Here is a 114,833-nt window from a genome sequence, read left to right as displayed (position 1 = left end):
GGTGCCCCACATGGCCGTGCCCATGTTGTGCATTTCTGGAATCCCGACTGCGCATGCAACCGTTTCAATCGGGCGCATACCTTGAGCATCATGGAAGACTATCGGCCTTTGGGGGTTACCTTCAGTGTCGCCGTGACTCATTCACGCCATCAAGAATCTGCATTACAGCGCTTCCCTCAGGCTAAAGAAGTCATTGTCGCTGCCGATATAGACAACACCAGCAGCCCTGCATCCGCAGTATTTGATGCTCTAGGGCAACTCGTCTATTTCGGACCCTACAGCGAAGGTGCTTTCTGCGCCGATGACGACGGCACTCCCGTAGAGCTGATGCTGGATGAACTGCTCAACACAGGCCACGCAACCCCTGGCTGAACCTTGCAGCTATAGGCTGTTATTGCCCTTGGCCTACAAACACCTGAACGCCTTGCACGGGAATCCTCTTATTTATGCAGTGGTACCAACTCACTCCTTCGCTGTTCGCAGATTATTGGCGCGGCGCCAACCGTTTTATGCTGATTGTGCTGATCGCCCAAGGCATTATGGGGCTGGCACTTTCCATCTGGTATTCCACCTGGCTGGTTGCTCTGCTGGTGGTGGTACCCACCGTCGCCCTGGGCGCCTTTCTGGCGCTTACCCAGGGCGAACAGCTGCTGACTCGACTGTTTATGGGGGCCGCCTTTATGGTGATGGCAGGGCTGCATATTCATCAGGGGCACGGCCTGATTGAAATGCACTTTGGCATCTTTGTATTTCTGGCCATCCTGCTTTACTACCGCGACTGGCGGGTGATTGTGCTGGCGGCAACAGTGATTCTAGTCCACCACCTGGCCTTCAATATTCTCCAGGCACAGGGCTATGGCGTCTGGTTGTTCCCGGAAGCGAGTTTTTCCATGGTCGTTGTTCACGGCGCCTATGTGGTGTTTGAAACCCTGGTGCTGGTGATTCTGGCTAATTTTATGGCCGGTGAGTTCATCCGCTCAAACGATGCGCTGCGCACCAGCGAAGAACTCGGCGAAGAACTGACCCACCAGCGTTCAGCGCTGCTTGGCGAGGTGGAAGGCGCAGTCAACGATATTGTCGACCTCAACGGCAAGATTGCTGATGTCTCTGAGCGACTGACTTCAGCGACTAACCAGCAGGCCGCCAATATCGAGGAAACCACCGCTTCACTTAACCAGATCAGCGCCTCGGTCGCGCAAAGTGCCGACAACGCCAGGGAAACCGAAAAGATAGCGGAACAGGCTGCCCAGGAAGCACAGACCAGCGAAGCCACAGTGAATAAAACCCTGGAGGCCATGCGGGCGATTGCTGACAAGGTCAAGATTATTGACGACATCGCCTTTCAGACCAACCTGCTGGCCCTGAACGCATCCGTTGAAGCCGCGCGAGCTGGTGAACAGGGCAGAGGCTTTGCAGTCGTGGCCAGTGAAGTGCGCAAACTGGCCGAAAGCAGCCAGAAGGCAGCGCATGAAATTGGCGAGATGTCGACATCTTCAGTGTCGACCGCCGAGCAGGCCGGTGAACTGCTCAAGCGTTTGTCACCATCGATTGGCCGCACGGCCACTCTGGTCAAGGATATTGCAACCGCCAGCCACGAGCAGTCTCAGGGGGTCGATCAGATCAATGATGCCACCCATGAAATGAATCAGAGCGCGCATAACAACGCCCGCCTGTCAGAAGAACTGAAAACAGCCGCCACTGAAATGCAGAAAGTCGCCGACATGCTGCATCGTCAAATGGACGCTTAACCCTCCCGCCTAGACCAGCGACCTAGACCGGTTGCTGAGACCAGCAGAAAAATACCCCCTGACGCACCTGCGTCAGGGGGTATTTATATGGGCAGATCGCCCACACAAAGTGGATATTAGAGGTCTACGAACCCCTTGTTGGTGAAGATGCCATCTTCCACCACCATCTCAACGACTACACCCGGCACGTCACCGTTTTCATCAAACTCGTGAGTACCTGACGCCCCTTCATAGTTGATCTCGGTGCCAGCGGCAATCAGTTCAACAGCCTTTTCCCATTCACCGGGTAGAATCACCTCGCCTGGCGCGCTGGAAACGCTGCGCAGGGCATCCGAAAGCCCTTCACGTTCAGCGCTGCCGTTTTGCTCAATGGCCAATGCGACAAGGAAGGCAGCGTCATAGGCTTGGGCGGCAAAGACGGAGCTTGGATCATAGCCAGCCTCTTCAGCGGCGCTGTTGAAAATCTCGGTGCCTGGCAAATCCGGGCTACCGGGGCGAGTGGCAATCATGCCATCCAGCACGTCCGCACCAATCGCTTCAATCAGGCTGTCGCCGACCATGCCGTCAGCGCCAACATACTGGGTAAACATGCCGCCTTCATAGGCCTGGCGCAGCACTGTCTGCCCGGAAGTATCCGCATAGGCAAGCACGACCAGGGTCTCAGCACCGCTGACCGATAGTGAGCCTAGCTCAGAACGGTAATCGGCGCGGTTATCCTCATGCCCCAGGCTTTCAGCAATGGTGCCACCGCCGCCTTCAAACGCCGTGGTAAAGGCCTCGGAAAGACCGCTGCCGTAGTCATTGTTGACATAGGTGACTGCCACATAGTCAATGCCTTTATCCAGCAGCAGCTTGGCCAGCATTTCACCCTGGAAAGCATCTGAGGGCACGGTACGGAACACCAGGTCATTGTCGTCAATCGCGGTGACTGCCGGGGCTGTCGAGGCTGGCGAGACCATCAGCACACCACCGGGCACGGCGGCGTTATTGGCTGCAGCGATGGTAGCACCGGTACACAGGGCACCTACAATGGCGGTCACTTGCTCGGTATTGACCATACGGTCTGCCGCGTTGGAGGCCGCTGAGGCATCCGAACAGGTGGTGTCACCTGTCGGCATTACCAACTCCTGGCCACCTAGCAGGCCGCCCTGGGCATTCACCTGTTCAACGGCCAGGCGGGCACCATCGAGAATCGGCGGCGTCAGGCTCTCGATTCCGCCAGTGAAACCGCCCAGAAAGCCGACCTTGACTTCTGCATTGGCTACGCCTGTCAGCGCCAGCGCGGAGGCGGCGACAGCACTTGCAAGTAAGCGTTTGTTGATCATCTTGTTTGGCGCTCCTGTTTGTTAAGCCCAGTTTGTTAAGCCCAGTTTGTTAAGCCCAGTTTGTTAAGCTCAAGTAGGGTTAAGCTTGAGCAGTCAGCTCAAGTAGCAAGCCCACCTACCCAGCATAAATCATGGTTGATGGTTCAATAAGTTACTCTCTAAATTTGAAACTAAATCCAACAAAACACAACTGCCTTTTTTAACGTTAGCCTGAATACCTCAAACGCAGGCGCTTCTCCAGTGGCTCTCTCCAATCGCTAGGCAGCCCAGCCAAAGCCCAGGATCGGCATGGCTAACGCAAACATGGCCAGGCAAATAGTCACCACGGCAATCACGCTCATCACCGCGCCGGCGCGCAACATATCCAGCACGCGCACTTTGCCGCTGGCAAACACCACCGCATTTGGCGGGGTGGCCACCGGCAGCATAAAGGCGCAAGACGCGGCCATCGCCACCGGCACCGCCAACAATAGCGGGCTGGCATCCAGGCTGACTGTCAGCGCCGCCGTCAACGGCAGAATGGCCGCAGCGGTTGCGCTATTGCTGGTCACGTGGCTCATCGACATAACGATCACCACCACCATCAGGATCATCGCCCAGGTCGGCCAGCTGCCAAATACCGCCAACCCATTGGCGACGATACCAGCAAGCCCGGAGCTTTCAATCGCCGTCCCCAGGCTCAAGCCGCCGCCTACTAGCAGCAGGACGCCCCAGGGCAGATTCTTGGCGCTGTCCCAGTCGAGCAGGAACTGGCGCTGACCCCAGCGTGCGGGCACTACAAACAGCAAGAGAGCACCGATCACTGCAATGCCGCCATCACTCAGCGTCAGCCCGCTCCACTGTTCCAGCAAGGGCCGAGTAATCCAGGCCAGGGCGACCAACGCAAACACCAGTGCCACGCGCATTTCCGGGCCGCTCATGCGCCCCAGGTCTTGCGCCTGCTGGGTGAGCATGGCGCTGATGCCATTGAGCCGTGAATGAGGCACCGGGTAAAGCCGATAGGTCAGCAGCCACCAGGCAGCCGTCAGCATCAGTAGTGCCGGGGGAATGGCCACCAGCATCCACTGGGCAAAGCCGATGTTGATACCATAGTTATCACCAATAAAACCGGCCAGCAGCGCATTGGGCGGCGTACCGATCAAGGTGCCCATACCACCAATATTGGCGGCCAGAGCAATGCCCAACATCAGGCACAGCCCAACCGCCCGCTGCTGTGGCATATCCAGTTCGTCATTACGTTCCAGCAGCGACAGCACGGAAATCCCTATCGGCACCATCAAGGCGGCAGTCGCCGTATTACTCACCCACATGCTGAGAAAGGCTGTGGCCGCCATGAAACCGGCCACCAGCGTATCCGGCCGCTTGCCCGCCAATGACAGCACGCCCAGAGCAATACGCCGATGCAGATTCCAGCGCTGAATGGCTTCGGCGAGCATAAAGCCGCCGAGAAACAGGAAGATCAGCGGATTGGCATACGGCTCTGCCGCCGCCCTGATATCCCCGACGCCCAACAGCGGTAGCAAAGCCACCGGCAACAGCGCCGTCACCGCCATGGGCACGGGCTCCAGAATCCACCATACCGCCATCCACACGGTAAGCGCCACGACGCTCCAGGCCGGCGGCGGAATGTCGCCTGGCGCCCCGACGCTCAACAGCAGCAGTGCCATAAGCGGCCCAAGCAGCAAGCCGATAGTGATTTTTGCGCGCTCAACCCTGTTCACTCGTCCTCCTGTTGACGTGCCAACTGACGTTTACGCCGTTTATTGCGCCGATAAAGACGTAACAGAGCGATCCACAAGGCGGCAGCAATCATCAGGGCCAGCGTGATCCCTTGCCACAGACGCGCATTATCGCCAAGCGCGGTTTCAAAGGTGATAATCAGCATCAAACCAATTGCCTGGGACGCAATTGCCAGTGCTCTCAAGGTATCGAAGGGTTTCTGGGCCATATTTTCTCCGCATCTAAAGAAATGGCATGGTAGGGTTTCGCTGCTTTCGGTCACCCATAGTGTAACGATTATTTGGAAAAAATTATGAACGCCATTGCCCTGGGGCCTTTTTTACTTTCTTTACCACGCCTTTACGCCTTTGCCTGCGCGCTTGTCCTGCTGATAGCGGTACGCATTCTGTTCAAATTGCCCAGCAATGTGCAACAGCGCTGGTTTACCGGTCTGATTCTGGTATGGCTAATCAGCGCCCGTATGGGGCATGTGATGTTCAACCTGGACAGCTATGCGGATACGCCGCTGGACGCCCTGATGCTCTGGAAACCAGGCTATGACGGTTTATGGGGCATGCTGGGCGGCCTCATCTGGACAGGCTGGGCGCTGCGTCATCGCTTGCACGCCATGATCTATACTATGGTGCTGGTGATGGTAACCTCTGCCCTGTGGGCGCTGCTGGTGCTTTTCTCTCCGCTCGGCGGCAGTTTTGCCTCCAATCCTATTCCTGATCTTACCCTGCAGGATATTGAGGGCAACGATATTCACCTGCCCTCACTGGCCGACGGCGAGCATAAGGTGATTTTCAACCTGTGGGCCACCTGGTGCCCGCCTTGCCTGCGGGAAATGCCGTTACTGGCGGAGGTCGCCACCCGAGATGATGTCCACGTAGTCATCGTCAATCAGGGGAAGATCTGTTGCCGGTCGTGCGCTACCTTGATGAGCAGTCGCTCAGCTTCCGCTATGCACTACTCGACCCCCAACAGCGCCTGATGACGGCTTTTGAAACCCCAGGGCTACCCACGACCCTGATGTTCGACCGTCACGGGCGGGTGATTGAGCAGCACGTTGGAGAACTGACCCGCGCCCAGTTGGATCAATGGCTGGATAACTGATTCAGCGGCATTTCAGCCAACATCGAAGGCCCGCAGCACGTTCGCGGCATTGCAACGCTTATTATCATTGTTGGGCCTCCACCGCCTTTGCGTTAGAATCCCCCGCCCTGACCCCTCCGTCGGTTACCCCGCCGACGGCTTTGACCCGTATTCACATCCGTTGAGGCAACATGAGCGATTTTTCTCCAGGCCAGCGCTGGATTAGCGACGGCGAGGCTGAACTTGGCCTTGGCACCGTGCTTAACTGTGACACCCGTAGCGTCACGATTCTGTTCAGTGCCTGCCAGGAAACCCGCACCTACAATACGCGGCAGGCCCCGCTGACTCGGGTCCAGTTTGGCAGCGGCGACCGCGTCACCGCCGCTGAAGGCTGGCAGATGCTGGTAGACGAAAGCCAGCAGCATGACGGCCTGATCGTTTATATCGGGAGGATGACAACGGCGAGCGGCGCGAGCTTTCCGAAGCCAAACTGGCCGACACCATGCGCTTTGACCAGGCGCGCGATCGCCTGTTGACCGGCCAGGTTGACCGCAATGACTGGTTCGATCTGCGCTTTCGCACCCTGCATCACTACCAACGCATCGAGCAGCACAGCGCCCTGGGGTTTTCCGGCCCGCGTATTGACCTTATTCCTCACCAGCTTTACATCGCTGATGAAGTGGCCAACCGTCACGCGCCGCGTGTCCTGCTGGCCGACGAAGTCGGGCTGGGTAAAACCATAGAAGCCGGCCTGATACTCCATCGCCTGCTGCTTGCCGGTCGCGCCGAACGAGCGCTGATCCTGGTGCCCGACAGCCTGACCCACCAATGGCTGGTAGAACTGCTGAGGCGCTTTGCGCTGCAGGTCACTCTGCTGGATGAACAGCAAAGCCAGGCCAATGGCAGCGAGAACCCCTTTGATAGCGGCCAGCTGATTCTAGCCAGCCAGAGCTGGCTGTTTGCCAACCCTGCCCGCCAGCAGCAGGCCCATCAGAGCCACTTCGATATGCTGATTGTCGATGAAGCTCACCACCTGGACTGGAGTGCGGAAGGCAGCGGCCCCGGCTATCAGTGTGTGGAACAGCTGGCGGGCGATATTGAAGGCCTGCTGCTATTGACCGCCACTCCAGAGCAGATGGGGCTGGAGAGTCACTTTGCCCGCCTGCGGCTGCTCGACCCCGAGCGCTACCACGATCTGGCGCGCTTTCGCGAAGAAGAACGCCACTATATTGAAGTCGCCGCCGCCATTGATGCTCTGGATGCCCTGCCCGGCGATGCCAGCGCAAGGGCTAGCGTCGATGCGGTGGCCGATGACCGCGACAGCCAGGCGCTGCTCGCCACGCTGACACACCCGGAGTCCGACGCTGCCCAACAGGACGCAGCCCGCTCCCAGCTGCGCGATGCCCTGCTTGACCGCCACGGCACCGGGCGGGTGATGTTCCGCAACGCCGCCGCCACGTCGGTGGCTTCCCCGAACGCCGTCTGCATCTGGTGCCGCTGGCGCTGCCATCCGCCTATCGCCGAGTCATGCGCCGTCTGGAGCGCGACGAGGACTACCTCGACGAGCTGCTGATTGAAACCGGTATGGATCATCCGGATGTGCTGATCTACCCGGATGCCATGTACCGCGAGCTCTCCGGCGACCCGCTCAATGCTGAAGACTGGTGGCATATCGACCCAAGGGTCAACTGGCTGCTGGAAAAGCTAAGCGATGACAGCGAACAAGGCTTTGCCAACGACAAGGTGTTGGTGATTGCCCACCAACGTGAAACTGCGGAAGGCATTGCCGAAGGGCTGCGCGTGCTGGGCGGCTACCACGCGCCTGTGTTCCATGAGGACCTGACGTTGATTGAACGCGACCGCGCCGCAGCCGCCTTTGCCGACGACGAAGACGGCTGCCAAGTGCTGGTATGCTCGGAAATCGGCTCGGAAGGACGTAATTTCCAGTTCTGCCGCCATCTGGTGATGTTCGACCTGCCCCAACACCCTGATCAACTTGAACAGCGCATCGGGCGACTGGATCGCATTGGCCAGCAGCACGCCATTGAAATCCATGTACCGACCTTTGAAGGCAGCCCGGGTGAGCGCCTGCTGCGCTGGTACAATGAAGGTATGGACGCCTTCAGCGCGCCTACCGGTATCGGCAGCGACCTGTTTGAAGCCTTTGGTGATGCCCTGGCGGATGCCCTGCTGGACGATGAGATGCTGGATGAAATCGTCGCCGAAACCCGCACCATGTTCACCGCCCAACTGGCCGAACGGGATGCTGGACGCAACCGTTTGCTGGAGCTCAACGCCTGCCGCCCAGCTCGGGCCAACAGCGTGATCGAAGCCGTGCGTGAGTTGGACGAAGACACCGCCTTATCCCGCTATGTCGAGCGTGCCCTGGATATCTTCGGCGTTGACAGCCAAGAGCTTGGCAAGGATCTGCTAGTGCTCGAACCCGGCCAGCATATGCTCGATGGCCTGCCCGGGCTGGTCAAAGGCGAAGAGGGTTTTACTGCCACTTACCGCCGCGATGTTGCCCTGGCCCGCGACGACGTGCAGCGCCTTTCCTGGGAGCATCCGCTGCTGCGTGAAATGATGGGCCGGATTATCGACGGCGCCATGGGCAATACCGCCCTGGCACTGCTGCCCCATCCCGCGCTACCAAGCGGTCGCTTGCTGGTTGAGCTGATCTTCCGCACCCACTGCCCGGCCCCCAAACGGCTGCACCTGAACCGCTTCCTGCCACCGACGGCCATTCGCGTGCTGCTGGATGAATCCGGCGCTAACCTGACCAGCAAGATCTCCTTTACCGGGCTGAGCAAAAACGTTCAGAAGGTCAATAAATCCATGGCCCGCGAGCTGATCAAAAGTCGCCATGACCAACTGCGTGAACTGCTTTTACAGGGAGAAGGGGAAGCTGACCGGGAACTGCCAAGTATCGTTGAAGCCGCCGAAACCCGCATGCGCAGCCAGCTCGACAGTGAACTGGCTCGCCTGACCGCGCTGGCTGAACACAACCCGACGGTACGCGAGACTGAAATTGACGCCATCCGCCAGGAAAGAAAAGCGCTCAGCGATGCCATCGAAGCCACCCGCCTACGCCTGGATGCCGTCCGCGTAGTGATTACCACCGACCCGAAAAAATAACCCACCTGCCACGCCCCACGGACGGGGCAGTTCAGTATGTTTTTGCCACGGACACTCACGGAAAACACGGACGAAAACCTTAAAACCTTTTGTTTTAGGTTTGACCTTATCCCTGTCCGTGTCGTCCGTGAGTGTCCGTGGTGATTTTCTCAACTCAGCTCACACCTCACTTACCAAGAATCGCCTCCAGAGCCTTGTCCAGGGTCGGGTACTGGAAGGTAAACCCCGCAGCTTCCAGGCGTGCCGGGCGCATATCCGCGCCGGTCAGTAACAACTGTGACATCTCGCCAAAGCCAAGCTTTAATACCGGTGCGGGTACCGGAAAGATCGCCGGGCGTTTCAGCGTTTTGGCCAGGGTGCGCGTGAATTCCGCATTGGTCACGGGATTTGGCGCACTGGCGTTGAAAGGCCCGGTCAGCGTCTGATCCTCCAACAGGAACAGCATGGCCTCGACCAGATCATCGCGGTGAATCCACGGCATGAAGTGCTTGCCATCCCCAAAGCGTCCACCCAGCCCCAACTTGAACGGCGGCAGCATTTTCTGCAGGGTGCCGCCACCGGCATCCAGCACCAGGCCGATCCGCAGGATGGCCAGGCGCACACCCAAAGTTTCAACCTGACGAGCTGCCTCTTCCCATTTAACACACAAGCGATGGGCAAACTCATCGTTAGGCGACGTTTCTTCCGTCACCTTGTTGGCCCCCTGATCACCGTAATACCCCACGGCTGACGCGGACAGCAGGGTATGCGGCAGCGGCTGGCCATTTTCCTTGAGCTGTTCGCACAGCGTCACCAACTGCCCGGTCGCCTTGAGGCGTGATTGAACCAGCTCTTCTTTCTGGGCTTCGCTCCAGCGCTTGGCGGCAATCGACTCTCCCGCCAGATTAATCAGCGCTTCCGGCGGCGAATCAGCAAATGCCTGGGCGCTTTCACGAATATCGCAGCCTTCAGGCAGGCGCGAGCGGACTTTTTCAGGTGTTCGTGAGACCACCTGCAAGGCATGCCCCTGCGCTGCCAGACGCTTGCAAAGGCGCTGGCCGACAAAGCCACTTCCGCCTGTTATCAATACACGCATTATGTGTTCTCCTTTCGCTGCCACCAGTGCTGATGCAATGGGGATGTGACGCTATTTTATTGTACGATACCTATACCAGTCTGCTACAATCTGGATAGATAACCAACCGACTCGACATTGTCACCATCAACGGCGTTGATACCGCTGTGATCAAGGATACGTTACATGGCCGCTTCTAACATGTCCGGTGCTGCTAATGCCTCACCCGAAGGTGCGTCATCTCATACCGCCATCATTGGCGCCGGTCTTGCTGGGCTTGCCTGCGCCAAGGTGGTGGCTGACGCTGGTCAGCAGGTCACCCTGTTTGATAAAGGGCGTGGCCCAGGCGGGCGGATGTCAAGCAAACACCGTCCGGAAGCGGTTCTGGATCTTGGCGCCCAAGCCTTTAGCGTACGTGATGACGCCTTCAATGAGGAAGTTGCCCGCTGGCAGGCGGCAGGTTGTGTTGGCCAGTGGCCTGAACGTATTTATCGCGCCAGCCCGACAGGTTGGCAGCCACATCATGATGGCCAGGTGCGCTATGCCGGCTTACCCAGAATGAGCGCCATCACCCGCCACCTGGCTGCAACGCTTGAGGCCAGCGACGTCACGCTACATACGGCGACGCCCATCACGGCCTTGATAAGGAAGAACGCGGAATGGTGGCTTGAAAGCAATAACACAGAGCTGCATGGCCCTTATACACGCGTAGTGATTACCGCCCCGCCCCCTCAAGCGGCCATTCTGGTACAACCCTGGGATACACAACTTTTCGAACTCTGCCAGCGCCTGGTTCAACGCGGTTGCTGGGCCGGTTGGGCAGTATTTGCCAAGCCACTGCCAACGCCTATAGGCATTGAAAAAGACTGGCAGATGGCCCGTGTAGACCACCCTGCCCTGCGGCTGGTTTGCCGTAACCAGACCAAACCGGGGCGCGAAAACCAGCCAGAGAGCCTGAGCCTGCTGGCCAACCTTGAATGGAGTGAAACCCACCTGGAAGCGACGCCGGAAGCGATTACCCAGTCTCTGCTTGACGCTTTAAAAGCCTTTACCCCGCGCCACTCAAACTGCCCGAACTACTGGATAGCGGCGCCCACCGCTGGCGTTATTCCCAGCCGGATCAAGACAACCCGTTTCCCGAGCAAGGGTTTGCCCACGGAGCCAACGGCCTTGCGCTGTGCGGCGATAGCCTGCGCGGCGGGCGGGTGGAAGATGCCTGGCTGTCCGGCCACCGGCTAGGGCTGTCACTGCTTGAATCTGAGAACATAAAGAGCGAGTCAGCCGGATAAATAACCGCGTATGGAATGAGAGGTTGTACCTTGAGGCGACAAGTTGTACAAATAAAGCGTGTATAATACGCGTCAATTTTTTGCTTTATGAATCAATTGCGTTGAGAATTGAACGCAAGTTAAACCAAACACACTGTGCATTTTGCAAAAGATAACCAAGAGGCAATGGCGCCCATGAGCAACAAGGCGACCCACCCACCCGACACACCGCTTTACCCTATCCGGGAAGTTTCCCGCCTGACAGGTGTGAACTCGGTCACTCTGCGCGCTTGGGAGCGCCGCTATGGGCTGATTCGCCCGCAGCGCACGCCAAAAGGCCATCGCCTCTACGCGCAGGATGACATCACTCGCATAGAGCGTATTCTGCAATGGCTCAACCGTGGTGTGCCGGTCAGCCAAGTTGGTGACCTTCTTGACCAACCCGAAACCGTTGAACCGCCAGCACCGGCCAGCGGTGACTGGGAGAGCCAGCGCCAGCAGTTACAAGGCACCATTGAATCACTCGATATGGCGCGACTCGATCCGCTCTATCATCAGAGCTTGGCCCTCTATCCGCTCAGCGTAGCGATCAACGAGCTGTGGCAGCCGGTGATCATGAACCTGGAAGCCCAATGGGAAAATAAACCCGATGCGCTGGTACGCCGGACGCTGGAAGCCTTCCTGCGCAATCAGGTAGGCATCCGCCTGCACCATGCCAATCAGGCGACCCGTGGGCCACTGATCCTGCTCAACAGCATGCCTGACGACCCGGGGCCACTATGGATTCTGATGGTGGCACTGGTCGCCAGTGAACATGGTTATCGGGTGCAGATGCTGGATCGCAACCTGCCCCTGGAAGACCTGCCACAGGCGGTTTCACGCTTGCATGCGTCTATTGTGCTGCTGACCAGCGGCCAGTCAGAAAGTGATCACTATATTCATGACCTGCTGCCTCAGGCGGCCAAGGGGCTGAATGTGCCGGTGGGCGTATGTGGTAACGTGGCCCGCCTGCGCGAAAACGACTTCTCCAGCGGCGATGTACACCTGCTGGGTAATGATCTACCTCAAGCCATTTCGCGTCTGCGCCCGCTGTTACGTGAATCCGGCATTCTCTGACAAACGTTTCTGATATTCCTCGACAGGAGACACCATGGCGCTGCAGTTGGTTTGGTTTCGTACCGATTTACGTATCCACGACAACAGCGCGCTAGCCGCAGCGGCTGAAAAAGGCCCGGTGGTAGCCGTCTTCCTGCATAGCACCGAACAATGGCAGGCCCATGGTCATGGTGCCAACAAACTGGACTTCTTAGCGCGCGGCGTTGATGCCTTGAAAGACGCTTTGGCCGGGTTGAATATTCCGTTGCTTCAGCGCGAGACGGGCACCTTCGAACAGGCTCCCCGACAGTTGGCAGAGATTGCTCATCAGCTGGGCGCTGAAGGCCTGCATTTCAATCATGAATACCCGCTGAACGAGCAGCGCCGCGATCAAGCAGTTATCGAACACTGCCAATCAGCCAGGCTGAGCGTTCACGGCTATCACGATGCCATCGCCTTTGCCCCCGGCACCCTGTTGACCGGCAAGGGCGACTATTACGGCGTCTTTACGCCGTTTTCAAAAGCCTGGCATAAAAACGTCCAGCCTGAACAGCTGGCACTGCGTAACACGCCTGAACCTCAGGCGCCGCTGGATATCCCAAGCGATACCATGCCTGACCTGCCCGCCATGGATACCCAAGCAGTGGATGGTCGCCAGTGGCCCGCCGGTGAGCAGGCCGCTGCCGATAAGCTTGAGCGGTTTCTGCGTTTTCGAGGCCGCTACTATCAGTCTAAGCGTGACTTCCCTGACGTGCACGGCACCAGCGAGCTTTCCGCCTATTTGGCGCTGGGAATGATTTCCTGGCGCCAGTGCATGCAGGCCGTGCTGAGTGAAAACGGCAGTTTGGCCGACGGTGATGCTGGCCTTGTTGCCTGGGTGAGCGAGCTGATCTGGCGGGAGTTTTATCAGCATGTCGCCGTGGGCTTTCCTCAGGTCTGCCAGCATCAGCCGTTTCAGGCCCATACCCGCCACCTGGCCTGGCGTGACGATGACGACGCCTTTGCGGCCTGGTGCGAAGGGCGCACCGGCTACCCAATTGTTGATGCCGCCATGCGCCAGCTGGTCGCCACCGGCTGGATGCATAATCGCCTGCGCATGATTACCGCCATGTTCCTGAGCAAGCACCTGCTGATCGACTGGCGCCGTGGCGAGGCATTTTTTCTGCAGCATCTGGTGGACGGTGAGTTCTGTGCTAATAATGGCGGCTGGCAGTGGGCAGCTTCTACCGGTACGGATGCCGCGCCTTATTTTCGCATTTTCAACCCAACCACCCAGTCCAGCCGTTTCGACCCGGAAGGCAACTTTATTGCCCGCTGGCTGCCAGAACTGGAACAGCTACCCGCCAAAGCGCGCCACTCTCCGCCTCGGGATCTTTTAACCCAGCTTGATTATCCGGCGCCAATTGTAGACCACAAGATGGCGCGCCAGCGGGCGCTGGATGCGTTCAAGGCCCTGAAAGACTAGCCTGTCGCGGCCTTGTTATATGCCACCGTTATCCTTACCGGAGTTCGTCATGTCACAGGACACGGCGCTTGATGCGTTCTGCGCCTTCTTCAACAAACTAGACAACACCTGTACAGAAAAGCTATACGAGGTATATACTGAGGATATTGTGTTCAGCGACCCTTTACATACTATTGAGGGACGAGCGGCACTGGAAGAATATTTTGCGAGTATGTACGCCAATGTCAGTGAATGCCAGTTTCGTTATCACCAGCGTCAGCGTCATGGGGAAACCGCTTTTGTTACCTGGACAATGAACTTTGCGCACCCCAGGTTAGCTGGGGGTAAAGTGATCAGCGTCGATGGTTGTTCGCACCTGACTTTTGCAGATGATGGCCGGGTTTCTCGTCATCGTGATTATTTCGATGCCGGCGCCATGCTGTATGAACATGTCCCTGTCATGGGTGGGCTGATACGTTTATTGAAACGTCGCGCGGGCTGAAAGCCGCGCAACCAAGGAGAGAGTCATGAGCCGATGGTCAACCCCTCAGCGTATCTGGCTGACCGGTGCGACATCCGGGATTGGTGAAGCCGTTGCCAACAAGCTGCTTGATGAAGGTCATCAGGTGGTACTTAGTGCACGCAACGCTGACAAGCTCGCTGCCCTGTGCGGTGAGCGCCCGAATGCCATTGCTCTTCCGCTGGATATCAGTGACCAACAGGCCGTGCTAGACGCCGCTCAGCAGATTGAGGCCCGCCTGGGCGCTCTGGATATCGCGTTACTCAATGCGGGCACCTGCGAATATCTGGATGCCCAGAATTTTGATATGGCCCTGATCAAGCGGGTCTTTGATGCCAACCTCTACGGCACCCTGTATTGCGTGGAAGCTGCCTTGCCGCTGCTGCGCGCTGCACGCAAGGAAGGCGGCCATCCGCTGCTGGCGGCTACCTCCAGCGCCTCGGCCTATGTGCCCTTACCCCGCGCCGAGGCCTACGGCGGTTCCAAGGCGGCCATCAGCTACTTTCTGGAATCCTTGCGCCTGGGGCTGGATCAGGAAGGTATCCGGGTCAGCCTGATCCATCCTGGCTTTGTCAAAACCCCCTTGACCGACCTTAATGATTTCCCCATGCCGATGCGTATTTCCGCCGAGCAGGCGGCCGATGCGCTGCTCAACGGCCTGGCCAAAGGCCGGCTCGATATTCATTTTCCACGCCGTTTTACCTATATCGTCAAACTCTTGGGCATTCTGCCCCCGCGTTTACGCCACGCCATTGGTTTGCGCATGACCCGCTCGCAAGGAGAGCCGCAATGAATCAGCCTTCCACTTCACAGGCTAGCCCGCTTCAGGCCTCCCAGCGTATAGCCGTGGTGGGCAGCGGTATCAGCGGCATGGCCGCGGCGTGGTACCTTTCGGCCCAACATGAGGTCACTCTGTTCGAATCTGCGGAACGCCTCGGCGGCCATACCGCCACAATCGATGTGGAGGTGCCCGGCAAAAACGGCCCGGAACACTACGCCATCGATACCGGCTTTATCGTCTTTAACGACTGGACTTACCCGCATTTCCAGCGTTTGCTGGAGACGCTGGGTGTTGCGGCTCAGCCCACTGAGATGAGTTTTTCGGTGCATGAAACCGACCAGGATTTTGAATACAACGGCCACACCCTGACCTCGTTATTTGCTCAGCGGCGCAACCTGCTACGCCCGTCCTTTTACCGTCTGCTTGGCGATATCATGCGCTTCAACCGCGAAGCCACCAAGGATCTTGAAAGCGAATGCCTACCTGATGGCATGACGCTGGGTGAATACCTTGACCACAAGGGCTACGGCGAAGCCTTCCAGCGCCGCTACCTGCTCCCCATGGGGGCAGCCATCTGGTCGGCCAGCATCAGTGACCTGCGCGCCTTCCCGCTGACCTTTTTTGTGCGCTTCTTTCGTAATCACGGCCTGCTGTCAGTCAATCACCGGCCCCAGTGGTACACCCTGATCGGCGGCTCACGGCAATATATTCCTGCCCTGACCGCGCCCTACGCTTCGAACATTCGGCTGAACACACCGGTCAAGGCGATTACCCGCGATAGCGCTGGCGTCACGCTGACCACGGCTGACGGCAATGAGCGTTTTGATCAGGTAGTGCTGGCCTGCCATAGCGATCAGGCGCTGGCCATGCTCAGCGACCCGACCGAAGCCGAACGTGAAGTTCTTGGCGCCATGCCTTACCAGGATAACGAGGTGGTACTGCACACCGACACCCGCCTGCTGCCGCGCCGCCGCCGCGCCTGGGCCAGTTGGAACTACCGCCTTGATCAGCGCGATGCCGGGGAGCGCGTATCGGTGACGTATGATATGAACATCCTCCAGCGCCTGGAAGCCGACACCACCTTCTGCGTCACCCTGAATGACAGCGACAGCATTGCCCCAGACAAGGTGTTGGGCCGCTTCACCTACGCCCACCCCCAATTCACTCTGGACGGCTACGCCGCCCAGCAGCGCCATGCCGAGATCTCCGGCGTGGGCCGCACCCATTTCTGCGGCGCCTACTGGCGTAACGGTTTTCATGAAGACGGCGTCTGGAGCGCTCTGCGAGTGGCCAGGGCACTGGGCTGTGATGAGGCCGCCCAGCCCCCGAAGACGCCGGATGCCCTGCCCGCTCATGAGCTGATGCCTCAGCAAGGTATAGGCGAGGGGGTAGGATGACAGCAGACAGCGCGCTCCGCTCGCGTATCTATCGCGGCACCCTGCGTCATCGCCGCTTTACCCCGCGTGAGCACCACTTCAGCTATCAGGTATGGATGGCTTGGCTGGATCTGGATGAGCTGCCGACCCTGTTCGACGGTGTGCCCGGCTTCAGCGCCCGCCGCAAGGCACTGGCGCGTTTCCGGCGTGAAGATTACCTCGCCCCGGTCGAACTGCCCCTCAAGGAGGCCGTTCGCCAGGAACTGACCCGCCAGCTGGGCGACGCGCCCCAAGGGCGCATTTGCATACTCACCCAGCTGCGCACCCTGGGTACTGTCTTTAACCCGATTTCAATGTACTACGCCTTTGATGAACAGGATCGTCTGGCCGCCGTGTTGGGTGAAGTCACCAATATGCCGTGGCGGGAACGCACCTGCTACGCCTGCCGGGTTGACCCTAAACGCCACAGCCATGGCGCCATGTTCGCCAAGGATATGCACGTTTCGCCGTTCAACCCCATGGATATGACCTACCGCTGGCGGTTCAATACGCCTGGCGACAAGCTGTTGATGCACATGGAAAACTGGCACAACCAACCGACCAGTCACGCACCTGCCCGCCAGTTTGATGCCACCCTGATGCTGGAAGCGTCACCGGCTACCCGCCGGGTGCTGCTCTCGACCCTGGCCCGCCAGCCGTGGATAAGCCTGAAAACCGTGGCCGGCATTCATTTTGAAGCGTTGCGCCTCTGGCTGAAACGCGTACCCATTTTTGACCATCCGCAACGCAAGGAGACGCCGTAATGACCCGTTTGCGCTCGTCACGCTCTGCAACCTCCAATATTGTTTCGTCTGCGTCTCTGGCGGCGGCCCCCGCACCTACCGGCGCATCCGCTCAGAGCGACCTTTCCCAGACGCCCCGCGAAGGCAGGCTGACCCGCTGGCTCAAGCCGCGGCTGATCAAGCAGTTGGATGCCATGCAGGGCGGCCAGATCACCCTGATTGATGGCAGCCAGTCCTACCATCTGGGTCAAGGCGGCCCCCTGCAGGTGACGGTGGTGGTGCGCCACCCTCGCGCCTGGAAGCGCCTGGCCTTTGGTGGCACCGTAGGCGCTGCAGAATCCTATATGGATCATGACTGGGATGCCGATGATCTGGTGGCCTTGATTCGCCTGTTCGCCATCAACCTGGATCAGGTCAACGGAGAAATGGAAAACGGCAGCGCGCGCTTTACCCGCTGGCTTTTAAACCTGGCCTACCGCTTCCAGCGTAACAGCGTTACCGGCTCCAAGCGCAATATTGCGGCGCACTATGATATCGGCAATGATCTGTTTGCGACTTTTCTTGACCAGGCCCACTGGATGTATTCCAGCGCCGTCTTCCCCTACCCGGAAGCCAGCCTGGAGGAAGCCTCCACCTACAAGCTGGATATCATGCTCGAAAAGCTTGATGTTCAGCCGCACCATCACCTTTTGGAGATTGGCACCGGCTGGGGCGGGCTGGCCATTCATGCGGCCAAGAGCCGGGGCTGCAAGGTCACCACCACGACCATTTCCGAAGAGCAGTACAACCACACCGCCGAACGTATCCAACAGGAAGGTCTTGAAGACCAGATCACCCTGCTCAAACAGGATTACCGCGAACTGACTGGCACTTTTGATCGAGTGATTTCCGTTGAGATGATTGAAGCCGTGGGCCATCAGTACCTGGATACCTACCTGGCCAAGATCGACAGCCTGCTCAACGCCGAAGGCCAGGCCATGCTGCAGGCAATTACCATCCGCGACCAGCGCTTTGAATCCGCCAAGCGGGATATGGACTTTATCAAGCGCTATATCTTCCCCGGCGGCTTTCTACCCTCGCACCACGCCATGCTGTCTAGCGTGATGCGCAAGACGTCGCTCAATATGGTGGCCCTGGATGAAATTGGCCAGCACTACGCCCGCACGCTGCGCGAATGGCGCCACCGTTTCGAGGCCAGCCTGGAGGCCGTACGCGCCCAAGGCTACGACGAGCGCTTTATCCGTATGTGGCGCTATTACCTGTGCTACTGCGAAGGCGGCTTTATTGAGCGCTCGATTGGTACCTGCCACTTGGTGCTGGCCAAGCCTCAGGCCAAACCGGCACCGCTGACAGGCGCGCCATGAGCCAGGTATCTGCGCCCCGCTGGCCCAAGCTGGTCTTCAACCTGGTAGGGTTTGAGGCCGGCTGGCTGCTGTGTGTGCTGGGAGGCTCCTGGGTGGCGCTGGCCACCGGCCTTGTGCTGATTGGCGGGCATCTGCGGTTTATTGCCCGCCCCGGGGAGTGGCGCCTGCTGGCAGGTTTTGCAGGGCTGGGAATGCTACTGGATGGCAGCCTGACACTGCTGGGCGGTTTTGATTTCAGCGGCCATACTCAACTGTTCGGGTTACTGCCGCTATGGCTGTGGATGCTATGGCCACTGTTTGCCACCCTGCTGGCGCATTCACTGACCTGGCTATGGCGCCTGCCCTGGCTGGCTGCCGTGGCCGGCGCCGTGAGCGGGCCACTTTCCTACTACGGCGGCGGTGTGCTGGCTGGGGTTAGTCTCGCACCCTGGTTGCTCCCCGCGCAGGCGCTGATCTGGGGCTTGCTATGTTACCTGCTGGCACGTAATGCTCAACGCTTGGGACTGGTGAGTGAAAGGTGAATGGTGAATGGTGAAGGCTAGGATGCTTGACTAACCGGGGTTAGGCCTGGCGCTTCGCTATTTGCCTTGGTAGAGGAATTACTTATCCAGCGCTGCTCCAGGTCAGGCACCGGCAGTGGGCGAGCAAAATAGAAGCCCTGCACGGCATAGCAGCCTGCATCTACCAAAAAACGGTTCTGCGCATCGGTTTCTACCCCTTCTGCGATCACTGCAAGGCCCATTCCTTTGGCCATGGCCAGCACCGCTTCAACGATGGCCGCGTCGGCTCTACTATCGGGCAGTTCACGAATAAAAGCACGATCCAGCTTTACCTTATCCACAGGCAGGTGCTTAAGGTAAGCCAGCGACGAATAGCCGGTGCCAAAGTCATCAATGGCGATGGCAAACCCCTGTTCGCGTAGTAATTGCAGACGTGGCCCCATATCCCCCGCGCGCTCATCGAGCAACACGGATTCTGTCAGCTCCAGCCCCAGCTGGGAGGCTTTGATTCCATAACGCTTGAGGCTGCCAGCCAACTGGCTTTCCAGATCACCATGAAATAACTGCAAGGCCGAAATATTGATCCAAACAGTGACTTTCGGCATGGCACTGTTCTGCCAGTGCGTCTGCTGGGCACAGGCCTTTTCGATCACCCAGTTGCCCAACTCCGTCATCAGGCCGTGGCGTTCGGCCAAGGGGATAAAGTCCGCCGGGGAAATCATCCCATCACGCGGATGACGCCAGCGCAGTAAGGCTTCCATTCCCAGCAGTTCACCGCTCGCCGGATGATGCTGGGTCTGGTAATGCAATTCCAGCTGATCACCAGAGACGAGAGCGTTACGCAGATCACTGACCAATGCCAGTTGCGGGTTATCCTGTTTATCCAGCGCCGGGCGAAAGCGCAGGTCACTGTTACGCCCCAGGCGCTTGGCGTTGTATAGCGCCGATTCCAACCGCTGGAACAGCACACCGGAATCCTTGCCATCTTCCGGTGCCCGGCAACTGCCAATGGTCAGGCCCAGGCGCAGCGACTGATCCTTGATCTCAAACGGACGGCTCATATGGTCACGCAGACCAGCAATCCATTTCTCATGATCATCAAAGGTGGTGGTGCGGATCACCATAAATTCATCGCCGCCCAGGCGCCCAACGGCTCCTCCTGCTACATGGCTTGCCAAGCGCTGGCCAAACATCGCCAACAGGCGATCCCCCTGTTCCACCCCAGACCATCGTTGAAGGTTTTCAGGCCATCAATGTCCAGCAGGGCGATATCCAGGCTTTCACCGGCGCGCAGGTGACGCAGCCGCGAGGCCAGTAAATCGTGCAGGCGACGACGATTAGGCAGCCCTGTTAGCGGGTCTTCATAGCCAATCCGACGCAAATCCTGCTCTCGGGCTTTCTGGGCGGAAATATCCGTAAACAGACTGATATAGTGGGTAATCTCACCGCGCTTATTGGTCACCGCGCGTACTTTAAGCCATTCAGGATATTCGTCGCCATGCTTGCGCCGGTTCCACATCTCCCCTTCCCAACGCCCTGTCGTCTGCAGGGTATTCCAGAAGCCCTGGTAAAAGGCTTTATCGTGGCGTGGGGCAGCCAGCGTTTCGAGCTTATGGCCGAGGATTTCATGCCCTTCAAAGCCGGTGATCTCAGTAAATGCCGGATTGACCGCCAACACGCGATTACTGGCGTCACTGATCACCACCGCATCACTGGCCAGGCCAATGGCATCCTGGGAAATCAGTAATTTCTGGTTCTGCTTACGCACCTGACACCAGGCATCAAAGATCCCCAAGCCAACGAAGCTGGCAGCCACCATGCGCAACATAGCATCCGGCACCCAGATACAGGCCGGCAAGGCCACCAGCGCCAACCACACCAAAGGACGACTAAAGGAAAAATTTGGCCACATGAATAAAAGGTAATCTCCGATAAGCAATGACCGACATATGCGCTAACGCCTGGAGAATTTAAGACGCCACAGAACCAATACACCAACTGAACCGATTAAGCTAGATGCATATATAACAGATTATCGGCCTATCATGAGAAAACTTGAGTGCCTGTTGACGTATATGGCTGAGGAAGTCAAAAGGCTCCGCGCTGAAACGCGACATTGAAACTTTTTACGTCACTACGAAAGGTCATTAGCCACGGACGCTCACGGACGGCACGGACAAACTCCTTTCATTTTTTATGAGCAGTTTGATTTTGACCTTGTCCGTGTTTTCCGTGAGGGTCTGTGGCCATTTTTTACTCACCACGCCGTCGCACGGCCACCACACCTGCCAATTCGGTTATCCCCGAAACTCGGGCACCAAGCCGTTTTGCCAGCGCCATGAGCTGCAGCCAGGCAATTCACCATACAGGTTAACGGCGAATGCCAATGGTTCTGCCTGCCATGGCCGGGCGTTCTGCTGGGCGCGGCAATGCATCAATGGCGGTCTGAATAGCTGAAGGAAAGGGCGCTGGGCGTACTGTCGTACTATCCATACCCATCAGCATCTGCTCGCTGGTAGCTAATCTTTCCCCTTGGCTGTCATGCAGCTCAAAAATACATGCAGGCGTTTGGTATCGCTATCCAGCAGTGCCAGCGAGACCACCAACGGCTCGCCCTGATGGGTTTCACGCTGATAACACAGGTGGGTTTCCAGGGTATAAATGGTATAGCCATAGTCGGCCCGCCCGCTTTCATCCAGGCCGATATGATCCATCAGCGCTTCCACCGCCAATGAAAATACCCGAGCATACTCGGCATCGTTCATATGGCCGTTATAGTCGACCCACTCTGCGGCGACCTGGGTGTTAAAGATAATCATTGTGTGGCTCCCTGGTTGTTATTGCTCGGCTGCGCGCAGAATAGCATCTAGCGCAGCCTGATAGCCCTGGGTGCCCAACCCGGCAATCACGCCGTTGGCGCGCAGCGACACATAGGAATGCTGGCGAAAAGCCTCGCGCTGGTGAACATTGGAAATATGCACCTCAATCACCTTGCCTTCAAAGGCGTTGAGGGCATCCAGAATGGCAACCGACGTATGGGTATAGGCCGCCGGGTTGATGATGATGGCATGAGTGCCATCAGTGCGCGCGGCCTGGATCGCATCAATCAGCACGCCTTCATGGTTGCTTGCAGGCAGTCCAGCTCCCAACCGGCCAGTACGGCTTTTTCACGCAGGGCATTGTTGACGTCATCCAGAGTTTCATAGCCATAGATGTCGGGTTCCCGGCTGCCCAACAGGTTAAGGTTGGGGCCGTGAAGAACCAGGATTTTACGCTGAGTATTTGAAAAAGTGGGCATGGCGGCTCCTGAGCGGAAAATAGATCAACCATCATTCTAACCACACAGAGGCTGACGCGGCATGGGCGTCGGGTAAAAAGCGCGCTAAAAAAACGCCCCTGACAGACATTCGTCAGGGGCGTCAGCGCCAGTCACTCATCAGGCGGTTAGCCAAACAGTGCGAAGCTGCCAGAGTTCAAGAACATATGAACGATAATACCGGCGATGTAACCCAGCAGAATCACCGGTGTCCAGCGCAGGTGGCCCATAAAGGTATAGGCGCCACGGGCCTGACCCATGACCGCCACACCCGCCGCTGAACCAATCGACAGCAGGCTACCGCCGGTACCCGCGGTCAGTGTGATCAACAGCCACTGCCCATGGGACATATCCGGCTCCATGGTCAGTACCGCAAACATCACCGGGATGTTATCGATCAACGCCGAGATCACACCCAGGGTGATGTTGGCACCGGTAGCGTTCCACCCCAGGTAAAGGCTTTCGGAAAGCATCGCCAGATAGCCCATAAACCCAAGGCCACCCACGCACATGACGACCCCATAGAAGAACAGCAGAGTATCCCACTCGGCCCGCGCCACGCGGTTGAAGACATCAAAGGGCACTACGCTACCCAGGTTTTGCAGCTTCTTGTGATCACCCCGGCGGCTATAGCGTTCACGCTTGCGCTCCAGCGAGCGCGGCAGGCTGCGGCGCAGGTAGTAGCCGAAGAACTGCAGGTAACCAAGGCCCGTCATCATGCCCAGCACCGGCGGCAGGTGTAGCAGGGTGTGGCAGAGTACGGCGGTGGTAATGGTCAGCAGGAACAGGAAGATGATGCGCCGAGCACCGCGCTTCAGGTAGACGTCTTCATAAACGCTTTCCGGCTTGGCGTCCTTGATAAAGAAGCTCATCACGATGGCGGGCACCAGGAAGTTGACCAGCGACGGGAAGAACAGGATGAAGAACTCCTGGAACTCGACCATGCCTGCCTGCCAGACCATCAGGGTGGTGATATCGCCGAAGGGGCTAAAGGCGCCGCCCGCGTTGGCCGCCACCACGATATTCACACAGGCCAGGTTAATAAAACGCTTGTCACCTTCGGCGACTTTGGTAACCACGGCGCACATCAAAAGAGCTGTTGTCAGGTTATCGGCAATCGGCGAGAGCACAAAGGCCAGGCTACCGGTCAGCCAGAACAGCTTGCGATAGTTAAAGCCTTTACGCAGCATCCAGGAGCGCAGCGCATCAAACACCTTGCGCTCGTCCATGGCGTTGATATAGGTCATCGCCACCAGCAGGAACAGCATCAGCTCGGTGAATTCCAGGAGCGTCACGCGAAACGCATGTTCGGAATCTGCCGACATGCCGTTCTGGACATACACCCAGCCGATGAGGCCCCAGATAATACCGGCAGCTACCAACACAGGCTTGGACTTGCGCATGTGGATCTTTTCTTCGGCGATAACCAGCATGTACGCCAACACAAAGACCGCAATGGCAAAAAGCCCACGCCTGTACTGGTCAGGTCAAGCTCGCCGGTCGCCGCCAGCAGCGCGGGGCTGAACAGCATAAGCGCCGAAAAAGCGCATATAGCCAACAAAAAAGCCAGCGGCGATGGCATCGCGGCTGGCTGGGAGGTTCGTTCAAGGGAGTCATAGTGAGTTTATCCTTACCGTCTTTCATCCAAAGCTGGGAAAGAGAGTGGTTGATATAAGGGGTGGCAAAAAGCCGCATTATTTTAGCAGCCCGTATTGCGATGCAATAAGGAATAAAAACGAATGAAGCTCATGGATAGCCCGATAACCGTGTCTTTTTTTTTTGTAAGGTAGCCTTTTGGGGAATGGTATCTTCGTAAGAAGTGGTTTTCACAGGATAATGAACTGATGTTGACATTCTACTTTATGATTAGGTTTTTACAATGCGTCACATAACACTGCCTTAAATTCCTCAAGTTAGAAATTTTCCCGCCGAAGGACTAGACTATTATTATTAAAAAAGTGAACGGGTAGGCTTGTTTTCGTCATGCGCGGCAGGTCTATCGGCTCACTTAAACCCATAAGCCTTGTCAGTAGTACCGCCTGAAGTGACAGCCAAACGTGCTGCTCAGACCATAAAAGCGGCAAAATCTGCGGGCAAGGCAAAGGATTAGGTTCTGGTATGTCTATTTCATCACTGGGTATCGGGTCAGGGCTGGATCTGAATGGCTTGCTTGATCAGCTACGCGATGCCGAGCGTCAAAAGCTTGAGCCAATCGAGCAGCAGCTGGAATCCGAGCAGGCGCGCATTTCAGCCTATGGCCAGCTTGAAGGCGCGCTTTCGGAGTTTCAGTCGGCGGCGGATGCCCTTGGTGATACCTCTTTATATGAGAGCCTGTCGACTAATACCAGCGGCGAAGCCGTAAGTGCAGCAGCGGATGAGACGGCCATGCCGGGCAGTTATAACGTTAATGTAACTACTCTGGCCACCCGGGGTACCCTGGCATCCGAGGGTGTTAATGAGGTCAGTGCCTCTGATGAAGCCATTCCCGGCCTGGCCGAGCAGGCCATGACCTTCACCTTCGGTAATGGCGATACCGCCGATGTCAACATTGCTGCCGATAGCTCCCTTGAGGATATCCGTGATGCCATTAATGCAGATGCCGAGGCAGGCGTTAATGCCTCGGTGATCAACGACGGTGACAACTATCGCCTGGCGCTCAGCTCTCGGGAGACGGGTGCTGACGCTTCCATCAGTAGTTTTTCGTTCAGCGAAGCAGATGCAGCGCCGTTTACCGCCGATACGAGCAATGCTGCCCAGCCGGGCACGGATGCTTTACTCAACGTCAATGGCGTAGAGATCAACAGCGCGACGAACCAGGTAGAGGGCGCCATTCAGGGCGTTACGCTCAACCTGCAAAGTGAAGGCACCGCCAGCGTAGCCGTTGAGCAGGATACCCGCGCCGTGCGCGAAGCCGTGACGGGCTTTGTGGATGCCTATAACGGGCTCAGAAGCACGACCGGTGAGCTCACCACTTTTGATGCTGAAAGTGGCCAGGCCGGCGAGCTGAACGGCGACAGCACGGTGCGCATAGTGGAATCCCGCCTGCGCAGCGAGCTAAGCAGTGGTGTGGCCAACAGCGGCGACGGTTTTTCAATGCTCAGCGATATTGGTATCTCCTTGGAGCTGGATGGCACGCTCTCCATTGATGAAGGCCAGCTGGACAGCGCCATTGCCAACGATCAACAGGCGCTTTCTGATTTTTTTGCTGGCAATGACACAAGCACCGGCCTGGCTGAGCAGCTGAGTGACAGTGTCGGCCAGATGCTCAGCAGCACCGGCACCGTGCAGGGGTCTATTAACGGTGCGGAAAGCCGGATTGAATCCTTGGGCAGCCGTTACACCAATATGGAGCAGCAGGTAGAGCGCACCATCGACCGCTACCGTACCCAGTTTGGTCAGCTTGACGGCATGATTGCCGAGATGAACCAGACCAGTAATTACCTCACCAACCAGTTTGCCGCTCTGGATGCTCAGATGAACGCCGGTAACTGATAACGACGACCGAGCAACCTGAAAGGCAAAACCACCGCTTTATGACCCGCCATAGGCTGTTGCCTGGGCGGGTTTTTTTGCATTCTGCGTTGAAAAATACGCCGCCATGCAATGCTTAAATTGTGAATAAAGGTTAAAGTTAGCCGCTAATTCGTCGATAATAACTCTGTGGTGAGAGTTTGTTGACGTTTCACCATTATCACAATGGCGGCATGCTTTGACACTGCCAGCCCACAGCGCAGCTTCTTTTCTATCAGCCAGGGTGTTGGCAACTGCGCAATACGTGTTGGGTTTAGCCAGAAACACTGAGGACTCCCAGTATGGCAACAATAACCTCTCTCGGTATTGGCTCAGGCCTTGATCTCAGCGGGCTGCTTGATCAGCTCAACGATGCAGAACGAGGCAAGCTGGCACCGATTACCCGTCAGCAGGAGCAGCAGGAAGCCAAGATTTCGGCCTATGGCAAGCTTGAGTCTGCTCTGAATAGCTTGAATGATGCGGTAGATGCGCTAAGCAAGCCGTCGCTGTATGAAAGCCTTTCCGCCAGTGTGCGCGGCGATGAGATCACCGCAACCACCGACGCCACGGCGCTGCCCGGCAGTTATTCTATTACCGTGGATACACTAGCGACCCGAGGCACTTTGGCATCAGTAGGAGTAGACGATGCCGAAGCAAAGATATCCGGTGCCAGCGAGCAGACGCTGACCTTTGTATTTGGTGAGGAAACCAACACGGATGCCAAAGCCGATACCACTGTTACGATTGCCGCTAATAGCTCCCTTGAAGATATCCGCGATGCGATCAATGCCGATGCGGATTCAGGTGTAGATGCGTCCGTCATCTTTGACGGCAGCCAGTATCGCCTGGCGCTTAGCTCCCGTGATACCGGTGCTGATGCATCCATCTCTGGGTTCAGCTTTAGCGGTACCGACCCCGCACCATTAGTAGCAGATACTGGCAGCGCGGCAAAACTGGGTACCGATGCCTCGCTAACGGTAAATGGCGTGGCCATCACCAGCGCTAATAATCAGATTGAAGGCGCCATTCAGGGCGTAACCCTGGATCTCAACGCGCTCAATATCGGCGCGGGCGAGACGGCCAGCAGCACGGTCAACGTGGAACGTAATACCCTGAAGATCCGCGAATCCGTGGGTGACTTTGTCGAGGCCTTTAACGGCCTGAAAGAGACCATTGGCACTTTGACTAGCTTTAACGGCGACCGTGAAACCGCCGGTGAGCTGGTGGGCGACAGCACGGTGCGCACCATTGAAGGGCGTTTGCGCAGCGTGCTGGGTAGCGGTGTCGCCGGGGGCGAATTTTCCACCCTGAGCCAACTGGGGATTACCCTGCAGCGCGATGGTACCCTGGAAATGGACGACGATACCATCAGCAACCTGGCCAAGAACCAGCCGGATGCGCTAGGCAACTTCTTCGCCGGTGCCGAAGGCAATAATGGCCTGGGCGACCTGCTGGGCACCGCGATTGACCAGCTCACCGGCAAAAACGGCACCCTGGGCATTGCCATCAGCGGCGCAGAAAATCGTATTGAAAGCCTCAACACCCGCTATGAACGCGCCGAGCTAAGCATCGAACGCACCATTGAACGCTACCGGGTACAGTTCGGCCAGCTGGATTCGATGATTGCCCAGATGAACCAGACCAGCACCTACCTCAACCAGCAGTTTGACGCCCTAGACGCCGCTCTTGGCCGCAAGGATTAACCACGCTGCAAACGCCCGGCGGGTGGCTCCACCCGCCGGGTTATTGTTTCAGATAGATATAAGGATTAAGTAAATAATAGGATAGTAGACGGCTCTTACCACGGCACGCTGCGCCGCCCGGTCTGAAACTCCACTACCTTCTGGTAAATCTCGCGCGCCCGCGCCATGGCATCCTTTTCCATCTCATCCAGGCTGACCTCGCGGTTGCCCTTGGCGCCCTGGCTTTGCAGCAATACTTGCACATCGGCGCGATAGCGTTCCAGTAGGTGGGTAAGGTTGGCATGGATCATCTGGATTTCCAGCATCAGCTTGCGTTGCATTTCACGGTAGCGCAGTAGGTCCTGCGGCTGTTTGGCGTTATCAATCAGGCTTTGCAGGGTGGTATTCACCAAGCTGCGAGCCTGTTCCAGCCGGGGGTAATCACAAACACCACATCGTAAAGCTGAACAGGGTCTTTGTAGTGCTGGAAACTGTGTTGAAAGCTCATGCTATTGATCACCTGGAGTTAGTCATTTTCTCGGCGCATTTCAGCCAGTTTTTCTGGTGTGATCGGCTGCTGCCTGGCATCCAGCATCTGGCCACCCAGTGCCGCAACATCGTGGGTAAAGGCAATCAGGTCGTCCGGGTTACGTGAGACTTTATGAGCGTTTAAAAAACGGATCAGGATAGACACGCCTTTAACCGGTGGGTGTTCGCCTTCTTTATGTAAAGGTGGCGCTGGCCACCATCAGCGGGTAGCCATGCGGCCCCGGCGTCCTCGTAAAAGGCGTTTCTGTCTTTAAGCATCTTGCCCAACGCCTGATTAATTGCCTGGCTTGGCTGTTCAAAAACCACAAACAGGCATTGCTCTGCGCGAGCCTTGGGCTTGGCCGCTGTTTTTTGTCTGGAAGGCGCTCCCGGCGTGGTAGGCGGTGGGGACACTGCTTCTTCAGGTTGTTTTACAGCCTGACGAGGTTTGATAACCACACGATAGAACAGCACCAGGCTGATCAGCCCAAAGAAAATGGCGGCACCGGCCAGCAATACAGGGATCTGTGAGGGCGACATCAGTCTTTCCTTCCATACCAAATGTTAAATCATAGGATACGCTTTTATAGGCAAAATGCAGCCTTCTCATCAAGTTACCAACCGTTACATCTTTTTTGATTTTAAGGCTAAAGGTTTGTCCTGGCAGGCCGTAATTATTAATAACGGCACACAATGTGGCCGACAAGCAGGCCTCAAAGGCCAGTGCAATTGAAAGGAGAATTACCATGTCCATGATCGGCCAGCAGAACCTGCGCGAATCACAAAACGCGCTTCAGACTTCCATGGAGCGTCTCTCCTCCGGCCTGCGCATCAACAGTGCCAACCGCTTCAGCTCCCAGATCACTGGTCTAGCACAAGCCCAACGTAATGCTAACGATGGTATCTCTATTGCGCAAACCGCTGAAGGCGGTCTGGATCAAGTTAACGATAACCTCCAGCGTATTCGTGAGCTAACGGCACCAACTCTGAGTCAATCAATATCCAAGTCGGTGCTAATGATGGTCAGAGGTTACTAGCAAGTCTTTAGGGCTTGAAGGCTTCAACGTTAATGGCGCGGGTGAAATCGATAACGAAGCAGCCACTGTTGATGCTCTGACATTAGCAGGCGCCGTTCAGACATCTGGTACTAATGAGTATGTGCTTTCTACTTCTAACGAAGAAGCTCCGTAACAGCCGGTGATGCCACCTACACAGTTAATGCTGATGGTGAGTTTATTCAAACACAAACCTTTACCGATGGTGCTTCTAGGAAGCTATCGCTGATAGAATGACACCCGCCGCAGCAGGCGAAACAGTAGAAGCAGATGTTACGATTGGTGGCGAACAAACTCGTATTTCTGTTGCATCCGATGGTTCTATTTCCAATGCTGATAGCGGCAACAGGCTTCGTCTGGATAGCACAGGTAACTTAACAGAGACTGACGCAGCCACAATTGATAGTCTTGCTACTGCTCTTAGTGCGTCAGCAGATGCGGTAATTGAGTTTGACGATGGTACAACATTTACTACTGCAACTCCTCCCATTACTGATGGAGATGGAAGTTTAAATACGGCTGGTTTAGAAGCAGACCTTCAAGGGCTTGCGGGCGATGATGCTTTTACAAACCGCGGTGAACTTTCGATTACTGTTAATGGAAGCACTAGTACAGTATATGTAGATGATAGCGGTGATCTGTGGAATAACAATACGGGCTCTGTTGTAGGAACAGATGATTTCATCATTGGTGGTACAACAGCTCAAGCTACTACAGCTGATCTTGCTAGTGGTGATGCTCAGGTTACCATCGAGGCAATACATATACTGTGAATCGTAACGTAGATTTGAGCTGCCGAAGTCAACGACGCTATCACAAATTTCAATGGTGCTAGTACAGTTAGCCTCGAGGTGGCTTCGATACTCAGAATATTGATATTGTCAGCGATGGTTCAGCTGTTTCTAGCATTGCTTTTGCTGCTGGTACCGTTAATGTCAGTGCAGGTAGCGATGGTGGCTTGACTAACCTTGCAACAACTGATGTTACCTACTATGAACAGGAAAATGGCAATATCACTAATGACTCCGGTCAGCGCATCTACCAAGATCAGGATGATAACTTCACTACTGATGCAGTCACTGAAGCCGAACGTTCTGATATCAGTGAACTTGATACAGCGATTGCACAAGTTGACAGCTTCCGTACAGAACCGTTTTGAATCTGCGATCACCAACCAGACTAACCTTGCTGATGCACGGTCACGCATCGAAGATGCTGACTACGCAATGGAAGTGGCTGATATGACTCGCGCCCAGATCCTGCAGCAGGCCGGTACTTCCGTTCTTGCTCAGGCTAACCAGCTGCCGCAGAACGTTCTGTCTCTGCTGGGTTAATCTGAGGCTTAGGATTGATAGAGACTTTTCTCTATCACTGAGAAGCACACTAAACCGGCTCCCTTTGGGGGTCGGTTTTTTATTTTTCGGAATTGAGTAACAGTTTATGTATCACAAGACATCTGATCAATTTGGCCGTACTGTATTTTTTCAAGAGAAGCTGGAGCGGCAAGAAAGCGATACTTTTATAGCGTTTAATGTGCTGGGTGAAGCCTGTTTTTATCGCACAAGGCATCGATGTGATGGGCCTGCTATGATTGATAGCAGAAAAAGACGAAGGTGGTTCTTTTCTGGTGAGGAAAAAACCAAAGAAATAGAAAAGGCTATTTGCTCTTCGGATGTAGAGTGCTTTGAAAATTCAGAAGATTTTCGTCTTAACCAAGCAGGAGAGCATATTCTTGTTATGGTACTCATGTTATGAGTCCAGAAGAGCGCCAGCATGTGATCAATGAGCTACAAAAGGTCATTGACGATACCCAAGCCACCCTCAGCCGCTTTGAAGCCACTGGCATGGCGGATGAAATGCGTGAGGATTATGACAAGCTGCTGGGGATACTGGATGACGCGGTGAAGCAGCAGCGTGAGCATACCCAGGTGATGTTGGGGGAGTGATTAGCAGCACAGGAAGACTAACGTATGGATACCACCATCCTGACGATTCTGGCGATCTTTGCCATCTGGGTAAGTGTTAACAGTGGACTTGCTGTTATCTATCTGATTTATGTTGGTAAGTTAGGTGGTTATCGTAACTCTCCGAAAGTAAAGCTCGCTATACCTAAAAAAGCAACGCCCACCAAGGATGAAAAGCCGTTTTTCTTGGGGATGGGCCAAGAATCGTCATTGATCCGCTACTTCGGGGTTGCCCGCAAAAAGGCTTGGCAGGCAACCGGCGCGGCTGTTACGGTGAGTGACAGAGCATTTTAGATATTTTCAATAACACCCAAACGAGGTTTTAGAATGAGCCACACGCCACATGAGCTTGCAGAGGAATTTCCTGAACATGCAGAACGCATCCACGACCTGAAACAGTCTGACGCGCACTTTGCCAAGCTGGTAGAGGGCTACCATGAAGTGAATCGCCAGATCCATCGTATGGAAACAGAGATTGAACCTGTGGCTACGCACATTGAAGAAAACACCCGTAAACAGCGTCTGGCACTTAAAGACAAGATTGCTACCTACCTGTGATGACCGCCGGATAGCTGCCGATATTTCCTGATGGCTGTGACAGGGCCCTTTAGGTAGAGGTTCTGCACTACCTGTCAGGTAGCCAATCCGGTCTTCGTTGGTAGCAGGACTAAAACGTTCCGCTTTAACGTCAATGAGCCCATCAAGCATTCATCCAGAATATGAGAGAAATGGCTGTTCCATCCCCCATGACGAACAAACCGGCCTACGCCCCGTCATTTCCTGGCCAGCTCATACCTACACCGTTATTCCTGAACCAACCCACCATTTACTAGTCATTCCCGAATAGAGTTATCGGGAATTCAGTTTGGTCTTTCCCGGCAGATGCCTGTTTGGTGGTTGCGACTGGGCGTTCAGGGAGTCAGCGCTTTTACCTCCAACAGCTCCGCCTTAGCTTGTAATGTACGGAGGTGGCGATGTAAAGAAACCGCTTTTTTTCAGTAGGTTAATTATAAAAGCAGCTTCCGAGCCAGATCTGGATGGAGCAGGTTATCGAGCTCAGAGTATACCCTGAGAGTTCGTTCAGTAGACAAAATACGCTTATTGCGAATTATGCCTGAAAAGGCCTTACAGGCTGTTTCAATGAAAGTGCTGTTGGCTCTCCTAACTGCATTGGCCCCGAGAGGCCCAGTCTAAGAATATTTTTGGCTGACGTTAACTACATTAATAATATCAACCTACAGCAGCGTGGTACACCGCAACATAACTGGAATGCGTCACAGTCTCATCAATGCCAGGCATGTCTGCAGAGTAGGGTCACCTCCTGCTTCGAATCAGGGTATCAAGCGTTACAATAATAGCAGATCTCCTACAAAATGATGGCAGATCTCTTACAAGTAAAGCCTGTATGTAAAGTTTAATTAATGATATAATTAAATTTAATTAATTAAAAGGAAATCATAAGTGCGTAATTCTTTTAAAATTGCTTCTTTGAGCGTTGTTTCTTCACTTTTTTCCTTGTCTATCCAAGCCCAGGAAACAAACTTCAGTTATACTCAGCTATCTGTTTCTGCTGTACATACTGAATATGACGATGATATATACTTAGTGTCTGGGCCCAAGTCTTACGATGTATATAGTGATATTGGTGGTGCAAAAGTTTCAGGTAGTTATCAATTTTCTAATAATGTGATAATTGGAGCTAATGGAAGCTATCAGGAAAACAGTGGAAGTGTTACAGAGCTTAATCTCTCACAATCACTTTGGTTCGTTGGTTATGCATTTCCTGTAGCAGATAGTATTGATTTCACGTTTTCAGGCGGTCTAGCCTACGCTGAGGCAGAAATATGTCAGTATCGGCTTGGCTGCTACAGCGTGGATGAAAATGGAATCAATATTTCTGGTGGAGTCCGTGCCTGGGCTTCTTCTTGGCTTGAGTTAAATGCTGGAGTTTCACATACAGATTTCGATGACTTTGATAGTCAAACAGCTATTAATGTAGGTGCTGCTGGGTGGTTTAACGAATCCTCATCCATTTTTGTAGACTTAGGCTTTGAAGACGACACTAGCTCCGCTGCTTTAGGCTATCGTTATAGCTTTTAATCTTATGATGTTTGAGTAATCAGGCTTTTCATCTTATCCACTTCGAAAAGCCTGTGGCCGCAGGTTTTTCTGGTATAAGAGTGCTAAGTGCTTTTTCTGCTTAGAAAGGGAAAAGATTTATAAAGTTATTTGGCAAGTTTTGAGAGATGAAGTAAATTTGCATTAACTTCATAAAGCTTTTTATGAAGTTAGCATCCTTATTAAAAAGCCTGAAAAGCTTCCAAAGCGAAAAGTAAACTAAAATGAAACTCATGAAAGTTACTTTAGTGTTCTTCCTGTTTACCATTATGGCAGGCTGTGCTTCGGTTAGCATGGCCCCACAAAAGGAATCAACTGAGGCAAAAGAGTTTAGCTATCCAGATGAGGGGAAGGCTGGAATTTACGTTTTTCGTAAAGACTCTCCGTTTGGTGCAGCCTTGAAAAAAGATATCTGGATCAACGGCGATTGCATCGGTGAGAGTGCCAGCGGTGTATTCTTCTATCATCAAGTGGAAGGAGAACAGGAGCATAATATCGCAACCGAGTCCGAGTTTTCCCCTAACATCATGACCCTATTTACTGAGGCCGGGAAAAACTAGGCGGATGCAGGCTCTGAGTGCAACACACTCATTGGATGGTTGATGGGCTTTCATGGTACTTGGCCATCAGCTCGCTCATCACTTCTATCGGACATTTAAAATCAAAGCGTTTTCGAGGCCGCATATTCAGCTCAAAGGCAATGGCATCCAGCTCTTCCTGGCTATGTACTGAAAGGTCTGTTCCTTTCGGTAAATATTGACGGATAAGGCCATTGATATTCTCGTTGGCTCCCCGTTGCCAGGGGCTATGGGGATCGCAAAAGTAAATCGCAACACCGGTTTCTTGAGTAATTTTTGCATGGTGTGTCATTTCACGCCCCTGATCATAGGTCATGCTTTTTCGAGCGGTGGTCGGCATTCGGTTCAGAGCAGCACTAAAGCCTGCTACAGCGGATGTGGCGGTGGCGTCGTCCATTTTTGCGAGGATCAGATAGCCACTGCTAAGTTCTACCAAGGTGCCTACCGCGGACGCGTTATTCTTACCTTTGATCAGGTCGCCTTCCCAGTGGCCGGGCATTTCACGCTTACTGACCTCGGGCGGACGTAAGTGAATGCTGACCATGTCAGGGATCTGACCACGTCGATCCACTTCGCCACGGCGAGGCTTACGCGTGGTTTTTCCTTGTCGCAAACAGTGAATCAGCTCCTTGCGCAGGTGGCCAACGGGCAGTGCATAAATAGCCGTATATATCGTCTCTCGGCAGACGTAGGCATCGCTTAGGTCAGGTAATTTCATGGCCTTGAGCTTGCCGCTAATCTGTTCGGGAGACAAGCGTCGCCGCAACATATAAACGATGAGGTCAAACCGCTCGGTGCCTGGCAAAAGCTTACGCGCAGGACGACAGACCACTCGACGCTTTTCTCGCTGACGTTGGGCGTGCCGGGCACAGTAACCGTTCTGGGCCATTTGGTTACGGCGTATTTCACGAGATATGGTTGAAGGAGCTCGCCCTAAGAGCTGGGCAATATGCCGAAGGCTCATCCCTTGGGCTTGACCCACTTGGATGTTGGCACGTTCTTCAATGCTGAGTTCGAGGTAAGACATGGGACAACACCTTAGCGAAATACTCAGGTGTTGCACTCAGTTTCTGCGGCCAAGCTATTTTGTTCAACAGTATATACGTATGGGTGCTTTCGTCGGTGGTGCCAACCTGAGGCTGCATGATGAAGAAAGTGGCATGAATGAGGTCAGTCAACTTGATATGGCTGCAAGTGGTAGATGCAGCAAGGAAATCTGATTTCATTGCCATTTCTAATTTGCTTAACCAAGCTTCTGTTTTTGATCCTTGAGCGCTGGAAACAGCGCTTTTTTATTGCCAGCGATTCTGGCACTTGCTGTCGGCTCGTTTATGGGGGCTTCTGCGCTATCGTGGTTCAGGGGCTTCCTCTGGGCGACTGAGCACTATCCACCGGGGACAGACACTGGCCAGGAAATGATTGCTCATTACGGAGAAGAAGCCGGTGTTGTGCTGGAAGGGGAAGCCACGATGCACCAGGTCAAACAGGCACAGCACATGCCATTGTTCGCTATCTGTTTCACGCATCAGCGTCAGCCCTGTGGTCTTACTGCCAAGATCAATACCCAGGCGTAGCGGCTGCGTCTCGCCACCCACCCGGTCTTTCAGCCGGATCGTGAACGGATAGCGTTTATGCACTACCGTGCGACCACGCGCCAGCAGTAACCGGGCACGCTTTTCGCTGCACGGCATCAGTGGCCGCTTGTGTTTGTCCCATACGAAAACCGCCATGCGATCTTCTCCTAATCAATGCCCTTTACCGCCCGCTCTCCCTGATCAACCGAGCTTATTGTCACAAGCTCCCGCTCTTCAGGCGGGGCTAGTTGACCGCCATTCGCATCTCCTTATATCCGGGGTGTCCCGCATGCGCTGCCAGGGTATTACCCCGATGGTTGTCGCCTATGACCTCAAATCAAAGCGTTTGTCGCGTCATTGCGCGGCATTCCCAGAAACGTTGATGATCAGGGGCTTACGTTAATGCGCAGGCCCTTGTTTTTGGTAGTGTCAAACCTGTGCCATCCTTGTGCACGGTTAAGCGCGAAAGGCATTCTTTAAATATCTGATATACAAGGTGTCTATATCAATGATCTCTTCCTCTTCTGATTCTGTTTCAAAGCCTGGTCTCAGCGTTGCCATCATCGGCAATGGCATCGCCGGCGCTGCCGCGGCAAGACAGCTTTCACTGACGATGCCAGAGCAACTTGACCGCATCACGCTCTACGAGATCGGCCGTGGTCCCGGTGGCCGAGCTTCAACCCGAAAGACACGGGCGATCCCGGCGTTGGGCATCAACCACGGAGCGCCCTATGCGGATATCACGACCTCTGAGGGGCTGGAGCTGTTGTCATCACTGGGTGATGCCATCACGCCCTATACGGGGGTTCGCTGTTTAGTCGATGGCAGCACCGGTGCGTGTCAGCGCCGCGAGAGGCTGGCCGGTGAAGCGCTGATCACGGGTATCAATGGCGAGATGGCCGCCATTGCTGGGGCTCTGATGCTTGATGATCACAACGCACGCCTGCCGCGCATCAATTCAGCGTATTCAACCATGATCAGGGGGCTCTCACGATCAGACGACGAGGAGGCTCCCTGGATACTCCGGGATAAAAACGCCGAAGAGGTCGGGCGTGCCGACTGGCTGGTGGTGGCCGGAAGTGGTGTCGCCCATCCACGCTGGTCGGACACCTTTGGGGGTGAACCGCCCCTTGTCGCAGTGGCTTCGCAGCTTGCAGACGCGCAGTTGAACGAAGCCCTTGCGGTCATTGCCGGGCAAACGGCAGCGCCGGTGCTCACGGTCTTGATGCACTGCACGGGTGATCAGGCTGAGCAATGGCAGCGTCTGGGTTTCAATGATGGCCGGGTCGAGCACCACAGTGTCCTGGCCAAGATTTCAATCCAGCCGTGTGGCCCGGAGAGTTGCTCGGTGGTTTTGCACTCCACGATCGATTACGCCCGTGGCAATGCCGGGGTATATGGGGCTTCATCCAGTGCGGCAAGGGTGGGTGATGCCTCATCGGATAGCGCTCGAGAAGAGGCCATTGTCGATGAAATGTTAACCGCGCTAGGCGATATCCCGGGGATGCCGGCAATTGAAAAATCGCGGTACGTGTTGGGCCCATTGCTGCACCGTTGGGGTAATGCCTTTCCTGAGGGGCAGCCTTTGCCAAGGGCTCTATCGCTTTGTCCCACCTCACGAGTGGCTTTCTGTGGGGACTACATCAGTACAGGCGCGCGAATGGGCAGCTGTGAGTGCGCGCTGCTATCCGGGACCCATGCGGCAGATGCTATTCATGCCCAGGCTATGGGTGATGTGTAGCTCTTAGGTGGCTACTGCCTTCGGTGCGCGTGGCTTGGGTGGTGGGGCTACCCATCAAGGCGATCAAGTTAAGCTTATTTTTTTATATCGGCTGTCAGCGTGCAAACTGGATGATGGTCGTTGTTGATTGTGCTATGTCGAGGCATGTGTGTTATTTTGGGTTATATCAATATATCTTTATGGATGGTTGAAAATGAAAAATATTATATTTACTGCTGCAGTCATGCTGATGACAACTCCGGTTCTTGCCCAATCAACGCCAGGCGATCAGTTCATGGACAGCTGGGATCTTAATGATGATGGCAAGGTAACGCTTGAAGAGCTCGTTACCATGAGAGGCAATGTTTTTAATGCATTTGATACCGATCAGAATGGATATCTGAGTGCTGAAGAATATATCGCTTTTGATAATGCCAGGGCGGGTGATGTCGCCAATTATGATGACCCCGAGCAGCGTGCACAGATGCAATCAGTGGCAGACGGTATGAGCCTGCCTAACAGTGATACTGATGGTGACGGACGTGTAGGACGTGAAGAGTTTCTGGCGGGAGCGGATGATTGGTTTGTCAATCTTGATACTGACAATGATGGCCGTATCACCTTACAGGATTTTCAAACCGCTATTTCCCAGCGTTGATACAAGAGTATCCAGTTACAACTTCTATACCTCCCCACGCTTTCGCGTGGGGATAAGCGCTGGCATTCGGGCAGGTACAGCATATCCATAACGCCAACTTCTCAAGCTCTGTCGCCAAGAGCGGCAATATGAGACGGCAGGCGGTCGTGGCTGCCGTACATGAAGTGGTTGTGCATACGTTCGGCAAACAGGGCGGCCTCGGGTTCCCTGCCAACTGCCATGGCCACTTCACGGATGTGCATGGGGGCCGCGCCGCAGCAGACCCCAAGATAATTGACGCCGCTGGCATAGGCGTCACGGGCAAAGGCGCCTAGCTCATAGCGGTTGCAGAACAGCGGGTCCAGAGCGGTCGGGAAGGGGCGCCCGTGAGGAGATGGGCAGCTGCACCCCTGATGATCAGATAGGTTGAAAAAGGTCGGTTCCTGCTCGGTGGTGCGAAAGGTCACCGGCAGTGCAGCTACGTGGCAGGAGACGGCGTCGCGAATCTGCTGAATCCAGGGCAGCATGGTATCGGGGCCTCTGAAACAGTTCAGACCCACCACGCTGGCACCGTTCTGTTCAAGTGCCACGCAGGTTTCCACAATGCCCGGCCCGTCCATCATGCGGTTTTCGGCCATGGGGGCCAGGGTGATCACCGCCGGTAGGCCCTTGGCCTTAATGGCTTCCAGGGCCGCCTGGGCTTCGCCGGCGTAATAGAAGGTTTCGCCGATGATAAAGTCAGCGCCTTCCTCCACGGCCCATTGCACCATTTCATCAAACATGGCGCGTACGCTCTGCTGAGAAGCCGGGTCTTCAGGGTCCCAGATATTGCTGTTGGAAATGTTGCCAGCCATCAGGTTGCCTTCCTGTTCGTCGGCGACTTGGCGGGCAATTCGCAGCGCTGCGCGGTTGAGGGGTTCCAGCTTGTCTTCCTTGCCGATCACGCGCAGTTTTTCGCGGTGGCCGTTGTAGGTGAAGGCCTGAACAATATCGGAGCCGGCGTGCTGGAAATCACGGTGCAGGGCTTCCAGAGCGTCCGGGCGCAGCAGGGCCACTTCAGGTACAAACTCGCCTGCTGAAAGATAGCCGCGCCGTTCCAGCTCAAAAGAAAGCCTTCCGCACAGATAAGTGGCCCTTGATCGAGTCGCTGAGTAATAAGGTCGTTCGCCATGAAGAAATGCCTCTGGGGTGTTCCGGGGTTATCGGGGAATTATTCTGACAGCCCGATGTCAGCCGTGACCAATGAAGGTTTCACCCTTTAAGTATGAATAGAATTCATTTTTTTGGCTTTGCCATGGAAAACTATCAATAATGGCGCGGTCAAATCAGGGAGGCTTTTCGTCATCGGCGAGCGCTTTACTAACGATGGCCAAGGTATGTGAGATAGAGTGGGAACTGTGAATACAGATCTCACAGCGATAAGTGGTAGCACGTCGCGTGATGTCTTCCCTGTGAGTGAGGTTAAGTAATGAATCGATATCGCGTCATCATTGAGCAGGCCAGCACCAAGCAGGCAGTGGTGAAGGTGATTGAGGCTTTTAACTCGGAAAGTGCCTGGGTGAATGCGGGAGGCATTGCCGATGCTTTATCGTGTGAGCATGGCGACGAGTTTGAAGTAGTGAATGTGTACCCTGATTTTAGCGCCAGAAAACCGGGCTGATGAAGGATATGGTGCGCCAGATTAGCCAAGACTTCAACGGGGAGAAAGGTCGTCACGCCCGCTGAGCAAGCGCGGCTGCAAATTCATGCTGGTAGGCTGCTTTGTGTTCCGCCGGGTTGTCGGGAAAGCGCCCCAGGGCCACAGCGAGCTCAAAAAAACCGGCGCCCGGTAGGCCCCCGCGGCGACTGACCACCAGGGTTGCCAGCATCGGCCGCCCAGCGGCGACATCTTCATGCATCAGCGCTTCAAGGGCTAACGCCACGCGCCGAATGGTGCGCGGCGGTGACAGGCCCAGTGCCTCAGCGGCCTGCTGGTAGGTAAGGGGTAACGCCTCGGGCGCAAGCCCTACGAGATGCCTACGTAGGCGGAGGTGTAGATCGCTATCAGTCGGCATTTTGCCCCCTTTTATTCAAAAATAATCCGTTATTTCAGGATAATCAGCGTCGCCAGGCCCAGAAATGACAGAAAGCCAACGACATCGGTCACAGTGGTTAATATCACAGCGCCGGATAAAGCAGGATCGATTTTCAGACGCTTCAACACCAAGGGAATCAAGACGCCCGCCAGGTTGGATACGCTCATATTGATAAAAATGGCCAGGGTGATGACCAGCGTAACCATGGGGTTATCAAACCAGAGCTGGGAAATCGCGCCGACGACGAGTGCCCATATCAGGCCGTTAAGCATGCCTACCCACATTTCCTTGTTGTATAACCAACGCTTGTTATTGCCTGCCAGCTGGCCAAGCGCCAGGCCGCGGATCACCACAGTCAGCGTCTGGCTACCTGCGATGCCGCCCATACTGGCCACCACCGGCATCAGAATCGCTAATGCGACGATCTGATCCAGCACCTCGGTAAACTGACCAATCACTGCCGCTGCCAGAAAAGCTGTCAGCAGATTGATGCCCAGCCAGACCCCCGGCTTTTGGCACTGCGCATGATAGGAGTAAACACTTCTTCTTCATCGCTGACGCCGGACATATGCTTTAGGGTCATGTCTGCATCGTCCTGAGTAATTTCCAGCACATCAGCCACGTTCAGCTGGCCGACGAGTATGCCTTCCTTATTGCAGACAGGCACAAAGGCCAGCTCTTTGGAACGTAATATCGAGGCCGCTTCGTTCACCCTCATCTGGTCGTTCAAGGTGAAAGGCTCGTCCATGTAGTCATCAATCACGGCATCCTGCGGCTGTTTGATCAGGTCAATCAGGGTCAGAGTGCCGAGCAGGCGCTTATCCTTGTCAGTCACCATCACCTGCTGGGATTCATCATCAAGCAGGTGATGGATGCGGATATAGCGTTGCACGGCCTCAAGGGATACGCCCTGCTTGACGTTGACCGTTTCGGGGTCCATATAGCGCCCGACCACATCTTCTTCATAGGTATGCAGGTACTCAACCTGGGCGCGAATGCCTTCATCCAGGCTGGCATAGACGCTGGTTTTGATGTCATCGTCTGCAACATCAAGTACCTCGGCTACTTCCTGGGCATCCAGGCCTTTGACAATCTGGCCGATGTCGTCAGCGGATAAAGGCTCGATGTAATCAGCGCGAATATCTTCATCCACTTCAGCCAGCACTTCGCCGACCACGTCTTCGGGAACAAACTCCCATAGCAGGTCGCGTGTCTTGCCCGGAAAGGATTCAAGGGTGCGCGCAATGTCCAGCACATCCATATCCGCCAGCAGGTCATCTATGCCAGCCCCATCCGAGGTATCCAGCAGCTGCTGAAGCTGCAGGAGTTGCTCTTCTGTCTGGTTGTACGGCTCGTCTTCGCGCATAGAAGCATCCTTGTAAGATAAGTGGTTTTTCAGAAAACGTATTATGGCGTCTAGATGTTGGCCTGAAAATTGCCTCCGAAATAGTGTACGACTGACCCTTGGTTGGCGTAATGATTCCGGCCGACTGCTTGAATTATTCTTGCATTGCTCATTGCGAATGTCGCTGAGAGAATGCGACCTGGTATCAGGACGACCGTCTGGTATTACGATCACCGAAAGGAGTACCCGCAATGAGAGCCTTGTCGAGCATGGGATTTGCCTTATTCGGTGCGGCATTAGTGGCGATCAGCTACGGTCTGGCGCGCTTTGCCTTCGGACTTTTTGTGCCCTCAATCAGTGCAGAGCTTGAATTGTCTGCCTATTTGGTGGGCATTGTGGGTGCATTACCCTTTATCAGCTTTGTGCTGGCGACCGCCGTTGCGCCGCTGGCAGCCAATCTCATGGGAGCGCGTTATCTGGCGGTGCTGTCAGGCCTGTTGGGTGTGGTAGGCCTGGGGCTGATCAGTGAGTCCTCGGATGCCATCATGCTGGGCACAGGCGTATTTGTCTGCGGCATCTGCACCGGTTTGATGATGCCTGCCCTGACGGCCGCCATGCAGTCTGTGGTCAGCCGCAGTATGCATGGGCGGGTCAGCTCGATAATGAACGCGGGTACCAGTATCGGCATCATGGTGGCAGTACCCACCGTGGTCTTCCTGGCAGACGCCTGGCGAGTCACCTATGAAGGCTTTGCGTTTCTGGCCCTTCTCGGGGTGGTGGCGGCCTGGTACTTCATTCCTTCTGTTTCAAGGGTCATTCCCGCGAACGCTGCACCGCCACCCAAGTTGACGCGGTTACAGTGGTCGCGTCTGATCAGGCTGACCCTGTTTGCGTTTGCTATGGGGTTTGTCTCGTCGCCCTATTGGCTGTTTGCACCGGACCTGGCGGTCAACCTGGGTGCCCTGGCCCCTAATTATACCGGTTGGCTATGGTTTGCCGCTGGCCTTGCCGGCCTCGGGGGCGCTGTCGTCAGTGACCTGGCCGACCGTAATAACCCGCCCATCACTCAGGCCCTGATGCTGATGATGCTGGCTGCCAGCCTTGTCTTGCTGGCAGCCAGCCCCGGTAATCTGGGGCTGGCAATATTTTCAGCCCTGGTGTTCGGTCTGGCGTACATGAGCCTGACTGGCCTGTACCTGATGACCGGTATCCGCCTTTTGCCGGGGCGGTTATCGATAGGGCCTGTATTGCCTTTTATGGCCTGTGCGCTGGGGCAGGCAGCCGGGTCTCCCGTCGTGGGTATGCTGGTGGAAAGCGTCGGTTATGCCGAAGCGTTTTCGATTTTCGCCGCGATTGGCATTCTGGTGGCAGTGTTGTCGCCGGTATACCCCGGGCATATCGACTACTTTGCGGATTGGACAGAAAGCATCACCGAGAGCGAGGAAGCGGTAGCCGATACTGAAGAACCGGAAGAGCCGCAGCCCGAGGATACGGGTCTCCAGGCCGCCTATGATCATCAGCTGGTGGATGAAGAAGGGGCGCCGCTGGACCCCGACCCCGACCCTCTTCAGGAGGAAGACTCTGATGAAGAGCCTGAGCTGGAAACAGAGTCGGAATCCGAGTCTCAGTCTGATAAACCGGACAGCCGTTAAAGATGACCTGACGGTTCCAGCCGCTGGACACCCAGGCAGAAAGGGCCAGCGGCTCGATCAGCAATCAGAAAGCCGAGTTGGGTAATGCTGGCGGCCTCCAATGGCGGGGCGTCGCTGAGCAGACTGCCCCGCCTGATGGCTTCAAAGGCCTGCCAAGTAAAACACAGCGTTTCCCACTTTTCGGCCTGAGGCGTCATGATCACCCGGTAAGCGCAGGCGTCACTTAACAGTTGGCTTTTCAGGCGCAGCTGATAGGAGCGGCCATCGCCCCTTACCGTCACGCGTATCCCGGTTGCCTGGGTAAGGCTTGATTCAAATTCGCCCGGCTGGCGACGAACAGAAGCAAACCCCCGCCGTTTTCCAATGACACCTCGCCGTGAAACCAACCGCAGTTTTTGCTTACGCTGAACGTACTGCGGGAAACGCCGCCCATTACCCCGTCATCTACTGCGAACCAGCGCTGTTGTTCGTTCGCTGTCTCAAATGTGAGTGCCATGATGGCTCCTTTGATATTGACTGATTAAAGGCCCAATCTGGCGCTATTGGCTAAAAACGCCACGCTGATTGAGTAAGACAGAATGAGATAAAACCAGGAGCGGGTAAAATAGCGTTGAGGCTTTCAACAGGCTTTTTCTGCATGATGAGTTAACAATCACAACAGCTGCCAAGCCAATGCCTACCTCTTGGTTTTCGAGCAGCCACAAGGAACCAACCATGACTGAGCTAACCCCGGATGCCACTGCCAGCAAGCAGCGTGCACGCATTCGTGCCAACTACGCCGCTGCAGAAGCCAAGGTGCTTGGCGAGCTTGTCGAGCGTATCAAACTCTCAGAGGACGGACGTAAAAAGGTCGCGGAGGCTGGTGCCAACTATGTCGCTCGGGTGCGTAAGGAAAGGTCTCCCTCGATGATGGAGGCCTTTCTGGCCGAATACGGGCTTTCAACCTCTGAAGGTGTTGGCCTGATGTGCCTGGCCGAAGCCCTGCTGCGGGTGCCGGATGCAGAAACCATTGATGACCTGATTCATGACAAGATTGAGCCATCTGACTGGGGCGCGCATCTGGGCAAGTCATCGTCCTCGATGGTAAATGCCTCTACCTGGGCGTTGATGCTGACCGGTAAGGTACTGGATGACGACCCCAAGGGCCCGACGCGGGCGCTGCGTGGCCTGGTGCGGCGGATGGGCGAGCCGGTGGTGCGCACGGCGGTAGGCCAGTCGATGAAGATTCTGGGCCGCCAATTTGTGCTGGGCCAGACGATTGAAGAGGGCATGAAGAATGCCCGTGAGCTGGAAAAGCAGGGTTATACCTACTCTTACGACATGCTCGGCGAAGCGGCGCGCACTGACGATGATGCGGTTCGCTACCACAACGCCTACGCCAAAGCGATCACTGCCATCGCCAAACAGGCCAAGGGCGATGTGCGCGGTAGCCCCGGTATCTCGGTCAAGCTCTCAGCCCTGCATCCACGTTATGAATATACTCACCGTGAGACGGTAATGGCCGAGCTACTGCCGCGTGCCAAAGAGCTGGTACGGCAGGCCGCCAAGGCCAATATCGGCTTCAATATTGATGCCGAAGAGCAGGATCGGCTGGATCTGTCGCTGGATATCATTGAAGCGCTGATGGCCGATGATAGCCTGGAGGGCTGGGACGGCTTCGGGGTTGTTGTGCAGGCCTACGGACGCCGCGCCGCGCCGATGATCGAAACCCTGCATGCCCTGGCCGAACGCTACAACCGCAAGATCATGGTGCGGCTGGTCAAGGGTGCCTACTGGGATACGGAAATCAAGCTCTCCCAGGAAATGGGCGTTGAAACCTTCCCGGTGTTTACCCGCAAGGTGAATACCGATGTCAGCTATATGGCCTGCGCCCAGATGCTGCTTGACCGCCGCGACCGCATCTATCCGCAGTTTGCCACCCACAATGCGCATACTTGTGCGGCCGTGGTGGCCATGGCCGGTGATGACAAGGACAGCTATGAATTCCAGCGCCTGCACGGCATGGGCGAATCGCTGCACCATATCGTCAAGGAAACAGACGGCACCCACTGCCGTATCTATGCCCCTGTGGGGGCGCACCGTGATCTGCTGGCCTATCTGGTGCGCCGCCTGCTGGAAAACGGCGCCAACTCCTCGTTTGTGAACCAGGTGGTGGACGAATCCATCTCACCCAGCGAGGTCTCCAGGGACCCCATTGCAGGCATGCAGCAGCTGGGTGAGGCGGTTTCCAGCCCCTTGATCCGCCAGCCCGGCGAGCTGTTTGCCCCGGATCGCAAGAATTCACGCGGCTATCGGATCAACGAACCCGCCTCTATCCTGCCGCTGCTTGATGCCCGTGAACGTTTTGCTGATACCACTTGGACAGCCGCCCATGCTGGCGGGCAGCCCGGCGCCCAAAGGGCCTGCCCGGGATGCCTTATCGCCGGCAGATACCTCGCGCGTGGTCGGGCAGGTGTATGAAGCCACGCCGGAAGAGGTCGCCGCTGCCCTTGACGCCGCCGAAGAAGGTTTCCGAGAGTGGTCGGCACAACCGGCGGCCAAGCGTGCCGAGGTGTTGCGCCGGATTGCCGATCTTTACGAGGAACACATTGCCGAGCTGACTGTGATTACCACCCGTGAAGCAGGCAAGATGATGTTTGACGGTATTGCCGAAGTGCGTGAAGCAGTGGACTTCCTGCGCTATTACGCCAACGAAGGCGAGCGGCTGGAAGCCGAAGAGCCCGGCGATGCCCGGGGGTTTTCGTGTGCATCAGCCCCTGGAACTTTCCGCTGGCCATCTTTACCGGCCAGATTGCCGCCGCCCTGGCAGCCGGTAATGCGGTGCTGGCCAAGCCCGCCGAGCAGACCCCATTGATTGCCGCGCGGGCCGTTGAACTGATGCGTGAAGCGGGCCTGCCGGAAGCGGCGCTGCAGCTGCTGCCCGGCGATGGCCCTACCGTGGGCGGGCCGCTGACCAGTGACCCGCGGATTGCCGGGGTGTGCTTTACCGGTTCCACGCCGGTTGCCCAGATCATCCATAAGGCGCTGGCCGAAAATGCCGGGCCGGATGCGATACTGATCGCCGAGACCGGCGGGCTAAATGCCATGATCGTGGATTCCACCGCGCTGACCGAACAGGCAGTGCGCGATATCCTGATCTCCTCTTTCCAGTCGGCGGGTCAGCGCTGTTCGGCGCTGCGTATGCTTTACGTTCAGGAAGAAGCCCGCGAGCGCCTGCTCAATATGCTGGATGGCGCCATGGATGCTCTGACCATTGGCGACCCCTGGAACACCGATACGGATGTCTCGCCGGTCATCGATGCCGACGCCCAGGCCGAAATCAGTGATTACGTGGCCGCCAAGCAAAAGGCTGGCAAGGTACTGAAAACCCTGCCTGCGCCAGAGGTCGGCACCTTTGTGACCCCGGCGGTGGTTGAAGTCGGCGGGATTGAAGACCTTGAGCGGGAAATCTTTGGGCCAGTGCTGCATGTGGCCACCTTTAAGGCGCGGGATATCGACAAGGTCGTGGATGCCATCAACGACAGAGGCTACGGGCTGACCTTTGGCCTGCATACGCGCATCGACGACCGTGTACAGCAAATCGTCGAGCGCATTCATGTGGGTAATATCTACGTCAACCGCAACCAGATCGGTGCCATTGTTGGCTCCCAGCCCTTTGGTGGTGAAGGGCTTTCGGGCACCGGCCCCAAGGCAGGCGGCCCGCTGTATGTTACCCGCTTCCGGCGCACTGCCAAGGTGGAGGAACACGCTGCCCCTGAAGGTGAACGCGTAGCGCTGCAAAGCCTGCAATCCGCCCTTGAAGGGCTGGATGCGCGTAACTGGGCGGCGCGCCGCGACCGGGTTGAAGTGCTTCGCAAGGCGCTGTCCGGCAAGAGCGGTGTTATTCGTAAGGCGTTGGCCGAAACGGCGGCGCTGGATATGACCCCGCAGACGCTGCCTGGGCCCACCGGTGAAAGCAACCGCCTGGCCATGTACCCCAAAGGCCCGGTGCTATGCCTTGGCCCGACGCTGGATATTGCCGTTGCCCAGGCGGTGCAGGCGTTGGGGGCAGGCTCTCCCGTGGTGCTGGTTGCCCCCGGTGCCGTCCAGGCGGTCAAACCCCTCAGGGAGGCTGGCGCCCGATCGCCGGGCTGGATGGGGTGATCACCACGCAGACGCTGACCGATGTCAATGGGGTTGATGTGGTGGCTGCTGCCGGTTCCAGCGACTGGACCCGCGAACTGCGCATAGCGCTTGCCGAGCGCGAGGGCGCGATTGTGCCACTGGAAACCCAGGTAATCTCGCCAGAGCGCTATGCGGTAGAACGCCACCTATGCATCGATACCACCGCCGCCGGGGGTAATGCCAGCCTGCTGGCGACGGCAGAGTAAAACCGCCAGTCGCCATCCGTACAGGTAACCGATGATAACGCTGCCCGCCAGGGCAGCGTTATGTCAGCCCGAGCAGCGCCTGGGCGAGCTTGGTATCGTCATAGCGATGCGTATCGTGAGCATCGTTAGCCAGGTCGGTGTCAATCAACTGTACGCCCATCTCGCCGCTGATGCGCGCTACCTGCTTGTCCGAAACGCTGAGCAACCGGGAATCGAAAAGCACAAAGTCGATGGCATATCGACCTGCATGTGTGGCCTTAACCGCTGTCTTACCTATCAGGTGCTGGTTAAGCACCTGGACCTGATCTGCCAGGGTCATACCGAGTGTCTCCAGGTCGGTGCCCAGGCTGGGTACATAGACCCTGGGTGAAGGGTTCTTATGTAAGGCTTTGGTGACGCCCTTGGGCAGCAGGTTGGCGATAATACTGCTGTAAAAGCTACCCGGTGGAAACACCAGCAGCTCGGCGGAATCAATCAGCGTCAGGGTTTCCTTGCAGACTCTGGAAGCATCCAGGGTATCAATGTCATCGGCTTCCCCGGTGAGCTTGATGGCGCGGATCGGGGAATTGATGCTGGCGGTTTCCTTGCCGGTAAAATTATGCTGCCCGATAATCGTGCGGCCATTTTCAAGCTCGACTTCCAGCTGCAGGTCAACGTCGCTGGTGGTGCGCACCGTCCCGCGTGTCTTGATCAGCTGGCCAAACAGAAAGGCAATCGGGTCCAGCGAGCGGTTGTGGATAAGGTAGCCACCGGTCAGGATCAGATTGCCCACGCTGGCGCCAGCCAGGTCGAAATCCGCTGGCATCTGGTGATAAAAAGCGGCGAGATAGCTTTGAATCAGTGAGCGCATGGGTTCGGCAATCGCCTTGAGCAAGGGATGCTTGGCGTTAACCAGATCCTGCAGGTTCTGCTCAAGTGCCGAGCCGTTCAAGCGATGGGAGAAAAGTGCCGCCACATCAGGATGGCCAGTCACTGAATCGTCCGCCAGTGATGATAGGCGCGCGCGCAGATCACCTACCGCGGGCATGGCAAAGGCGCGGCGCAGCTCAGCGGAGCTGCCGCCCGAATCAAAGGGGGTAACAAGGTGAATGGAATTGTGGGTATAGTCGGTCAGTACCTCGGAGAAGCGCCGTAAAGCAGTACCACCGCTGAAGAAAAGCAGCTTGGGCCCAAGTTCGGGGGCTTTACGGTACCTGGCCAGGCGCAACGCCTGCCCCCTGGCGGGGTCTCGGGGTATATCAAGGCAGGAGTGCCCCAGGCGACGTTTCTTCATCAGCTTCCTATCCGGCGTTTTATTCAGCTTGCTGATGCAATTGACTGAAATTTAAGAAAAATGTAACACACAGGAATGACAAGGTTACTTATAGTATCATCCTCCCATCCATGGCACTTGTACGGTGAGGCAGGTTATTAACGCATCCATTCTGGAGCATTTCTATTTTCTTCGATTCGAAGTTGAAAATCACTTTGAGTTAGTTGAAGTTTATGTGACCCAACCCAAAGGGGCCGTCGCAAAGCGCTTGATTGACCGTCAAGGTTACCGCAGCACCTTGCTGGAGAAGGTCGAGCTTGCGGTGGCGCTTGACGTGCAAAGGCGCAAGGTTGACGGCGCCGGTTTTCAGCAATCCAAATCCCTGGAGCGTCTGGCCAGTCTGCTTGACCAGCTGGGCCACGCCTGTCTGGAAGTCACGCATATCCGGTCGCTGGAAAAGCTGTCGAATAAAGACCTGAAAGGCGACCGCAAGGGTGATCTCAAGAGCAATCTCAAGGGCTATGCCAAGGTCATTCGTTCGATTGGTAAATCGCTCAAGCTGGTGACCATCAAGCTGGATAACGCCAACACCCGTCAAGGCCTCAAGATTGGGCGCCGGATTCCCAAGCTGTTGGCCCGCCTGCCAGAGACTTCCAGCACCGGCGCCTGTGCCGTGCTGGATTTTCAGATCCGGCGCATGGTGCAGCTGTTATCGGAGCTTGCCGATGCCCTGCTGGCGGCCAACTTCGGCCCTGCGGTGCGGTTGCAGAACTACAAGCAACTCAAGAAAGCGGCTCACGCCATGGCGGATCAGGATGCCGGGTTCAGCGTTGAGCGCCTGGCGCTGACCCGCAGTGGCAGCACGATTGCGACCCTCAAGGCCGAGCATGCTGACGCCGGTGAAGTCATGGCGGTCTACAAGGAAGGCCAGAGCAAGAAGGTGATTGAAGAGCTTTCCGGGGTAGATCAGTGGAATCAGGTGTATCCCAAGGTGGCGCCAACGGTGCTTTCCCAGCATGTTGAAAAGGGCGATAAGCTGAGTTCCATGGTGATCGAGCACCTGCCCGGGCATACGCTTGAATCGCTGCTGCTCAACCATCAATGGGACGCCGCCCGTCAGCTGATCGACAAACTGCAGAAAACCCTGCGAAAAATCTGGAAAAGTTCCCGCACCGCTGAAATGGCTCAACCCGGTTACATGCAGCAGTTGCGTAAACGTCTGCCGGAAAGCCGCCATACCCATCCGGGGCTGTTCAGTGAAGGGCAAACTATCTGCGGGCTGACGCGCCCGAGCTTTGATCAGCTGATTGACCATGTCGGTACCCTGGAGAAGCAGCTGCGGGCGCCTTTTTCAGTGCTGATTCACGGCGATTTCAACGTCGATAACATCATTTATGACGATCTCAAGGAGCGCATCTATTTTATCGACCTGCACCGTGCGTCTTACTCGGATTACGTACAGGATCTGTCCGTGCTGATGGTATCGATCTATCGGCTGCCGATTCTGGACACCGCGCCCAGAGCTGAGCTGATGGGTCTGATCCACCAGCTTTATCAGTTTGCTCGCCGGTTTGCCAAAAGCAACCAGGACACAAGCTTCGATGCGCGTCTGGCAATTGCTCTGGGTCGTTCGTTTGCCACCTCCACACGCTTTATTTATGACAGGCAGTTTGCCAGCGCACTGGCGCTCAGAGCGGGCTATCTACTTGAAGCGATTACCCTGGTGAATCCGCACGCTCTCGATACCTACAAGCTGCCCCTTGAGGATATTTTTCATGATTGATAAGCGGATTGCCGTCATCGGAACGCCTGGAAAGTGGTCGACCGATGTCCTGGCTGACCACCTGGAAGCGCGTACCGGCTTTCGCTGCGTGGTGGATATGGCTGAGGTGGTGCTGGAACTTGAAACGGGCAAGTTACGTTACGGCGATATTCTGCTGAACGAACTGGATGGCGTCATTATCAAAAAGGTCAGTGAGACCTATTCACCTGCCGCCGATGACCGGATTCGCATGCTGAGTAGCCTGGAAGCCGATGGCGTGCGCTGTTTCAGCCGCCCAGGGCAGATCAGCCGTCTGATCAACCGCCTTGAAGGCACAGCGGCGCTGGCCTCGGGCAATGTCAGCCTGCCGCCTACCCGAGTGACTGAAAACACCGATGAAGCGCTGGAGGCGATCAGAGAGTTCGGCAAGGCGATCCTCAAGCCACTTTATTCCACCAAGGCGCGGGGTATGGTGGTGTTGGATGTGGCCAACGATGAGGCGGTCAACCGACGCAAACTGGATGCTTTCAGAGACAGGCACGGGCTTTTTTACCTGCAGAAATTTGTCAACCTGGGCGGCCAGGATCTGGGGATGGTGTTTATTGGTGGGGAGTACATGTGTACTTATGCCCGAGTGAGCGGCGCCAATACCTGGAATACCACCATTCACAGTGGGGGCAAGTACCAGGCCTATCATGCCAGCCCTGAGCTGATTGCGCTTGGCCGCCAGGCACAGGCCTGTTTTGAACTGAGCTTCACCACCGTGGATATTGCCTTGACCGATGACGGGCCTGTGGTGTTTGAAGTCTCTGCTTTTGGCGGGTTCAGCGGCGCGCTCAAAGGCTGCGGCCTCGATGCTGCCGGAGCAGTGTGTGATCATGTGCTGGCTGAGCTGCAGACGGATAACCGGGAGCCTGCCTGATGACCCTCACGTTTGACGCACTTGAGCACCTGCCTCTGGCTAGCCTCAAGGCCAACTGCACCGCTCGCCTGTTGCTGCCTTTTCAGGGGCTGACCTTGCAGATATGGGCCGATAATCCGCGCATTCTTGAGTTGCTCAAACGCTATTATGCAGGTCTGACCGCAAGTGCTTCGAGTGACAGCCAGCCGGTGCAAGCGGTGTTTCTGGTCGACCAGAAGGTCAACATCCAAGGTGGCGATTGGACGCCGGTAAAGCGCAATAAACCCAGCCCGCTGGGCCTGAAAGAAGCGTATCGGGATACCCCTGAAGGTCGCTGGATTCATAAAGTCCGCACCGGCATGGTGTTTCTCCAGACCCTGGACGCCCCCCTTGCCATAGGCGATCTGACCCGGCATTTTTCCCAGGTCGTCAATTTTATCAACAACCAGTTTCTCAATGTGCAGCAGCGCTGCGGTTATCTGCTGGGGCACGCCTCCGCCTTTACGGCCAATGGCCAGGCAACGGCGATTGCCGCCAGCTCAGGCGGTGGCAAATCGACCCTGATGCTGAAAGCCCTGGAAAGCCCCAGCGCCCGCTTTCTGTCCAATGATCGTATTCTGTTCAAGCCCCAGCCTGAAGGATGCGCCACCGAGGTGCTGGGGGTGGCCAAGCATCCCCGGGTGAACCCAGGCACTTTGATCAGTTCAGCGCGGCTTGCCGGGCTATTGAGCGCTGCTGAGCGCGAGCGCTATGGGCAGATGCCGACTGTGCAACTCTGGGGCATTGAGCAAAAATATGACGTGCTGATTCCAGCGCTGTACGGTGATGATAAAACCGCGCTGTCAGGCAAGCTGAGCACTCTGGTACTGCTGGATTGGTCGCTTGATTCCACCGCGCCCACCGGGCTAAGCCGCGTAGATATTGAGCAAGTGCCTGAGGCGCTGGAGGGCCTGCGTAAAAGCCCCGGGCCGTTTTTTCAGAGTGGCGATGGCCACTTTCCCCTGAGCAGGCGCCTTCCTGTCACCTTTACGCCCGCCAACTGGCCGGCGTAAAGGTGTTACGCCTGACCGGTGCTGTGGATTTGAGCGCGCCATTGAACTGCTCAAAGCAGAAGGCCTGTTGGCATGAGTATGCAGCGGCTGGCGCTGATTCGTCACGGTGATTATACCCAACGAGCGGAGACTCCCAGCGCACTGCAACCCTATCCACTGACGGCAAAAGGCGCCGCCGAGGTCAAGACGCAAGCCTGTGCGTTCGGCGACTGGCTGGCCGCGTCAGGGTGGCGGTTACATAGCGATATTCACTGCTCGACGCTGTTAAGAGCCTGGCAAACGGCGGATATCTACCGCCAGGAACTCGCCCCTTTTTTTGCCGAGCCGCCGTCCGTCAACAGCTTTTCTGCCCTGTGCGAGCGCAGCGTAGGGGCCGTGGCCAATCTAAGCGTTGGCGAAATCGAAGGTATCGTCGCCGATGACCCACGTCTGGCGCCTTTGCCCGAGGGCTGGAAATCCGCCAGCCACTTTAAGCTGCCCTTTGAAGGAGCGGAGTCACTGTTGGAAGCCGGTAAGCGGGTTGCCCGTCATCTGCAGGCGCTGCCTTCTACTGCCGATGGCCAGATACAGCTGGTTGTCGGCCACGGTGCCTCTATCCGCCATGCCTGTTATCATCTTAATGTCATCTCTTTCAGCGATATTAAACGGTTGAGCATGTTTCACGCTCATCCGGTCGTTCTTGAAAGACAAGCCGACGGCTGGAGGCGGCTTTATGGCAACTGGAAGCACCGTCAGGCGGCGGACCCACTCGACTAGAAGATGATGGCGACCATGACAGCATTCAACCTTATTCCGCAGGTCAGCAGGCAGGCCTATCACAATGCCGTGCTGAGCCAGCTGCCAACCGAGTGGGCACCTTGGCCGGATGACCCGACGTCCGTCAACCATGAGGATGCGTTAGCCATTTTTCAGCGCCGCGCACAGAAAAAACGCTTTGCCTGGCCCGCCAAACCGGCGGTGTTTATCTCCGATGCCCACGCCGATGCTGAAGCATTTGAAGCCTCCCTGTTAGCCGCTGGAGTCATCGAGCGTGACGGTGCTCAGCTGTGTGAATATGAACTGACCCGTTTTGGCAAGAAAGCAGAAATCATCGTAGGCGGTGACTGCCTGGACAAGGGGCCCAGCAACCTGATGCTGTTGCGCAGCCTGGCGCACCTCTACCGCCTCAAGGCCAATGTTACCCTGCTGGCCGGTAACCATGACCTGCGCCTGCTGATGGGTCTGTTGTCGCTGAAACGCGACACCGATACCGGCAGCCAGCATCTGTTTGTGCGTATGGGCAAGAAGGTCATTCCGCTGTTCAAGGAGGTTTTTGACCAGTACCTGGCGGATAGCCAATGGGACAGGGATATACCCAGTGAAGACGCTTGCCGAGAGGCGCTGTTTCCTAGCGATGCCTGGTTTGAAAATTTTCCCTTCTATGCCGCGGGGTTTCTGACGCCGGAAGGCATCGACCGTGAAATCAGCAAGATGCACAAGAAAGCCGAGAGCTTTGAGAGCCACTGCGCCAAAAATGGGCTTTCATTGCAGCAGGTATATGCCTCGGCAATGAAATGCCGCTCGCTGTTTCTCAAGCCGTCCGGTGAGTTTGGCTGGTTCTTCCGCCGTATGCAGCTGGTTAAAAACGCGGCTCCTTTCTGTTTCTGCATGCGGGTCTGGATGACAATATGGCGGAGCTGCTGGCCAACCACGGCATCAAGCATGCCAACAGGGCGTTCAAAAAGAACCTGATGAGTCAGAACCTGTTCAGCTTCTATTATGGCTCGCTGGCTAATACCTTCAGAACCAAGTATCGCAAGGCTGACCTGCCGCTGACCCAGCATGGCGCCCGAGTGGCCAGAAAGGCCGGTATTCAGGTGCTGGTGCACGGGCATATCAATCAGCATGGGGGCAGCGGGTCACGCTCAAGAATGATCTGATTCATATCGAGGCCGATATCACCCTGGATGCCAATTCGCGGAAAAGCGAAGGGCTCAAGGGAATAGGCGTTGGCGCGACGTTGATTGATAAAAACGCGGCCTGGTGGGGTTGAGCGGCGACTATCCGGTGGCCAAGGTCTTCAGCCCTGGGCGCAAAGGGAAGCGGTCGAGCAAGGCGTCATAACAAGGGATTAAATGGAAAAGGGTTATATGGATAAAGGCTTAATGGGGGCCATCAATGAAGTCTAAGACCAAGTTCAGCCATGACTCGCTGCTTGACCGGGAAGCCACCCAAGAGTTGCTGGTGACCCTGGCTAAGGCCATCAATGAAGGGCATCTGGCGTTTCAGGAAAGCGAAGATGATCTGGTGCTGTCGCCTCAGCAACTGCTGCAGGTTTCCCTGCGTGCCAGCGATGAAGGCGATAAGCAGGAAGTTGAAGTCAAGATCAAATGGCGCATCAAAGAAAAAACCATCGCCAATACTGCGCCGAAAATCAAAGCGGGCAATTGAATTGACGCTTCCACGGCGTGTTCTCTCCTGATTGGCTACCAGGGCACGCTGCGTCGTCCGGTCTGAAACTCGACGACCTTCTGGTAGATTTCCTTCGCCCTGGCCAGGGCATCCTGCTCCATATCATCCAGTTGCGCTTCGCGGTTGCCCTGAGCGCCCTGGCTTTGTAGCAGTTTCTGAACATCACCACGATAACGCTCCAGCAGATGGGTCAGGTTGGCATGGATCATCTGCATTTCCAGCATCAGCTTGCGCTGCATCTCCCGGTAGCGCAGCAAATCCTTGGGGTGGTTGGCATTGTCGATCAGCGTATCCAGTGTGCTATTGACCAGGTTACGCGCCTGTTCCAGGCGGGGGATGATCACAAACACCACGTCATAAAGTTGAATCGGCGAGTGGTAAATCTGCATGGACATAGAGGTAAGGCCAACCTTGGGTGAAAGACCCCACAGTTTACCTTGCCGCCGCGCTGCAGCAAGGGGCGTTTAAACGCCGCTACCCAGGATAAACGCTTTTACATACGTTGAGCGAAAGACTTGGCCAGAGCCGAGTGGCATCAGCGTATCATGGGGCTAAGCGCTTAAAGAGGACGACAAACCATGATTCAAAAATCACCTTTGCTGAATGCCGTCCTTTTGTTATTGCCCCGGCTGGCATGCTTTTCTTGGCGTGTGCTGCGTCACTTTATAAAGAACCGTGGCATCCTGCTGGCCGGTGGGGTTGGCTATAACATCCTGCTTTCCATTGTGCCCTTGTTTGCCGTTTTGGTGGTGTTGCTGACTCACCTGGTGGATGAGCAGCATTTGCTCGGGGTTCTGGATGTTCAGGCGCGCCATCTGGCGCCCTCCCACGCGGATGTCCTGCTGGAGGCAGTGCGTAGCCTACTGGATTCCGGCGATGTGATGGGCATTCTGGGCTTTCCGGTGCTGCTGCTGTTCAGCTCATTTGCTTTTCGCATGCTGGAAGATGCGCTGGCGATCATCTTTCATGCGCCCGAAACTCCGCACATCAAGCGCAGCGCCTGGGTGTCCGTGATGTTGCCTTATGCCTTTATTCTGGTGCTGGGGGCGGGGCTGATGGTGTTGACGCTGGTGGTAACCCTGGCCAGTTCACTGAATACCCTTGTGCTGGCGCTTTTCGAGCGTGAGCTGCCATTGGCCGTGTTGTCTGAACCGGTGCTTAACCTGAGCAGTTTTGTTGGCGTCTTTTTACTGTTCAGTGCCATCTATAAGGTGCTTCCCGTGGTGCAGATTGCCCTGCGCCGAGCGGTGGTAGGCGGTTTCGTGGCCGCCTTACTGTGGGAAGCCGTGCGGCTTTTGCTAGTCTACTACTTTGCCAACCTGTCCTTTGTCAGCGTCGTTTACGGCTCCCTGGCGACTCTGGTGATTGTTCTGCTGAGCCTTGAAATAGGCGCCATCATTCTGCTGCTGGGCGCCCAGGTTATCGCTGAACTGGAGCGCAACAGCCGGGTGAGCCTTCCCTGGTATCTTGACCCTGATCATCAGGCGGTCTCGCGGATTGAATAATCAGCGGTAATCCCCTGGGTCTACCCCCATTTACGCAGACGTGATGCCAGCGTCGTAGCAGGATAAAGACGCTATACAGGCCTATATTGTCATCTTTGTAGACAATGTTGTTTTTGCCAGTAGCCCTATGGCATTGAGGCTGGATAAGCGAGATACATTGCGTTATATTCTTTTTTGATCTAAATTTAGAATTTAATTCACGTTTAGGCTTGTTGGTCATACATTGAAAGGCAAGCGCTGAGTAAATCGTATCAGCCCGCTGGATGTGATGATTTCTAAAGGAGTTCTGCCATGCTGTTTCGTCTGCCCCCTACCAGGGCTGAGCACTATTCACCGCTTTATTTTCTGGCTGCCTTAGGAGCAGGTGGGCTGACGGTCTCGTTTTTTATGTGGCTGATGTTCTGGTTGCCGCATCCCAGCATTCCGGTGCCCACCTTTGATGCTTTATATAAAGTGTTGATACAGGGCAGTCTTTTTCAGCGCTTTATTCTGCTGGCAGGTGGTGTTGGCGTTGCTTTATTTGCCTATCTGCATTTCCGCCTATTGGTGTGGAATCTGCTGTCTTACCGTGAATTTCGTGTTTCGCCATCCTATCAATCTTTGCGCTCCAGTAATGATGAAGTCCAGCTATTGGCAGCTCCGTTGGCCTTGGCGATGAGTGTTAACGTCTGCTTTATTGTGAGCTTGGTATTTATTCCTGGGGTGTGGTCGGTTGTAGAATGGCTGTTCCCGCTGGCAACACTGGCCATGTTGGCGATTGGTGGCTGGGCAATGGCGCTGTTGAAGGATTATTGGGGACGTGTGCTAACGGAAGGTGGTTTTGATGTTGAGCGTAACAACAGCTTTGCCCAACTGTTGCCCGCTTTTGCTCTTGCCATGGTGGCTGTGGGCCTGTCTGCTCCCGCGGCAATGTCTCAGCATACTGGCACGGCAGTACTCAGCCTGATACTTTCCAGCTTTTTCATGATGATGGCTATCATCATTGGTGCGGTAAAGCTGATATTGGGGCTGCGTGATATGTTGATTCAGGGAGCTAACCCGGAAGCTGCCCCGACGCTCTGGGTCGTCGTGCCTATCATCACCGTGCTGACCATTGCGCTGGTGCGTCAGACACACGGCATTGACCACCATCTTGGCGAAGGTGCAGGCGGTATTGCCACTTTTAGTATGTTAACCAATCTGCTGGCTGTGCAAGTAGCCTTTACTTTATTGGGGTGGGTTGTGCTGCGCCGTCACCGTTATTTTGCCCGCTTCGTGACGGGGCCTGAGCGTTCGCCTGGTTCTTATACCCTAGTGTGCCCCGGTGTGGCGCTGGCGGTAATGTTGCACTTCTTCATCAATCTGGCGTTGGCCAAAAACGGGGCCATCGTTCCCAAGGGAGCTGTGTACTGGGGGCTGAGTCTTGTTGCCGTCACGATTCAGGCAGCCACCATCTGGCTGGTATGGACGTTAAATCGTAAGCACTTCGACCCTGATAACCTGCCGGCTTTTCAAGCGACGGCCAACTGACCCAACAGGTTCTAATAACACTACTTTCCAAAGTAGTCTCTTCAAAGCTGTATTTTAGTGCAACGCAAAACCAGTGCCCGCTAACTGCGCACCATCAAAAAGCAGGTCGGTAATTGCCTTGCCTGAAAGTTATCTCTTGCTGGGATTTTTCGTGTTGATTAAATAGCTGAATTATAAAGAAATTAACCTATTTTAGCCATTGTGGCGCGCTCCTTGCTCAGTCTGTAGGACTTTGTCGGCATCCGTGTACTGGGTGCATCATTTCAAGGCCCTGTTTTCAGGGCGAGGAGCTTTGCATGTCTTCACAGGTCGTTTCGAACTCTCATCAGCCGCGCACTCACGCTGTTTCTGGCACGCCCCGCTATTCAGGTGTCAAGCGTAAGCTTTCCATGACGCTGCTGGCGGCTGCGATTGCCGCAACGGGCACCCAGGCGCTGGCCCAGGATGATGACCCGATCAAGGTGGGTATTCTGCACTCGCTGTCTGGCACCATGGCGATCAGTGAAACGGTTCTGAAAGATACCGTTGAAATGCTCATCGAGCGCCAGAACGAAGCGGGCGGCCTGCTGGGGCGTGAACTTGAGGCCGTGGTGGTTGACCCAGCATCTGATTGGCCGCTGTTTGCTGAGAAAGCCCGTGAATTGCTGGCCCAGGAAGACGTCGATGTCATCTTCGGTAACTGGACATCGGTCTCGCGCAAATCCGTGCTGCCGGTAGTGGAAGAACTTAATGGTTTGCTGTTCTACCCGGTGCAGTACGAAGGTGAGGAGTCTTCCGGCAACGTCTTCTATACCGGCGCGGCGCCCAATCAGCAGGCGATTCCGGCAGTAGATTACCTGATCAATGAAGTGGGTATCGAGCGTTTTGCTCTGGTGGGCACCGACTATGTCTATCCGCGTACCACCAACCGTATCCTGAATGCCTATCTGCAGGAAGAGCACGGTATTGCCGAAGACGACATCATGGTCAACTACACGCCGTTCGGCCATTCCGATTGGCAGAACATTGTTGCCGAAATTCGCCGCTTTGGTGAGGAAGGCAAGCGTACGGCAGTGGTTTCTACGGTCAATGGCGATGCCAACGTGCCCTTCTACCGTGAGCTTGCCAACCAGGGTATTGATGCAGGTGATATTCCTGTCGTGGCCTTCTCAGTGGGCGAGCAAGAGCTTTCCGGTATTGATACCGCTCCGCTGGTAGGTCATCTGGCCGCCTGGAACTACTTCATGAGCGTAGACACCGACGCCAACTACGATTTTATCGATGCATGGATCGAGTACACCGGCGATGAAATGGCGGTTACCAATGACCCCATGGAAGCCCACTATATCGGCTTTAACATGTGGGCCGAAGCGGTGCGCAAGGCGGGATCTGCTGAAGTGGATGCGGTCAAGGAAGCCATTATCGGTGTGACGGTGCCCAATCTCTCCGGTGGCTATGCGGCCATGATGCCCAACCATCATATTACCAAGCCGGTGCTGATTGGTGAGATCCAGGATAACGGTCAGTTCGATATCGTCTGGCAGACACCGTCTACCGTGGTGGGCGATGCCTGGTCTGATTACCTCCCGGGCTCTCGCGATATGATCAGCGACTGGCGCCAGCCGCTGGTCTGCGGTAACTACAACGTGGTGGAAGGCAGCTGCGGCGGTGGCGAGTAAGCCGACGAGTAAGTTCCAACCCATCCTGTTGCGTGACTTGCCCCGCCGCTGTGCGGGGCAAAGCCACTATTTCTCCTTTCCCTATCCTGTTTTCTGAGGAAGAAACCCTATGCGGCGATTTCTTTCCTGGGCGCTGTGCTGTGTGCTCTTGCTGGCGGTGACCTTGCCCGCCCAGGCCCAGCAGTCCCCTCAAACCGATGATGAAGCAGCGCTGGCCTTGCTGACGGCGCTGGATGTGGATTCCTTTGCTGACAAGAGCCAGGCTATCACCGCCATCCTGCAAAGCGATGACGAGCGCGCCCGTGACTGGCTGCAGGCACTGCTTGACGGCAAGCTGCAGCGCACCGATGAGGGCCTCTTTGTAGTGGTGCTCAATAACCGCGGCCGCGATTGGCCGGTTGAAGATGCTTTGACCGGCGAATCACTCGGCGAGATGTCGCGCCGCGATCTGGAGCGTGTTGGCATTAACAATGCCTTGCGCAATCAGCTGCGCAGTGCCATCGCCGTGGTGGATCTTTATTCGCCGAATGTAGAACGGCGGCGCACCTCGGCGGATCGTCTGCTCGGCGAAGTGGATGGCGACATGGTAGATACCCTGACGCCACTTATCAGCGAGGCGGACGATGACTATGTCCGCAACCGCTTAACCCAGGCTGTCGCCATTTATCGTGCCGAGCAGGGTGAAATGGCAGGTGTTGAAGCTCTGACAGGAAGCCTTCATCCCCGCGCCCGTGTGGCGCTGGGCCGTGCTGCTGAAAGCGCTGACCCTCAGGTGGCTGAAGCCGCCAGGGCCGCCCTGGCAAGTATCGAGCAGAACCTGAAAATCAACCGTGGCCTGGAAACCCTTTACTTCGGGCTGTCGTTAGGCTCGGTACTGGTGCTGGCGGCCATTGGCCTGGCGATTACCTCGGCGTAATGGGGGTCATCAACATGGCGCATGGCGAGCTGATCATGCTGGGCGCCTACACCACCTGGATGATGCAGCAACTGCTACCGGGCCAGCCCGGCATGGCGCTGATCCTGTCTATTCCCGCGGGTTTTATGGTGGCTGCCCTGGCGGGTATCGCCATTGAGCGTGGCGTGATCCAGTTCCTCAAGGGGCGTCCGCTGGAAACCCTGCTGGCCACCTTCGGTATCAGCCTGATTCTTCAGCAGTTGGTGCGCACCGTCATATCCCCGCAGAACCGCACCGTGATCACCCCGGAATGGATGAGTGGCTCCCTGGTGATCAACGATGCGCTTTCGCTGACCCTTAACCGCCTTTATGTGCTGGGCTTTGCTCTGGTGGTGTTTGCCGCCCTGATGCTGATCATGCGGCGTACCCGCCTGGGCCTTGAAGTGCGCGCGGTGACACAGAACCGTGCCATGGCCCGCTCCATGGGCATTCGCGCCACCCGCGTCGATATCATGACTTTCGCACTGGGTTCAGGCGTGGCCGGGCTTGCTGGGGTGGCGCTTTCCCAGCTGACTAACGTCGGCCCCAACCTCGGCCAGAACTACATTATTGATTCCTTCATGGTGGTGGTGTTTGGCGGGGTCGGCAACCTGTGGGGCACCCTGGTGGCGGGTTTGTCGCTGGGTGTGATCAATCAGGTCATCGAGCCTTGGGCGGGTGCGGTACTGGCCAAGATTATCGTGCTGGTATTCATCATCCTGTTTATTCAAAAGCGACCCAAGGGGCTCTTTCCCCAGAAGGGCCGCGCGGCGGAGGGCTAGGCAATGCAAGCGATGGATTCTGCACAGCGGTTCTGGCTGACCCGCCCGTTTTTTGAGCGCGCCACTCAGCTGTTTCTGGGCGTACTGCTGGCGGCGCTGGTGCTGGTCACTGTGCTGCACGTCATGGTGCCTGAGGGGCATCCGCTTTACGTCAGCGCCTTTACCGTCAACCTGCTGGGCAAGTACTTGAGCTATGCGCTGCTGGCGGTGTCGGTGGATCTGGTATGGGGCTACCTGGGGATTCTCAGCCTCGGCCACGGAGCGTTCTTTGCCATCGGGGGCTACGCCATGGGCATGTACCTGATGCGCCAGATTGGCGACCGCGGCACCTATGGCGACCCCATCCTGCCGGATTTCATGGTGTTTCTCAGCTGGGACAGCCTGCCCTGGTACTGGCTGGGGTTTGACATGGCCTGGTTTGCGTTTCTGATGGTGCTGTTGGCGCCTGGTCTGCTGGCACTGGTGTTCGGCTTTCTGGCCTTTCGCTCCCGGGTCACCGGGGTTTACCTGTCGATTATTACCCAGGCGCTGACCTTCGCGCTGATGCTGGCGTTCTTCCGCAACGAGATGGGGTTTGGCGGCAACAACGGCCTGACCGATTTTCGCGAGCTGCTGGGGTTTGACCTGCGCAGCGATGCCACCCGACTGGGGCTGTTTATCGCCACCGGTGTGGCCCTGGCGCTGGGTTATATTCTGTGCCGGGCGATTGTCACCAGCAAGCTGGGGCGGGTCAGTGTGGCCACCCGGGATGCCGAGGCGCGCACGCGCTTTTTAGGCTATCGGGTCGAACGCTTCAAGCTGTTTGTGTTTGTGGTCTCCGCCATGCTGGCGGGCCTTGCCGGAGCGCTCTATGTGCCTCAGGTGGGCATCATCAACCCCAGCGAGTTCTCACCGATTTTCTCGATTGAGATTGTTCTCTGGGTAGCGTTGGGGGTCGGGCCACCCTGTATGGCGCTGTGATCGGAGCATTGTTGGTCAACTATGCCAAAACGGTGTTTACCGGTGTTATGCCGGATGCCTGGCTGTTTGCCCTGGGGGCCATGTTTGTGCTGGTCACCGTCTTCCTGCCCAAGGGCGTGGCAGGGTTATTCCGCTATCTCAAGCGTAAGCAAGGTGACGACCACCCACCCAAGGAGGCAGCCGCATGAGCTTTTTGCAATCGCTTACCACCCGGGACAGGGTGTTCGACTTTATGGCGCCTCAGGCGTCGCCGGTAGATGTGCGCCATGGGCCGATTCTGTATATGGAGGATGTCACCGTCAGCTTTGATGGCTTTAAGGCCATCAATAACCTCAACCTGACGATCGATGATGGCGAGTTACGCTGCATTATCGGCCCTAACGGGGCGGGCAAGACCACCATGATGGATATCATCACCGGCAAGACGCGCCCCAACCAGGGCAGCGTCTGGTTTGGTAGCCGCCATAATCTGCTGCAGATGAACGAGCCGGATATCGCTAGCCTGGGCATCGGCCGCAAGTTCCAGAAGCCTACCGTATTTGAAGCACTCAGCGTGTTTGAAAACCTGGAATTAGCAATGGCTGCCGATAAGCGCATATTGCCTACCCTGACGGCGCGCCTGAGCGGTGAGATCAAGGACCGTATCGAAGAAGTGTTGAGCACTGTCGGGCTGATGGCACTGCGCCATCGCCCCGCCGGGATTCTTTCCCACGGCCAGAAACAATGGCTGGAAATCGGCATGCTGCTGATGCAGCGCCCGCGCCTGTTGCTGGTAGATGAACCCGTGGCTGGGATGACCGAGCAGGAAATGGAGCGCACCGCTGAGCTATTGACCAGCCTGGCCGGCCAGCAGTCGGTGGTGGTGGTCGAGCACGATATGGGCTTTGTGCGCTCGATTGCCCGCCAGGTGACGGTGCTGCATCAGGGCAGTGTGCTGGCCGAGGGCAGCATGGATCAGGTATCCAACGACCCCAAAGTGGTGGAAGTGTATCTGGGTGTGGATGACGAGGAGGCTGCCTGATGCTGGCGATTGAACAACTCAATCAGTTTTACGGCGAAAGCCACACCCTCTGGGATCTGGATCTTGAGGTGCCCGCCGGGCAATGCACCTGCGTGATGGGGCGTAACGGCGTAGGCAAGACCACCCTGATGAAAGCCATTATGGGTGAAGTGGCGGTGAAAAGTGGCCAGCTGCGCTATCAGGGCAAGAGCGGCGAAATCGAGCTGACCAAAAGCCATTGAAGCGCGCTCGCGGCTGGGGATTGGCTTTGTCCCCCAGGGGCGGCAGATATTCCCGCTGCTGACGGTTGAAGAGAACCTGCGCACCGGTCTTGCCGCGCGCAGCGATGGCCAGAAGAAAATCCCCGAACGCATCTACGAGCTGTTCCCGGTGCTCAAGGAAATGAAGCACCGCTGTGGTGGTGATCTATCCGGCGGTCAACAGCAGCAGCTGGCGATTGGCCGCGCGTTGGTGATTGAACCGCGCCTGTTGATTCTCGATGAACCCGGAGAAGGCATTCAACCCAATATCGTCGCCCAGATCGGTCAGGTGATCCGCCAACTGATCAAAGAAGACGGCCTGACAGTCCTGCTGGTAGAGCAGAAGCTGCCTTTTGCACGCAAATACGCCGACCGCTTCGTGATCATGGACCGCGGCCGCCCGGTGGCCAAAGGCGACATTGGCGAGCTGTCCAACGAACTGATCAAGCAGCACCTGACGGTATGACAAAAACCAGTGCCCGGACCGTGTATGTCACCAAAAAGGTGCGTCGGCAATTTTTTACCGCCCTTTATTGGTGCGTAAGCAATGTCTGAGCGTTCTAGTGTGTGTTTCTAACTTGCTGAAAAAATTATAAAAAAGGTTTAATTGAGCGTTTTGGTACAGCGGTTGCTCTGTTCTGGTCAGATTCTTCAACGGATGGGACTTTTATGAGCATAGCGGCTGTGTCGGGTGGGCCATCCTTGCCAACGTCCGGGCATCGTTTTGATAGCGAGCGCCACTGGGCGGCTTCATTGGCGCTGCGCTTTGCTAACCGTGATGAGGTCACCCGTTTGGTGCAGGCGCGCCATCAGGGGCCTTTAAGGGTTCAGCGCGCCTTTTACCCGGAAGGCCGCACCCAGGCGTGTCATGTCTATGTCCTCCATCCCCCTGGGGGCCTGGTCAGCGGTGATGCTCTGACCATACGCGCAGATATCGAACCCGGTGCCCATGCACTGCTGACCACCCCCGCCGCCAACAAGCTTTACAAGGCCGACAGCCAGGGCGTTGCCTGGCATCAGCAGACAACGCTTAACGTTGAGGATGGCGGCATTCTTGAATGGCTGCCCCAGGAAACCATCGCCTTTGATGGCTCCAAAGGCACCCAGCGCACCCATATTGCCCTGCAGGGCAGCGCCCGCTGCCTGGGCTGGGAACTCATGGCGCTGGGCCGCCCGGCCAGCCAGCTCCCCTATGCCTCCGGGCGCATTGAGCAGCATTTTCGCCTCACCCTGGATGGCAAGCCGCTATGGCTGGAGCGCCAACCCCTGGACCCGCTTCACCCGCGTTTCCGCGGGCGCTGGGGGCAAGGCGGTGCGACGGTGCAGGCCACCCTGTGGGCAGTGGGCGTCAGTGATGCGATTAGCGCGATTGATGAACTCAGAAACACCTTGCCGGATAACCCGCGCTGGGCGGTCACCGTTCGCCACGGTGTCCTGCTGCTGCGCTACCTGGGGCACTGCCGCAATGAAGCCTGGGCGCTGTGCGAACAGGCCTGGCAGCTGCTGCGCCCGCGCTGGATAGCGCGCGACGCCCATACACCCCGTATCTGGTTAACCTGACCCGATGGACTGCTGGAGACATGCCCGATGGAATTGACCCCACGCGATAAAGACAAGCTGCTGCTGTTTTCAGCTGCCCAGCTTGCCGAGCGCCGCCGTGCCCGTGGCCTCAAGCTTAACTACCCGGAAGCCGTGGCGCTGATCAGCTTTGAGATTATTGAAGGTGCCCGCGACGGCAGAAGCGTTGCTGACCTGATGAGTTATGGCCGCGAGGTTCTCAGCCGTGACGATGTGATGGAAGGCGTTGCTGAGATGGTCGATGAGGTTCAGGTGGAAGCCACCTTTCCGGATGGCACCAAGCTGGTCACCGTCCACACGCCGATTAGCTAATGATCAACAATCAGGAGGGGCCATCATGATTCCCGGTGAGTATCAGTTAAAGGACGGTGATATTGAGCTGTGCGCAGGCCGCGAGCGGATCACGCTGGAGGTAGCCAACACCGGCGACCGGCCGATCCAGGTGGGGTCGCACTACCACTTTGCCGAAGCCAATCCGGCGCTGGTGTTTGAGCGCAGTAAAGCGCGTGGTTTGCGCCTGGATGTGGCGGCGGGTACTGCCATCCGCTTTGAGCCAGGCCAGACCCGTGAAGTCACCCTGATTCCCTTTGTCGGCAAGCGTCATATCTATGGGTTTCGCGGGGATGTCATGGGGCCCCTGGAAATGGATCCTCAGCAAGGAGACAGCCAATGAAGCCGGTCAACAAGATCAGCCGTCAGGCCTACGCCGATATGTATGGCCCCACCGTGGGTGACCGGGTGCGCCTGGGCGATACCGAGCTGTGGATTGAAGTCGAGAAGGACGCTACCCACTACGGCGATGAAGTGAAATTTGGCGGCGGCAAGGTGATCCGCGATGGCATGGGGCAAAGCCAGCAGCATAGCGAGGCCGTTATGGATACGGTGATCACCAATGCGCTGATTCTCGACTGGTGGGGTATCGTCAAGGCGGATGTTGGCTTGCAGAAGGGGCGCATTGCGGCCATCGGCAAGGCCGGTAACCCGGATACCCAGCCGGATGTGGAGCTGATTATCGGCCCCGGTACGGAAGTCATCGCTGGGGAAGGCAAGATCCTAACCGCGGGCGGTATTGATGCGCATATCCACTTTATCTGCCCCCAGCAGGTAGAAGAAGCGTTGATGAGCGGCATTACCACCATGCTGGGCGGCGGCACCGGGCCTGCCACCGGCTCCAATGCCACCACCTGTACGCCGGGCGAATGGCATATTGGCAAAATGCTGCAGGCCGTGGATGAAATGCCGATGAATATCGGTTTTCTGGGCAAGGGCAACGCCAGCCTGCCGGAAGCACTGGAAGCCCAGCTGGAAGCGGGTGCCATGGGGTTGAAGCTGCACGAAGACTGGGGAACCACCCCGGCGTCGATTGATAACTGCCTGAGCGTGGCCGAGCGTTACGATGTGCAGATCGCCATCCACACCGATACCCTTAATGAATCGGGATTTGTCGAAGATACCCTGGCAGCCTTCAGGGAACGCTGCATCCACACCTATCACACTGAGGGCGCTGGCGGCGGCCACGCGCCGGATATCATCACCGCCTGCGCCAAGCCCTATGTGTTGCCATCATCTACCAACCCGACCCGGCCTTACACGGTCAATACGGTGGATGAACACCTCGATATGCTGATGGTGTGTCACCACCTCGACCCCAATATCCCCGAAGACGTGGCCTTTGCCGACTCGCGCATTCGCCGTGAAACCATCGCTGCAGAAGATATTCTCCATGATCTGGGGGTTATCTCGATGATTGCCTCTGATTCACAGGCCATGGGCCGAGTAGGAGAGTCGATCTGCAGAACCTGGCAAACCGCTCACAAGATGAAGGTGCAGCGTGGCTTATTGCCCGAAGATGAAACGTTGGGCGCCGATAACTTCCGCGCCAAGCGTTATATCGCCAAGTACACCATCAACCAGGCGCTGACCCACGGCATTGCCCATGAAGTCGGCTCGGTAGAAGTTGGCAAGATGGCGGATCTGGTGCTCTGGAAACCGGCCTTTTTCGGCACCAAGCCAGCGATGATTATCAAGGGCGGCATGATTGCCGCTGCCCCCATGGGCGACCCTAATGCCTCTATTCCCACGCCGCAGCCGGTGCATTACCGCCCTATGTTCGGTGCCTTTGGCAGGGCTGCCAGCCAGACGCGAGTGAGCTTTGTCAGCCAGGCCGCGTTGGAAGCGGGCGTCAAAGAAAGGCTGGGGCTTGCAAGCCCCCTGGCCGCCTGCAAGAACGTGCGCCAGATACGCAAGCAGGATATGAAGCTCAACGATGCTTGCCCCGAGCTGAGCGTTGACCCGCAGACCTATGAAGTGCATTGCGATGGTGAGCTGCTGACCTGTGAGCCGGCCACGGAGCTGCCGCTGGCCCAACGTTACCACCTGTTCTAGGCCCATTTTGTCCCAAGCCTGTTTTTACTTGAGGAGCCGCTATGTTGAAACTGATAGAACGCCTGGGGCCAATAGACGCAAGCGCTGCCAGCGATACCCTGACACTGCCGTTTGAACTGCGTATTCGTGGTCGCCTGAAAGCGCAAAGCGACAGCGGCCAGCCACTAGGGCTGTTTCTCGACCGTGGCCCGGTGCTGCGCGATGGCGAGGGCTTGAAGGCTGAAAGCGGCGAGGTGGTCAGAGTGTGTGCGGCCATTGAACCGGTGGTCACCGCAAGGGTCAGTGCAGGCCTGCCGCTGGCACGGCTGGCCTACCATCTGGGTAACCGCCATGTGCAGCTGGCCCTGGGTGAGGATGCTGATGGCGGTTGGGTGCGCTTCCCGCCAGATCACGTCCTGGAAGAGCTGGCGGTGTTACTCGGCGCCCGGCTTGAACACCATAATGCCACCTTCGACCCCGAGTCAGGCGCCTACCAGGGCATCGGTGGACATGCTCATCATCATGAACACGGCCATGAGCACGAACACAGCCACTCCCATGAGCACTCCCATGAGCACCACCATGAACATGCTCACTGAACCGGGCATGCCTACCCACCAGGGTGATCAGCTGGCGCTGCTCGGCCTGATGCAGCTGGTCAGCCCGGCGTTGCCGATTGGCGCTTTTGCGTTTTCTCAAGGGCTGGAAAGCGCCTTTGAACTTGGCTGGGTGGAAGGTGAAACCAGCCTGGCCGAGTGGCTTTCCGGCGTGCTGGAAGATGGCCTGACTCGCTGTGAGCTGCCGCTGATTGCGCGCTTGTACAGTGCCTTTGAGTGTGGCGACCACGCTGCGGTTGCTGAATGGGACGACTGGCTGGCGGCGACTCGCGAAACTGCTGAGCTGGCAGCCGAAGACAGCCGTCTGGGGGCTTCTCTTAAACGTCTGTTAGGCAGCCTGGCATTAGTGCCGAATAACAACCTGCTGCCTGAACAGGCGGGTTATGTCACCTGGTTTGCCTATACCGCCTATATCCGTGGAGTGCCATTACGCCAGGCGCAGCTCGGGTTTGGCTGGGCCTGGCTGGAAAACCAGCTGGCAGTGGCCTGCAAGACGCTGCCGTTAGGGCATACCGCCGCCCAGCGGGTGCTGGAAGCGTTGCGCCTTGAACTGGTTGGCGCTGTGGATCAGGCCCAACATCTTGACGATGAAGACCTTGGCCCTGCCCTGCCCGGTGTCGCCCTGGCCAGTGCCCTGCACGAAACCCAGTATTCACGTTTATTCAGAAGCTAGACGCTTAACAAGCCGTTTTAAGAAGGAGAAGACCATGACCCACTGTTTACGCGTCGGCGTCGGCGGCCCGGTTGGTTCGGGTAAGACCGCGCTGCTCAAGCAGCTCTGCCTGGCACTACGGGAATACTACGATATTGCCGTGGTCACCAATGATATCTACACCCGTGAAGACGCTGACTTTCTGCTCAAGCACGATGCCCTGCCAGCGGACCGTATCCTCGGAGTGGAAACTGGCGGCTGCCCGCATACCGCCATCCGTGAAGACGCCTCGATGAACCTGGCCGCGATTGATGACCTTCAGGCACGTCATCCCAAGCTGGAGCTGGTGCTGGTGGAATCTGGCGGCGATAACCTGTCGGCCACCTTCAGCCCTGAGCTTTCCGACCTGACTCTTTACGTGATTGACGTGTCCGCGGGCGACAAGATTCCACGCAAGGGCGGGCCGGGTATCACCAAATCAGATCTGTTGATTATCAACAAGATTGATATTGCCGAGCAGGTACACGCCTCCCTTGAGGTGATGGAGCGCGACTCGAAAAAGATGCGCGGCGAACGCCCCTTTGTGTTTACCAACCTCTACGACGGCGTCGGACTTGAAGAGATCATCCGCTTCATTCTCGATAAAGGCATGCTTGATGAGCGTCGCCCATCCGCCGCCAGTGCTTGAACTTTCCATAGATAAATCACTTTCAGGAGAAAAATAATGCTGCTAACCCGTAAACATAGCGTGACGACTCTCATCAGCCTGACAGGCTTTATCGCTGTGCTAATGATGAACAGCGTTCAGGCACATTCAGGCCATGCGCCTACGCAGGTACACAGCCACCTGGGTAGCCCGATGATGTGGTTGATGCTGGGTGTTGCCGCCCTAGGGCTCACCGCCGCTGCCCTGTTTAGGCGCAAGCTATGGCGTCAAGCCAGTGATGCCAAGGCAGCACCAAAAACGCGATAAATGGCTGACTGCCTGGGGCGGGGGTTAACTCACCGGTTCCAGGCGGTAACCGTACTGGTAGACACTTTTCAGGCGCAGCCCGTACTGGCCACCGAAAGCGAGTTTTTTACGTAATCGGCTAAGGTGGGTATCAATGGTCCGAGTGGTAATGTCAGCGCTGATTCCCCAGATAATCTCGAGAATATGCTCGCGAGAGAAGAGCTGGCCAATATGCGATAAAAACAGCGCTGCAAGATCATATTCCCGTGAAGTCAACGGGATGGCCTGGCCGTTCAGCAAAATGCTATGACTGCTTGGGGCCAGGGTATAAGGGCCAAAGGACAGATTCTCGGCGACCATCCCCTTGTTGATATCAGCGCGGCGTGCCAGGGCGGAAAGGCGCGCTCGCAGCTCTGCCGGGCGAATAGGTTTGGTCAGAAAGTCATCTGCGCCGCACTCTAATGCCATTACCACATCGTTCTCACCCTGGCTTGCGGTAATAAACAATATCGGACTCGTCCAGCCAAAATCTTGGCGTAACCGCTGCACCAAGTGCATACCGTCTGCATCCGGCAGGTACCAATCGATAATCAGCAGGTCAAAGGTTTGCTTCTGCAACGCTGCCAATAGCTCGCTGGCGCGTTCAAAGGCGTCAACGCGGGTGTCTTCGTCACCCCAGTCCTTGAGCGATGTGGTGATAAAGCGACGCTGCAGCGGATCGTCTTCGAGTATACCGATATGCATGGGCCTGCTCGTTACCCCGAAAGGGCATGATAATTTTTAACGTTCTAGTCGGTGACGCGGAGGTGCCAGGAGGTTGGTTCCAGGCTGCGCTCTGTAGGCAGCGTTATCAGGCCAGCGCTGCCAGCTCATTGCTGGCCGCCTGTACCGAGGCCTGCAGGACTGCTATCAGTTCATCGCTGGGCTGCTTGCCTGCCTTGAGATTCTGATCAATCTCTTTAGTCACGCCTTCAATACGTGTTGCGCCCACAGAACCTGCCGACCCCTTCAGGGTATGCACCTGGCGGGCCAGAGTGTCGTCGCTTCCGGCACGCAGTTGCTCTGGTAATTGGGCAAACTCATCGGTCAGCTGCTCGTGAAACATGGCCAGCACCTCACGGTAAAGCTCCTCGTCGCCATCGGCATAGGCAAGCCCGGCGCTGGTATTAAATTCTTTCAGGGTGTCGAGTGTCAGGGGCATAAAAGTTCTCTTCTAACAGCGCGTCTTGAAAATGTACTTAAAGGCTAATGAATGCGACGATGTTTATCGTTATAATATTAACAAACATTAACAAATTGCACATCGAGAGAGTTTACACTAATCGCAACCATTATTTTCACCCCCATTTGCGATAACAGCATTGAGGTAACCGCATGGCGCCAGCGCAGACGCTACTTGTCGTTGATGATGACCCGACCGTTCGCCTGTTGACTTCATCGGGCCTTAAAAAGCGCGGCTATCAGGTGATTCAGGCGGCAGATGCAGAGCAGGCGTTGCGCCTGATGCAAGACAACACACCTGATCTCGCCCTGGTGGATGTCAGCATGCCCGGGCGCAACGGCTTTGAGTTTGTTCAGGCAGTACGTAATGGCGAAGCGGGCATCGCCAATCAGGAGCGACCACTCTTGATGCTGACCGGCTCCGACGACGTCACATCAATTGATCAGGCGTTTACCTCAGGGGCGACCGATTTTATCACCAAGCCGATCAATCTGCCGCTGCTGGTGGAACGGGTGAAATATGCCCTACGCGGGGCCGAACGTGAAAAAGCCCTACGCGAGGCGCAGATGGAGCAGGCCAGTGCCTGCAAGCTGGCTCGTTTAGGTTTCTGGCAGCTGAATTTCAGCAATGATGCGCTGACATGGTCGGAAGATGCCGCCGAAGTGCTGAACTGTACTGCGTTGCCGGAAAGCCACCAAGCCTTGCTGGGGCTGCTGAATGACACCGACGCTCTACGCCTGAATACCGCGTTGGAAGCCGCTCAAGAAGGCCGAGAGGGTCTTAATCTTGAGGTCACCCTGCACCTGAGCCATTCCGAACGTATTTTGCGCCTGCAAAGTGACCCGAAAACCCAGGAGGGACACCTGATTGGTGCCTTTCAGGATGTGACGGCCCTGCGCGCGTTTGAGGATAAAGCACTTTACCTTGCCGAATATGACGATCTGACCGATCTGCCCAAGCGACGTTTGTTTCTGAACCTGCTGGACGAGCAACTGGCAGATACTAAAATGATCTGGTCGATTGGGGTGATTGATATCAGCCGCCTACACCGAATTAACGACGCCTTGGGGATTGAAGCCGGTGATCAGGTGCTGGCCATGTTTGCCCAGCGTCTCAAGCAAAGCCTGGGCCATGAGGCGCTGATGTGCCGTCTGGAAGCAGATACTTTTGCGGTGGCAATTCCACATGCCAATAGCCAGCAGATGCAGGCTTACCACCACAACTGGATGCAGCCGCTGGCTCGTGCCCACAAGGTAAAAGGTGAAGAGATCTTCGTTGATTTTACCGCCGGTGTCAGCCTGCACCCTCAGGATGGCAGTAACAGCGACGAGCTATTGCGAACGGCGCTGCTGGCTCAACGCTTTTGCCGCTATCACACAGCCAATCAGCGAGTGATGTTCTATCAGGACGTTGAAGCCTTTGATGATAGCAATGCCCTAAGTCTTGAAAATGACCTGCGCAAGGCGCTGGGTAATCAAGAGTTCTTCCTGGTTTACCAGCCGCAACAGCAGCTTTCCAACGGTCAGTTTATCGGCGTTGAGGCGCTGCTGCGTTGGCGCCATCCTATGCGCGGAGTGGTGTCGCCGGGTGAGTTCATCCCTCTGCTGGAAGAAAGTGGCCTGATTATTGATGTAGGCGACTGGGTGGCCGGGGAGGCCTGCCGCCAGCTGGCACAGTGGCAGACGGAAGGTATTGAGGTTGCCATGGCAATTAATATCTCGGCGCGCCAGTTCGAGCAGGCTGGGCTTGCCAAGCGTCTTGCCCAGCATGTGGCCGAGTATGGTGTAAAGCCCCAGCAGCTCGAGCTGGAGATCACTGAAAGCACCGCCATGAGTAACCCGGAAGCAACGCTTGCGACCCTCTATGAACTCAAGAAGCTGGGGTTCAAGCTTGCCATTGATGATTTTGGCACTGGCCACTCATCTTATGAATACTTACTGCGCTTTCCGCTCGATACGCTAAAGATTGACCGTAGCTTCATTATTGATGTTGCTGAAGCGCGTCAGAATCGTGCCATTGTGCGCTCACTGACGGCTCTGTGCCAGGGGTTAGGGCTCAAGACGGTAGCTGAAGGGGTAGAGACCCAGCGCCAGCGTGACTATCTTGATGCACTTGATGTGGATGACGTTCAGGGGTTCTTGCTGGCCAGGCCCATGGAACCACAAGCCTGCCTGACGTTCCTGCGCAAGCAGGCTAAGTCAGCCGTGGTCAACTGATACCGTGAGGCAGCGTGAACCAACGTTGACTTGCACCTGAACAATGAACGAATAGCGACTCACCAACAGCGTTAAAAATAATTACCCTAAAACTTGGCTTACCAACAGGAAATCACGATGCAATTACAATTTGATTCCAGTGGATCTGTGGAGGGGTTTGCAGCATCACTGCAGACGTTGGCATCCCGCGCCGACGTTGCCGCCATACTGGTATTGGCCTGTGATGAAAACGGCTGGCAGCCGGAAGACGTTGACCCTCTCCTGCTGGCGGCTGAAGTGCCGGTATCCGGCGGCATCTTTCCACAGATTGCCTATCAGGGCAGTAATCATGTTAAAGGGACGCTGTTGGTAGGCTTGGCGGCAGCGCCTGAGCTTGGGGTGATTGAAGGGTTGAGCGATGCAGACGCCGAGTATGAAGAAGCCCTGCTGCCACTGGCCGAGCGCTGGCCTGAAGCCAGCGGCGAGCAGACCTATCTGGTGATTGTCGATGGGCTGGCATCACGCATCAGTGCCTTGATTGAAAGCCTGTTTTACACCTTTGGGCTGGAAAACAACTTTATTGGCGGCGGCGCCGGTTCGCTGAGCTTTGAACAGCGCCCCTGCGTGATCACCCCGCAGGGCCTGAAAAAGACGCTGCGCTGGTTGCGCTGCTGCCGATGCCCAGCAGCATTGGGGTTACCCACGGTTGGGAGCCGGTCAGCGAAGCCTTTACCGTCACTTCCAGCGAACGCAATGTAGTGAAAAGCATTGACTGGGAGCCTGCTGCGACCTTCTACGCACGGATGATTCATGCCCACAGCGGTCAGGATATCAGCATCGACAACTTCTTCTCAGTGGCTAAATCCTACCCGCTGGGTATCTCGCGGCTCGGGGCTGAAATGGTGGTGCGTGACCCCTGATGATGAATGAGCAGGGCGAGTTGACCTGTGTGGGTGAAGTGCCGGAAGGCTGTATGGTCAAGCTGCTTAATGGTAACCCGAACACCCTGATTGCCGCTGCAGCCCATGCCCGCGAGCAGGCAATGGCCCAGCATAAGGGCTCAACGCCGACGTCAGCTGATTGGCTGCTGATTGACTGTATTTCGCGCGTGCTGTTTCTGGGCGACGACATGACCAAGGAGCTGGAGGCTGTCGGGCAGGGCGAGGCGGTATTTGGCGCCTTCACGCTGGGAGAAATCGCCAACAGCGGTAGCGATTACCTGGAGTTCTATAACAAGACGATTGTACTGGGTGTGCTGGGTTGATCATCCGCTCAGACGTGCCGTTAGCACGGCCAGGCATTGGCTCTGGCCAGCCGGCATGGCATTAACACGTGGGGAATAACAGGTTGGAAACGGCGTGAACAAGCTGGCAGAAACCGAGCTATTGTACGAAATTTCTTTGTCGATCGGACAAAGCCTGAACCTTGCGCCCATGCTGACCCAAAGCGTTGGCACCATGGTGCGTGCGCTGAACTGTGTCAGTGCCAGTGTGCTGCAGTTCACTACCTCGACTTCACCGGAAACAGAACAGCGGTCAGTGGAAGGCATAGCTGAGCAGGAATGGTTGAGCTGGGATTATGCGCTATGTATTCCTCGTACGCTCAATAAGCGTCCTGAACACCAGGCGTTTATTGCCAGTCTTCAGCTGCCTGAAAACCGCCAGCAGCTTACAGATTTTTCGGCCGGCCTGCCCATGCGTATTGCTGACTTGAACGGGGAAGGCGAGCGCTATGTGTTCGCGTTACCGGAGTTTGGGGTACTGCTGCTGTATCGCAAAGGTGAAGGATTTTCGCACAGCCTGCTGATGTCGCTGGCCAAGCTGATGGAAAAACTCGCTATTGCCGCCCGTGCCTGCCTGTATGAAAGCGAGTTGCAGCATCAGATTGAGCAGGCCAGGGCCGCCAACATGGCCAAGAGCCAGTTTCTGGCCAACATGAGCCATGAAATCCGCACGCCGATGAACGGCGTGATGGGCATGCTGGAGCTGGTGCTGGAAACGTCTCTGGACAAAGAGCAGCATGAATACCTGAATCTGGCCCGAGTCAGCGCCGCGCATCTGTTGGAAATCATCAACTTGCTGCTGGATATCTCCAAAATCGAAGCCAACAAGCTGGATCTGCGACTTGAAAGTACTGATCTCTACCACTATCTGGGCCAAGTGATTAAAGCCCAGGCACCTCGCGCCATGGTCAAGGATGTCAAGCTGTTCTACCACCTCGATGACGCCTTGCCGCGCTACGTATGGGTAGACCCGGTGCGCTTCCAGCAGGTGCTCAATAATCTGCTAGGTAATGCGCTCAAGTTTACCGATAGGGGCCATGTTCGCCTGGATGTGAAGCTGACATCCCAAGCACTGGCGGACCCCTCCGACCAGCTTATGTGGCTGACGTTCAGCGTATCGGATACCGGCATTGGCATTCCTGACGAGCAGGTTGACAGCATCTTTGAAGCCTTTGAACAGGTTGACAGCAAAGCCAATCGGCGCTTTGAAGGCACTGGCCTTGGATTAGCCATTACCCGCCAACTGGTGGAGCTGATGGGCGGCAGTATTTCTGCCACCAGCCGTCTGGGGCAGGGCACCTGTGTGACCTTTGATGTTCCCTTGGCGCTGTCGCAACCACCCGCCAAGGCCACCCAGGCCACCTTTGATGCTCAGCGCCACCGGGTGCTGTTTGTGGAAGATGAACCGGTGGACCGCGATGTTTTCAGCGCCATGATGAAGGCGCTTGGCGTAGCGTTTGAGCTTTGCAGCAGCGGCCCGGAAGCCTTGTTCCGTCTGCGCCATGCCCAGGATGACGACCGCCCGTTCAGCGTGGTGCTGGTGGATGTACATATGCCGGGGATGAGTGGCTATGAACTGGCTGCCAAACTGCTCGACGAATCCCTGGTGGCACCGTCATCGCTGTATCTGGCAACCTCATCAGCCCTGGCTGGCGATGCCCAGCGCTGCACGGAACTGGGTATCCCCGGGTATCTGACCAAGCCGCTGACGCTTGGAGACCTGCAACAGGTGCTGGCCGAGAGCGATGCCCAGACCCGTTCCGGGTTGCCCAGGATGACCGGTAACGAAGAAAGTGAAGCACAGATGCCACTGGATGTTTTGCTAGTGGAAGATAACCGGATCAATCAGAAGCTGGCCCTCAAACTGCTGGACAAGCTCAACGCAAGGTGCGAGATAGCCTTGAATGGACAGGAGGCGGTGACAAAGGTTCGTGACAGCCGTTTCGATATTATCCTGATGGATATCATGATGCCGGTAATGGACGGCGTGCAGGCGACCTATGCCATCCGTGAGTTCGAACGCCTCAATAACTTGCCACAGACCCCCATCATTGCCCTGACAGCCAACGCCATGAAAGGCGATCAGGAACGTTATCTGGCAGATGGTATGCAAGGCTATGTCACCAAGCCGATCAATTTCCAGCGTCTGAAAAGTGAAATCCTGCGGGTCTACCAGCCCCGTTCGCAACGCTCGCCGCTGCGCGCTTCTGACGCCATGACGCTAGACGACTTTCTGGCACTGGCCGAGCCCCCTAAACCCTGATTCTCCCAAACCACCCTCTCAGCGCAGTGCTGATACAAAGCCGTCAGATCCGAACTCGGCGTGAGTGCGTAACGTTGCAAAAATTTGCATTTCAGCCTTTAAAATCGCGTAGGATAAACGTTGAAAATTGTTAAGCAGTGTTGTTTTGTGGTTTCACCAACGCCTCAATAACGCTGTTTCAGCGGAATGTTCAAATACAATTTCAAATACTGTGCCAAACGAGGAAACTTCTATGTCTTTTTTACGGCCTTTCCAGCGCACCGCGCTATGCATGCTGTATAGCGCTGCCGTGTGGGCAGCTATGGTATCGACCAGTAGCGCCCTGGAGGCGCCCACCGGCCAGGTGGTACTCACCGTCAGCGGCGATATCGGTACAACCAACCAAGGCGAACAGGCGGTGTTTGACCATGCGATGTTCTCTGAACTGGGTATACACACCACGGTGACAGCAACGCCCTGGCATGACGAAACCATGACGTTTAGCGGCCCGCTGGCAAGGTCAGTGCTTGAAGCCGTTGATGCCCAGGGCGATAGCGTCATTGCGATTGCCCTGAATGATTATGAAGCCGAGATCTCGGTAGCGGATTTCTACGAACATGACGTTATCCTGGCCACTCATGCCAACGGCGAGCCGATGAGCGTACGCGAACATGGCCCGGTATTTGTCATTTACCCTTTTGACAGTGACGCTGATCTGCACAAGGAAACCATCTACTCGCGCTCCGTCTGGCAGGTCAATCGGTTGCTGGTGCCCTGAACAGACCCTAAGCAATACCGGATGGCTTAGATGAAGATAGGTCGTATAAAGACATTTCTGTGTTCTGTAATTCGCGAGCGATTCTGGTCAGTACTCGGAATCAGCGTACTTTTTATTGCCTCCATGACCTTGGGGGTATTGCCCTATACAAGCATCAGGCATCAGACAAGCGCCTGCTGGAAGATGCCTTGTGGGCTTCCTATCAGCTTGATCGTGAACTGCAGGATGTCCGTCTCGCTCTTCTAAAGGCGACCCCTGATTCGATGGCAGAGCTGACGCTTGCCTACGATATCCTCTATAGCCGCTTGAGAGTGATTGAACGCGGGCAAGTGGCCGAGCTGATACGCAGGGTTGAATTGCGCGGGCATGACATTGATACCATGCTGGCCGACATCAGGGCGCTGGATGAGGCGGTGCAAGCGCTAACGCCTGATTCCCTCCCTGCACAGCGTGAAACGCTTGACCAACTGCTTGCCGAGATACAGGAGGCGACGGGCGCCTTGGCGGTGCGCACTAACCTGTATTTTGCTGGCCAGCGCCAACGTGATCGCGAAGCCCTGTATACCCTGATCCGCTCATCGCTGGTGCTAGTGGCCCTGACCATGCTGGCCGGTCTGATTCTGCTCTTTCAGCTGCGCCATCAGCAGCTATCGCTGGAATCACGTCAGCGGGCGCTGAGCGAAACTAATGCCCAGCTGAAAAAGCCAAGCAGCAGGCTGAAAAAGCCAGCCAAGCCAAATCCGATTTCATGGCCGTGGTCAGTCATGAAGTGCGTACGCCGCTGAATGGTATTGTCGGCCTGACCGACCTGCTTGAAGAAGAGGTGGTGCGTACTGAAAAGGGCCGTGACTACCTGAACACCCTGCGCGCTAGCACTGAAGCGCTTTCCACCGTCATCAACGACATTCTCGATTACTCGCGCATTGCCGCCGGCAAGCTGGCATTGGCGCCACGGCCATTCTCGCTGGACCAGTGTTTGCATACGCTCTGCTACAGTTATCGGCTGCGTGCTGAAAACACCCCGGTAACATTCTACTGTGACCGACCCGAGGAGCTGGGGCTAGTGGTGGCCGACCCGGACCGTTTGCGCCAGGTGCTGATGAACCTGCTTAACAATGCCTTCAAGTTTACCGATGAAGGCAGTGTGGCGCTGGATGTGATTGCCCAGCGCCATGATGATCAGCTGCATGTTTTCTTCAGCGTCACCGATACAGGCTGTGGCATGAGTAAGGAGCAGCAATCCAAGCTGTTCCAGCCCTTTTCACAGGTAGACAGCTCCTTATCCCGACGCCGCCAGGGGTCTGGGCTTGGGCTGGTGATTAGCCAGCAGTTGGTGGAAGCCATGGGCGGCCAGATCGAGCTGCTAAGCGAGCCGGACTGCGGCAGCCGCTTTTCTTTCCAGCTAACCTTTAAAACCGCCCAACCCGTGGCATCTGTGGTTCCCAAAGAGCCGGAAACACCCAACCTGGCCGCCAACATCCTGGTTGTGGAAGATAACCCGGTTAACCAGATGTTGGCGCGCAAGCAGCTCACCAAGCTAGGTCACGCCGTCAGCGTGGTGGAGAACGGCCAGGAAGCGCTGGATATCCTGGCGATACAAGGCTTTGACCTGGTGCTGATGGATATGCAGATGCCGGTAATGGATGGCACTGAAGCCACCCGGCAGCTACGTGCCCGGGGAGAAACCCTGCCGATACTGGCGATGACCGCCAACGCCATGCCAGAAGATGCCCAACGCTGTCTTGATTCAGGTATGCAGGCGGTGATTACCAAGCCCGTCAAGGTCACTGAGCTGAGTAATACCATTAACCATTACCTGACGGTTGCAAGGTCGTGAATATACACCAAGCTGAGGAATTCGTGTTGATCCGCCGCTGCATAGAAGGCTCGCCCTTGGTGTTGCAAGACGCTGATGCAGCTTTTCCTGATGATTACAAAGAATAAGGAGGAGATGCCTTGGATAAAACCGCTCAATCAGGTTATAGCGTAGCGATTCAGCCTATCTGCGACAGACAGTTTCATCACGTGGCAGATGAGCTTTTATATCGTGCCTGTCCGGGCGCGGATAGTGTCCGGATTGATAACCCGCTGCTGGCAACGGCCAGAGCCTGTGCCACGGCCTTCTACGAGGTGGGGCTGCAGGCACTGGTCGGTGAGCGCTGCCTGTTTTTCAATGCCACCGCTGAATGGGTCGCCAATCCGGACATCATGCCCTTGCCCACCCAGCGTCTGGTAGCGGAAATTCCTCGCCACCTGCTGAGCGAGCAGGATATGTTAGCGCGTTTTTCAGCGTTGCGTGCCCAAGGCTACCGCATCTGTATTGATGATACTTTACTGCTCAGCGACGGTGATACTGTACTACAGGCTGCTGATTTTCTTAAGGTTGATATCCGCCGTGAGGACGCAACGGATTGGCCTGAGCGCTATCGCCGTCGCGGCTTGCAGCTGATAGCCACTTTCGTGGAAAGCCGTGACCAGTTGGAACAAGCCCGCCTGGCAGGCTTTGATCTGTTTCAGGGCTACGTGTTCTCACCCCTAACCATGTCCAGCCACTTAACCGGCGGCGCTCCAGCAACCCGGCGGCAGAAATGCAGTTGCTGGCGGAGCTGGCGCTGACAGAACCCGATCACGCCCGGCTTGAAAGCCTGCTGGCCCAGCATCCGCACTTGTGCAATCTGGTGTTTCGTCAGTTGAATTCCGCCGCTCACGCCAACCTGGTGAGACCGATCAGCAGCCTGCGAGAAGCCATCCAGCTGCTTGGCACCCAGCGTTTGACCTCCATGGCCGCAGCATTATCGCTATCGCGCAACGACCCGGTGCAGCGCCTGCAGCTCAGGCAAGTGGTCATTCGCGCCGGCGTCTGTCGCCAGATTGCTAAGCGCCTGAAGGATATCAACGAGAGCACCGCTTTTACCCTCGGGCTGCTGTCGCTGATTGGCCAGGTAGAAGGCGAAAGCATGCAGTCGATGATCGGGTCGATTCCCTTGGCAGATGAGGTTAAGCAGGCACTTCTCACCCGTGAAGGCAGCCTGGGAAAACTGCTTTTACTGGTGGAGCGCTTTGAGCGCGGAGAGCTTGAGCGCCTTAGCGCCAAAATTATTGCCCTGCTGAATGAAGATTACTTGGCTGCCGTTGCCTGGGCCGAAACGCTGCTGAGCGAAACGCGCTAGCCGCTGGCCGGGGTGTGTATGGCAGCCCGGCGGATATCGTACTGATGGACTGCATGATGTCGGTCATGGACGGGCTGGAAGCCACGCAGCGCTGGCGCGAACATGAACATCAGTACGGCACTGCTGCCAATGCAAGATTACCGATTATTGCCATGACCGCCTATGCCAGTGATGACGAAATCGCTACCTGCTACGTCGCAGGTATGGATGCTTACCTAAAGCAGATCACCAAAGCCGATGATGGCATTGAGTGGGGTGCGAATTTCATGGCTCATATTGGCCACAAACAAGCTTTTGGCTTGGCTAGCCTGTTCTGCCTTATCCTGACGTTGCTTTCGATGGGTAATATCGGTGGCAACGCCCACCAGCCGCCGTTTTTCGCGTGGCAGATTGAGCTGTAAGGGAATCTTGGTGGTCTGGAACCAGCGCTGCTGGCCGATACTATCAGTCACCGGTTCTTCAGGAATAAACTTGATCTTGCCGCTCCTCAATACTTCTTGGTCATCGAGTAGAAAGGCTTCAATTTCTTCCGGGCGCGGTGAAAAGTCAGCGTCAGTCTTGCCGATGATCTCCTCAGGTGAAGCGCCAAAAACGGCAGCCAGCGTCTGGTTGACCATGCTGAAGCGGCCATACCAATCCTTGACAAAACAAGGCATCAATCACGTCCTGCAGAAACTCGCGGTCTTCATCGGCCTGGTTTTCCAGCGCCAGCCGCTCGGTGGCATCAACGCCGGAGGCAAAGACCCTGCCATCACGGGCGCGGGCCTGCCATTCCAATGAGTGATAACGGCCATCTGCCGCGCGAAAACGGTGAACAAAGTTGATCACGGTGGCGCCTTCCGCCATGCGGGTAAAGGCTTCAGCTGTCTGGGGGATATCGTCAGGGTGGAGGTAGCCCAAGGCATGTTGGCCCACCATGCTAGCGGGATCATGGCCGAGAAGTTCATGGAAAGCCTGATTAACCCGCAAGATGCGCCCGTCGAGACCGGTAATGGCCATCAGGGAAAGCGATATCGCAAAAACGCTTCCAAGTCGCTATGTAGAACATCCCTGTCATCTTTGCCTTCAGGGAGCCCTCCAACCTGCCTATCGCTCATTAACTACCGCCTCAATTGTAAACTCTCCATTAATAGTATCGCGCCTGTTAAAGGGAAAGTGTCAATCTTTGTTAAAGCTGAGCGTTTAACGTATGGCAGCAAGGGGTGATGTTTTCCAGGATACATCGGCAAGTAATTAATCAATTACCAACTCTTTTAGCCCTGCTTCATTACTAACAAAGTCAAGCTTTTCGATCTCGCCATCCTGAGACAGAGAGATAACGCTGACGGCGCCTTCTTGTCGGGGCAGCATGGCCAACTGTTCTGCGTCGCGGGCTAGCAGCACCCGGAAGGGGTAATCACGTAGAGACGGTATCGCAAACAGGCGGGCAACGAGGCGTGGCATGCCGCTGATGTCGGCGACATACACCAGGCCGGCGGCGGTGAAATCGCCCTTATCCAGTTCTCCAAAGCTTTGTTCCATCAGGTCATTGGCATCCATATCCGCACTGAACAGCACGTGACGAACGCCGGGGTAAGGCAGTTGGTAAACGTTGCCGAAGGCATCCGGTAGCTGCAATGAGGGGAAGGTATCACCTGCTTGAAGTGAGCTTGAGGTGGTTTCGCCCTGAGCAAGGCTCAGTGGGGCGATGAACAGGGCAAGGGCAAAAAGCACAAAACGCATGATAACGACCGTATAAGTGGTGGGGTTGGAATGAATAACCTACGCGCCCAAGTAGCGGTATCACAAGCATTAAGGCTGTGAAAAAACGCCGCATACCCGAAGGTAGGCGGCGTTTTGAGCACCCTTATGATGGCAGGTTCAGACGTGGTTAAACCCCGACCGGGCCACCATCTTTTTCTGGATGACCACAGTAGACGCGCGGGGGCGTACCTGGCCTGATGCTTCGCGGGTGGCATCCTGGGCCAGGGAAGCGGCATCAGCCGGCCAGTTGCCGGGGTGCTGAATGTTAATAAACAGCGCTGTCTTGTCCGGTGTGGCGAAGATGCCGGTTACTTCACAGCCATTGGGGCCTACCGCAAAGCGCTTCATATGGTGCTGGTTGCTCTGCTTGACGGTGGAATCACCGCCTTGTGCGTTGCGCAGGGCGCTGGGTACCACAGCCAACAGCTGGTCGTTAGTATATTCGGTAATGCCTTCGTAGCCGTTGTCAGTCTGAATCCACAGGATGCCTTCACCGCCATCACGCTCGTCAAACCACAGGCCATCGGGGCTGGCGAACTGGTTCTGTTCGGTCAGGCCGGACAGGTTGTTAGCATCGGCAGCCGCAGCGCCAAACACAAAGACTTCCCAGTTGAAGGCCGTGCTGTTCGGGGCATCCCGCCAGCGGATGATATGCCCTGCGCCGTTATCCGGGCGCGGGTTGGCGGCATTGGTCGGGGCGGTTTTAAAGCCGACGCCAGGCTGGGTGATGTCGCTGCCATCGTTGGTGTAGGTGGCATCAACGCCTTCTTCACTGCGCTGGCTGTTGTTGGTCAGCGTCAGGTAGACCTCGCCGGAGGCCGGGTCCACGGTGGCCCATTCCGGGCGGTCCATGGGAGTGGCACCCATCAGGTCAGCGGCGTCGCAGGTGTTGATGATGATGCCCGCCATATCGTTATCGGCAAGGCCAAGGGCGGCTGACAGACGACGGCCATCACGGGTGGTGGCATCCGGCGTCAGGGGCAGCCATTCGCCGTTGCCGTCGGCGTCAAAGCGGGCGGCATAGAGCACACCGTTGTCCATGTACTTGGCGCCAATGGCCAGGCGGTCATACTGCTCGCCGGGGCGGTTGGCATCTGCCGGGTTCCAGTTGGCCTCGGAAACAAACTTGTAGACGTACTCGTTACGCGCATCGTGACCGGAGTAGAACACTACCGGCTGGCCAGCCTCAAGCTTGCCTATCCAGCAGCCTTCATGGCGGAAGCGGCCCAGGGCCGTGCGCTTGACGGCATTCTGCTGGGTGTAAGGGTCAATCTCGACCTGGTAGCCAAAGGTGCGCGCTTCGTTGCGGTAATCATCGGTGGCGCTTGCGCCACGCGGGGTGATATCAAAGCGGGCGAATTCTTCGTTGGCTTCAGAGGCATCACCGGCAGAGGTTTCCCAGGCGTAACGGCTGCGCTCGGTGGGAATACCAATCCGCGCGTCATCGATAAAGCGCTCGCCGGTATTAACGAAGATATTCGGCCAGTTTTCTTCACAGGCAATGTAGGTGCCCCAAGGAGTGACACCGTTACCGCAGTTGTTGTTGGTGCCACGGGTCTGGGTGCCTTCCGGCGAGAAACGGGTCTTGACGTAGTCGCTACCCGCGACCGGCCCGGCCAGATCCATTTCGATGGCGCTGGTAAAGCGGCGGTTGTAGCTGGAGTCGGCAACATGCGACCACTGGCCATCGGCATCCTTGCGTACTTCTACCAGGGTAACGCCGTGGGCGTTGATCTCGGTGCGGGATTCTTCAGCTGGGCGCTTGCCTTCTTTGGCATTGGTAGGGCCGCCCTGTGGCTGCCACAGGGCATTCTGGTCGATGTATTCGTTATTCAACGCCAGGACAAAACGCTGGGAAGCGCTGCTGTCGTCCAGTGCAAACCCTGCCATGCCATCGTGGTGCATGCCAACGCTTTCTGCCTGCTGAGCGGCGGTCATGGGGTCTGCCGGATTCCACTGGGCATTGGCTTTGAGCGGCGTACCCCAGGGCACCAATACCTGGGCGGTATAGCCTTCTGGCACCACAACGGCATCCTTGTGAGCGCCCTGAATGGCTTCAAACGCCAAGGTCAGTGGCTTTTTGTCGCTAGCGGAGGCCAGAGCCTGGGAGGCGGTGCCCATGCTCAGCATGGAAGCAGCAGCGACGCCCAGACCACCGCGCATCACGTCGCGGCGGGAAACCCGCTTGGCAAGAACATCGGCAAAGGGAGTGTTGCCGCTGTGGTTGAACAGGCGATGATCTTCGATTTCTTTACTCATAGTGGCCAGGCCTCGTTTTTTTAAGAATGAAAAACAGGTCAATACCGCACCGTCGGTATCTTCACTCTGCAAAGGCTAGGCCTGGACTATGACGGTTCAATGATCAGTTGTTTAAGGTTTTGTAAATATAAATATCGTTTGTACTTATTAAGGTGTCTGGTTGATTTGCCAGTCGTTAGACGTCAGCGCCACGCCACCGTTGGCGGTAACCAGCACGGTATCACTGATGCCGATCCCCCACTGGCCGGGCAGGCGCAGGCAGATGGGCAGATGGAACACCATGTTTTCCTCGAAAACTCGCTGTTGGCCACGGGCAATATAGCCGGTGCCTTCCACCCAGCTGGGCGGGAACTGGGCACCCACCGCATAGCCAAACACCCCGGAGAAAAACAGCCGTTCTGCATGGGGTGCCAGCACGGCTTCAGCGGCTTTGGCGGCATCATCAAAGGTGTTGCCGGGGCGCATGGTGCTGATCAGCGCCTCATAAATGCCTCGGCAGGTATCTCGCACTGCTTGCATTTCTGTGCTCGCGCGGCCCGCCACAGCGGTGCGCATCATGGGCGCGGTGTAGCGTTGGTAAGCGGAACCGAACTCCAGAAACACCGGGTCGCCTGGGGCAATCGGGGTGCGCTTGTGGTTGACGTGAATCACACTGATTCGCCGCCCGCTGGTGACGATCGGCTGCAGGCTCATGAATTCGCTGCCTTCAGCAATCAGGGCGCGGGCGCCTTCGGCGGCGATATCGTTATCCGTCATGCCCGGGGCAATGATGGCTTCTGCCGCCGCCAGGCCAGCGGCGGTAATCCGAGCGCTTTCGCGCAGGCAATCCAGTTCCAGCTCCCGCTTGACCAGCCGCTGGCCGTCAAGAATGTTGCCGCCGTCCGAGTGGAAACGCTCGCTGCCCAAGCGTTCCTGAAGTGACTGAATAACACCAAAACGCAGGCCAGCACTGAACGCATCCAGCCCAATGGCGTGACACGGCGCCAGCAGGTCGGCCAGCGGGGCGATCACCTCATCAATGCCTTCCCAGCGATAGCCAAGAATCTCATCCACGGTGGCGGTGACCACTGCCGGGCCAGTTTCTATCGAGGGCACCTGTAAGGTGACGCGCTCAGCGGTGACCACCAGGGCGGTGTGCACCGAGACTTCAAAGGTGTGGTAGCCGGTCAGGTAGAAAATATCTGCCGGATCGGTGAGCAGCAGAGCATCACGGCCAGCGGCCTGCATCAGGCTGCGGGTACGTGCCAGGCGGGCGGCAAATTCTGCGCGCGGGAAGGGCAGCTCAGCGCCTTGCAACTGTGCAGCAAGGGCGTGGCGGTAAGCGTAGTAATCCATAGGGCCTCCAGGGCAAAATACAGTCAACCCTGCCGAGTCTAGACTTAAAGGCTGCAAGCCGCCTGCCCCGTTGCGACACCGGTGCTAACGGCGGCTTTCAACGCTTCTCATCTTCCCCTAGCTGAGCCATCAGGTAGTGGTACATGGCGTCAGCGGCCGGGGAAAGGCTCTGCCCTGAACGGCGCAACAGGCCCATCTGACGTTCAAGGTGGGGAGTGGCCAGAGGGATAAAGCGCAGCCGCTTGTGCTCTTCCTGAAAGGCCAGCCGGGGCAAGGTGGTGACGCCGATACCGGCTTCCAGCATGGCGGTGAGCGAGATCATATTGGAAATATACAGGGTGCTATGGGTGAGAAGTTCTGCCGCTGGTGAGCCTTCCAGCAAACGCGAGGTGCCATTACGAATCAGCGTATAGGGCTTGAGCGCCCGCCAGTGCAACGCCTTCTGCTGCGCCAATGGGTGGTCGTCGCGACAGATCACGCCAATATCATCGTGCAGCAGGGCTTCAAAACTCAGCGCCTCATCGGGCAGCCATAGGCTGGTGATGCCGAGTTCGACTTCACCCTTGAGCACCATGTCGTTGACCCGTTCGGAATGGCCGTCCTGCAGGCTGATATCAATCCCTGGGTAGCGTTGCAGAAACCCGGCCAGCAGCGCGGGCATCAGGCGGCTGGCCACCGAAGGCACGGCAGCAATATCCACCCGACCATGCTGCTGGCGGGCAATCGCCAGGGCATCCCGGCAGACGCGGTCATGGTGGGCCACCAGTTCGCGAAAGCGGGGTACGCACCAGTGGCCGAAAGGGGTCAGCAGGGCCTTACCGCCGCCTTTCTCAAACAGCGGCTGGCCCAGCCGCTCTTCCAGGTCGCGCACGGCCATGGAAATGGCCGGCTGGCTGCGGTGCAGCTGGCGAGCCGCAGCATGAAAACCACCGGCATCAAGAATTGCCAGCACATAGCGCATAGGCGCCAGTTTCAGATCGGGGAGCATGGTCTTTTATCAACCGTTTAAGGTGGTAAGTTTTACTGATCATTTTATCTGTATTATTGATTATCCTTATCTTCGCGTCTTCTTTAGCATGGCGTCAAACGCTAGTTGTTCACCCTGCTGAAGGAAATCTTTATGTCATCCCCGCACGCGCTTTATATCAACGGTCAATGGGTCGACGGTACAAGCCACATTACCAATGCCAACCCCTCTGATCTGACGGATGTGATCGGTGATTACGCCCAGGCCAGTGCCGCTCAGGTAGAAGATGCCATTACGGCGGCTCGCAACGGTCAGAAAGAATGGGCCAAAACCGGGTTGGAGCAGCGCTACGGCGTGCTGATGGCGATTGGCGATGAGCTGATGGCGCGCAAGGAAGAGCTGGGGCGCCTGCTGTCGCGTGAGGAAGGCAAACCGCTGGCAGAAGGTATGGGCGAAGTCGCCCGTTCGGCGCAGTTCTTCCACTACTATGCCGCCGAAGTGCTGCGCCAGCTGGATGAGCGGGTCGATTCCGTGCGCCCTGGCGTGGAAGTCGAGACCCGCCGTGAACCGGTGGGTGTGGTGGGGATTATCAGCCCCTGGAACTTCCCCATGGCAACGGCGGTATGGAAGATTGCCCCGGCGCTGGCGTTTGGTAACGCGGTGATTTTCAAACCCGCCAACCTGGTGCCCGCCAGCGCCTGGGCGCTGACCGAGATCATCAGCCGTCAGGCGCTTCCGGCAGGTACCTTCAACCTGCTGATGGGCAGCGGCGGCAGCGTCGGTGAGGCGCTGATCACCAGCCCGGCCATCAATGCGCTGACCTTTACCGGTTCGCTGGAAGTCGGCCGTCGCGTCGCCGCTGCTACCGCCGGCAATCTGGTCAAGTGCCAGCTGGAAATGGGCTCCAAGAACGCCTTGATTGTGGCTGAGGATGCTGATCTGGATCTGGCCGTCGAAGCCGCCTTCAACGGCGCCTATTCCGGCACCGGGCAGAAGTGCACCGCTTCGTCGCGGCTGATCGTCCATGCGGGTGTGCATGACGCCTTTGTCGAAAAACTGACCGCACGGCTGGCCAAGGCCAAGGTTGGCCCAGCGCTAGAAGAGGGTGTGCAGATTGGCCCGGTGGCCGATGCCCGTCAGCTTGAATCCAATCTGAACTGGATCGAGCGCGCCAAAGCCGAGGGAGCCAAATTGGTCTTCGGCGGTGAGCGGGTCGAGTGTGCCAGCGACGGTCACTTCATGGCGCCGACCCTGTTTGTGGATACCACCAATGAGATGGCGATTAACCGTGAAGAAGTCTTCGGCCCGATTGCCTGTGTGATCAAGGTGGCGGATATGGACGAGGCGATTGCTACCCTGAATGACACCAACTTCGGCCTGACCGCCGGCATCATTACCGATTCCCTGGCGCTGGCCAACCGCTTCAAGGCACAAGCCGAGACTGGCTGTGTGATGGTCAATCTGCCAACGGCGGGTACCGACTACCACGTGCCTTTTGGTGGCCGTAAAGACTCAAGCTTTGGCCCGCGTGAGCAAGGCCGCTATGCGCGTGAGTTCTACACCGTGGTCAAGACCTGCTACGTCAAAGCGTAAGGAGTCGCGCATGTCTCAACAGATGCTGACCGTGGATGGGTTGCAGTATTCCAACTGGTCCCGGGAAATTTTTGAACAGATGCGCGAGGGCGGCGTGGATGCCGTCCACGCTACCTTGGTCTACCACGAAACCCTGCGCGAGACCTTAACCCGGATTGGGGAATGGAATCGCCGCTTTGAAGCCCACGGCGACCTGATCATGCCGGTGCATGCGCCGGGGGATATCGAACGCGCCCGTGAGGCGGGCAAAGTGGGCATCTTTTTTGGCGCCCAGAACTGCTCGCCGATTGAAGACGACATCGACATGGTCGCAGTGCTGCGCCAGCTGGGCTTGCTGATCATGCAGCTTACCTATAACAACCAGAGCCTGTTGGCCTGCGGTTGTTATGAGAGCGAAGACAGCGGCATTACCCGCTTCGGGCGCCAGGTGATTCGCGAGATGAACCGGGTCGGCATGGTGATCGACATGTCTCACAGCAGTGAGCGCTCGACGCTGGAAGCCATCGAGATTTCCGAGCGCCCGGTGATTATCTCGCATGCCAACCCGAGCTTTTTCCATGATGCCAAGCGCAACAAGTCTGACAAGGTGCTCAAGGCCATTGCCGAAAACGACGGCCTGCTGGGCTTTTCAGCCTATCCGTTCCATCTGAAAAACGGCCCGGACTGCACCCTGGAAGATTACTGCGACATGATTGCTCGCACCGTTGACCTGATGGGCATTGAACATGTCGGCCTGGGAACCGACCTGTGCCAGAACCAGCCAACCTCGGTGCTGGAATGGATGCGCAACGGGCGCTGGTCAAAAGAGATGGATTACGGCGAAGGCAGCGCCAATAACGCGGGCTGGCCCAAGCCGCTGGCCTGGCTACGCGATAGCCGCGACTTCCCCAACCTGATGGAAGCCCTGCGCGCTAAAGGCTTCGCTGAGCAAGACGTTGCCCGCATTATGGGGCGCAACTGGGTCGAATTGCTGGAGCGCACTACGACCCCAATGGAGTGAGTTGACACTTCAGCAGGCGCTGGCTGGCTGCAGTGCCTCGTCCACCACACAACAGTCACAACGACTGATACCCACAATAATCAATAATGAGGTTTAAACATGGACTCTCCTTCCAACCCGCCCCCAACAAGGACGATGTCTCCGGGCTTGGCAAGTTCGGCGACCCGATCGTACTCGCCCTGAGTGGCGGTTTCGTGATTCTTTTTGTACTGCTCTCTCTGATTAATATCGAGGGGGTGGCCAGCCTCATTTCCACCGGGTTCGCCTGGACGGCGGCGGTGCTTGGCTCCTACTTTCAGCTGTTTCTGTTGCTGACCTTCTTTATTGCCATCGGGCTTGCCATTTCCCCGGCGGCCAGCGCCAAGATTGGTGGGCTGAACAAGCCGGAATTGAGCACCTTCAAATGGCTCTCCATCATCATGTGTACCCTGCTGGCCGGAGGTGGCGTGTTCTTTGCTGCCGGTGAGCCGGTGTATCACTTTGTGGTGACGCCGCCTGCCTTTGATACTGAAGCCGGCACGGCACGGTGGAAGCCATTGCCAGTGCGCTGGCGCAGTCGTTCATGCACTGGGGCTTTCTGGCCTGGGCGGTGCTGGGTTCACTGACCGCGATTGTGTTGGCCTACTGGCACTACGAACGGGGCCTGCCGCTGCAGCCGCGCACCCTGCTGACCCCGGTACTGGGTGAGCGTTTGATGCGTGGTTGGCTGGGCGGCGTGGTCGATGCCTGCTGTGTGATTGCCGTTGTAGCGGGCACCGTTGGCCCTATCGGCTTTCTGGCCACTCAAGTCAGCTTTGGCCTGCATGAGCTATTCGGTATCAGCGAAGGCTACATAACACAGCTGGTGATTCTGATCGGCCTAGGAGCAGTTTACGTGACCTCGGCGGCCACCGGGATTCATAAAGGCATTCAGATCCTCAGCCGTTTTAACGTCTTTCTGGCGCTGGCGATTGCGGCGGTGATTTTTGTATTTGGGCCGACGCTGTTTTTCACTAATGCCTACCTGCAAGGGTTTGGCCAGTATTACCTCCTTCTTCGCCATGGCCACCGTGACCTCGGAGACCGCGCCGGGCTGGTGGATGCAGTGGTGGACGGTGTTCTTCTTTGCCTGGTTTATCGGTTACGGCCCGCTGATGGCGATTTTTGTGGCGCGTATTTCCCGTGGTCGTACCATTCGCGAGATGATTCTGGCTGTTGCCGTGATGGCACCGATTGCCACCACCGTATGGTTTACCCTGCTTGGCGGGTCCGGCATCTACTATCAGATGAGCGGCGCGATTGATCTGGCAGAAGCCCTTAATAATTTCCAGTTTGATGTCGCCACCCTGACCGTAGCTCAAGCGCTACCGGGTGGCACCTTCATGGCGCTGGCGGTTTTGATGCTGACCACCATCTTTGTGGCGACCACAGGTGACTCCATGAGCTACGCGATTGCCGTGGTATGTACCGGCCATGATGAGCCACATACGGCCGTGCGTATCTTCTGGGGTATCACCATGGCGCTGATGGCGGCCATTCTGCTTTACATGGGAGCTGGGCAGATTGGTGTGCTGCAGCAGTTTATCGTGATCACGGCCATTCCTGTCTCACTGGTGTTGTTGCCGTCGCTGTGGTTAGGGCCAAAAGCAGCTTATGCCATGGCGCGCGCACAGGGGCTGACAACGCGTAAGAAGGTCATCGTTCATGAATAACCGCGATTGGGGGCTGGCGCCGCTGGCCCCTCTAACCTGCGCTGTGCTGATGATGTCATGCAGCTGGAGCGTCTGGGCAGCCTGCATGCCTGCCGCTTGAGTTTTGTGCGTACCCTGATGCGCCAAATGGGGCGCCAGCGCTGGCAAGTCAGCCGCGAGCGTTTTGATCTGGATGAAAACGGCTTTGGCACCGCCATCTACCGCTTGCAGACGCCCTACGGGCGTTACCACGGGGTGATGTTTGCCCAGGCGCTGGACGACTCACGTCGCTCCGACCGAGTAATTGCCGAGGCCTGGGACGTTACCTTTGGCCTGGTGGAAGGTGATGTAGACGATAGCCTGCTGGAGCAGATGGCGGCTAATGTGCCGCTTCAAGAGGCTGGCCGCCAGCATCCCAGAGTGCTGGTGCTTTCCCGCGCCAATAAAAGCCTGCGCAACTTTGCCCACTTTGTGGAAGCGTTGGCCAAGGGGGAGCAGCCTGACCCTCAGTGGTTGACTCGGGTCGGCTACCTGTATCGCACCACTGCGGTCTACGGCAACGGCAAATTCGGCATTGCCGATTTTGCCCGCCTGCACGAAAACCCGGATTTTCGTCGGCCTTTTTCAGCGCAGATGGCAGGTGTCTATCTGCTGCGCCATTTCTCGATTGAGCAGGTCGAACATCTGGCCCGCAGCCAGGCGCCGGAAAGCGCCTGCGCACTGGCTACCGAACTGCGCCGCTATCTGGGCATTGGCAACTCCACCGGCCTGGGGATGGCCCCGTTTCTGATCAATCATCCTCAGCTGATCGCCCAGTGGGTCAACCAGCGCGAAACCGCCCTGGCTTTGGCTCAGCGCCAGGCCCCCAGCGAGGAAGACCGTCAGCGGATGATAGCGCTGACTCGGCGCGCCCTGCAGCATCTGACGGAAACCGTGACCGAAGATGCCGAACAGACCGAGCGCAATGCTGAGACAGTCGCCAGCCTGCCAGATGTGCTGGCCTGGCTTGAAAGTGCGCCCCTGGAAGATGACCTCTGGGCGCAGCTGACGGCCTGGAGTGAGCGCACGCTGTCGCTTGAGGCTCAGGAGCTGATCAATACCCTGCTGATCGAGCTGTATCCTGAGCTAGTCGACCCATTGGAAGAGCAGATGGGAGTAACCGAAAACCTGGACCTTCAACCGGATATGCCGCTGATTCGCCTGCGTCAGCTGATCGAAACCCATTACAGCTGGGCGCTGACGCATGACTACCAAAGCCGTGAAGGCAGCTACTGGTTCTGGTACCGCTCGGTAGAAAAGGAAGAGCCACGGCTTGGGGTGCGGCATGAAGAACTCGGCGTCGAGAAAGAAATGCTGATTGCCATGGGCCCAAGGGTCGCCCATAGCCATGCGGCCATCTGCGAATTTCTTGAGGACAACCCCAAGGCAAAAGTGGTGGATTTTCTGCTCGCCAAGCCGCGCCACAAAGAAATCATTCGCCGGGTACAGACCCTGGTAAAGGATACCTACGGCGATATCCACACCAATCTGTGGCACCAGGATATGAAACCCATGCATCTGCTGCGCACCAAACTCGCGTTTTTCGGGGCCAGCCGTTTTGATCCCAAATCTGACCGCTGGGTGCGCATTACACTGTTCCAGGGCGCACCGCTGGTGGAAGAACTCAACGCCGAGCCGCAGGATCTCAGCCACTTTGATGACTGGAGCTTTCCGCTACAGCCAACGCTTGAGAACGGTGTCATTGGCGCGGCCGGGCTATCACCCCATGCCAACTCAGTAGCGCTCTCCGTTCATCCTTCTGCGCGTGGAGAAACATCATGAAAGTTTCCTTCAACGAGCTACAGGGGTTGTGCCGCAAAGCCTTCACCGGGATTGGTTTTGAAGATGGCGATGCCGCCGATGCTGCTGACATGGTGGCCTGGATGCAGTGTCATGGCTTCAACGCGATTGACCAGCTCAACCGCGGGCTGGATTTCCTGCTTGACGAAGATCCGGAATCGCTGCCCAAGGTGATTTATCAGGATGACGACCTGGCGGTACTCGACGGCCATGGCCAGAGCGTGTTGCGCAGTATCAGCTTGGCTACCGAGCTGGGCTTTGCCAAGGCCCGAGCGCGGGGTCTATCGGTGGTCAAGATCCGCCGCTGCCACAACCGCCAGCTGATCATGGGCTATCTTTCCCGCCTGGCCGGGCGAGGTATCAATATCACGGCTTTCTGGCGCAATGCCCAAGTGCCGCTGACCGAACAGGTTGTGGGCTTTAGAGCAGGTCACCCGACGCCTGAAGTACGCATCTATTCAGTACGCGATGTGCCGGAAGAAAACGAACCCAACGACGGCATTACCCTGGTGATGGCAACCATGTAGAACTCTTGCCTTCTTTGGGGGCAGACCATGACCTCAACCTGCTGGCACGCCATTCAGAATCTGATCTTATGGCGCACAGGGAGCGCGCTGCAGGAAGGTATCGACGTTGATGATGCCATTTGGGCGCGGCTGAAGTCCCTGGCTCATCGCATTCTGGTGGAGTCGTCGGAAGCGTCACGCAGCGGCGCTGGTGCAGGTGTCAACGACAACGATTGAGGCACCTCAGGGTGTGACAATCTCACACATCGTGGTTAATGGCATAAGGTTATAAATTAGAGATCTTCTCAACAACCAAGGAGAGACTTAAATGCCACTTCCCAAGCACGTATTGACCACTGCCTGTATTGCCCTGCTCAGCCTGAGCGTTTCAACCGCCAACGCCGAAGATGCCAAACGTGATGTCGCCGAGCTTTCAACGCCGATTGTGATGTTGACGCCGGTAGTTGCCAAAAATGCTCAGGAACTTGAATTGAATACCGAGCAACAGGCGGCACTTGACGACTGGCTAGCTAACAGCCCAGCAGTGCGTGAAGCCCTTGAAGACCGTGTGATTGTGCAGCGTGGCGAGCTACGTAACATGATTCTGGAAGGCGCTGACCCACAGGCCCGTGCTGAAAAGGCGGCCTATATCGGCCAGCTGGAATCCGAGCTGTTAATGATGCGTTCCAACTGTACCGACCACTGGCGAGACGTGCTGAACGAAGAACAGTTTGCCAAAGTGCTGGAACTGGCTGGCAGCTGATCGATAGCATAAGCATCTGATAGCGTGAAGTCGGGGACGCCCATGGAACGCTTTTTTAATAATGCTGGCCCGCGCCAGACGGGCAAGACTACCACGCTGTTGATGATGATGCAGACGCTTAACGAACAGGGGAGTACGCCTGCGCTTACGCTAATATCGAAGGGGCGCAGGCAGCGCGGGAAGATGAGACACAAGGGATTCCCGCCATCTGTAGCGCCATCGTGTCTTCTATTCGGCTGTACAAAGTGCCTTCTTCATCCCATCGGCTCAGCCACATGTTAGACTAATACCGATAACGTCATCAGCCGTTTCTCTGCCCTGTATCTCGGTAGGCCTGCATGCCATCGATTCAGCGTCGAAAGCTCCCTATTGGGATTCAGACTTTCTCGGATATCCGTGAAGACGGCTATTACTACGTCGATAAAACGCCCTTCATCGAAAAGCTGGTCAACCAGAACAAATACTACTTCCTCTCCCGCCCGAGACGATTCGGCAAAAGCCTATTACTGGATACCCTGCGCTGCCTATTCGAAGGCCATGAGCCCCTATTTGAAGGGCTTTATATTTACGACAAGTGGGACTGGCAGACCCACTACCCAGTGGTACGTATCAGCTTCTCTAATGGTGTGGTTAACAGCCGCGAAGATCTGGACGCGAACATTCGTTTTCAACTGCAGCAGCAGCGCAACCGTCTAGGGATTGATTCCGCACCACCAGAAAGGATAGCTGACGATTTTGCCAACCTGCTTGAAAACGCTCACCGTATCCACAGTCAGCGGGTGGTGGTACTGATTGATGAATATGACAAGCCGATTCTGGATAACCTACTCAACCCTGAGTTGGCCCGCGAGCTGCGCGAGGGACTGAAAAGTCTCTACAGCGTGCTCAAGGACGCTGACCCGCATCTGCATTTTGTGCTGCTGACGGGCGTCTCCAAATTCAACAAGGTCAGCCTGTTTTCAGGGCTTAACAACCTCAACGATATCACCCTGGATGCGCCTTACGCGGCCATTTGCGGCTATACCGATCATGATATCGATACGGTGTTTGCCTCGGAACTCCCCGGCCTTGATCGGGAAGACATCCGCCGCTGGTATAACGGCTACCGCTGGGGCGGCAAAAAGGTTGATTCGGTTTATAACCCTTTTGATGTACTGCTGTTATTGCAGAAGCGTGAATTCGGGCCTTACTGGTTTGAAAGCGCCACGCCGACGTTTCTGGTTAACCTGCTGAAGGAGCGCGGTGTCTTTACGCCGCAGCTCAACACACTTCAGGCCAAGGCACAGTTGCTGGGGCGATTTGATGTAGAGGATATTGCCACCGAAGCACTGCTGTTCCAGACCGGCTATATCACGATCAAGGATGTACAGGAACCAATGGTCGGCTATCGGCTCTATTCACTGGGCTTCCCCAACCGAGAAGTGGAAAGTAGCCTGAACGAGTTTCTGCTCCCCGCTTTGGGTCTAAAGGATAGCGACGCACAGACCTATCAGCTCGCGCTGTTCAAGGTATTGCATGAACATGACCTCAGTGGGCTGGAAGCGCACCTGAAAGCCCTCTTCGCGGGTCTTCCCCATGACTGGTATCGCAACAATCCAATCGCCCAATACGAATGCCATTATGCCAGCGTTTTTTACAGCCATTTTGCTGCCCTGGGCGTGGGCGTCACGGTGGAAGATGCCAGCAGCCACGGCAAGGTCGATATGAGTGTCGACTTTGGTGGCCAACTCTATATGTTTGAATTCAAAGTGGTCGAGCAGGGACCCCAGGGCAAGGCGCTGGAGCAGATCAGGGCCAAAGGCTATGCCGATGAATACCGTGCCAGTGGCAAGCCGATTCACCTGGTGGGTGTGGAATTTTCAAGCGCTGAGCGGCAGATCGTGGCGTTTGAGGTGGAAACGCTGACACCTGAACTGGTCTAATAGAACCGGACATTTTTGACCCTCGGCCATTCAGCACAACGCCGTCTGGATTATCCAACAGATGGATAAAGAGCCTTCTTCATTCCCTCAATTCAGCGGCATGTTAGACTGGCGTCCATTACATCATTCGTCGTTTTTCTCTGCCCTGCATTCTGGGAGGCCTGTATGCCAGTCACGCACCGTCAGACACTACCCATTGGCATCCAGTCCTTCGAAAAGTTACGCAAGGGCCATTATTACTACGTCGATAAAACGCCCTTGATTCACCACATCGCAGAAACGGGCGGTTATTACTTCCTTTCTCGTCCTCGCCGGTTTGGTAAAAGCCTGCTGCTGGATACCCTTGGCTGCCTGTTCGAAGGCCGAGAGGCACTGTTTGAAGGGCTTTATATCCACGACAAATGGGACTGGCAAACCCACTACCCGGTGGTACGCATCAGCTTCTCTAATGGTGTGGTTAACAGCCGCGAAGATCTGGACGCGAACATTCGTTTTCAACTGCAGCAGCAGCGCAACCGTCTAGGGATTGATTCCGCACCACCAGAAAGGATAGCTGACGATTTTGCCAACCTGCTTGAAAACGCTCACCGTATCCACAATCAGCGGGTGGCGGTACTGATTGATGAATATGACAAGCCGATTCTGGATAACCTGCTCAACCCTGAACTGGCCCGCGAGCTGCGCGAGGGGCTGAAAAATCTCTACAGCGTACTCAAGGACGCTGACCCGCATCTGCATTTTGTGCTGCTGACGGGCGTCTCCAAATTCAGCAAGGTCAGCCTGTTTTCAGGGCTTAACAACCTTAGGGATATTACCCTTTCTCCCGACTATGCCGCCATTTGCGGTTATACCGATCATGATATCGATACGGTGTTTGCCCCGGAAATCCCCGGCCTTGACCGCGAAGAGATCCGCCGCTGGTATAACGGCTACCGTTGGGGAGGGCAAGACGTCCCGAGTGTTTACAACCCCTTTGATGTACTTCTATTGCTCGAAGAGCGCGATTTCGGGCCTTACTGGTTTGAAAGCGCTACCCCGACATTTCTGGTTAACCTGCTGAAGGAGCGCGGTGTCTTTACGCCGCAGCTCAACACACTTCAGGCCAAGGCACAGTTGCTGGGGCGATTTGATGTAGAGGATATTGCCACCGAAGCACTGCTGTTCCAGACCGGCTATATCACGATCAAGGATGCACAGGAACCAATGGTCGGCTATCGGCTCTATTCACTGGGCTTCCCCAACCGAGAAGTGGAAAGCAGCCTGAACGAGTTTCTGCTCCCCGTGTTGGGTCTACAAAATAGCGACGCACAAACCTATCAGCTCGCGCTGTTCAAGGTATTGCATGAACATGACCTCAATGGGCTGGAAGCGCACCTGAAAGCCCTCTTCGCGGGTCTTCCCCATGACTGGTATCGCAATAACCCGATTGCCCAATACGAAGGCCATTATGCCAGCGTTTTCTACAGCCATTTTGCCGCCCTGGGGGTAGGCGTCACTGTCGAAGATGCCAGCAACCACGGCAAGGTGGACATGAGCGTCGACTTCGGTGGCCACATCTACCTGTTTGAGTTCAAGGTTGTGGAACAGGAGCCTCAAGGCAAGGCGCTGGAGCAGATCAAGGCCAAAGGCTATGCCGATAAATACCGTGCCAGTGGCAAACCGATTCACCTGGTGGGTGTGGAGTTTTCAAGCGCTGAGCGGCAGATAGTGGCGTTTGAGGTGGAGACGCTGACACCTTTATTGTGATGCAGTAAAGCTTACAACGGCTCAGTGCTTGAACATATCATCCAGGCGATTGGCGAACAGCACGTCGCGCATCCAGCCTTTTAGTTGATCATGGTCGGCTTGCACAAGCTGCACTTCTACCCAGTCAGGCACGTCACCGAACTTGAACGTGAGCTGGGTGCGTACCACCTCGCGTGCTTCAGCCAAGCGTCCTTTCTGAATGCCAAACTGCTCGCCTTCTTGCCGTCCTTCCAGGCGTTCTTTCTTGACCAGGTTTTCTAAATTCTCTGCCAACATGTCTTTGTCCTCCATCAGGCTGTCGAGCCGATCCACCGCGTTCTGTAGGGCTTCCCAACTTTCTCCGGCGTTTTCTACCCCAAACACACCGCTGAGCGGTGTCTGGCGTAAACCCAATTCTTCATTAGTATAGCGCCCTTCATCGATCAGAAAATAGCGTAGACGCGGTTGATAGACCTGCAGGAAAGCCGGCTTTTATCACCACGCTACCGCCTGGCAAGACATTCCATGCCTTCCCTGCAAATCAATGCAGCAACGTCCGTGTTGCTGCCTCGGTTGATGGTGTTATTGCTTGGTGTGGCCCGGCAGCTGATTCATGGGGCAGCGCCTATTTGTCATCGTAGAGCTCTGGGTATTTTCGATAGCGCAACATATTGATAATGCCAAGAGCCTTACCATAGATATACATACCCACAAACTCCATCGCAAAAAAAGGTATTTGCGCTGTTCACCCGATGTATAACCTGGCGGCTCCCAGCCTACTAATTCACACATCCGATCCCACAGTTCCAACCCATGCCAAAGAAAAAGGAAACCAACCAAACAGCTTGTAAAAAGACCTGCCTGCCGTTTCGCAAATGCTGACCATTTAAAATACTCCTTGGCGCTTTCCATTACCGTCCCTCCTTGTCATTGGCATCTGGCAAGGAAATAAATGATGGCAAATTGCTGATGGTCGTTTCAGTTGCTTTCGACACGGCATCTTTATTGGGCAATGAGACACCGAAGGCTGCCGGCATCTGCAGATAGGGTGACGTTAACCAACCTGAATCTCGCTGTAAAAACCCTCCTGCATAAGTACCCACCCCTGCAGTTAGCGCACCTAAGGCTGCACTCCTCTCTATCGGGTCACCCTCATCATAAAGCCAGTTGGTTACTGAGGTCAGTGAGCCCCCTGCTGCCCCGCCCACGGCGGCATTTTGCAAGGGATTCCGCCCGGCCAGCGGCCCGTACACCAGTGCTGTGCTGCCCGCCGCCAGGGTTTGGCCTGGGCGATACTCACCGCCTTTCACCATCTGCCCCGCCGCATCGAAGCCCGCCCCGGTGGCAAAAAGCCCGGCCGCACCGCGAAAGGTCATGGTGGCGGCAGTATAGGGTGCCATCACGGGAATAGCCGCCATGCTGGCCATGCCGCGGCTGAAGGTATCCTGATCCTCTTTCATCTGTGCTAATGTCCTGATGTCCTGATGTCCTGATGTCCGTATCGTTCAGGTTATAAGTAAGGCCTGCCGCCTGGGCAACGCCATAGGGATATTGCATTGCTTGCTCACGCGGTGGATAGGCCGATGAGGTTGAGGGTTCCCATGCCCGATACGGCGAGCCTTCTCCGCCAGTCTGTTCGATGATGTAGCTGATCAGCTCCGGTGAGGTGTTCTCCGGTATCATCTGAATCAGATAGCGCATGGTATTGTCTTCACCGTCTGTCCCGACCCACTCACCGCCATAATCGAAGTAGGTGTCATCAACGGCGTCTTCGTCTTGTAAGTCGACGATAAGGTTGGAGCCGGGGCTTTCTTCCAACTCGTCGTTATGCATGGCCCTGAGGGCATCGGCGATCTGCTCAGGCGTGTACTCGCTGCCTTCGGCCAGCGCTTCCGCTAATGATTGCTCAAAGCTATGCAGCTGGCGGTTATTGGCATCGAGATTGAACGCCATTGTACCACCCTGAGTGCCGCCTGGCGCCGCTCCGACCAGGGTGGCCGTCAGTGACTCTAGTCCTTGGCGCACCCCATCCGGTAGATCCATGTCACTCGTGAGACGCTCCACTTCCGGCATCAGCGTGGCGCTGGTCAGGGCTCCGTATCGCCGAACTGTAAAAACTTCTTTCCGACTCATCGCAAAAGCTATTTTTTCTTCCTCACAACGCTATAAACACATATAGACCCAAAAATTATTATTGCTACTCCTATCAGTGAGTGATGTTCTCCAAAATCAATAACTCCATAACTTAAAGATTCCTGTAAAGGTGATTGAAAAACCACACTACCGAACCAAATACAAGACACGCCTAGAGTTAAGAAAACCACATCATTCGATTTCATGGTCTTCATGCTCTTTATTATCTGAATTGAATATTGTTTTAATACCAAAGCTAGCAGCTTGAGCTGCAGCATTCATCCCACTTGTTGGCGGCCCTGGCACAACTAATCCATCAATAAAATCGAGCGCTCTCTGCTGCACAGCTGGATTAGCCACGCCTACTGCCGCCCCAGGCGACACCGTCGCTATTCTGCTTATACCCATCAGGCTGAGGTGATTCATAGCCGCAGGGGCCTGCGCTCCAGGTGCAAGTACCAACGGTGCTCCCAGAGCCGTAGAGGCCGCTGGTAAACTAACGTCATTACGAAGGGCTCCTTGCAATTGCAACCCGTCTGCTTTTGCTGGATCTTGCGCAAACCCAGACATCGAGGACGGTAAGAGCGTGCTGATCATGTCAGGACTCATACGATGTTGTCTCAGAATTTGTTGTGCCTGTTCGGCCCGTGCAATGTTGGCCGGATCAAGCGTCCATTCGACACCCTGCAAGGCCGCTACATAATCATTCATCTGACGGGCAATCAAGTTATCCGTCAGGGCACCACCAAGCTCTTGGCGAACATCAGGATCGTACAGCAGATCAAAGGTTTTGGTGATTACATCAAGTGGATTGGGCGCTCTAGTCCCAAAAGTCTCAGTCTGGCTTAGCTTGTACGCTTCACTGCACTCGCCTCCCATTACTTAGCATTCACGTATAAGGGCATCTTCCTGCAGCACGCTCAGCAGATGGTGTTCGATCACTTCGCGTTTCTGCTCTTCGCTGAGACCTGCGTAACTTTCTGCCCGTAAACGCTCCAGTTCTTCGTTCAAAGCGCGCGTGGTCAGGTAATTATTCACCACCTCATTAAACGCCGCCGCGCCACCTTGGGTGCCACCCGTGGCGGCACCGGCAGCGGTGCTGGCCAGTGCCGTGAGGCCGTCAGTGAGGGTGTCGTCGAGGCCGGCGTTTTTCAGGGCGCTGGCAACCGCTGGGGCGCTGAGGGTGCCGATGGCCGCCCCCGTGGCACCTTGCGTACCGCCGGTCAGTGCGCCGATGGCCGTGTGGGCAGCGAGGCGTTTGGTGCCGTTGTCACCCCAGTCGCTTTGTAGCTGATCGGCCTGGGCGTTGAGTTGGTTGGCACGTTCTGTGTCGCCCGCGGCTTGGGCTGCGTCGGCTTGCAGACGTTTGTGTTGCGCTTCTTCGAGCTTGGCTTGGGCGGTATCGCCGACTAACTTGCTCGCCCGCGACCCAAACTCTTGGGTAATCGTGGCTTGGGCCTGCACGTCTTTTCTGACGCTTTCTGCATCGAAGATCGGCGCAAGGCCGGTGTCTGCGTCGCCGGTTCTGGCATTTTGATTGCCTGCCAGGCCGCTGATGGCGGCAACCGTGGTGCTGCTGGCCTCGCCGTCGTCGCGGCCTATACCGATGCCGGAGAGGCCGGTTCCGTTTCCACCACTGCTTAAGCTAACACTGATACTTTCCGCGTCATAGGAGGCGGTGTTGCCAATATCGGTGAGCGTGAGCGCGCCGCTTCCCAATGCCTCGCTGGCGGTTTGCCCGGCAGTGGTGAAGGTATTGAGGTCGTCGTCAATCGCCACATCTGTGCTGGTGATGGCACCGCCGGTGAGTTTGGTGATACCGCCGACATTGACCTGGAAGCCGCCGTCGCCTGCGCGCAGGCCGCTTTGCTCATTGACGCTTTGGAAGTCGCTATCAACCTTCGTGCGGCTGAGGTCAAGATTGACCGTGGGCATTCCACCCAGTGGGATGCTGGCACCGAAGCCGCTGCTTGAGTGGCGTTCGTTGTGGACGGCGGTGTCCTGCAGGCTTTCAATGGTCAGGTCGCCGCCGATGTTAGTGGTGATTTTTGAAGCGCTGACCACGGCCCCTTTGAGGGCGGTGTCGCCACCGCTGCTGAGAATGACCTGGTTGCCTGCACTGAGCTGGGTGTTGTTGAAGAAGGTGCTGTCACCGTTGCCGTGGCCCTTGGCGCGGCTGGCATCCAGGTTGAAGGCGATGCCATTCGTGCTGAGACCCAGCCCAATACTGCCACTGTTGCTGGTGTGGCGGTCGTGCTGGGAGACGGCGTCGGCGCTGGCCAGCAGGTGGATATCCTGGGCGGCGTTGAGCTGGAGCTGTTGGCCCGCGTCCAGCTGGCTGCCTTGTACGGTGATAGTGCCTTCGCCATCCCTCTGGCCGAGCGCATGGATAGCGAGGTCGCCACCGGCGGTGATCGTCGAGCCCCGGACAGTGTTGCTACTCGCTTCGCTGTTGCTGCGGCTTTGGCTGGAGCCCAGGCTGATGTTGAGGCTGAGGTCGGTGGCGTTGCCGTTTGTTATCTGCTGCTGAATATCCTTCACTGCCAGGGCGGTATTGGCCGCTGCCAGGGCTTGCATCCGCGGGCTGTCAGTATTGCCAGCCGCGTCAATCTGGCCCTTGATGCCTTGGGCGCTGTCCATCACGGGGTTGCTGAGGGAGAGGCTCAGGCCGCTCTGTTTGAAGCGCTGTTCGGTTCGGCTGTTACTGGTCTCACGGCCTTCGAGGATGTTGACCGTGTTGGCACCGATCAGGATATCGCCGCTGGGGGCCAGCACGTCAGAACCGATCTGGGTATAAGTGTCACCGGCGCTCAAGGTGACGTTGCCGCCGATGCTGCCCACGGTGGTGGGGGCAACGAAGGTGGCGGTATTGGTGGCATCGGTCATCTGCCGTTGGCTACCGAGGTTAATGCCAAACCCACCACTGAACAGGCCACTTTTTTGCTGCGGCTGAAATGGCTGTTGCTCAGGGTGTTCTGTTCGGCATCGAGGGTGAGGTTGCCCCCGGCATGCATACCCAGAGCCTGGTCGGCAACGATATTGGCACCACTGACGCGGATGTCTTCCCCACTGATAAGGCTGACCGTCTGCCCGCCCAGCTCGCTGGCCAATGCCTGGGTGCTGGCGTTGTGGGTGCGGGTGACCTTGGTTTTGCTGGAGAACAGGCCACCGCTGCTTGAGCTATGCCCTTCGGCCAGGCTCTCGGTACGCTGGCCCGCTTCCAGGGTGATATCACCGCCAATGGCGTTCAGGGCCAACGCGCTTTGAGCGTCAACGGTGGCGGCGCGCAGGTTGATATCCTGCCCGGCAGTGAGGTTAATCGCCCCGCCGCCGGTGATCACGCTGCCGATCTCTTCGCTATGGCTTTGGTGATGGTAGTTGTTGGCATCCCAGTTGAGTTCGTGACGTTGGCCAACCTCCAGGGTGTCCAGGTTGATATCGCTGCCTGCCGTGAGCTGAGTCACGCCACTGCCGATGTTATGTAGTTCGGCAGCGGAGAGGTTAATCGCACCACCCGCGCTGACCAGCAGGTTACCCGCCTCGTCGCTGACGTAAAGCCCGGCTACTCGGTCGATGCCTTGCAGGCTGAAGCTATTACCATCGATCTCGTTACCATCGATCTCGTTGGCGGCGCTGTGGAGCGTACTGGCGATGTTGATATCCCCGCCCGCCTGCAACGCCATGCCGGTATTGGCGGCAATGCTGCCGCCGTCAATGTTGATGTCCTGACGGGCATCAATTAACGCGATATCGCCCTGGATGCGGCCACTGTTGTTGAGGTTCTGGGCGCTGATATCGACCATGTTGCGCCCGGCAATGGTACCGCTGTTGTTAAGGTCGCCGCTCAGGGCCAAGTCGACATCACGGGCGCTGATCAGGGTGCCATTGTGGCCGCCTAACAAATCCCCATTGGCGGCCAGGTCGCCTTCGCGGGGAGCCAGATAGACCTTGGGCATCAGGGCGGTGGTAGTGCTGCCGTCGGGCAACTGCACCCTTTGCGTCACCAGCCAGACGATGTCGTTGGTGAGCTGGGCCATTTGATCCGACGTCAACGCAACACCGGGGCGCAGCTTATACTCATCGGCAAAGGCAGCCCCCGCGTTCATCAGGTCGGCGTATTGTGCATCATCGCTGTGGTAGTCACCCAGGAAGCGGTAGCCGGTGAGCGCGGCAATCTGATCACGAATAAGCCTTTGTTCATAATAGCCGTCACCCAGGCGTTTTTGGATACGCGTAGGATCCATTTCCAATGCATTGAGTAGGTAATCGCTGGAAAGCCAGTTTTCGTGATTGGTGAACTCAGGGTCCGTCGCCACCAGGTAACGCGCGTTACTACCAGGATCAATGGTGAAGAGACTACTGGTCGGCAGCAAGACACTCGGTGCCGACTGTGCGGTCAACCCCGCCGTTGCCTGTGCGCCCTGGCTAGGGCTTGCATGATCAAGCGGGGCATTACCACCGGGAAGTGCCGCCGTCCCTTGAGCAACGCTTGAAGAACGGGTGTTTAACGTGGCCTTGGTCGTTCCCTGAGTGTCTGTATTGACACCGTTGGTGTTAGTGGTGGCGTTGCCAGCATTAGCAGCAGTCACTGAGGCGCTTTTAACACCATCCGTCTGCGTACTCACGCCGTAAGCACGGTTGGTTGCGGTGCCTGAACTGGCAGCAGTGACTGTGGCGCCGTTAACGCCATCAGCATCTGTATCCACGCTGTTGGCACGGTTAGTTGCGGTGCCTGAACTAGCCGCAGTGACTGTGGCGCTGTTGACGCCACCAGTATCCGTATCCACGCCGTTGGCGCGGTTCGCCGCAGTGCCTGAACTGGAGGCAGTGATTGAGGCACTGCTGACGCCATCAACCTCTGTATCCACGCCGTTGGCAAGGTTGGTTGCGGTGCCTGAACTGGCCGCAGTGACTGAGGCGCCGTTGACGCTATCAACATCTGTATTCACACCGTTGGCGCGGTTCGCCGCAGTGCCTGGGGCGTTAGCACCACCCGCCGGTTCCAGTTCCGACTGTACAGGGGCACCCGTTACTACTTCAGGATTAACACTGACCTCACCTGTCTCGCTCTCGACCTCATTGACTTGATGTGGGTCGTGGCTGACCTGTTGGCCATCGAGCGCGTCACCCGCGGTCTCGGAGTTGCCGGTTTTAACCCCACTGGCAGTGCTGTTGGCGTCAAAATGCTTACCCGCATCAACGCCGCTGCTCGAGAAAGAGGCGTTTTCCTGTACTTTAGAAACTTCTAGTTCAAAAGTTTCAACTTGGTCGGGTGGTAAATAGTCTCCTTTATATTCGAAGCGTCTCCCTGCGGGCTGCGCACCTCCATATGGTCCATCACTACCATGTGGGGCGGGGGCGTACCTGTAAGATCGAAACCGGTAACCGCTTGAACTAATACGATGTATTCCTTCAGCCCCTACATTTTGTATTTCTTCTAATCCATCGCCGTCATTAACTTGTATTCTCTCTCCCACAATTATACGACTTTTATCATTTAATAAATCTTGTCCTCATAGGGTAAGGTTTCCACCTGTTCTAATCAAACCGGGATCACTAGAGCTCACTTTAGTTGTATATTCTTTACGTTCAACAAGGTACTGGTCCCAGCTGTAGATGGCTTCTGCACCAGATCCATTATGGTAGGTGTAATAACCTGCCCAATTCAAAGATGGGTCCGGATGTTCTGGTGCCGGTACTGGCACCTCATCCTGAACCCAATAGAGCTGGCCCTCATCCACCTTGGTATTCCAGCCCATAGCTGGCCTAAAAATTAGCTCATCATCATCAATAACAACATCTTTCCCTAACACCTTAATAAAAGTCATCTCAGTCGTACCTAAATATTCCTCCTTAGTTTCAAAATGCTCATTGGTATTGCGCAGCGTATCGGCCGCTAGCGTCATATCGCCTAAGCTCTCAATGGTGGCGCTATTGTTGTTAAGCGTTGTCGCATTTTCACTACCATCGACCACGGCACGGTAGTTAGACAGCTTGCCACCAATGGCCATGTCACCATTGCTTAAAAGCACTGAGCCTTCTTGGTTAGTGATATGGGCAGCACCAATATCCAAGCGCTCTCGCGCGGCGATGGTCGCCGATTGCATTGTTCCATCTTCGTCTATTTCTCGGTTAGTCAGCGTGTCGGCTTCTATCGCGATATGGTCACCGTAGATTCGCCCGCTGCCGACATTTTCTACCGTATGACTGCTAATGCGCGTATCGTTGCCGTTGATTAAGCCGCGGTTGGTGATGCTTCCTTTACTCGCTTGCTGGGTATTTAGCGTAGTCGTGCCGCCACTGCGTAACTTACCGCTCTGCTGATTGATAATCTCATCAGCCTTTATCACAAGGCCGGTGCCACCTTCCCAGCTTCCAGCGTTAGTAAAGGTGTTATTCACCCCGCCCTGCAGATGTAAACTCAGTACGCCCTCGGTGCTCATTTTCTCACCATCGGCGGTTGCCAGGTCACCGACCAAGTCCAGCGACATATTGCCGCCGCTTTCCAGGGTACCGCTCAAATCGAGCGATTTGGCTGCAATCGTAACGGAAGCAGCCTCAGGGTAGATGTCATGATTGGCGACAATCTCCCCGCCATTATTGCTGATCTCAAGGTTGCGTTTTGCTGCCGTACTGGCGCTATCCTTTAGCGTCAGTGCGCGCTGAGCATTGAGAATACCGCTATCGTTGATAATGGATGTTTCAACAATAGCTGAGTCAACAGCGGTAATAGCGAGATTGTTCCCGGCTAATATCTGACCTTCGGTGTTATCAACTTTAGTGGCCGTGATGTCTGCGTTGTTGCCGACAACACCCTGGTCATCTCCACTGGTCTGGCGGTTGCCAAGGGTCACAGCACTCAGGGAAACACCCGCATTGGACTGGATAAGGCCTTGTTCGTTGTAAATATCGGCCTTGGTTAGGAGCGTGATATCACCTTCGGCAAGCATGCTGCCACCGGTGTTAATGATGTTTCTGTCATGTGCTTCAACACCAAGTTCCTCAGCCGCTACCATCAAGCCGCCGGCGTTAATCACACCGTTGGCATCGATCTTCAGGTTGCCTGCCTGTGATGCCAAAACGCCGTTCGTGTTATCCAGTGCTCGGTCAGCTGTTATTGTCAGGCTTTCCTGCGCCACAATATTGGCGTCACTGGTATCTAACGGGACCATTGGGCCTGCTGGGCTGTCAGCCTTCAGGGTTATACGGTCAGCGCTGGTCTGGCTGCCGCTGACATCAACGCTGCTGCCTTTCATTACCAAGTCGCCCACGGCTAGGTTATTGTCTGTGGCGGTTAATTTACCAGTGGTGGAAACGTTTAGATTACCGCTTTCATTGAGGCTGCCATCAGTCTTCAAGCCCGCGGCCAGGGTGCCACTGCTATCAATACTGGCTGCGTTAATGTCCAGGTTATCAGCCGCGGCAATGACGCCGGAGCTGTCCATTGTGCCGATAACAAGGTTAGCGTCATTGCCAGCGTAAACCTTACCTTTAGCATTCTTCAGGCTTTGAGCATTAAGCGTGACATCACTTTGGGTGACAAGGTTGGCATTGCTGGTATTTAGCGCGCCTTTCGCTGTTATGTTGGCAGTCTCAGCGCTGCTCTGGCTGTTACTCAGGTCAATGTTGCCACCTTTCAGTAACATGTCTCCAGTGGCGAGGTTGTTACCGGTGGCAGTTAGGTTGCCTGAGGCAGTAATGGTGAGCGCACGAGCACCTTCGTTGAGTTTCCCGTCAGCCTTCAGTCCCGCCACCAGGGTGCCGCTGCTATCAACACTGGCTGCGTTAACGGTCAGGTTATCAGCCGCGGCAATAATGCCTGTACTGGTGAGGGCCCCGGTGTTTAGCGTGGCTTCCTTACCCGCGTAAATGGTTCCTTTGGTGTTAGTCAGGTGCTCATCGAGGGTGACATCCAGGTTGTTACCCGCTGACAAGGTTCCTTCGTCATTGCCCAGGCTTAGCGCCTCAATACTAAGGTCGCCACCCTGGCTAGCCAGCGTACCTCCTGTGTTATCGAGTGCGCCTGATGTAGTAAGCGACAAGCTATCCTGAGTGGCAATTGAGGCACCTTCTATACCGAGGTCACCTCGAGCATCAAAGATTGCACTGTAAGCGCTGGTCTGGCTCTTGCTTATATCAACATTGCCCCCTTCCAGCGTCAGGCTACCCGATGCCAGATTTATACCCGTCGCCGTCAGGTCTTCAGTAGCGGTGATGCTGAGTGCACTGCCACCTTCCGCAAAGTCGGCTAATTTGCCTTCACTGTTCAGGCCAGCGGCCAAAGTGCCATCACTGTCGACGCTGATGGCGTTAATCGTCAGGTTCTCAGCCGCTGCGATCGTGCCTTCGTTGGTGAGTGAACCTTTAACACTCAGATTGGCTTCTCCACCGGCGTAGATGGTGCCGTTGATATTATTCAGGCTCCTAGCCCCAATCTTGCTGTCAACACGAGTAATAATATTCGCGTTGTCCGTATTCAGCGCCTCTTTCGACGTAATGGCGGCGCTGTAAGCATTGGTCTGGCTTTCGCTCAGGTCGATGCTCTTACCGTCCAGCGAAAGATGGCCCGAGGCCAGGTTGGTCCCGTTAGCGGTCAGGACTTTCTTGGCTTCTATGGTAAGCGCGCTGCCACCTTTGTTGAGACTCCCGTCAGCCTTCAGACCCGCTGTCAGGGTGCCATCACTCTCGATACTGGCAGCTTTAATGGTCAGGTTCTCAGCCGCTGCAATGGTGCCGATATTCGTCAGCTTGTTGTCCGGCCCATAAGGTTGGTGTTCGTGAGGCCACCCGTCGTCAGGTTCGCTTCGCCACCGGCATACATCATGCCACCGGTGTTGTCGAGTGCCCCTTCCGCCTCAAGCGATAGGGTTTCGTTCGTCACCACATTGGCTTCACGTGTGCTGAGCGTGCCTTTTGCCGTAATATCGGCGCTGTAAGCACTGGTCTGGCTGTCGCTCAGGTCGATGTTGTTGCCTTTCAGCGTCAGGCTACCCGAGGCCAGGTTGGTGCCGGTGGCTGTCAGGTCATCCGTGGTAGTAACGGTAAGCGCACTGCCGTCTTTAGCAAAGTCGACCAGCTTACCTTCACTGTTCAGCCCCGCCGCCAGGGTGCCGGTGCTGTCAACGCTTAACGCGTTAATGCTTAGGTTCTCCGCCGCCGCAATGGTGCTGTTGCTGGTCAGCGCCCCCGTATCGAGATTGGCGTTATTGCCCGCGTAGACCGTGCCGTCGGTGTTAGTCAAGTCGCCGGTGGTAGTGGCATCGAGGTTGTTACCCGCAACCAGGATGCCCTGATCGTTGTTCAGGCTTAACGCATCAATGCGTAGGTCACCTTCCTGGCTGGACAGCGTACCCCCGGTGTTGTCGAGTGCACCGTCAGTCTCAAGCGATAAGCTTTCGTTAGTGACGATGTTCGCCTGCCAGGTAGCAAGATCCCCTCGCGCTGTAATACCAGCGCTGTCAGCGCTGGTCTGGCTTTCGCTCAGGTCAATGTTAGCGCCTTCCAGCGTCAGATGGCCCGAGGCCAGGTTGGTATCCGTGGCCGTCAGATCCTCGTCGGCTTTTATCGTAAGCGCACTGCCGCCTTCGTTGAGGCTTCCTTTAGTGTTCAGACCCGCTGCCAGCGTGCCACTGCTATCGACGCTTAACGCGTCAATAGCCAGGTTCTCAGCCGCCGCAATGGTACCGGTACTGGTCAACGCTTCCGTCTTAAGCGAGGCTTCGCCACCGGCGTAAACCGTGCCACCTTCGGTGTTGCTCAGATCACCTGCTTGCAAACGCAGATCTCCCTGCTCGCTGTACAGGCTGCCACCAACGTTATCAATGGCTTGATCCGTCTCAAGAGTGACATGGCTGCCGGCATACACCGTGCCATCGGTGTTGTTATCCAGGCTGAGCGCCTTAAGGCTCAGGGTGCCATTCTCACTGGACAGCGTGCCCTCGGTGTTATCAAACGCCCCCTTGGCCACAAGCGATAGGTTGTCATTCGTCACCACACTGGCTTCACGGGTACTGAGCGCGCCTTCCGCTGCAATGTCGGCGTCATACGCGCTTGTCTGGCTTTGGCTAAGGTCAATGTTGGTGCCTTCCAGCGTCAGGCGGCCCGAGGCCAGGTTGGTGCCGGTGGCTGTCAGGTCATCCGTGGTAGTAACGGTAAGCGCACTGCCGTCTTTAGCAAAGTCGACCAGCTTACCTTCACTGTTCAAGCCCGCGGCCAGGGTGCCACTGCTGTCCACGCTTAACGCATCAATGGTCAGGTTATTTTGCGCCGCAATGGTGCTGGTGCTGGTCAGTGCTCCCGTGTCGAGGGTGGCGTTGTTGCCCGCATAGACCGTGCCGTCGGTGTTAGTCAAGTCGCCGGTGGTGATGGCGTCGAGGTCATTGCCCGCAACCAGGGTGCCCTGATCGTTGTTCAGGCTATGCCCCTCAACGCGTAGGTTACCTTCCTGGCTGGACAGTGTACCCCCGGTGTTGTTGAGTGCACCGTCAGTCTCAAGCGATAAGCTTTTGTTAGTGACAATGTTCGCCTGCCAGGTAGCAAGATCACCTCGCGCTGTAATGTCAGCTCTATAAGCGCTCGTCTGGCTTTCGCTCAGGTCGATGTTGTTACCGTCCAGCGTCAGATGGCCCGAGGCCAGGTTGGTACCCGTGGCCGTCAGGTCTTCTGTGGTGGTAATGCTGAGCGCGCTGCCTTCTACGGCAAATTCGGCCAGGTTACCTTCACTGTTCAGGCCCGCGGCCAGGGTGCCGCTGCTGTCGACGCTTAACGCGTCAATCGTCAGGTTTTCAGCCGATGCAATGGTACCGGTATTGGCTAACGCAGCGGTATCAAACCTGGCTTCGCCACCGGCGTAAACCGTGCCGCCTTCGGTGTTACTCAGATCACCTGCTTGCAAACGCAGATCACCCTGCTCGCTGTACAGGCTACCACCAACGTTATCAATGGCCTGATCCGTCTCAAGGGTGACATCACTACCGGCATATACCGTGCCATCGGTGTTATCCAGGCTGAGCGCCTCAAGGCTCAGGGAGCCATTCTCACTGGACAGCGTGCCACTGCTATCGACGCTTAACGCGTCAATCGTCAGGTTTTCAGCCGATGCAATGGTACCGGTACTGGTTAACGCAGCGGTATCAAGCTTGGCTTCGCCACTGGCGTAAACAGTACCATCAGTATTGCTAAGGCTTTCACTGAGGCTGACACCAAGGTCATCACCTGAGAGCAACTTGCCCTGGTTGTTGTTCAAGCTCAGCGCCCTGATAACTAAATCGCCGCTCTCACTGGAAAGCGTGCCACCGGTGTTATCAAGCGCCCCCTCAGCCTGGAGCGATAAGCTTTCGTTAGTGACGATGTTCGCCTGCCAGGTAGCAAGATCACCTCGCGCTGTAATGTCAGCTCTATAAGCGCTCATCTGGCTTTCGCTCAGGTCGATGTTGTTACCGTCCAGCGTCAGATGGCCCGAGGCCAGGTTGGTACCCGTGGCCGTCAGGTCTTCTGTGGTGGTAATGCTGAGCGCGCTGCCTTCTACGGCAAATTCGGCCAGGTTACCTTCACTGTTCAGGCCCGCGGCCAGGGTGCCGCTGCTGTCGACGCTTAACGCGTCAATCGTCAGGTTTTCAGCCGATGCAATCGTGCCGGTATTGGTTAACGCAGCGGTATCAAACCTGGCTTCGCCACCGGCGTAAACCGTGCCGCCTTCGGTGTTGATCAGACCACCTGCTTGTAAACTCACATCACCTTGCTCGCTGTACAGCGATCCACCGACGTTATCAACGGCTTGCTTGACATCGAGACTGGTACTGCCACCTGCGTAAACCGTGCCGTCGGTGTTATCCAAGCTGAGCGCCTTAAGGCTCAGCTCGCCGTTTTCACTGGACAGCGTGCCCTGGGTATTATTATCCAGAGCGCCGTTAGCCTGAATCGACAAATCTTCTTGAGTGACGACATTGGCTTCACGTGTGCTGAGCGTGCCTCCCGCCGTAATATCGGCGCTGTAAGCACTGGTCTGGCTGTCGCTCAGGTCGATGTTGTCGCCTTCCAGCGTCAGACTGCCCGAGGCCAGGTTGGTGCCGGTGGCGGTCAGATCATCCGTGGTGGTAATGCTGAGCCCGCTGCCTTCTACGGCAAATTCGGCCAGGTTACCTTCACTGTTCAAGCCCGCCGCCAGGGTGCCGGTGCTGTCAACGCTTGACGCGTCAATGGTCAGATTATTTTCCGCTGCGATGGTGCTGTTGTTGGTGAGCACCCCCGTATCAAGGGTGGCGTTGTTGCCCGCATAGACCGTGCCGTCAGTGTTACTCAGGCTTTCACTGAGGCTGACATCAAGGTCATTACCTGCGAGCAACTCACCCTGGTCGTTATTCAGGCTTAGTGCCTCAACACGCAAGTCACCTTCCTGGCTAGACAACACGCCCTCGGTGTTGTCGAACGTCCCTTCTGCCTTAAGCGATAAGCTTTCGTTAGTGACGATGTTTGCCTGCCAGGTGTCAAGATCCCCTCGCGCTGTAATATCAGCGCTGTCAGCGCTGGTCTGGCTTTCGCTCAGGTCAATGTTAGCGCCTTCCAGCGTCAGATGGCCCGAGGCTAGGTTGGTACCCGTGGCCGTCAGATCCTCGTTGGCTTCTATCGTAAGCGCACTGCCGCCTTCGTTAAGGCTTCCTTTAGTGTTCAGACCCGCTGCCAGCGTGCCACTGCTATCGACGCTTAACGCGTCAATGCTTAAGTTCTCCGCCGCCGCAATGGTACCGGTACTGGTCAACACCCCGTATCGAGATTAGCGTTATTGCCCGCATAGACCGTGCCGCCGGTGTTGCTGAGGCTACCTGCCCCCAACTGTAAGTCGCCCTGTTCGCTGTAAAGGCTGCCACCAGTGTTATCAATGGATTGCTTGGCGTTGAGGGTGGTATTGCCATCCGCGTAAACCGTGCCATCGGTGTTATCCAGGCTGAGTGCCTCAAGACGCAACTCACCGGCCTCACTGGACAGCGTGCCATCGGTGTTGTCGAACGCCCCTTCCACCTCAAGCGATAGGTTGTCGTTCGTCACCACATTCGCTTCACGTGTGCTGAGCGTGCCTTTTGCCTCGATGTCAGCCTCAAACGCGCTGGTCTGGCTGTCGCTCAGATCGATGTTCTTACCGTCCAACGTCAGGCTGCCCGAGGCCAGGTTGGACCCGATGGCGGTCAGGTCATCCGTGGCGGTAATGTCGAGTGCGCCGCCTTCTACGGCAAATTCGGCCAGGTTACCTTCACTGTTCAAGCCCGCCGCCAGGGTGCCGGTGCTGTCAACGCTTGACGCCTCAATCGTCAGGTCGTTTTGCGCTGCAATGGTGCTGTTGTTGGTAAGTGCCCCCGTATCGAGACTGGCGTTATTGCCCGCATAGACCGTGCCGTCCGTGTTCGTAAAGGCGTCTTCCGTGATGGCGCTAAGGTTATTGCCCGCGACCAGGGTGCCCCGGTCGTTGTTCAGGCTTAGCACCTCAACGCGTAGGTTACCCTCCTGGCTGGACAGTGTACCCCCGGTGTTGTCGAGTGCACCGTTAGTCTCAAGCGATAAGCCTTGGTTAGTGACGATGTTCGCCTGCCAGGTAGCAAGATCCCCTCGCGCGGTAATACCGGCACTGTCAGCGCTGGTCTGGCTTTCGCTCAGGTCAATGTTAGCGCCTTCCAGCGTCAGATGGCCCGAGGCCAGGTTGGTGCCGGTGGCCGTCAGGTCCTCTGTCGCCGTAATGCTAAGCGCACTGCCGTCTGCCGCAACGTTGGCTAACTGACCTTCACTGTTCAGGCCAGCGGCCAGGGTGCCACTGCTGTCGACGCTTAACGCGTCAATCGTTAGGTCGTTTTGCGCCGCAATGGTACCGGTACTGGTCAACGCCCCCGTCTCAAGCGTAACGTCGCCACCGGCGTAAACAGTACCATCAGTATTGCTAAGGCTTTCACTGAGGCTGACACCAAGGTCATCACCTGAGAGCAACTCGCCCTGGTTGTTGTTCAAGCTCAGCGCCCTGATAACCAAATCGCCGCTCTCACTGGAAAGCGTGCCACCGGTGTTATCAAGCCCCCTTCAGCCTGGAGCGATAAGCTCTCATTAGTGACAATGCTTCCCTGCCAGGTATCGAGATCACGACGCGCCGCAATATCAGCGCTATAAGCGCTCGTCTGGCTTTTGCTCAGGTCAACGTTGGCACCTTCCAGCATCAGACGGCCCGACGCCAGATTCTGGCCGGAGGCCTTCAGGTCACCGCGGGTAGTGATACTGAGTTCAGCACCATTAGCATCTATCGCTCTGCGGCTACCGTCAGTACTCAGACCCGCAGCCAGAGTACCCGTACTGTCAACGCTTGAAGCGTCTATGGTCAGCTGGTTGGCGGCAGCGATGGTGCCGGTGTTAGTGAGCGCCCCCGTATCGAGTCTGGCGTTATTGCCCGCATATACCGTGCCGTCCGTGTTGCTCAGGCTTTCACTGAGGCTGATATCAAGGTTATTGTCGGCGAGCAGTTTCCCCTGATCGTTGTTCAGGCTTAGTGCCCCAACACGTAAGTCACCTTGCTGGCTAGAAAGTGTACCCCCGGTGTTATCAAGCGCCCCCTCAGCTTGGAGCGATAAGCTTTCGTTAGTGACGATGTTCGCCTGCCAACTCGCCAGATCACCACGCGCCGTAATGTCAGCCTCGTAGGCACTAGTCTGGCTTTCGCTCAGGTCGACGTTATCACCGTCCAGCGTCAGCTGGCCCTGCGCTAGGTTGGTACCGGTGGAGGTCAGGTCCTCCGTGGTGGTAACGGTGAGTACGCTACCCTCTGCGGCAAAGTCGGCTAGCTGGCCTTCACTGTTCAGACCCGCGGCCAGGGTTCCACTGCTGTCGACACTGGTAGCATTAATGGTTAGGTCATCAGCTGCAGCAACAGTGCCAGTATTCGTCAGACTAGTAGCTACAGAAAGATGAGTTTCTTTACCTGACTGAATGAGGTGGACC

Annotated in this window: 101 protein-coding genes and 13 pseudogenes (1 of these 114 running past the window's edge); 73 read left to right on the top strand and 41 right to left on the bottom strand. The window is 56.4% G+C overall.

All coding sequences use genetic code 11. The features are described from left to right. Together HLB35_RS04510 and HLB35_RS04505 are read left to right on the top strand one after the other, a co-directional pair. Positions 1 to 372, top strand: the 3' portion of a protein-coding gene (locus HLB35_RS04510) for a DUF6436 domain-containing protein (RefSeq protein WP_171701687.1). Its footprint begins 108 nt before the window's first position; 372 of the gene's 480 nt are visible here — the last part of the coding sequence; the start codon falls outside the window, past its left edge; it ends in the stop codon at positions 370 to 372. A 74-nt stretch (positions 373 to 446) separates the two neighbouring features. Next, positions 447 to 1,748, top strand: coding sequence for a methyl-accepting chemotaxis protein (locus HLB35_RS04505; RefSeq protein WP_171701686.1), 1,302 nt, complete (start codon positions 447 to 449; stop codon positions 1,746 to 1,748). Between the two features lie 116 nt (positions 1,749 to 1,864). Here the strand turns inward: HLB35_RS04505 and HLB35_RS04500 are convergent, their stop codons facing one another. From HLB35_RS04500 to HLB35_RS04490, 3 genes are all read right to left on the bottom strand, one after another. Continuing rightward, on the bottom strand, positions 1,865 to 3,073 hold the full coding sequence (locus HLB35_RS04500) for an ABC transporter substrate-binding protein (protein WP_171701685.1): 1,209 nt from the start codon (positions 3,071 to 3,073) through the stop codon (positions 1,865 to 1,867). 257 nt (positions 3,074 to 3,330) lie between these two features. Continuing rightward, entirely contained in the window at positions 3,331 to 4,794 is a 1,464-nt protein-coding gene (locus HLB35_RS04495) for an SLC13 family permease (RefSeq protein WP_328731049.1), read from the bottom strand. Continuing rightward, a complete protein-coding gene (locus HLB35_RS04490) occupies positions 4,791 to 5,021 on the bottom strand; it encodes a hypothetical protein (RefSeq protein WP_171701684.1) in 231 nt (76 codons plus the stop codon). Before HLB35_RS04490 ends, HLB35_RS04495 begins: the two co-directional genes overlap by 4 nt. Positions 5,022 to 5,105: 84 nt before the next feature. Here HLB35_RS04490 and HLB35_RS04485 point away from each other — a divergent pair, with 84 nt between their 5' ends. The 3 genes and pseudogenes from HLB35_RS04485 to rapA all read left to right on the top strand — a co-directional run bounded on the left by HLB35_RS04485 (position 5,106) and on the right by rapA (position 9,022). Beyond that, positions 5,106 to 5,786, top strand: a complete 681-nt coding sequence (locus HLB35_RS04485) for a TlpA family protein disulfide reductase (protein ID WP_328731047.1) — start codon at positions 5,106 to 5,108, stop codon at positions 5,784 to 5,786. Next, positions 5,786 to 5,908 (top strand): TlpA family protein disulfide reductase, encoded by a 123-nt coding sequence (locus HLB35_RS18195; RefSeq protein WP_328731045.1) that lies wholly within the window; start codon positions 5,786 to 5,788, stop codon positions 5,906 to 5,908. The genes HLB35_RS04485 and HLB35_RS18195 overlap by 1 nt, the downstream gene beginning before the upstream one ends. A 170-nt stretch (positions 5,909 to 6,078) precedes the next feature. Further along, positions 6,079 to 9,022, top strand: a pseudogene (gene rapA, locus HLB35_RS04480) (RNA polymerase-associated protein RapA). A gap of 166 nt (positions 9,023 to 9,188) precedes the next feature. Here the strand turns inward: rapA and HLB35_RS04475 are convergent. After that, positions 9,189 to 10,097 carry a TIGR01777 family oxidoreductase gene (locus HLB35_RS04475; RefSeq protein WP_171701683.1) on the bottom strand — a complete coding sequence of 303 codons (909 nt, stop codon included), beginning with the start codon at positions 10,095 to 10,097 and terminating at the stop codon, positions 9,189 to 9,191. 165 nt (positions 10,098 to 10,262) lie between these two features. Between HLB35_RS04475 and HLB35_RS04470 the strand changes: the two genes are divergently transcribed. From HLB35_RS04470 to HLB35_RS04430, 9 genes are all read left to right on the top strand, one after another. Continuing rightward, positions 10,263 to 11,315 (top strand): NAD(P)/FAD-dependent oxidoreductase, encoded by a 1,053-nt coding sequence (locus HLB35_RS04470; protein ID WP_235936994.1) that lies wholly within the window; start codon positions 10,263 to 10,265, stop codon positions 11,313 to 11,315. A 224-nt stretch (positions 11,316 to 11,539) separates the two neighbouring features. Continuing rightward, positions 11,540 to 12,460, top strand: a complete 921-nt coding sequence (locus HLB35_RS04465; protein WP_171701682.1) for a MerR family transcriptional regulator — start codon at positions 11,540 to 11,542, stop codon at positions 12,458 to 12,460. A 34-nt stretch (positions 12,461 to 12,494) separates the two neighbouring features. Next, positions 12,495 to 13,904, top strand: coding sequence for a deoxyribodipyrimidine photo-lyase (gene phrB, locus HLB35_RS04460; protein ID WP_171701681.1), 1,410 nt, complete (start codon positions 12,495 to 12,497; stop codon positions 13,902 to 13,904). 49 nt (positions 13,905 to 13,953) lie between these two features. After that, entirely contained in the window at positions 13,954 to 14,385 is a 432-nt protein-coding gene (locus HLB35_RS04455; protein ID WP_171701680.1) for a nuclear transport factor 2 family protein, read from the top strand. Between the two features lie 25 nt (positions 14,386 to 14,410). Beyond that, positions 14,411 to 15,196, top strand: a complete 786-nt coding sequence (locus tag HLB35_RS04450; protein WP_171701679.1) for an SDR family NAD(P)-dependent oxidoreductase — start codon at positions 14,411 to 14,413, stop codon at positions 15,194 to 15,196. Beyond that, positions 15,193 to 16,581 (top strand): NAD(P)/FAD-dependent oxidoreductase, encoded by a 1,389-nt coding sequence (locus HLB35_RS04445; protein ID WP_171701678.1) that lies wholly within the window; start codon positions 15,193 to 15,195, stop codon positions 16,579 to 16,581. The genes HLB35_RS04450 and HLB35_RS04445 overlap by 4 nt, the downstream gene beginning before the upstream one ends. Next, positions 16,578 to 17,363 carry a DUF1365 domain-containing protein gene (locus HLB35_RS04440; protein ID WP_171701677.1) on the top strand — a complete coding sequence of 262 codons (786 nt, stop codon included), beginning with the start codon at positions 16,578 to 16,580 and terminating at the stop codon, positions 17,361 to 17,363. The genes HLB35_RS04445 and HLB35_RS04440 overlap by 4 nt, the downstream gene beginning before the upstream one ends. 173 nt (positions 17,364 to 17,536) lie before the next feature. Then, entirely contained in the window at positions 17,537 to 18,706 is a 1,170-nt protein-coding gene (locus HLB35_RS04435; RefSeq protein ID WP_422822428.1) for a class I SAM-dependent methyltransferase, read from the top strand. Then, a complete protein-coding gene (locus HLB35_RS04430) occupies positions 18,703 to 19,227 on the top strand; it encodes a DUF2878 domain-containing protein (protein ID WP_171701675.1) in 525 nt (174 codons plus the stop codon). The genes HLB35_RS04435 and HLB35_RS04430 overlap by 4 nt, the downstream gene beginning before the upstream one ends. Before the next feature lie 17 nt (positions 19,228 to 19,244). Here the strand turns inward: HLB35_RS04430 and HLB35_RS04425 are convergent. The 5 genes and pseudogenes from HLB35_RS04425 to nhaD form a co-directional block, all read right to left on the bottom strand. Beyond that, positions 19,245 to 21,118: pseudogene (locus HLB35_RS04425) on the bottom strand (putative bifunctional diguanylate cyclase/phosphodiesterase). 458 nt (positions 21,119 to 21,576) lie between these two features. Continuing rightward, positions 21,577 to 21,705, bottom strand: coding sequence for a hypothetical protein (locus tag HLB35_RS18190; protein ID WP_328731038.1), 129 nt, complete (start codon positions 21,703 to 21,705; stop codon positions 21,577 to 21,579). Positions 21,706 to 21,725: 20 nt separating this feature from the next. Further along, positions 21,726 to 22,025, bottom strand: a complete 300-nt coding sequence (locus tag HLB35_RS04420) for a thioesterase family protein (RefSeq protein WP_328731036.1) — start codon at positions 22,023 to 22,025, stop codon at positions 21,726 to 21,728. Positions 22,026 to 22,043: 18 nt separating this feature from the next. After that, positions 22,044 to 22,504: pseudogene (gene aroQ / locus HLB35_RS04415) on the bottom strand (type II 3-dehydroquinate dehydratase). Positions 22,505 to 22,650: 146 nt separating this feature from the next. After that, positions 22,651 to 24,139: pseudogene (nhaD, locus tag HLB35_RS04410) on the bottom strand (sodium:proton antiporter NhaD). A gap of 501 nt (positions 24,140 to 24,640) precedes the next feature. On the opposite strand from nhaD, the gene fliD (HLB35_RS04405) reads away from it, so the two are divergent. Further along, positions 24,641 to 26,014: a flagellar filament capping protein FliD gene (gene fliD, locus HLB35_RS04405; RefSeq protein ID WP_171701674.1), complete on the top strand. Its 1,374-nt coding sequence runs from the start codon at positions 24,641 to 24,643 to the stop codon at positions 26,012 to 26,014. A 39-nt stretch (positions 26,015 to 26,053) separates the two neighbouring features. On the opposite strand, the gene HLB35_RS04400 is transcribed toward fliD (HLB35_RS04405), so the two are convergent. Then, positions 26,054 to 26,320: a hypothetical protein gene (locus HLB35_RS04400; protein ID WP_171701673.1), complete on the bottom strand. Its 267-nt coding sequence runs from the start codon at positions 26,318 to 26,320 to the stop codon at positions 26,054 to 26,056. A 14-nt stretch (positions 26,321 to 26,334) separates the two neighbouring features. On the opposite strand from HLB35_RS04400, the gene fliD (HLB35_RS04395) reads away from it, so the two are divergent. Continuing rightward, positions 26,335 to 27,735 carry a flagellar filament capping protein FliD gene (gene fliD, locus HLB35_RS04395; RefSeq protein ID WP_171701672.1) on the top strand — a complete coding sequence of 467 codons (1,401 nt, stop codon included), beginning with the start codon at positions 26,335 to 26,337 and terminating at the stop codon, positions 27,733 to 27,735. Between the two features lie 95 nt (positions 27,736 to 27,830). Here fliD (HLB35_RS04395) and HLB35_RS04390 read toward each other — a convergent pair whose 3' ends face one another. The 3 genes from HLB35_RS04390 to HLB35_RS04380 all read right to left on the bottom strand — a co-directional run bounded on the left by HLB35_RS04390 (position 27,831) and on the right by HLB35_RS04380 (position 28,782). Continuing rightward, positions 27,831 to 28,127 carry a hypothetical protein gene (locus tag HLB35_RS04390; RefSeq protein ID WP_235936993.1) on the bottom strand — a complete coding sequence of 99 codons (297 nt, stop codon included), beginning with the start codon at positions 28,125 to 28,127 and terminating at the stop codon, positions 27,831 to 27,833. Between the two features lie 113 nt (positions 28,128 to 28,240). After that, positions 28,241 to 28,408 carry a hypothetical protein gene (locus HLB35_RS04385; RefSeq protein WP_171701671.1) on the bottom strand — a complete coding sequence of 56 codons (168 nt, stop codon included), beginning with the start codon at positions 28,406 to 28,408 and terminating at the stop codon, positions 28,241 to 28,243. Further along, positions 28,396 to 28,782, bottom strand: a complete 387-nt coding sequence (locus HLB35_RS04380; RefSeq protein WP_171701670.1) for a hypothetical protein — start codon at positions 28,780 to 28,782, stop codon at positions 28,396 to 28,398. Before HLB35_RS04380 ends, HLB35_RS04385 begins: the two co-directional genes overlap by 13 nt. Before the next feature lie 206 nt (positions 28,783 to 28,988). On the opposite strand from HLB35_RS04380, the gene HLB35_RS04375 reads away from it, so the two are divergent. The 10 genes and pseudogenes from HLB35_RS04375 to HLB35_RS04330 all read left to right on the top strand — a co-directional run bounded on the left by HLB35_RS04375 (position 28,989) and on the right by HLB35_RS04330 (position 33,939). After that, the gene (locus HLB35_RS04375) at positions 28,989 to 29,279 is read left to right on the top strand and encodes a flagellin N-terminal helical domain-containing protein (protein ID WP_216601400.1); all 291 of its coding nucleotides are present in this window, start codon (positions 28,989 to 28,991) and stop codon (positions 29,277 to 29,279) included. A gap of 251 nt (positions 29,280 to 29,530) precedes the next feature. Further along, a complete protein-coding gene (locus HLB35_RS04370; protein ID WP_171701669.1) occupies positions 29,531 to 30,070 on the top strand; it encodes a hypothetical protein in 540 nt (179 codons plus the stop codon). Between the two features lie 185 nt (positions 30,071 to 30,255). Beyond that, positions 30,256 to 30,456: a hypothetical protein gene (locus HLB35_RS18765; protein WP_422822421.1), complete on the top strand. Its 201-nt coding sequence runs from the start codon at positions 30,256 to 30,258 to the stop codon at positions 30,454 to 30,456. Next, positions 30,437 to 30,631 (top strand): annotated as a pseudogene (locus HLB35_RS16945) (flagellin); the annotation flags it as partial. The gene HLB35_RS18765 and the pseudogene HLB35_RS16945, both read left to right, overlap by 20 nt. Before the next feature lie 106 nt (positions 30,632 to 30,737). Beyond that, complete coding sequence (locus HLB35_RS04355; protein WP_171701668.1) at positions 30,738 to 31,052, top strand: hypothetical protein; 315 nt, start codon at positions 30,738 to 30,740, stop codon at positions 31,050 to 31,052. After that, a complete protein-coding gene (locus HLB35_RS04350) occupies positions 31,049 to 31,243 on the top strand; it encodes a hypothetical protein (protein ID WP_171701667.1) in 195 nt (64 codons plus the stop codon). The genes HLB35_RS04355 and HLB35_RS04350 overlap by 4 nt, the downstream gene beginning before the upstream one ends. Positions 31,244 to 31,267: 24 nt before the next feature. Next, on the top strand, positions 31,268 to 31,555 hold the full coding sequence (locus HLB35_RS04345; RefSeq protein WP_171701666.1) for a hypothetical protein: 288 nt from the start codon (positions 31,268 to 31,270) through the stop codon (positions 31,553 to 31,555). A gap of 33 nt (positions 31,556 to 31,588) precedes the next feature. Beyond that, positions 31,589 to 31,819, top strand: coding sequence for an HP1242/YdcH family protein (locus HLB35_RS04340; RefSeq protein ID WP_171701665.1), 231 nt, complete (start codon positions 31,589 to 31,591; stop codon positions 31,817 to 31,819). 903 nt (positions 31,820 to 32,722) lie between these two features. Next, positions 32,723 to 33,361 (top strand): outer membrane beta-barrel protein, encoded by a 639-nt coding sequence (locus tag HLB35_RS04335; RefSeq protein WP_171701664.1) that lies wholly within the window; start codon positions 32,723 to 32,725, stop codon positions 33,359 to 33,361. A gap of 251 nt (positions 33,362 to 33,612) precedes the next feature. Continuing rightward, entirely contained in the window at positions 33,613 to 33,939 is a 327-nt protein-coding gene (locus HLB35_RS04330) for a DUF2846 domain-containing protein (protein WP_171701663.1), read from the top strand. Positions 33,940 to 33,967: 28 nt separating this feature from the next. On the opposite strand, the gene HLB35_RS04325 is transcribed toward HLB35_RS04330, so the two are convergent. Continuing rightward, a complete protein-coding gene (locus HLB35_RS04325) occupies positions 33,968 to 34,984 on the bottom strand; it encodes an IS30 family transposase (protein ID WP_171701662.1) in 1,017 nt (338 codons plus the stop codon). 319 nt (positions 34,985 to 35,303) lie between these two features. Then, positions 35,304 to 35,687 carry an RRXRR domain-containing protein gene (locus tag HLB35_RS04320; protein ID WP_235936992.1) on the bottom strand — a complete coding sequence of 128 codons (384 nt, stop codon included), beginning with the start codon at positions 35,685 to 35,687 and terminating at the stop codon, positions 35,304 to 35,306. A gap of 352 nt (positions 35,688 to 36,039) precedes the next feature. Between HLB35_RS04320 and HLB35_RS04315 the strand changes: the two genes are divergently transcribed. Together HLB35_RS04315 and HLB35_RS04310 are read left to right on the top strand one after the other, a co-directional pair. Continuing rightward, positions 36,040 to 37,272, top strand: a complete 1,233-nt coding sequence (locus HLB35_RS04315; RefSeq protein WP_171701661.1) for an NAD(P)-binding protein — start codon at positions 36,040 to 36,042, stop codon at positions 37,270 to 37,272. Between the two features lie 193 nt (positions 37,273 to 37,465). After that, positions 37,466 to 37,909, top strand: coding sequence for an EF-hand domain-containing protein (locus tag HLB35_RS04310; protein ID WP_171701660.1), 444 nt, complete (start codon positions 37,466 to 37,468; stop codon positions 37,907 to 37,909). A gap of 101 nt (positions 37,910 to 38,010) precedes the next feature. On the opposite strand, the gene HLB35_RS04305 is transcribed toward HLB35_RS04310, so the two are convergent. Further along, positions 38,011 to 38,988, bottom strand: a complete 978-nt coding sequence (locus tag HLB35_RS04305; RefSeq protein WP_235937049.1) for a homocysteine S-methyltransferase family protein — start codon at positions 38,986 to 38,988, stop codon at positions 38,011 to 38,013. A 368-nt stretch (positions 38,989 to 39,356) separates the two neighbouring features. Between HLB35_RS04305 and HLB35_RS04300 the strand changes: the two genes are divergently transcribed. Further along, entirely contained in the window at positions 39,357 to 39,548 is a 192-nt protein-coding gene (locus HLB35_RS04300) for a hypothetical protein (RefSeq protein WP_171701659.1), read from the top strand. Positions 39,549 to 39,600: 52 nt separating this feature from the next. On the opposite strand, the gene HLB35_RS04295 is transcribed toward HLB35_RS04300, so the two are convergent. Genes HLB35_RS04295 through HLB35_RS04290 form a run of 3 tightly spaced genes read right to left on the bottom strand, consistent with a single transcriptional unit; the run spans position 39,601 to position 41,329 of the window. Further along, positions 39,601 to 39,942, bottom strand: a complete 342-nt coding sequence (locus HLB35_RS04295) for a hypothetical protein (protein WP_171701658.1) — start codon at positions 39,940 to 39,942, stop codon at positions 39,601 to 39,603. A gap of 29 nt (positions 39,943 to 39,971) precedes the next feature. Then, positions 39,972 to 40,421, bottom strand: coding sequence for a magnesium transporter (locus HLB35_RS16940; RefSeq protein ID WP_328731023.1), 450 nt, complete (start codon positions 40,419 to 40,421; stop codon positions 39,972 to 39,974). A 20-nt stretch (positions 40,422 to 40,441) separates the two neighbouring features. Next, on the bottom strand, positions 40,442 to 41,329 hold the full coding sequence (locus HLB35_RS04290; RefSeq protein ID WP_235936991.1) for a magnesium transporter MgtE N-terminal domain-containing protein: 888 nt from the start codon (positions 41,327 to 41,329) through the stop codon (positions 40,442 to 40,444). Positions 41,330 to 41,559: 230 nt separating this feature from the next. On the opposite strand from HLB35_RS04290, the gene HLB35_RS04285 reads away from it, so the two are divergent. Beyond that, positions 41,560 to 42,960 carry an MFS transporter gene (locus HLB35_RS04285; RefSeq protein ID WP_171701657.1) on the top strand — a complete coding sequence of 467 codons (1,401 nt, stop codon included), beginning with the start codon at positions 41,560 to 41,562 and terminating at the stop codon, positions 42,958 to 42,960. Here HLB35_RS04285 and HLB35_RS04280 read toward each other — a convergent pair. Next, a pseudogene (locus HLB35_RS04280) lies at positions 42,957 to 43,393 on the bottom strand (CIA30 family protein). The gene HLB35_RS04285 and the pseudogene HLB35_RS04280 sit on opposite strands and share 4 nt — an antisense overlap. A 281-nt stretch (positions 43,394 to 43,674) precedes the next feature. Here HLB35_RS04280 and putA point away from each other — a divergent pair. After that, positions 43,675 to 47,330: pseudogene (gene putA / locus HLB35_RS04275) on the top strand (bifunctional proline dehydrogenase/L-glutamate gamma-semialdehyde dehydrogenase PutA). A 58-nt stretch (positions 47,331 to 47,388) separates the two neighbouring features. Here putA and HLB35_RS04270 read toward each other — a convergent pair. Next, positions 47,389 to 48,603, bottom strand: a complete 1,215-nt coding sequence (locus HLB35_RS04270; protein ID WP_171701656.1) for a GAK system CofD-like protein — start codon at positions 48,601 to 48,603, stop codon at positions 47,389 to 47,391. A 214-nt stretch (positions 48,604 to 48,817) separates the two neighbouring features. Here HLB35_RS04270 and HLB35_RS18180 point away from each other — a divergent pair, with 214 nt between their 5' ends. From HLB35_RS18180 to HLB35_RS04240, 7 genes are all read left to right on the top strand, one after another. Continuing rightward, positions 48,818 to 50,365 carry an aminoglycoside phosphotransferase family protein gene (locus tag HLB35_RS18180; RefSeq protein WP_171701655.1) on the top strand — a complete coding sequence of 516 codons (1,548 nt, stop codon included), beginning with the start codon at positions 48,818 to 48,820 and terminating at the stop codon, positions 50,363 to 50,365. Then, a complete protein-coding gene (locus tag HLB35_RS04260) occupies positions 50,358 to 51,266 on the top strand; it encodes a GAK system ATP-grasp enzyme (protein WP_171701654.1) in 909 nt (302 codons plus the stop codon). Before HLB35_RS18180 ends, HLB35_RS04260 begins: the two co-directional genes overlap by 8 nt. Then, entirely contained in the window at positions 51,266 to 52,297 is a 1,032-nt protein-coding gene (locus HLB35_RS04255; RefSeq protein WP_171701653.1) for an HprK-related kinase B, read from the top strand. Before HLB35_RS04260 ends, HLB35_RS04255 begins: the two co-directional genes overlap by 1 nt. Positions 52,298 to 52,369: 72 nt before the next feature. Next, positions 52,370 to 53,053, top strand: a complete 684-nt coding sequence (locus HLB35_RS04250) for a histidine phosphatase family protein (RefSeq protein ID WP_235936990.1) — start codon at positions 52,370 to 52,372, stop codon at positions 53,051 to 53,053. Between the two features lie 15 nt (positions 53,054 to 53,068). Next, positions 53,069 to 54,028, top strand: a complete 960-nt coding sequence (locus HLB35_RS04245) for a metallophosphoesterase family protein (RefSeq protein ID WP_235936989.1) — start codon at positions 53,069 to 53,071, stop codon at positions 54,026 to 54,028. Beyond that, positions 54,028 to 54,216, top strand: a complete 189-nt coding sequence (locus HLB35_RS16930) for a hypothetical protein (RefSeq protein ID WP_235936988.1) — start codon at positions 54,028 to 54,030, stop codon at positions 54,214 to 54,216. The genes HLB35_RS04245 and HLB35_RS16930 overlap by 1 nt, the downstream gene beginning before the upstream one ends. A 238-nt stretch (positions 54,217 to 54,454) precedes the next feature. Next, entirely contained in the window at positions 54,455 to 54,727 is a 273-nt protein-coding gene (locus HLB35_RS04240; RefSeq protein ID WP_171701652.1) for an amphi-Trp domain-containing protein, read from the top strand. A gap of 35 nt (positions 54,728 to 54,762) precedes the next feature. Here the strand turns inward: HLB35_RS04240 and HLB35_RS04235 are convergent, their stop codons facing one another. Continuing rightward, a complete protein-coding gene (locus HLB35_RS04235; RefSeq protein ID WP_235936987.1) occupies positions 54,763 to 55,143 on the bottom strand; it encodes a hypothetical protein in 381 nt (126 codons plus the stop codon). A 183-nt stretch (positions 55,144 to 55,326) separates the two neighbouring features. On the opposite strand from HLB35_RS04235, the gene HLB35_RS04230 reads away from it, so the two are divergent. The 15 genes and pseudogenes from HLB35_RS04230 (at position 55,327) to HLB35_RS04160 (ending at position 69,540) form a co-directional block, all read left to right on the top strand. Then, positions 55,327 to 56,253 carry a YihY/virulence factor BrkB family protein gene (locus HLB35_RS04230; RefSeq protein WP_171701651.1) on the top strand — a complete coding sequence of 309 codons (927 nt, stop codon included), beginning with the start codon at positions 55,327 to 55,329 and terminating at the stop codon, positions 56,251 to 56,253. Positions 56,254 to 56,544: 291 nt separating this feature from the next. Further along, complete coding sequence (locus HLB35_RS04225) at positions 56,545 to 57,762, top strand: TsoY family (seleno)protein (protein WP_171701650.1); 1,218 nt, start codon at positions 56,545 to 56,547, stop codon at positions 57,760 to 57,762. 389 nt (positions 57,763 to 58,151) lie between these two features. After that, complete coding sequence (gene urtA / locus HLB35_RS04220) at positions 58,152 to 59,420, top strand: urea ABC transporter substrate-binding protein (RefSeq protein WP_171702145.1); 1,269 nt, start codon at positions 58,152 to 58,154, stop codon at positions 59,418 to 59,420. A 109-nt stretch (positions 59,421 to 59,529) separates the two neighbouring features. Next, positions 59,530 to 61,136: pseudogene (gene urtB, locus HLB35_RS04215) on the top strand (urea ABC transporter permease subunit UrtB). Positions 61,137 to 61,148: 12 nt separating this feature from the next. Then, positions 61,149 to 62,284 (top strand): annotated as a pseudogene (gene urtC, locus HLB35_RS04210) (urea ABC transporter permease subunit UrtC). Next, entirely contained in the window at positions 62,281 to 63,117 is an 837-nt protein-coding gene (urtD, locus tag HLB35_RS04205) for an urea ABC transporter ATP-binding protein UrtD (RefSeq protein ID WP_171701649.1), read from the top strand. Before urtC ends, urtD begins: the two are co-directional and overlap by 4 nt. Next, positions 63,117 to 63,822, top strand: a pseudogene (urtE, locus tag HLB35_RS04200) (urea ABC transporter ATP-binding subunit UrtE). Before urtD ends, urtE begins: the two are co-directional and overlap by 1 nt. Before the next feature lie 203 nt (positions 63,823 to 64,025). Beyond that, a complete protein-coding gene (locus tag HLB35_RS04195; RefSeq protein WP_171701648.1) occupies positions 64,026 to 64,916 on the top strand; it encodes an urease accessory protein UreD in 891 nt (296 codons plus the stop codon). A gap of 27 nt (positions 64,917 to 64,943) precedes the next feature. Beyond that, on the top strand, positions 64,944 to 65,246 hold the full coding sequence (locus HLB35_RS04190) for an urease subunit gamma (RefSeq protein ID WP_171701647.1): 303 nt from the start codon (positions 64,944 to 64,946) through the stop codon (positions 65,244 to 65,246). Between the two features lie 25 nt (positions 65,247 to 65,271). Continuing rightward, the gene (locus HLB35_RS04185; RefSeq protein ID WP_171701646.1) at positions 65,272 to 65,607 is read left to right on the top strand and encodes an urease subunit beta; all 336 of its coding nucleotides are present in this window, start codon (positions 65,272 to 65,274) and stop codon (positions 65,605 to 65,607) included. Then, positions 65,604 to 67,319, top strand: coding sequence for an urease subunit alpha (gene ureC, locus HLB35_RS04180; protein ID WP_171701645.1), 1,716 nt, complete (start codon positions 65,604 to 65,606; stop codon positions 67,317 to 67,319). Before HLB35_RS04185 ends, ureC begins: the two co-directional genes overlap by 4 nt. Positions 67,320 to 67,360: 41 nt before the next feature. Continuing rightward, positions 67,361 to 67,897, top strand: a complete 537-nt coding sequence (locus HLB35_RS04175; protein ID WP_171701644.1) for an urease accessory protein UreE — start codon at positions 67,361 to 67,363, stop codon at positions 67,895 to 67,897. Further along, positions 67,869 to 68,588 (top strand): urease accessory protein UreF, encoded by a 720-nt coding sequence (locus HLB35_RS04170; protein WP_171701643.1) that lies wholly within the window; start codon positions 67,869 to 67,871, stop codon positions 68,586 to 68,588. The genes HLB35_RS04175 and HLB35_RS04170 overlap by 29 nt, the downstream gene beginning before the upstream one ends. A 34-nt stretch (positions 68,589 to 68,622) precedes the next feature. Next, a complete protein-coding gene (gene ureG, locus HLB35_RS04165; RefSeq protein ID WP_171701642.1) occupies positions 68,623 to 69,255 on the top strand; it encodes an urease accessory protein UreG in 633 nt (210 codons plus the stop codon). Between the two features lie 36 nt (positions 69,256 to 69,291). Further along, positions 69,292 to 69,540 (top strand): hypothetical protein, encoded by a 249-nt coding sequence (locus HLB35_RS04160; protein WP_171701641.1) that lies wholly within the window; start codon positions 69,292 to 69,294, stop codon positions 69,538 to 69,540. Between the two features lie 24 nt (positions 69,541 to 69,564). Here HLB35_RS04160 and HLB35_RS04155 read toward each other — a convergent pair whose 3' ends face one another. Both HLB35_RS04155 and HLB35_RS04150 read right to left on the bottom strand, forming a co-directional pair. Continuing rightward, positions 69,565 to 70,263, bottom strand: a complete 699-nt coding sequence (locus HLB35_RS04155; RefSeq protein WP_171701640.1) for a response regulator transcription factor — start codon at positions 70,261 to 70,263, stop codon at positions 69,565 to 69,567. A 106-nt stretch (positions 70,264 to 70,369) separates the two neighbouring features. Then, positions 70,370 to 70,720: an Hpt domain-containing protein gene (locus tag HLB35_RS04150; RefSeq protein WP_171701639.1), complete on the bottom strand. Its 351-nt coding sequence runs from the start codon at positions 70,718 to 70,720 to the stop codon at positions 70,370 to 70,372. 173 nt (positions 70,721 to 70,893) lie between these two features. On the opposite strand from HLB35_RS04150, the gene HLB35_RS04145 reads away from it, so the two are divergent. From HLB35_RS04145 to HLB35_RS18760, 11 genes and pseudogenes are all read left to right on the top strand, one after another. Continuing rightward, positions 70,894 to 72,957 (top strand): putative bifunctional diguanylate cyclase/phosphodiesterase, encoded by a 2,064-nt coding sequence (locus HLB35_RS04145; RefSeq protein WP_171701638.1) that lies wholly within the window; start codon positions 70,894 to 70,896, stop codon positions 72,955 to 72,957. A gap of 117 nt (positions 72,958 to 73,074) precedes the next feature. Beyond that, positions 73,075 to 73,695: an FIST signal transduction protein gene (locus HLB35_RS16380; protein WP_216601399.1), complete on the top strand. Its 621-nt coding sequence runs from the start codon at positions 73,075 to 73,077 to the stop codon at positions 73,693 to 73,695. Next, on the top strand, positions 73,614 to 73,856 hold the full coding sequence (locus tag HLB35_RS16375; RefSeq protein WP_216601398.1) for an FIST N-terminal domain-containing protein: 243 nt from the start codon (positions 73,614 to 73,616) through the stop codon (positions 73,854 to 73,856). The genes HLB35_RS16380 and HLB35_RS16375 overlap by 82 nt, the downstream gene beginning before the upstream one ends. Then, on the top strand, positions 73,856 to 74,200 hold the full coding sequence (locus HLB35_RS16370) for an FIST C-terminal domain-containing protein (RefSeq protein WP_216601397.1): 345 nt from the start codon (positions 73,856 to 73,858) through the stop codon (positions 74,198 to 74,200). Before HLB35_RS16375 ends, HLB35_RS16370 begins: the two co-directional genes overlap by 1 nt. Positions 74,201 to 74,294: 94 nt before the next feature. After that, complete coding sequence (locus HLB35_RS04135; RefSeq protein ID WP_171701637.1) at positions 74,295 to 76,481, top strand: response regulator; 2,187 nt, start codon at positions 74,295 to 74,297, stop codon at positions 76,479 to 76,481. A gap of 232 nt (positions 76,482 to 76,713) precedes the next feature. Further along, positions 76,714 to 77,238: a putative pterin-binding protein gene (locus HLB35_RS04130; protein ID WP_235936985.1), complete on the top strand. Its 525-nt coding sequence runs from the start codon at positions 76,714 to 76,716 to the stop codon at positions 77,236 to 77,238. A 59-nt stretch (positions 77,239 to 77,297) separates the two neighbouring features. After that, entirely contained in the window at positions 77,298 to 78,023 is a 726-nt protein-coding gene (locus tag HLB35_RS04125) for a hypothetical protein (RefSeq protein WP_171701636.1), read from the top strand. Continuing rightward, entirely contained in the window at positions 77,987 to 79,075 is a 1,089-nt protein-coding gene (locus HLB35_RS04120) for a response regulator (RefSeq protein WP_171701635.1), read from the top strand. Before HLB35_RS04125 ends, HLB35_RS04120 begins: the two co-directional genes overlap by 37 nt. Before the next feature lie 119 nt (positions 79,076 to 79,194). Further along, positions 79,195 to 79,854, top strand: coding sequence for a YuxH family protein (locus HLB35_RS04115; RefSeq protein WP_171701634.1), 660 nt, complete (start codon positions 79,195 to 79,197; stop codon positions 79,852 to 79,854). Further along, positions 79,827 to 80,408 carry an HDOD domain-containing protein gene (locus HLB35_RS04110; RefSeq protein ID WP_171701633.1) on the top strand — a complete coding sequence of 194 codons (582 nt, stop codon included), beginning with the start codon at positions 79,827 to 79,829 and terminating at the stop codon, positions 80,406 to 80,408. Before HLB35_RS04115 ends, HLB35_RS04110 begins: the two co-directional genes overlap by 28 nt. Before the next feature lie 44 nt (positions 80,409 to 80,452). Further along, positions 80,453 to 80,569 (top strand): annotated as a pseudogene (locus HLB35_RS18760) (hypothetical protein); the annotation flags it as partial. A 54-nt stretch (positions 80,570 to 80,623) separates the two neighbouring features. Here HLB35_RS18760 and HLB35_RS18175 read toward each other — a convergent pair. The 6 genes from HLB35_RS18175 to HLB35_RS04075 form a co-directional block, all read right to left on the bottom strand. Then, entirely contained in the window at positions 80,624 to 81,064 is a 441-nt protein-coding gene (locus tag HLB35_RS18175) for a PAS domain-containing protein (protein WP_171701632.1), read from the bottom strand. Further along, a complete protein-coding gene (locus HLB35_RS04095; RefSeq protein WP_328731329.1) occupies positions 80,982 to 81,422 on the bottom strand; it encodes a PAS domain-containing protein in 441 nt (146 codons plus the stop codon). Before HLB35_RS04095 ends, HLB35_RS18175 begins: the two co-directional genes overlap by 83 nt. Before the next feature lie 219 nt (positions 81,423 to 81,641). Next, positions 81,642 to 82,130, bottom strand: coding sequence for a hypothetical protein (locus HLB35_RS04090; RefSeq protein WP_171701630.1), 489 nt, complete (start codon positions 82,128 to 82,130; stop codon positions 81,642 to 81,644). 138 nt (positions 82,131 to 82,268) lie between these two features. Further along, entirely contained in the window at positions 82,269 to 84,410 is a 2,142-nt protein-coding gene (locus HLB35_RS04085; RefSeq protein ID WP_328731008.1) for a PhoX family protein, read from the bottom strand. A gap of 147 nt (positions 84,411 to 84,557) precedes the next feature. After that, positions 84,558 to 85,745, bottom strand: a complete 1,188-nt coding sequence (locus tag HLB35_RS04080) for a M24 family metallopeptidase (protein ID WP_171701629.1) — start codon at positions 85,743 to 85,745, stop codon at positions 84,558 to 84,560. Positions 85,746 to 85,842: 97 nt separating this feature from the next. Beyond that, positions 85,843 to 86,733: a LysR family transcriptional regulator gene (locus HLB35_RS04075; RefSeq protein WP_171701628.1), complete on the bottom strand. Its 891-nt coding sequence runs from the start codon at positions 86,731 to 86,733 to the stop codon at positions 85,843 to 85,845. 132 nt (positions 86,734 to 86,865) lie between these two features. On the opposite strand from HLB35_RS04075, the gene HLB35_RS04070 reads away from it, so the two are divergent. From HLB35_RS04070 to HLB35_RS04035, 9 genes and pseudogenes are all read left to right on the top strand, one after another. Continuing rightward, positions 86,866 to 88,305 carry an aldehyde dehydrogenase family protein gene (locus HLB35_RS04070; protein WP_171701627.1) on the top strand — a complete coding sequence of 480 codons (1,440 nt, stop codon included), beginning with the start codon at positions 86,866 to 86,868 and terminating at the stop codon, positions 88,303 to 88,305. Positions 88,306 to 88,315: 10 nt separating this feature from the next. After that, positions 88,316 to 89,305 (top strand): dipeptidase, encoded by a 990-nt coding sequence (locus tag HLB35_RS04065; protein WP_171701626.1) that lies wholly within the window; start codon positions 88,316 to 88,318, stop codon positions 89,303 to 89,305. An 86-nt stretch (positions 89,306 to 89,391) separates the two neighbouring features. Continuing rightward, positions 89,392 to 90,996, top strand: a pseudogene (locus HLB35_RS04060) (BCCT family transporter). A gap of 6 nt (positions 90,997 to 91,002) precedes the next feature. Beyond that, positions 91,003 to 92,796 (top strand): hypothetical protein, encoded by a 1,794-nt coding sequence (locus HLB35_RS04055; protein WP_235936984.1) that lies wholly within the window; start codon positions 91,003 to 91,005, stop codon positions 92,794 to 92,796. Continuing rightward, a complete protein-coding gene (locus HLB35_RS04050) occupies positions 92,793 to 93,341 on the top strand; it encodes a DUF3726 domain-containing protein (protein WP_235936983.1) in 549 nt (182 codons plus the stop codon). Before HLB35_RS04055 ends, HLB35_RS04050 begins: the two co-directional genes overlap by 4 nt. 27 nt (positions 93,342 to 93,368) lie before the next feature. Continuing rightward, a complete protein-coding gene (locus HLB35_RS16915) occupies positions 93,369 to 93,557 on the top strand; it encodes a hypothetical protein (RefSeq protein ID WP_235936982.1) in 189 nt (62 codons plus the stop codon). A gap of 91 nt (positions 93,558 to 93,648) precedes the next feature. Beyond that, entirely contained in the window at positions 93,649 to 94,083 is a 435-nt protein-coding gene (locus HLB35_RS04045; RefSeq protein ID WP_171701625.1) for a hypothetical protein, read from the top strand. Between the two features lie 338 nt (positions 94,084 to 94,421). Next, positions 94,422 to 96,005, top strand: a complete 1,584-nt coding sequence (locus HLB35_RS04040) for an ATP-binding protein (RefSeq protein WP_171701624.1) — start codon at positions 94,422 to 94,424, stop codon at positions 96,003 to 96,005. A 165-nt stretch (positions 96,006 to 96,170) separates the two neighbouring features. Next, complete coding sequence (locus HLB35_RS04035; RefSeq protein ID WP_171701623.1) at positions 96,171 to 97,751, top strand: ATP-binding protein; 1,581 nt, start codon at positions 96,171 to 96,173, stop codon at positions 97,749 to 97,751. Between the two features lie 21 nt (positions 97,752 to 97,772). Here the strand turns inward: HLB35_RS04035 and HLB35_RS04030 are convergent, their stop codons facing one another. The 11 genes and pseudogenes from HLB35_RS04030 to HLB35_RS03985 form a co-directional block, all read right to left on the bottom strand. Continuing rightward, entirely contained in the window at positions 97,773 to 98,144 is a 372-nt protein-coding gene (locus HLB35_RS04030; RefSeq protein ID WP_216601396.1) for an RpnC/YadD family protein, read from the bottom strand. A gap of 497 nt (positions 98,145 to 98,641) precedes the next feature. Next, positions 98,642 to 99,043, bottom strand: a complete 402-nt coding sequence (locus tag HLB35_RS04025; RefSeq protein ID WP_171701622.1) for a hypothetical protein — start codon at positions 99,041 to 99,043, stop codon at positions 98,642 to 98,644. Then, positions 99,027 to 99,773, bottom strand: a complete 747-nt coding sequence (locus HLB35_RS04020; protein WP_171701621.1) for a hypothetical protein — start codon at positions 99,771 to 99,773, stop codon at positions 99,027 to 99,029. The genes HLB35_RS04025 and HLB35_RS04020 overlap by 17 nt, the downstream gene beginning before the upstream one ends. Before the next feature lie 282 nt (positions 99,774 to 100,055). After that, positions 100,056 to 100,742: a hypothetical protein gene (locus HLB35_RS04015; RefSeq protein ID WP_171701620.1), complete on the bottom strand. Its 687-nt coding sequence runs from the start codon at positions 100,740 to 100,742 to the stop codon at positions 100,056 to 100,058. 3 nt (positions 100,743 to 100,745) lie between these two features. Further along, positions 100,746 to 102,749: a hemagglutinin repeat-containing protein gene (locus HLB35_RS04010; RefSeq protein ID WP_171701619.1), complete on the bottom strand. Its 2,004-nt coding sequence runs from the start codon at positions 102,747 to 102,749 to the stop codon at positions 100,746 to 100,748. Further along, a complete protein-coding gene (locus HLB35_RS18170) occupies positions 102,746 to 104,812 on the bottom strand; it encodes a hemagglutinin repeat-containing protein (protein ID WP_171701618.1) in 2,067 nt (688 codons plus the stop codon). The genes HLB35_RS04010 and HLB35_RS18170 overlap by 4 nt, the downstream gene beginning before the upstream one ends. A 564-nt stretch (positions 104,813 to 105,376) precedes the next feature. Beyond that, complete coding sequence (locus HLB35_RS04000; protein WP_328730999.1) at positions 105,377 to 107,617, bottom strand: hypothetical protein; 2,241 nt, start codon at positions 107,615 to 107,617, stop codon at positions 105,377 to 105,379. Between the two features lie 84 nt (positions 107,618 to 107,701). Then, positions 107,702 to 108,145, bottom strand: a pseudogene (locus HLB35_RS18755) (hypothetical protein); the annotation flags it as partial. 461 nt (positions 108,146 to 108,606) lie between these two features. Then, positions 108,607 to 112,620, bottom strand: coding sequence for a beta strand repeat-containing protein (locus tag HLB35_RS03995; protein ID WP_171701616.1), 4,014 nt, complete (start codon positions 112,618 to 112,620; stop codon positions 108,607 to 108,609). After that, positions 112,617 to 113,855: an autotransporter outer membrane beta-barrel domain-containing protein gene (locus tag HLB35_RS03990; protein WP_171701615.1), complete on the bottom strand. Its 1,239-nt coding sequence runs from the start codon at positions 113,853 to 113,855 to the stop codon at positions 112,617 to 112,619. The genes HLB35_RS03995 and HLB35_RS03990 overlap by 4 nt, the downstream gene beginning before the upstream one ends. A 2-nt stretch (positions 113,856 to 113,857) precedes the next feature. Beyond that, positions 113,858 to 114,833 (bottom strand): hypothetical protein (locus HLB35_RS03985; RefSeq protein ID WP_171701614.1); only part of this gene is annotated, 976 nt, incomplete at its 5' end.

Source organism: Vreelandella azerica (genome assembly GCF_013112225.1).
GTDB classification, from domain to species: domain Bacteria; phylum Pseudomonadota; class Gammaproteobacteria; order Pseudomonadales; family Halomonadaceae; genus Vreelandella; species Vreelandella azerica.
This window is presented reverse-complemented; position numbering and strand designations above follow the sequence as displayed.

Excerpts from the sequence above, each read along its gene's own strand:
- HLB35_RS16370 (WP_216601397.1), top strand. The coding sequence starts at position 73,856 with ATGATGAATGAGCAGGGCGAGTTGACCTGTGTGGGTGAAGTGCCGGAA.
- HLB35_RS04465 (WP_171701682.1), top strand. The coding sequence starts at position 11,540 with ATGAGCAACAAGGCGACCCACCCACCCGACACACCGCTTTACCCTATC.
- HLB35_RS04035 (WP_171701623.1), top strand. The coding sequence starts at position 96,171 with ATGCCAGTCACGCACCGTCAGACACTACCCATTGGCATCCAGTCCTTC.
- HLB35_RS04090 (WP_171701630.1), bottom strand. The coding sequence starts at position 82,130 with ATGCGTTTTGTGCTTTTTGCCCTTGCCCTGTTCATCGCCCCACTGAGC.
- HLB35_RS04235 (WP_235936987.1), bottom strand. The coding sequence starts at position 55,143 with ATGTCCATGCAGATTTACCACTCGCCGATTCAACTTTATGACGTGGTG.
- HLB35_RS04170 (WP_171701643.1), top strand. The coding sequence starts at position 67,869 with ATGAGCACCACCATGAACATGCTCACTGAACCGGGCATGCCTACCCAC.
- HLB35_RS04475 (WP_171701683.1), bottom strand. The coding sequence starts at position 10,097 with ATGCGTGTATTGATAACAGGCGGAAGTGGCTTTGTCGGCCAGCGCCTT.
- HLB35_RS04160 (WP_171701641.1), top strand. The coding sequence starts at position 69,292 with ATGCTGCTAACCCGTAAACATAGCGTGACGACTCTCATCAGCCTGACA.
- HLB35_RS04175 (WP_171701644.1), top strand. The coding sequence starts at position 67,361 with ATGTTGAAACTGATAGAACGCCTGGGGCCAATAGACGCAAGCGCTGCC.
- HLB35_RS04255 (WP_171701653.1), top strand. The coding sequence starts at position 51,266 with ATGACCCTCACGTTTGACGCACTTGAGCACCTGCCTCTGGCTAGCCTC.
- HLB35_RS18175 (WP_171701632.1), bottom strand. The coding sequence starts at position 81,064 with ATGCCTTGTTTTGTCAAGGATTGGTATGGCCGCTTCAGCATGGTCAAC.
- HLB35_RS04310 (WP_171701660.1), top strand. The coding sequence starts at position 37,466 with ATGAAAAATATTATATTTACTGCTGCAGTCATGCTGATGACAACTCCG.
- HLB35_RS04020 (WP_171701621.1), bottom strand. The coding sequence starts at position 99,773 with ATGGATCTACCGGATGGGGTGCGCCAAGGACTAGAGTCACTGACGGCC.
- HLB35_RS04145 (WP_171701638.1), top strand. The coding sequence starts at position 70,894 with ATGGCGCCAGCGCAGACGCTACTTGTCGTTGATGATGACCCGACCGTT.
- ureG (WP_171701642.1), top strand. The coding sequence starts at position 68,623 with ATGACCCACTGTTTACGCGTCGGCGTCGGCGGCCCGGTTGGTTCGGGT.
- HLB35_RS04485 (WP_328731047.1), top strand. The coding sequence starts at position 5,106 with ATGAACGCCATTGCCCTGGGGCCTTTTTTACTTTCTTTACCACGCCTT.
- HLB35_RS16375 (WP_216601398.1), top strand. The coding sequence starts at position 73,614 with ATGCCCAGCAGCATTGGGGTTACCCACGGTTGGGAGCCGGTCAGCGAA.
- HLB35_RS04455 (WP_171701680.1), top strand. The coding sequence starts at position 13,954 with ATGTCACAGGACACGGCGCTTGATGCGTTCTGCGCCTTCTTCAACAAA.
- HLB35_RS16915 (WP_235936982.1), top strand. The coding sequence starts at position 93,369 with ATGACCTCAACCTGCTGGCACGCCATTCAGAATCTGATCTTATGGCGC.
- HLB35_RS04320 (WP_235936992.1), bottom strand. The coding sequence starts at position 35,687 with ATGGCGGTTTTCGTATGGGACAAACACAAGCGGCCACTGATGCCGTGC.
- HLB35_RS04490 (WP_171701684.1), bottom strand. The coding sequence starts at position 5,021 with ATGGCCCAGAAACCCTTCGATACCTTGAGAGCACTGGCAATTGCGTCC.
- HLB35_RS04450 (WP_171701679.1), top strand. The coding sequence starts at position 14,411 with ATGAGCCGATGGTCAACCCCTCAGCGTATCTGGCTGACCGGTGCGACA.
- HLB35_RS04050 (WP_235936983.1), top strand. The coding sequence starts at position 92,793 with ATGAAAGTTTCCTTCAACGAGCTACAGGGGTTGTGCCGCAAAGCCTTC.
- HLB35_RS04430 (WP_171701675.1), top strand. The coding sequence starts at position 18,703 with ATGAGCCAGGTATCTGCGCCCCGCTGGCCCAAGCTGGTCTTCAACCTG.
- HLB35_RS04370 (WP_171701669.1), top strand. The coding sequence starts at position 29,531 with ATGACACCCGCCGCAGCAGGCGAAACAGTAGAAGCAGATGTTACGATT.
- HLB35_RS04295 (WP_171701658.1), bottom strand. The coding sequence starts at position 39,942 with ATGCCGACTGATAGCGATCTACACCTCCGCCTACGTAGGCATCTCGTA.
- HLB35_RS04240 (WP_171701652.1), top strand. The coding sequence starts at position 54,455 with ATGAAGTCTAAGACCAAGTTCAGCCATGACTCGCTGCTTGACCGGGAA.
- HLB35_RS04355 (WP_171701668.1), top strand. The coding sequence starts at position 30,738 with ATGTATCACAAGACATCTGATCAATTTGGCCGTACTGTATTTTTTCAA.
- HLB35_RS04025 (WP_171701622.1), bottom strand. The coding sequence starts at position 99,043 with ATGGTGAAAGGCGGTGAGTATCGCCCAGGCCAAACCCTGGCGGCGGGC.
- HLB35_RS04440 (WP_171701677.1), top strand. The coding sequence starts at position 16,578 with ATGACAGCAGACAGCGCGCTCCGCTCGCGTATCTATCGCGGCACCCTG.
- HLB35_RS04330 (WP_171701663.1), top strand. The coding sequence starts at position 33,613 with ATGAAAGTTACTTTAGTGTTCTTCCTGTTTACCATTATGGCAGGCTGT.
- HLB35_RS04150 (WP_171701639.1), bottom strand. The coding sequence starts at position 70,720 with ATGCCCCTGACACTCGACACCCTGAAAGAATTTAATACCAGCGCCGGG.
- HLB35_RS04045 (WP_171701625.1), top strand. The coding sequence starts at position 93,649 with ATGCCACTTCCCAAGCACGTATTGACCACTGCCTGTATTGCCCTGCTC.
- HLB35_RS04065 (WP_171701626.1), top strand. The coding sequence starts at position 88,316 with ATGTCTCAACAGATGCTGACCGTGGATGGGTTGCAGTATTCCAACTGG.
- HLB35_RS04380 (WP_171701670.1), bottom strand. The coding sequence starts at position 28,782 with ATGTCGCCCTCACAGATCCCTGTATTGCTGGCCGGTGCCGCCATTTTC.
- HLB35_RS04015 (WP_171701620.1), bottom strand. The coding sequence starts at position 100,742 with ATGGGAGGCGAGTGCAGTGAAGCGTACAAGCTAAGCCAGACTGAGACT.
- HLB35_RS04300 (WP_171701659.1), top strand. The coding sequence starts at position 39,357 with ATGAATCGATATCGCGTCATCATTGAGCAGGCCAGCACCAAGCAGGCA.
- HLB35_RS04500 (WP_171701685.1), bottom strand. The coding sequence starts at position 3,073 with ATGATCAACAAACGCTTACTTGCAAGTGCTGTCGCCGCCTCCGCGCTG.
- HLB35_RS04325 (WP_171701662.1), bottom strand. The coding sequence starts at position 34,984 with ATGTCTTACCTCGAACTCAGCATTGAAGAACGTGCCAACATCCAAGTG.
- HLB35_RS04250 (WP_235936990.1), top strand. The coding sequence starts at position 52,370 with ATGAGTATGCAGCGGCTGGCGCTGATTCGTCACGGTGATTATACCCAA.
- HLB35_RS04470 (WP_235936994.1), top strand. The coding sequence starts at position 10,263 with ATGGCCGCTTCTAACATGTCCGGTGCTGCTAATGCCTCACCCGAAGGT.
- HLB35_RS18190 (WP_328731038.1), bottom strand. The coding sequence starts at position 21,705 with ATGGGTATGGATAGTACGACAGTACGCCCAGCGCCCTTTCCTTCAGCT.
- HLB35_RS04285 (WP_171701657.1), top strand. The coding sequence starts at position 41,560 with ATGAGAGCCTTGTCGAGCATGGGATTTGCCTTATTCGGTGCGGCATTA.
- phrB (WP_171701681.1), top strand. The coding sequence starts at position 12,495 with ATGGCGCTGCAGTTGGTTTGGTTTCGTACCGATTTACGTATCCACGAC.
- fliD (WP_171701674.1), top strand. The coding sequence starts at position 24,641 with ATGTCTATTTCATCACTGGGTATCGGGTCAGGGCTGGATCTGAATGGC.
- HLB35_RS04110 (WP_171701633.1), top strand. The coding sequence starts at position 79,827 with ATGCAGTTGCTGGCGGAGCTGGCGCTGACAGAACCCGATCACGCCCGG.
- HLB35_RS04505 (WP_171701686.1), top strand. The coding sequence starts at position 447 with ATGCAGTGGTACCAACTCACTCCTTCGCTGTTCGCAGATTATTGGCGC.
- HLB35_RS16930 (WP_235936988.1), top strand. The coding sequence starts at position 54,028 with ATGAGTCAGAACCTGTTCAGCTTCTATTATGGCTCGCTGGCTAATACC.
- HLB35_RS04010 (WP_171701619.1), bottom strand. The coding sequence starts at position 102,749 with ATGACCGATGCCACCAATACCGCCACCTTCGTTGCCCCCACCACCGTG.
- HLB35_RS18195 (WP_328731045.1), top strand. The coding sequence starts at position 5,786 with ATGACGGCTTTTGAAACCCCAGGGCTACCCACGACCCTGATGTTCGAC.
- HLB35_RS04345 (WP_171701666.1), top strand. The coding sequence starts at position 31,268 with ATGGATACCACCATCCTGACGATTCTGGCGATCTTTGCCATCTGGGTA.
- HLB35_RS16380 (WP_216601399.1), top strand. The coding sequence starts at position 73,075 with ATGCAATTACAATTTGATTCCAGTGGATCTGTGGAGGGGTTTGCAGCA.
- HLB35_RS04185 (WP_171701646.1), top strand. The coding sequence starts at position 65,272 with ATGATTCCCGGTGAGTATCAGTTAAAGGACGGTGATATTGAGCTGTGC.
- HLB35_RS04130 (WP_235936985.1), top strand. The coding sequence starts at position 76,714 with ATGTCTTTTTTACGGCCTTTCCAGCGCACCGCGCTATGCATGCTGTAT.
- HLB35_RS04375 (WP_216601400.1), top strand. The coding sequence starts at position 28,989 with ATGTCCATGATCGGCCAGCAGAACCTGCGCGAATCACAAAACGCGCTT.
- HLB35_RS04260 (WP_171701654.1), top strand. The coding sequence starts at position 50,358 with ATGATTGATAAGCGGATTGCCGTCATCGGAACGCCTGGAAAGTGGTCG.
- HLB35_RS04245 (WP_235936989.1), top strand. The coding sequence starts at position 53,069 with ATGACAGCATTCAACCTTATTCCGCAGGTCAGCAGGCAGGCCTATCAC.
- urtD (WP_171701649.1), top strand. The coding sequence starts at position 62,281 with ATGAGCTTTTTGCAATCGCTTACCACCCGGGACAGGGTGTTCGACTTT.
- HLB35_RS04225 (WP_171701650.1), top strand. The coding sequence starts at position 56,545 with ATGCTGTTTCGTCTGCCCCCTACCAGGGCTGAGCACTATTCACCGCTT.
- urtA (WP_171702145.1), top strand. The coding sequence starts at position 58,152 with ATGACGCTGCTGGCGGCTGCGATTGCCGCAACGGGCACCCAGGCGCTG.
- HLB35_RS04120 (WP_171701635.1), top strand. The coding sequence starts at position 77,987 with ATGGCCGTGGTCAGTCATGAAGTGCGTACGCCGCTGAATGGTATTGTC.
- HLB35_RS04155 (WP_171701640.1), bottom strand. The coding sequence starts at position 70,263 with ATGCATATCGGTATACTCGAAGACGATCCGCTGCAGCGTCGCTTTATC.
- HLB35_RS04070 (WP_171701627.1), top strand. The coding sequence starts at position 86,866 with ATGTCATCCCCGCACGCGCTTTATATCAACGGTCAATGGGTCGACGGT.
- HLB35_RS04085 (WP_328731008.1), bottom strand. The coding sequence starts at position 84,410 with ATGAGTAAAGAAATCGAAGATCATCGCCTGTTCAACCACAGCGGCAAC.
- HLB35_RS04420 (WP_328731036.1), bottom strand. The coding sequence starts at position 22,025 with ATGATTATCTTTAACACCCAGGTCGCCGCAGAGTGGGTCGACTATAAC.
- HLB35_RS04340 (WP_171701665.1), top strand. The coding sequence starts at position 31,589 with ATGAGCCACACGCCACATGAGCTTGCAGAGGAATTTCCTGAACATGCA.
- ureC (WP_171701645.1), top strand. The coding sequence starts at position 65,604 with ATGAAGCCGGTCAACAAGATCAGCCGTCAGGCCTACGCCGATATGTAT.
- HLB35_RS04270 (WP_171701656.1), bottom strand. The coding sequence starts at position 48,603 with ATGAAGAAACGTCGCCTGGGGCACTCCTGCCTTGATATACCCCGAGAC.
- HLB35_RS04435 (WP_422822428.1), top strand. The coding sequence starts at position 17,537 with ATGCAGGGCGGCCAGATCACCCTGATTGATGGCAGCCAGTCCTACCAT.
- fliD (WP_171701672.1), top strand. The coding sequence starts at position 26,335 with ATGGCAACAATAACCTCTCTCGGTATTGGCTCAGGCCTTGATCTCAGC.
- HLB35_RS04190 (WP_171701647.1), top strand. The coding sequence starts at position 64,944 with ATGGAATTGACCCCACGCGATAAAGACAAGCTGCTGCTGTTTTCAGCT.
- HLB35_RS04315 (WP_171701661.1), top strand. The coding sequence starts at position 36,040 with ATGATCTCTTCCTCTTCTGATTCTGTTTCAAAGCCTGGTCTCAGCGTT.
- HLB35_RS04080 (WP_171701629.1), bottom strand. The coding sequence starts at position 85,745 with ATGGATTACTACGCTTACCGCCACGCCCTTGCTGCACAGTTGCAAGGC.
- HLB35_RS04195 (WP_171701648.1), top strand. The coding sequence starts at position 64,026 with ATGAGCATAGCGGCTGTGTCGGGTGGGCCATCCTTGCCAACGTCCGGG.
- HLB35_RS04445 (WP_171701678.1), top strand. The coding sequence starts at position 15,193 with ATGAATCAGCCTTCCACTTCACAGGCTAGCCCGCTTCAGGCCTCCCAG.
- HLB35_RS04040 (WP_171701624.1), top strand. The coding sequence starts at position 94,422 with ATGCCATCGATTCAGCGTCGAAAGCTCCCTATTGGGATTCAGACTTTC.
- HLB35_RS04230 (WP_171701651.1), top strand. The coding sequence starts at position 55,327 with ATGATTCAAAAATCACCTTTGCTGAATGCCGTCCTTTTGTTATTGCCC.
- HLB35_RS04075 (WP_171701628.1), bottom strand. The coding sequence starts at position 86,733 with ATGCTCCCCGATCTGAAACTGGCGCCTATGCGCTATGTGCTGGCAATT.
- HLB35_RS04290 (WP_235936991.1), bottom strand. The coding sequence starts at position 41,329 with ATGCGCGAAGACGAGCCGTACAACCAGACAGAAGAGCAACTCCTGCAG.
- HLB35_RS04350 (WP_171701667.1), top strand. The coding sequence starts at position 31,049 with ATGAGTCCAGAAGAGCGCCAGCATGTGATCAATGAGCTACAAAAGGTC.